The following is a 109,907-nucleotide window of genomic DNA, read 5'->3' as shown; positions in this document are numbered from 1 at the left end:
CGTCAGATCGGCTGCATATTGTAGTTTTATTACGTCACCCCACCGCCGCCATTCCTTCGGGGTACCAAGTGAATTCGGCCCGCAATCCATCGGGATCGGGGAGGAACAGCGCGCGCGCGCCGCCGAGATCCTGGATCTCCTGAACGGCAATACCCTGGTCGATCAAGGCAGACCTCAATTCCTCGACCGCTTCGGGAGTTTCCATAGCGAAGCCCCAGTGGTTCAATCCCGCGCCGTAGCGCTCATAAGGTGACGTTTCCGCCTTCGCCTTCTGGAACTGCAGCCAGAAGCCGTCGCCGTCGGTCCAGATTCCCGGCTTGGGAGAGCTGAAACCGATCAGGGGCAGAAGGATCCCGTAGTGCCGCTCGCTTGCCTCGCGGTCGGTATAGAGGATGGTGAGGTGGTCGAGGCGCGGTTTGCGGTTCATTCGCGCCAGATGGGGTGCCCCCGAAACGAAACAAGCGGCGCACCCGTCGGGGTGCGCCGCCTGTTTGTTACCAGCATGTGCCGGAAGAGTTCAGCCGACGATTTCGTCTTCGTCGAAGAAGAAAGCGATTTCCTTGGCGGCGTTCTCGTCGCTGTCCGAGCCGTGGACCGAATTGGCTTCGATCGATTCGGCGTAGGTCTTGCGGATCGTGCCTTCGTCGGCGTCGTCGGGATTGGTCGCGCCCATGATGTCGCGATTGCGCTTCACGGCGTCTTCGCCTTCGAGGACTTGCACGACGACCGGGCCCGAGGTCATGAAATCGCACAGTTCGCCGTAGAACGGGCGTTCCTTGTGGACTTCGTAGAAGCCTTCGGCCTGTTCGCGGGTCATCTTGATGCGCTTGGAAGCGACGACACGCAGGCCGGCTTCTTCGAGCATCTTGGTGACGGCACCGGTGAGGTTGCGACGCGTGGCGTCGGGCTTGATGATCGAAAAGGTGCGGGTAACCGCCATGGGGAATTCCTTGGATGTTCGATTGGAGTTCGAAGAGGGAGATTGTTCTCGCGCGCGCCCCTAGCGCCCGCGCGCGCAGGGGGCAAGCATGTCGCGTATTTGCGCGACGGCAGGGTTAGCGGCTGCGGCCGACCGTCAGCGAGGCGGAGGTGCCTTCCTCGTCGGCTGAAGCGTTGATCGCGAAGCCAGTCCCGTCGGACTTTTCGCCCGCGACCATCCGGCCATCATTGACCGACAGCGCCATCTCGATTTCGAATCCGGCCGCTTCGGCCTGGCGGCGATAGAAGTCCGCCACTTGCTGCGGCGTGTCGTCCGAAGTGAAGGCGATGATCTTGCCCGATCCGCTGTCGCCGCCCATCGCGATGTCGCTGGTGACGGTCGCGCCGGGATAGGGAGCGAACCCTTTCGGCCACTGCGCGTCATTGCCTTTGCGCTGGTCGATCGACACCGACTTGCCGTCCTTGCTCGTGATCCGGACATCGCCGTTCTCGGTATCGTCGATCGTCACCTCGCCTTCCGGCGTTGTGACCTTGGTGCCATCTTCGCCCGCATCCGAACAGGCGGCGAGCAGGGAAACGGCCAGCAATGCGGCGGTAACACGCATGATTTTCTCCTTCGTCTAGGACCTTAGCAGTTCAGGGACCCTGCCGCCATTTGCCACCGTCCTGCTTCCAGAAATAGGCTTCGACCCCGTCGCGCGCCGAAACATCGCGCCAGACCTGCCGGGCCGCATCGCGGTGATCGTCGTCGAACAGGTAGAAGATCCGCTCGAAAGCCGGATCCTCGCGCCATTCACCGTCGGCAAGGCAGAGCAGCTTCGCGCCGTTTGCCGCATCGAGTGTGTCCCCGAGCAGGATCGGCTGGCGCTCGCGATGCGTCTCACCGTGGGCAAGGAACCCGTCCTGCGACCAAAGCGCGTCGGACAGCGCCGCGCGCTGGGCCGAATGGGCCGACACCACCAGCAGGCGCTCGCCCGCCCGGACCGACTTGGCCGCGAGCGCCGGAACAATGCTTTCGGGCGCGGCATTGCCGAGAACGTAGAAATCGACCCGCATCAGGCCTCGCTTCGCCAGCCGATTTCCCGGCGACTCCTGGACGTCGGCGCGGGGCTCAGGACTCCACCGTGTCGCGAATGAAGCGGTCGATCAGGCGCACGCCGTAACCGGTGGCGCCCTTGTCCCAGGTCGCGCCGGGCTTTTCCGCCCAGACCATGCCGGCGATATCGCAATGCGCCCACGGCGTGTCGTCCATGATGAATCGCTGGATGAACTGCGCAGCGGTGATCGAACCGGCCCCCTTCGGGCCAATGTTCTGCATATCCGCGATCGGGCTGTCGAGCAGCTTGTCGTAAGCGGGCGAGAGCGGGAAACGCCACAGCTTGTCGCCGCTCTCGATGCCCGCGGAGAGCAGGTCTTCGGCGAGTTCGTCATTGTTCGAAAACAGTCCGCCATGCTCGCTGCCGAGCGCGATGATCATTGCACCGGTCAGCGTGGCGAAATCGATGATCCGCGCAGGCTTGTGCTCGACCTGAACCCAGTGCAGCGCATCGGCGAGCACGAGTCGGCCTTCGGCATCGGTGTTGAGCACTTCGATCGTTTGGCCCGACATCGAGGTCACGACGTCGCCCGGACGCTGCGCGGCGGCATCGGGCATGTTCTCGACCAGCCCGCAAACGCCGATCACGTTCGCTTTCGCCTTGCGCTTGGCGAGCGTCAGCATGGCACCGGCCACGGCACCCGCGCCGCCCATGTCGAATTTCATGTCGCCCATTCCCGGCCCCGGCTTGAGCGAAATACCACCGGTATCGAAGGTTACGCCCTTGCCGACGAAGGCGGTCGGCGCCTCGTCCGCGGCACCACCGCTCCACTTGACGCACAGCAGGCGCGGTTCGCGCACCGAGCCCTGAGCCACGCCGAGCAGCGAGCCCATGCCGAGCGCGGTCATCTGGTCCTTATCGAGCACGGTGATCTCGAGCCCCGTGCCTGCATAGGCCTCGCGGCAATAATCGACGAAGGTTTCGGGATAGATCGTGTTGGCCGGCTCGGCGACGAGGTGACGGGTCAGGTCCATCCCGTCGGCAACCGCCGACTCGATTTCCCATGCGTCCGCTGCGTCCGCGGGACCGCCGACGACCTCGATCGTCTCGAGCGTGCGCTTCTGGTCGTCCTTCAGCTTGGTGCGGAAGCGTTCGTGGCGCCAGTTGCGGGAGCGCATACCGAGGAGGATCGAAGCGATCTGCGCGCCATCGAGACCACTTTCCGACACGTCGAGAGCGATCACCTTTTCACCGCTGGTCCAGTATTTCGCGACGACGGCACCGCCGGCCTTCTCGAAGGAGGCAGGCTTGTTGTCGTCCCCCGTGCCGACCAGCGCCATCCGCTCGCCATCGTGGAACAGTTCGAGCACCTGCCCGCCCTTGCCGGCGAAGCGGGCGCGCTCGGCCGCGTCCTTAACCGCTTGCGGCAGGGAAGCGGGCAGGCTGTCCTTGGCAACGGGAACGATACGCAGCGCGGAATTGTCGCTGGTACTATCGGCGAAACGGATTTTCATGTGGTCTCCAGGGAGTGATTCTGCAGGGGTCGCATGGGGCCCAGGGGCCTCGCGAAAGTGCGATTGCGATTAGGCGCGGGCGGTGCGATAGGCAAGCCATGGTCCGGCGGGTTAGCGATTGGCAAGGTTTCGTGCGGCATGCCGCATTGCTGGGAGGCGTGGCGACGCTTGCGCTCTGGCCGAGCCAGTCGCTGGCGCAATCCGGCGATGCCCCGGGCGTCGAGAGCGCGCAGGATAAAACCGAGGAAACGCCTCCCGACCAGATCCCGTCGCTCGAGCTGCAGGATGCCGAGACCGCTCCGGTTCCCGCGATCGCGGACCCCGGTGAAGGCCGCGTGGGGTTCGAGGCCGACAGCGTCGAATACGATGCCGGCAGTTCTGCCGTCACCGCGCGCGGCAATGTCGTGCTGCGCCAGGGCGAACGCTCGGTGCGCGCCGACCTGGTGCGCTGGAACGAAGCCACCGGCGATATCGTGGCCGAAGGCAATGTGCGGGTGGTCGACGGCGAAGGCAACCAGCTGCTCACCGACCGGGTCGAACTGACCGACGAGCTCGATGCCGGCGCGATGCAGGACCTGTTGCTGGTGCTGGCGCAGGGCGGCCGGCTCGCAGCGGCCGAGGCGCAGCGCGACGCGAACGGCGATATCGCACTCGACCGGGCGGCGTTTTCCGCCTGCGCCGTCCAGACCGGGGACGGCTGCCCCAAGGATCCCAGCTGGCGGATCACGGCGCGGCGCGTCGTCTACGACGAAAGCGACCAGGTCCTGCGTTTCGACGGAGCCTATCTCGAGCTGTTTGGCGCACGTCTCGTCCCGCTGCCGGGCCTGTCGGTGACCACCGACGGGCGCGCGGTATCGGGCGCGCTGATCCCCGACGTGCGCTTTTCCGAGAGCAACGGGATCGAGATCAGCGACAGCTATTATGTGCGGCTCGACAAGAACCGGGACCTGCTGGTTTCGGGCTATCTCTACACCGAAGCCCCGCCGATGGTATCGGCGCAATATCGCCACCTGACCGACCAGGGGGCGTTCCAGGCGACCGGATACGCAACCTATTCGGAGAAACGTTCGATCGCCGGCACCACCAGCGAGGCGGGCGACCAATTCCGCGGCTATCTGTTCACCAACGGCAAGTTCCAGTTCGATGAGAACTGGTCGCTCACCCATTCGACCCGGATCGCGTCCGACCGCACCTTCCTGCGACGTTACGACATCAGCCGTGAGGACCGGCTGCGCTCGACCGTCAACGCCGAGTACATCTCGCAGGATACCTATTTCACCCTCGCCGGCTGGGCGACGCAGACACTGCGCGCGGGGCAGGACCAGGGACAGGTTCCGATGGCGCTGCCGGCCGTCGATTTTCGCACCCGGATCGCCGATCCGATCGCCGGCGGCAATGTCACGCTGCAGGTCAACTCGCTCAACATCCTGCGGCCCGAGGGCCAGGACACGCAGCGCGCCTTCGCCAAGGCGCAGTGGGACTGGCGGCGGATTACCCCGCTGGGGCAGCAATTAACGTTGACCGCGCTGGTGCGGGGTGACGTGTACCATTCGGACGACAATGCCCGCACTCCCACCGCGCTCTATCGCGGGATCGAAGGATGGCAGACCCGCGGCATCGTCACCGCGGCGGCCGACGTCAAATGGCCGTTCGTGGGCGAATTCCTCGGCGGCACGCAGGTGCTCACGCCGCGGGTCCAGCTGGTGGCGAGCCCGCAATTGCGCAACCTCGCGATCCCGAACGAGGACAGCCGTGCGATCGACCTCGAAACGAGCAACCTGTTCGCGCTCAATCGTTTCCCCGGTTACGACCGGGTCGAGGACGGGGTGAGGCTCACCTACGGGGTCGACTGGCGCGCTGAATTTCCCGGCTGGCGCATCTTCGCCACGGTCGGCCAATCCTATCGGCTGAGCGAGGAAAAGACGATCCTGCCCGACGGCACCGGGCTGTCGGGCAATGTTTCCGACTTCGTCGGGCGCACCGAGATCCGCTACAAGGATTTCGTCAAGGTCACCCATCGGTTCCGGCTCGACAAGGACAACTTCGCGGTGCGGCGCAATGAATTCGACGCGGTCGTGGGCAGCAGTCGGACTTATCTCGAAATCGGCTACCTGCGGCTGAACCGCAATGTCGACCTTGCGATCGAGGATCTGCGCGACCGCGAGGAATTGCGTCTCGCCGGTCGGCTGGCGCTGTTCGACTACTGGTCGGTGTTCGGCTCGATGGTCGCCAACCTCACCGATCGCGACGAGGACCCGACACTCACGGCGGACGGATTCGATCTGCTGCGCTCGCGGCTCGGCGTGGCCTATCGCGACGATTGCCTCGAGCTCGGCCTGACCTGGCGGCGCGATTACGTGACCACCGGCGACGCCGTGCGCGGCAACACCTTTATCCTCAGCGTCAACCTGTTGGGGCTGGGCTTCGATTGAAGAAGGCCGTCAAACCCGCTATCCGACCTTGCACACGGCTCAGCGACGGTTAATCCGTCGGCGGGCAGATTCTCCGGCCAGCTCGTCCAGGGGTCGCTTCCCGCTTCGGGCAACCGCAATTTTGGATGATATCGAGATCCACATGATGAAGAAATTCGCGCTTCGTCCGTTCATCGGCGCGCTCCTTTCCGTTGCCGCCATGGCCCTCTCGGCCCAGCCCGCTGCGGCGCAGGTCGGCGATGTCGGCGGCCTGGACATTCCCGACAATCCCACGCTGCTCGGCCAAAACCCCGACCTGCGACTGGCTTCGGCCAAGGTCGGCGGAGCGATCATCACCGGGACCGACATCGAGCGTCGGATCGCACTCGAACTGTTGGGCCGCGACGAAGAGATCGCGCCCGAGGAAATGAACCAGCTGCGCGTGGCGATCCGCAATCGCCTGATCGACGAGCTGATCCAGATCCAGAAGGCGACCGAAGACGACATGGCGGTCGAGGACGAACGCGTCATGCAGACCTTCAATCGCGTCGCGCAGCAGAACTTCGGCCAGAACCCCAACGTGATGGACGAATACCTCGCCCAGTTCGGCACCTCGTCCGAAGCCCTGAAGTTCAAGATCCGTGCCGAACTCGCGTGGCAGCGCCTGCTGTCGCGCTATGTCTCGCCCTTCGTCAACGTGTCGGAGGAAGAGGTTCGCGAGATCATCGCCCGCCAGGAAGCGGCTAAGGGTCAAGAGGAATATTTCTACGGCGAGATCGCACTGCCGGCTACGCCCGAAACCGATCAGCAGGTCCGCCAGACCGCGATGCAGATTGTGCAGGCGATCCAGCAGGGCGCCGATTTTCGCGCCATCGCCGCACGCCGTTCGCAGATCTCGACCGCGGCCAATGGCGGCGATTCGGGCTGGCTCCGACTCGACCGGATCGATCCGGTGATTGCCGAAAAACTGCGCGGTATGCAGGTCGGTCAGGTGCTTGGACCGGTCGAAGTCCCCGGCGGCTATTCGATCCTCCTCCTGCGCGACAAGCGCCGCGTGCTGACCACCGATCCGCGAGATGCCCTGCTGAGCCTGGCGCAGATCTCGGCGCAACTGCCCGCCGGCCTGACCGAGGAATCCTTCCAGGCTTTCCAGGCCGACTATCTCGGCAAGGTCCGCTCGATTCGTGGTTGCGGCGATCTCGATCGCGGCGGCGCGGAATTCGGGCTCAACGTCGTGCGCAACCAGGAAGTGCCCGCGCGCAACCTTCCTGCGAGCCTGCAGGGCGAACTGCTTTCGCTCTCGCTCGGCCAGGTCACGCGCCCCTTCCCGGCGAGCGACAACTCGATCAGTGTGCTGATGCTGTGCGGCCGCGACGATCCGCAGGTTGCTGCCGCACCCGATTTCGACAAGGTGCTCGCCGATCTCGAAGACGAACGCATCCAGAAGCGCGCGCAGGCCTTCCTGCGCGACCTGCGCCGTGATGCGATCGTGACCTACGGCTCGGGCACCGAACTCGTCGGCGGTTGATCGCTTGCCCGATCCGGTCCCGCTCGCGCTGACGCTGGGCGATCCGGCCGGGATCGGCCCCGAACTGGCATTGGCAGCCTGGCTGCAACGCGATCGACACAGCCTGCAACCGTTCTTCGTCTGCGGCGGACGCCGGGTGCTCGAAGAAGCCGCGGCGCATTGCGGCCTGAAGGTCACCATCGCGGCAATAGATGATCCGTCTGCGACCGACGCGCAGTTCGACGCGGCGCTTCCGGTTCTCGAGGGCAAGGACGGGCATTACGGCCCCGGCTCCCCCAACGAAGCCGGAGCCACGATCGCCCGCGCGTCACTCGAGCAGGGAACCCGACTGGCGCAAGACGGTCGGGCCGGAGCCGTAATCACCGGTCCGGTCTCGAAGGCTCAGCTGCAGGCGACCGGCTTCACCTTTCCGGGCCAGACCGAATTCCTCGCCGACGCCGCGGGGCTCGGCCCCGACGATGTGGCGATGATGATCGCCGGACCCAGCCTGCGCACCGTCCCGCTCACGATCCACGTCGCGCTGGCGGAGGTTCCCGCGCGCCTCACCACCGGCCTGATCGTGTCGCGCGCACGGATCGTGGCTGCGGCGCTGGAGCGCGACTTCGGCCTCACCCGACCGCGCCTAGCAATCGCGGGACTCAATCCGCATGCCGGGGAAAACGGCACTTTCGGTGACGAGGAGGCTCGCATCATCGCACCCGCCATCGCCGCGCTCGAAGCGGACGGCCTGTCGGTGACAGGTCCCCACCCGGCAGACGCCCTGTTCGCCCCCCGCGCCCGGACGACCTATGACGCGGCCTTGTGCATGTATCACGATCAGGCGCTGGTCCCGGTCAAGGCGCTCGATTTCGACCAGGGGGTCAACGTGACGCTGGGTCTGCCCTTCATCCGCACCGCGCCCGACCACGGCACCGCCTTCGCGATAGCGGGCAAGGGGATCGCCGATCCGGGCGCCACGATCGCCGCTCTGAAGATGGCGGGCGAGATGGCGGCGCGGCGCGGATGAGCGGCCTCCCCCCCTTGCGCGACGTCATCGCCCGCCACGGGCTTTCTGCCAGCAAGGCGCTCGGCCAGAACTTCCTGTTCGACGAACAATTGCTCGACCGGATCGCGGCCGTCCCCGGCGATCTCGCGGGACGTCCGGTGCTCGAGATCGGCCCCGGCCCGGGCGGCCTGACCCGGGCGCTGCTGCGCGCCGGCGCGAAAGTCACCGCGATCGAACGCGATGCCCGGTGCCTTCCCGCCCTCGCCGAGCTCGAGGAAGCTTTCCCCGGCCAGCTCACGGTGATCGAGGGCGATGCGCTCGATGTCGATCACGATTCGCTGTTCGACGCGCCGTATGCGGTGGTCGCCAACTTGCCTTACAATGTCGGCACCGCGCTGCTGGTCGACTGGCTGTCGGCCAAGGCATGGCCGCCTGCATGGACCTCGCTCACGCTGATGTTCCAGCGCGAGGTCGCCGATCGGATCGTCGCTAAGGAAGGTTCCGGCACCTATGGCCGGCTCGCCGTGCTCGCGCAGTGGCGCTCGCGCGCGTCGCTGGCGATGAAGGTCCACCGCAGCGCCTTCACGCCCCCGCCCAAGGTCATGAGCGCGATCGTCCATATCGAGCCCGCAACCATGCCCGAAAAGGTAGGCCCGACGATCCTTTCGCGGCTGACCGAAGCGGCCTTCGGCCAGCGGCGCAAGATGCTGCGCCAGTCGCTCAAATCGGTACCCGGCGCGATCGCCGCACTCGAGGCGATCGGGATCGAGCCTACGCGTCGTGCCGAAACCCTCTCCGTCGCCGATTATGTTGCGCTTGCGAAAGAGCTCTCGTGATCGGCGCGGGCATGCCTATATTGTCCTCCATGCGCGGACCCTCCGACATCACGCTCCCCTCGGCCGGCGATTTCCTGCTCTCGCAGCCCTTGCTCGCGCTGGCACTTGTCTCGATCCTGCTGGTGGTCGGCGGCAACCTGTTCGGCCTCGCGACCCGGCGCGGGGGCGCGGCAGTGCGCACGGTCGGTCATCTCGGGATCGCCGCGGCGCTGGTGCTGACGATCGTCAACGCCGCGCGTCTCAACCCCGATCTCGACCTCGCGATGCCGCAGATCGGCATGCCCGAGCAAATCGTCGAAGGCAGCGAGACCCGCATCCCCTTGTCGCGCGACGGGCATTTCTGGGTCGAAGGCCAGGTCAACGGCGCGCAGGCGCGGTTCCTGATCGATACCGGGGCGACGCTTACTGCCCTCTCGACCGCGGCCGCCGCCGCAGGGCGGGTCGAGCCGATCCCCTATCGCCAGCCCGTGATCATGCGCACCGCCAACGGCAACGCCCCTGCACAGCTCGCCACGATCGATATCCTCGAGGCGGGCAGCGTGACAGCGCGCGATCTCGATGTCGTGGTCTCGCCCGCGATCGGCAACGTCAACGTGCTCGGAATGAATTTCCTCTCGCGCCTCGACAGCTGGAGGGTGGAGGACGACGTGTTGATTCTGGTGCCCGAATCCTGACCGCGCGCTTCAGGCCAGCTTCAGTTTCGATCCGCTATAACCTATCTCGCAGTTGCAACATGGGAAAGCTCCCTACATATAGGGCTTTCGCGCTTCGGCTGCGAAGGTGCCTCGACGAAGGTGCAACAATCATATCATGCCCATTGCCACGTACCCCCCTCGGTGCCTGGGGAAGGGCAGAGTTCTGACAAACGGAAGGGATCCGACATGAAATTCAACAAGCTGGCCGCTGCCGCTGCTCTTGCCATCGCCGCCGTCCCGGGCGCCGCGCTTGCGCAGGACGCCGGTGCGACCGTCACCGCCACCGCCGGTGCGACCGTCTACGGCAATGACGGCATGGAAATCGGCACGATCGAAAGCGTCGAAGGCGAAACCGCCATCCTCGTTGTCGACGGCATGAAGGCTCCCGTTCCCACCGCCGCGTTCGGCGCTGGCGACAACGGCCCCACGGTCAACGCCACCAAGGCGCAGATCGTCGGCATGCTCCAGGCTGCCAAGCAGCAGGCCGATGCCGCTCGTGACGCCGCGCTCGTCGTCGGTGCCGACGTCGCCACCGTCAAGGGTATGCCGATCGGCGCGATCAAGAGCGTCGAAGGCGACAACATCGTCGTCAGCCACGGCGAAGGCGCGGTCGCGCTGACCCGCGAACAGTTCGCGGTGGTCGACCAGAAGCTCGTCGCGCTCGTCGCGATGGCCGACATCATGGCCGCGATGGAAGCCCAGGGCACCACCGGCACGATGACCGCCGAAGGCGGCCAGTAAGCGACACCCGCTTCTAGCTGGAAAATCGAAAGGGGCCGGAGGAGCAATCCTCCGGCCCCTTTTCTATCCGAACTTGTTGTCGCGCGGGAAACCCTGGGGCGGCAGGCGCCCTGCCCCGCCGCGTGCGACCTTCCATTGCCAGATCTCGGTCTCGGTCCGGGTGCGGTCACCCTTGCCGCCCATCGTCCAGCTGAGACCATCCTCGAGCTTGAAGGTGGTCGCATCGGCCAGCCCGCCATCGCGGTAGCCCTGTAGCTTGACCCCCTGCCCGCGCGACAGCTCCTTCAACTCGTCGAGATGGAACACGACCAGCTTGCGGTTGTCGCCGACCACCGCGACGTGATCGTGATCGGGCTCGATCCGCCGCACGACAACCAGCTTCCCGTCCTTGCCGACATTGACGACCTGCTTGCCCTTGCGCGTCTCGGAGACGAGGTCTGACATCGGAGCCTGGAATCCCTTGCCGGTGCTCGAGGCCAGCAGCAGCTTGCCTTTCGGATCGCTCACGATCAGCGCCGCGATATCGGCCTCGGTCTCGATATCGAGCGTGTTGCGCACCGGCTCGCCGAAGCCGCGCGCGCCCGGGAGCTTGTCCGCGCCGAGCGTGAAGAAGCGGCCATTGTCGGCCACCAGCAACAGCTTGTCGGTCGTCTGCGCATGGAGGAGGAAGGACGGGCCGTCGCCCTCCTTGTACTTGAACTCCTGGTCGAGCGGGAGGTGTCCCTTGGCCCCGCGGATCCAGCCCTTCTGCGACAGGATCACCGTCACCGGCTCCTTCTCGATCATCGCGTCCATGCTGAACTCGGTCGCGGCGGCGGGCTCGGCGATCAACGTGCGCCGCGCACCGAGATCGGTATCGAGCCCGTATTCCTTCTGCAGCGCCTTGAGGTCGCGCTTCAGCCGCGTGCGCTGGCGGGCGGGCGAGCCGAGCAGCTTCTCGAGTTCTTCGCGTTCGGCCAGGAGGTCGTCCTTTTCCTGCCGCAGCTGCATTTCCTCCAGCTTGCGCAAGGACCGCAGCCGCATGTTGAGGATCGCCTCGGCCTGGCGGTCGGTGAGCTTGAACTCCGCCATCATCACAGGCTTGGGTTCGTCCTCGGTGCGGATGATCTCGATCACCCGGTCGAGGTTGAGGAATGCGATGATATAGCCTTCGACCAGCTCCAGCCGCCCGGCGATCTGGTCGAGCCGGTGTTGGCTGCGGCGCTGCAGGATCTCGATCTGGCTCGTAATCCAGTTCGAGAGCAGTTCCTTCAGCCCCATCACCATCGGCGTGCGGCTCGCATCGAGCACGTTCATGTTGAGCCCGAACCGGGTCTCGAGGTCGGTGAGCTTGTAGAGCCCTTCCTTGAGCAGGTCGGGATCGACATTTCGCGACTTGGGCACCAGCACGATGCGGATCTTCTCGTCGCTCTCGTCGCGAACGTCCTCGAGGATCGGCAGCTTCTTGTCGGCGATCGCCTGCGCGATCTGCTCGATCAGCTTGCCCTTCGCGACCTGGTAAGGAATTTCGGAGATGACGAGCTGGTAGCCGCCGCCCTTCTGGCGCTCGAGGCCCGCCTCGCGATCATCGGCGCTGTCCGCCTCTTCGGCGAAGAAGCGCCCGCGGACGCGCAGCGAGCCACGGCCGGTCTCATAGGCATTGCTGATCGCCTCGGCGCTCTCGGCGAGCACCCCGCCGGTGGCGAAATCGGGCCCCGGCATCAACTCCATCAGCCGCGCGTGCTCGACATGCGGATTATCGATCAGCTCGAGCGTCGCGTCGATCACCTCGGCGACATTGTGCGACGGAATATTGGTTGCCATCCCGACCGCGATCCCGCTCGCGCCGTTGGCCAGCAAATTGGGGAACAGGCCGGGGAAGATCTCCGGCTCCTGCTCCTCGCCATTGTAGGTCGGGATGAATTCGACCGTGCCCTCGTCGAGCCCGGCCATCAGGCGCATCGCCGTCTTGGTCAGGCGGGCCTCGGTGTAGCGGTAGGCAGCGGCGTTATCGCCGTCGACATTGCCGAAATTGCCCTGCCCCTCGACCAGTGGATAGCGCAGCGCGAAATCCTGCGCGAGGCGGACCATCGCATCGTAGACGCTGGCATCGCCATGCGGGTGGTACTTGCCGATCACGTCGCCGACGACGCGCGCGGATTTCTTGAACGCGCTGTCGGGATTGAGCCGCAATTGCCGCATAGCCCACAGCAGGCGGCGATGCACGGGCTTCAACCCGTCGCGCAGGTCGGGCAGCGAACGCGCGGTGATCGTCGAGAGCGCATAGACGAGGTAACGTTCGGACAGCGCGCTATCGAACGGCGCGTCGACGATCGCATCGAACGGATCGGAATCGGTGGTGTCGGTGGCGGACATCGGAATTCCCTAGCCCCTGCGTCCGGGCCGATGAAGTTGCTCGACCAGACTAACAGGGGAAAATGGTTCACATCCGTGTCCGCAAGCCGTGGAAAGTTTTTGTCTGATGTCTTTGCTCATCGGGAATGATAGCGTCTGGCCATGAGGTATATCTTCGCTTTCGGGGCAATATCCCTCCTTATCGGGCCGACCAACATACACGCGCAGGAACGCTGGTCCGTGCCCGCAGAGGCCGACGCCCTGTTCGCCAGCGGCGACGGCGAAGCGGCCTTTGCCATGACCCTCCCCCTGCTTTTCGAATGCGAACAGAAGGCGCCGTTGGGAGAAGCGTGTTTCGATCTTTTCCTGGCGACTTCCGAGTTCTCGCTGCGCGCACCGAACCGCTTGCCCGAAGGAGAAGCAGTGGCGAGGCGCGGCCTTGCCCTGGCCCAAAAGCTTTCGGCCGAACCCACGCTTGCCCAGGCCGGGATGCAGAACAATCTCGCTCAGACGCTGGACCAACAGCAGCGATTCGACGAGGCCCGCGCGTTGTATCGCGCTGCGATCGGTACATATTCTGCGATACTAGGCCCGTCCGACCCGTTCACGCGACTGGTCATGGTCAATCTCGAACGCAATCTGCGGCAAAGTTTCGTCACGTCGCGCAATCCGGATCTTTTTGCGCAGATGATCGACCTCCAGAAATCGATGGCTGACGCGGATCCGGGAAAGCTCTTTACCCTCGGTATCGAGACCACCAATAGCTTGCTCAATGCGGGTGTTTTTCGTGAAGCCGAGCCGATCGCCCGTCAAACGCTCGCCCTCGCGATGGAAAAATTCGGGACAACCAGTCTGGAAACTGCCGAGGCGCTCATGCTTCTGGCAACGCTGCTTGGCGCACTCGAAAGATATGACGAAGCCGAGAAGGTTCTTTCCCGCAGCATCACTCTGTTTCGTGCCAATAGTCCGGAGGATCACCGCTCTATCGGTTCTGCGCTGCAACAATTGGCGATCATCGTAGGAGAAAAGAACGAACTGCTGCGTAAGGAACAATTGCTGCTGGAGGCTCTCGACGAGATCGAAAGAGCCCTGGTTCAGAAAGGGCAAGTGATTGGTACTGCTGACGAAGCGATGGCGGCGGCAAATTCTGCCGAATACATCTACGCGGTGATCCTCGATGGCCTGGGCACGATAATGCAGGACCGCTACCGCTATGGAGAAGCCGAGCGCTATTTTCGCGCAGCGGTGGACCAGGCTATGCGGGTGTTGGGCGAAAACGATTACTACGTCGCGTTCCGCCTCAACAATCTCGGGGCGCTCTATTTCACTACGCAAAAATATGCGGAGGCCCGCGATACTTATGCGGGCGCGTTGGAGATCTGCCAATCGAACCTTGGACCAAACCATCCCGATTGCGCCACGATCGAAATGAACCTTGCCGTCGCCCTCTCCGAACTGAAACAGACGGGCGAAGCCGAACGCCGGCTTTTCCGGGTCGCGGAGATCAGGCGTGCCGCGTTCGGGGAGCGATCCCTTCTCTATGCCATCGCCTCTGCGAACCTCGCAGATGCCATGTCCGTAAACGGGAAGAAGGAAGAAGCCGCCACGCTTTATCGCAGCATCGCGGCGCTGGTGGACGCTACATTCCAGGCCGACCTGCCCGAACGGATAAAGATCCTGTGGTACGCCGCCAACTTCGCCCGAAAAGGCGATTTCGCAAACGGGCCTTATGCGCGCACCCTATATCGCAAGGCGATCGCCGGAATAGTTCAGCGTACTGCCGCGGGCGACTTCGGCGCGGATGCCCAAGCCGATTTCCGCAACCATCGGCCACTCTTCGTCAACCACGTCAAGAATAGCTGGGCACTGGGGGAGGCCGCAGTGCTGGCAAAGTGAACCGGTTCGATCGCAATCCGTACACGGCTCGCATCATAGCCGGAACGTCGAGTGTTCCCCAGCCGTTGGGAAGGTGAAAGCACATAAGGAGCACCTCCATGACCCAACGCGTAATGATCCTCGCCACCAACGGCTTCGAACAGTCCGAGCTGATGAAGCCGAAGGCCAATCTCGAAGATGCCGGAATCGAAACCACCGTCGTCAGTCTCGAAGCCGGCTCGATCACGGGCTGGAACGACAAGAACTGGGGCGAAAGCGTCGCGGTCGACAAGACGGTCGACGAAATTTCGTCGTGTGACGATTTCGATGCGCTCTTGCTGCCGGGCGGCCAGATCAACCCCGATATCCTTCGCATGAACGAACGCGCCGTTGCGATCGTCCGCGAATTCGGCATGTCGAACAAGCCGATCGCCGCAATCTGCCACGCGCCGTGGCTGCTTGCCGAAGCGGACTTGGTGAAGGGCAAGACCGTGACCAGCTGGCCGTCGATCCGGACCGACCTCGCCAATGCCGGTGCGAATGTCGTGGATCAGGAAGTCGCCCAAGACGGCAACCTCATCACCTCGCGCAATCCCGATGACATCCCTGCCTTCAGCGACGCGCTGATCGCCCGGGTGAAGGGTCGCGTCCCCGAAAACGCCTGAAAATTTCGCCGATAAATCAGGGCCGGCGCGGCATTTCAGCCGCGTCGGCCCTTTTTGTGTGGAACCCATTCCCGGTCTCGTTCGTCCCGCTGGTTCGAGACGCTCGTCGACAGGGTCGCGCCATTGGTCGGCAAATCGTTTTTCCGTTCATTCGCGCGACAGTTCGAAGGTCGTTTCGGGACGGTTCTCGCTTTCCCCCCGCGAGAATCAGAACAAGAACTGGAGTAACCAATGAAGACCTATATTTCCGCCGCAGCCCTCGTTGCCGCCCTCGCCGCCACTCCCTCCCTGGCGCAGGACCGCAGCGAAGCCTTCACCGGCCCCTATCTCGGCGCCACCGTCGGCGTCGACAGCATCCAGGTCGATGACGGCACCGACAGCGAAAGCGAGGAAGGCGTCGCCTACGGCACCATCCTCGGTTACGATTTCGCGACCGACAACGCCGTGTTCGGCGTCGAGGCCGAACTGAGCGAAAGCAGCATCGGCGTCGACGACACCAATGTTCTCGTGGCCGGCGACACCGCATCGTTCACTGCCGGGCGCGACATCTATGTCGGCGCGCGTGCCGGCATCTTCGCCAGCGACAACGGCTTCCTCTACGTCAAGGGCGGCTACACCAACCAGAAGTTCGACCTCGACTACACCGCACCGGGCGTCGCGCTCTCGGACAGCTCGAATGCCGACGGTTTCCGAGTCGGCGCGGGCGGCGAATTTCGCCTCGCCGACAACCTGACCGCGCGCGTCGAGTATCGCTATTCGAACTATGGCGAACTCGAATTCGACGGCACCGCGCTCGGCGTGGACCTCGAACGCCACCAAGGCATGGCCACGGTCGCCTATCGTTTCTGATAGTTGGCGCAGACGCCAGACAGGAGGCCCGGGGGAGCAATCCGCCGGGCCTTTTTGCTAACCGGCGCGCATGTCCTGGCTTTCATCGGGGATCGCGACTTCTAGCCCGTCGAGGTCGTCGCCCAGCACGATCTGGCAGGCGAGGCGCGAGGTCGGGCCGACGCAGGCCGCGAGGTCGAGCAGGTCCTCTTCCTCTTCGCTCGCTTCGGGGAGCCGAGCGAACCACTCGCGCGCGACGAGGACATGGCAGGTCGAACAGGCCATCTGGCCTTCGCAGGTCCCTTCGAGCGGCATGCCCGCCGCCTGCGCCGCATCGAGCAGCGTCAGGCCGCTTTCGCCGTCATACTCGGTGAGCTTGTCGCCCTCTTTGAAGCGCAGCCGGACCATCAGGTGATCCCCTGCTTGCGCGCGGCCTTGAGCAGCATGTCACAGGCCCGCTCGAGCTCTTCAGCCTCGGTGTAACGCCCCCAGCCGAGGCGGATCGAACTCTTAGCCTGCTTGTCGCTGAGGCCCAGCGCTTTCAATACATGGCTGGGGCGCCCCGAGCCGCTCGCGCAGGCCGATCCGGCGGAGAACATCACCTCACGGCAATCGGACATCAGCCGCGCGACGTCGATCCCGTTATGCTGGAGATTGGCGTTGCCGTGCCAGCGCGCCTCGGCGCTGCCATTGAGCCGCCAGCTTTCGAACGCCTGCGCGACGATCGTCCAGAGCTTCTCGACGTGGTCGGCATCCTGCGCCATCCGGTCCTTCGCCTCGGCCGCGGCGGCACCGAAACCGGCGCACAACGAAGGGCTTAGCGTGCCCGAACGCAGGCCGTATTCCTGCCCGCCCCCGGTCTGCACTTCGCCCAGATCGATATTGTCGCGCACCCACAATGCGCCGATGCCCTTGGGCCCGTAAATCTTGTGCGCGCTGATCGCGATCATGTCCGCACCGGTGACCTCGATCTTGCCGTAGGCCTGCACCGCGTCGCACAGGTAAAGCGCGTTGGCGGACTTGGCCTTGCGATGCCAATCGACCGTGGGCTGGATCGTCCCGATCTCGTTATTGACCTGCATCAGGCAGACCAGCCGCGTGTCCTGCGGCAGGTCCTGCTTGGTGTTGCACTGGCCGTTCTTGGCGACGTTGAGGATGTGGCACGATCCGAGCGCGCGCGCGGTGTCGAGCACCGCGGCATGTTCGATCGCCGAGGCCGAGATACTGCCCTGCTTCGCCGACAGCGCGCCGCGGATCGCAAGGTTGATCGCCTCGGTCGCGCCGCTGGTGAAGATCACCCGGCCACCCGAGGGCAACAGCGCGGCGACCTGTTCGCGCGCAAACTCGACCGCCGCGGCGGCAGCGCGTCCCATCTTGTGCGGGCTGTGCGGGTTGCCGAAGCCGCTGCCACCCGGCCCGTCGAGCCATTGCAGCATCGCGTCGCGCGCTTCGGGCGCGAGCGGGGTGGTCGCCTGGTAATCGAGATATATCACGTGGTCTGGGCCATGGCCTTCCAAGCTTCAACGAAGGCGTCGATCTCGCGTTCCGTGGTCTTGCGACCGATGCTGACGCGGATCACCTCGCGCGAATGCTCGTAGCCCATTGCCTCGAGCACATGGCTCGGCTTGAGCGAGCCGGAAGAGCAGGCGCTGCCCGAGGAGATCGCGAAGCCGTTCGAATCGAAGCGGATAAGCTGCGAGGCAGCGCTGATACCTGGCATGCGATAGGCACCGATCGCGGGGCTACGCTCGCTCGCCTTGGCGACGATTTCGCCCCCCGCATCTTCTATCGCCGCCTCGAGCCTGGCTCGCAGCTTCGCGGCTTCGCTGAGCCAGCCATTACCCGCTTCGAGTGCCACCGCCATCGCCCTGGCTGCCGGGAGATTCTCGGTACCGGGTCGATAGCCGTGCTCCTGTCCGCCGACCGCGTGCAGCAGGCCGTAATCCTTGAGCAACAGCGCACCGAACCCGACCGGGCCACCGAACTTGTGCGCGCTGATCGCGATCATGTCGGCGTCGGGCAGTGCGAGCTTTCCCGCGCTTTGCGCGCAGTCGCAGAAGAACACCCCGCCCGCCTCGCGCACCGCTGCCGCGATCCGCGCGACGGGCTGGACCACCCCGGTCTCATTGTTGACGTGCTGGATCGCGACCAGGCCGGACAGGTCGGCTCCGTCGAGGTCGACGATGCCATGGGCATCGACGGGCAAATAATTCGCTTCCTTGCACCAGCGCCACACGGCAGCGTGTTCGACCGGGCTGACCGCAGTCAGGGGAGTTTTGGTGCGCTGGAGAACAATCGCGATCGCCTCGGTCGCACCGCTGGTGAAGATCAGCTCTCCATCCCATCCCAGCGCAGACTTGATCCGCGCGCGCGCGTCCTCGAGCTCGGCTTTCGCGGCCCGCCCGCAGGCATAGGGGCTCGAGGGATTCGCCCACCCGGCGAGCCCTTCGCACATCGCGGCGACGGCTTCGGGAAGTGGCGGGCATGTCGCCGCGTAGTCGAGGTAGACGGCGGTGTCGTTATTATTGCTTTCGGCCATGCAAAACCTATATAGCGCCCATCTTCCATTCCTACCCTCTTTTGTCCGCAATCGTCCGATCGGGCGGCGGCGACTGAGGCTCTTTGCACCGGATTTGCCAATGCCCAGCGTGATTTTCCCCGGACCTGAAGGCCGTCTCGAGGGTCGTTTCCAGCCTGCCCCGCGCCCGCGCGCGCCGGTGGCGATGATCCTTCACCCGCACCCTGAAGCGGGCGGGACGATGAACGACCGCATCACGATGGCACTGTACAAGGACTTCGCCGCGCGCGGGTTCGCCACCTTGCGCTTCAATTCGCGCGGCGTCGGTCGCAGCCAGGGCAGCTTCGACAACGGGATCGGCGAACTGTCCGATGCCGCCGCGGCGCTCGACTGGGTTCAGCAGATCCACCCCGAAGCCTCGACGACCTGGGTCGCCGGGTTCGGCTTCGGCGCGCTGATCGGCATGCAGCTGATGATGCGCCGCCCCGAGATCCGCGGCTTCATTTCGATCGCGGCCCCGGCCAACATGTACGATTTCTCGTTCCTCGCCCCCTGCCCCGCCTCGGGCATCTTCGTGCAGGGCGCGCAGGATACCGTGGTCACGCCCTCGGCCGTCCAGAAGCTGGTCGACAAGCTGCGCACGCAGAAGCACATCACGATCCATCACGACGAGATCCCGCGCGCGAACCACTTCTTCGAGAACGAGTTCGACGAAATGATGCGTTCGGTCGACAACTATCTCGACATGCGCCTCGCGCCCGATTGCCCGATCAAGTAAAAAGTCTCATTCGACCTTGTCGATCGGCGCGGTGCCCTCGCTATCGGGCACAGTCCAGATCGCGACGTTCACCGCCATCACCAGTGCAAGCAGGAGGAGCAGGCCGATCTGCTTCTTGGGCAATCCCTTCCGCCATGCGATGAATGCGGCGAGGAGGAGCGCGAAGGCGGCGAGCATCACGATGGAAAGCACGATCGACATGGGCACGGTTTAGCGTGTCCGTCGCGCGGAACAAGCCGCCACGATTGACGCGCCGCCGCCGCCGTTCCATCCTCGCCCGATGGATATGACCAACATGAACCGTCGCCAGGCGCTTGGCGTGCTCGGCGCCGGCACCGCTCTCGCCACCCTCCCCGGATGCGCGCGCTCTCTCGTCGCCGGCATGCCCGGCTCCGCCGATGCGCTGCTCGAGGACATCGCCTACAATCTGCTCGAACACGAGCCCGAACGCGCCACGTCGCTCGGCGTCGACACGGGACCCTATGCCTATCTGCGCGGTCGTCTCGAAGACCAGTCGCCTGCCGGGCAGGATGCGTTGGCAGCGACACTGAAAAGCGATCTCGCCCGCGTCCGCGCCTTTCCCAAGGCCGGGCTCGACACCGAAACGCTCACCAATCTCGAAGTCGTCGGCAGCGCTTACGACATTGCGCTGCAGGGTCTTGCGTTGCCCTATGGCGACGTGCCGGTCGGCAGCTGGCGGACCGCGCCCTATGTCGTGATCCAGAACGTCGGGACCTATCTCGACATGCCGCGCTTCATGGATGCGAACCACAAGGTCGAAAGCGCGCAGGACGCCGACGCCTATATCGAGCGGCTTCAGCAGATGCCCGCCGTGCTCGATGGCGAACTGGCGCGCATTCGAGACGCGCGCGGCATGGGCGTCACCCCGCCGAGCTTCCTGCTCGACAAGGCGATGGGCCAGATGGAACAGACTATCGCCAGCGCCGGCAAGGGCGAGCTGTTCGCGGAAACGCTGCGACCCAAGCTGGCGAACGCCGGCCTCGCCGAACGTTACGCCGATCGGGCGCTGGCCCTCGAAAGCGGACCGATCGCCGAGGCGCTGTCGCGGCAGCTCGAGGAATTGCGCGCCGAGCGTGCGGTAGCCACCTCAACGCCAGGCATCTCCTCGCGTCCGCGCGGAGAGGAATTCTACGCTTGGGCGCTGCGCTCGAGCACGACTACCGACCTTTCGGCCGACCAGATCCATCGGCAAGGGCTCGAGGAACTCGAAGCGCTCCACGCGCGGATGGATCCGATCCTGCGCGAAATCGGCTTCACCACCGGCAGCGTCGGCGAGCGGATGCAGCGCCTGAGCGAGGACCCGCGCTACAAATTCGCCGAGGGCGATCCGGGCCGTGCCGAGATCATGGCGTTCATCGAAGACCGGATCGACTGGATCAAGGCGCAGATGCCGCGCGCCTTCAACACCCTGGTCGATCCCAACCTCGAAGTCCGCCGCATCCCTCCGGCCGAGGAAGTCGGCGCGCCCGGCGCCTACGGCGGGGCGGGCAGCAAGGACGGCACGATCCCGGGGCGGTTCTGGATCAACCTCCGCACCACCGACCTGCACCGCAAATACGACCTCGCCGACCTCACCTTCCACGAAACGATCCCGGGCCATGTTTGGGAGGGCGAATATTCGAACCGCCTGCCGCTGATCCGCTCGATCCTCGCCTTCAACCCGTTCAGCGAAGGCTGGGCACTCTATGGCGAGCAACTGGCCGACGAGCTCGGTGCCTATGACGATTTCAAGGTCGGGCGGCTCGGATACCTCCAGAGCCTCGCCTTCCGCGCCTGCCGCATGGTCGTCGACACCGGGCTCCACGCGAAGGGTTGGAGCCGCGACCGCGCGGTACGCTTCTTCGTCGAACGCAACGGCTCCAAGCGCGCCGAAGTCGAAAGCGAAGTCGATCGCTATTGCAGTTGGCCCGGCCAGGCGACCGGCTACAAGCTCGGCCACAGCCGCATCGTCGACCAGCGAGAACGCGCGCGGACGGCGCTCGGCGATGCCTATGACTTCAAGGCCTTCAACGACGCGGTCGTGCTTGGCGGCAATGCGCCGATGGATGTGCTCGAACGCAATGTCGCGCGTTATATCGAACGCGCCGGACGCTAAAAAAGGAAATGCAAAGGGCCCCGCCGCGTTGCCGCGACGGGGCCCTCCTCTCCACAACTTGTGAGAAGCGTTACGCCGCGGCGGGAGCCGCGTCGCGAACGCCCTGGTCGACATGCGCCGCGAAGGGCTCGAAATTGTCGACGAAGAGCTGGACCAGCTTGCGCGCGGTCGCGTCGTATTCTTCCGGATTGTCCCAGGTCGAACGCGGATCGAGGATCGCACTGTCGACGCCCGGCACGCTGACCGGCACTTCGAAGCCGAAATTCTCGTCCTTGCGGAACTCGGCATCGTTGAGCGAACCGTCGAGCGCGGCGTTGAGCAGCGCGCGGGTGGCCTTGATCGGCATGCGATGGCCTTCGCCGTACTTGCCGCCCGTCCAGCCGGTATTCACCAGCCAGCACTGCGCGCCGCCTTCGGCGATACGCTTCTTGAGCAGGTTGCCGTAGACGCTCGGGTGGCGCGGCATGAAGGGTGCGCCGAAACAGGTAGAGAAGGTCGCGGTCGGCTCGGTCACGCCGATCTCGGTGCCCGCGACCTTGGCGGTGTAGCCCGACAGGAAGTGATACATCGCCTGGTCGGGTGTGAGACGCGCGATTGGGGGCAGCACCCCGAACGCATCGGCGGTCAGCATGATCACGTTCGACGGGGGCGGGCCGAGATTGTCGGCCGACGTGTTCGGGATCGAGGACAGCGGATAGGCTCCACGGGTGTTCTCGGCCAGCGTGGCGTCGTCGAGATCGATCTCTCCGTTCTCGTCCATCACCACGTTTTCGAGGACCGTGCCCTCCATCCGCGTGGTGGCGTAGATTTCCGGCTCGGATTCGGGATCGAGGCGGATCATCTTGGCGTAGCAGCCGCCTTCGAAGTTGAAGACCGCGGTGTCAGACCAGCCGTGCTCGTCGTCACCGATCAGCGTGCGGCTCGCATCGGCCGAAAGCGTGGTCTTGCCGGTGCCCGACAGGCCGAAGAACACCGCGCTCTTGCCATCGGGGCCGATATTGGCCGAGCAATGCATCGGCATCACGCCCTTGGGCGGCAGCAGGTAGTTGAGGATGCCGAAGACGCTCTTCTTCATCTCGCCGGCATATTTGGTGCCGCCGATCAGGATCAGCTTTTCCTCGAGATTGACCGCGATCACCGTTTCACTGCGGGTACCGTGTCGTGTCGGGTCGGCGCGGAAGGTCGGCAGGTCGATGATCGTGTATTCGGGCACGAAGCCTTCGAGTTCGCTCGCGGTCGGGCGCACCAGCAGCGTGCGGATGAACTGGTTGTGCCAGGCGAGTTCGTTGACCACGCGAACGTTGACGCGGTGCTCGGGCTGCGAACCTCCGAACAGGTCGGCGACGTAGAGCGTGTCCTTGTGCTTCAGCGCGGCGAGGAAATCCTCCTTCAGCGCGGCGAAGTGTTCCGGCGTCATCGAGGCGTTGTTGTCCCACCAGACTGTCTCTTCGGTCTCGGCATTGCGGACGATGAACTTGTCCTTCGCACTGCGGCCGGTGTGCTTGCCGGTCTCGACAACCAGCGGGCCGTGCTTGGCGCGCTTGCCCTCGCCATTGTCGAGCGCGTGCTGGGTCAGCGCGGCGCTGTCCAGATTGGCGTGGATCGTTGCATCGGTAACTATCCCCTGGGCGGACAGGGGCGTGGAAAGAGGCGAACTCACGGATATTCTCCCGAAACGACTGGAGGCGGCCGGCGCATGGTAGTGCCGAAACTGTCTCCAGCGCAGATAGAGAACCCCCGTGATTCCGTCAATTCGCGCCTATTGCCAGATGGTTAGGACGATGAATCAACAGCTTGGATCATTGTGAACGCTCACAAGTCAGGCCCGAATATTGTCTGTTCCACACCCCCTCGCTAGGGCTGTGCCAAACAGATACGTAAAAGGATGTCTTCCGCTTGGAAACCGAGACCGCCAGCGACACGCCCGACAATGCCGATGGCGACGATGGCCGCAAGGTGATCGCGCTGGTCGACGACGATCGCAACATCCTCACCAGCGTCTCGATCGCCCTGCAGTCCGAAGGCTTCGCCACGCGCGTCTATTCGGACGGGGCGAGCGCCCTGAAGGCGCTGCGGAGCAATCCGCCCGACCTCGCCATTCTCGACATCAAGATGCCGCAGATGGACGGGCTCGAATTGCTGCGCGAGCTGCGCAAGAGTTCCGACCTGCCGGTCATTTTCCTCACCTCGAAGGACGAAGAAAGCGACGAGGCGCTCGGCTTGTCACTGGGGGCAGACGATTACATCGCCAAGCCCTTCAGCCAGCGGTTGCTGATCGCGCGCGCCCGCGCGATCCTGCGGCGCGCCGATTTCGCCGCCCCGGCACCCGACATGGGCCAGCCCGAAGAATACGACCGTCCCGAGCAGGACGGCGTGATGCGTCGCGGCAGACTGTGCATGGATCCCGATCGCCATCGCGTGACCTGGGACGGTGAGCCCGTGTCGCTCACGGTGACCGAATTCCTCATTCTCGAGGCGCTGGCCACCCGCCCAGGCCTGATCAAGACGCGCAACCAGCTTATGGACGCAGCCTATAGCGACGACGTGTTCGTGGATGACCGCACGATCGACAGCCACATCAAGCGGATGCGTCGCAAGTTCCGCAAGGTCGACGGTGAATTCGGGGCCATCGAAACGCTCTACGGGGCGGGCTATTCCTTTGGCGAAGCCTGACCCAGCAGCGGACGGGAACGGGCCGGTCGGCGCACCCGCCGCGCCGCTGCGCGATCCGCTCTTCTGGACGCGCAGCATTCCGCTCACCGCGCGGATCCTGTTCGTCAACATCTTCGCGCTGGCGTTGTTCGCGGGCAGCCTGTTCTATCTCGATTCCTACCGCAACCAATTACTGGTCGAACGGTTCGAGACCGCACGCAGCGAGGCGGAGATCGTGTCCGATGCGCTGGTAGCGCTCCCCGATGCCGAAGCCCGCGAGCGGCTGATCGTCGAAATTGCGCGCGACCAGCGTTCCCGCATCCGCACCTACGATCCGCGGGGGCGCCTCGTGGCCGATAGCTTCGATCTCGCCGAGCCGGGCTACACCCTCGGCCCGCCGGACAGCGGCAATTTCTTCAAGCGCCTGCCCGGCTACCTCGATCGCGCGACAGACGCGCTGCTCGGCGCCCAGCCCGTTCCCCCCTATCGCGACCCGCAGCGCGAAAGCGCGAGCCAGTGGAACGAGATCGCCGCCGCACTCGCGACCGGACGCACCGTCGTGTTCCAGCGCTACGCACCGGATCGCACCCCGGTGATCACGGCCGCGGCCCCGATCGGTTTTTCGGGCGAAGCGGTACTCGTATCGGCCAATCCACGCGACATTACGCAAAGCGTGCGCGATGCGCGCGGGACACTCGCACTGATCATCCTCGTCGCGCTGGCCGCTTCGATCCAGCTTGCGCTGTTCCTCGCGCGGACGATCGTGACCCCGTTGAAGGACCTCGCCTCGGCCGCCAGCCGGGTGCGGATGGGGCGCGAGCGCGAAGTGGTCGTCCCCCGCCTCCCCGAACGTGGCGACGAGATCGGGCAGCTGGCGCGCGCGGTTTCCGACATGGCCGAGGCCTTGCGCAACCGGATCGACGCGGTCGAAAGCTTCGCCGCCGATGTCGCGCACGAACTCAAGAACCCGCTCGCCTCGATGCGCAGCGCGATGGAATCGCTCGAACGGGTCGAGCAGCCCGAATTGCGCACCCAGCTGCTCGACATCATCGCCGCCGACGTGCGCCGCATCGACCGGCTCGTGACCGAGATTTCCGACCTCAGCCGGATCGATGCGGAGATCAGCCGCACCGAGTTCGAGGTGATCGACCTCCACGCTTTGGCCGAGCGCATCGTGGAGGCGCGCCGCCGGCCCGAGAGCGACAGCGAGAACTGGCTCGAGCTAGTTGCCTCGACTCCGGGGCCGTTCACCGTCCGGGGCGACGAGAGCCAGCTCGAACGGGTGATCGAAAACCTCATCGACAACGCCCAGTCCTTTTCCCCGCGCGGAGCGCCGGTTTCGATCACGGTTGCGCGCCAGGATCGCAAGGTCCAGCTAGCGGTCAGCGATCGCGGTCCCGGGATCGCCGAGGAATTGCGCGAGAAGGTATTCGAGCGCTTCTACACCCAGCGGCCCGAACCTGACGGCTTCGGTCGTCACAGCGGGCTTGGCCTCGCCATCGCGCGCACCATCGCTCGAGCCCATGACGGCACGCTCGAAGTGGGCGCACGGCTCGACGGAGAGAACGGCGCGCGCTTCGTTCTCAGGATTCCGGCCAAATGAAGAAACTGCCCAACGTCACCGGTGTCGCGATCGACGGGCGCGGGGTTTTGATCGCCGGACCATCGGGCAGCGGCAAGTCGAGCCTCGCGCTCGAACTGATCGACCGGGGAGCGCGGCTGATCGGCGACGATGGCGTGGTCGTCTCGCCCGAAGGCGGGCGGCTGCACGCTGCGCCGCCGGTCGAAACCGAAGGCTTGATCGAGATCCGCAATGTCGGGATCGTCGAGATGGAACCGGTCGGCGCGCCCGCCTGCCTGTGGATCACGCTCGCCAAGGATCCCCCGCGCCTGCCGCTCGGACCGGAACAGCGCAGGGTCGCCGGCTGCACCGTTCCCGAGATTCGGCTCTATCCTTCCAAGCTCGCGCTCGCGCTGCGGGTCGAGGCGGCGCTCGATATGTTCGGGCTCGATCGATAGGCCTTCACATCGCACCGTCGAAGGTCCACACCCCGCGAAGATGAGCGAAACGCACGACAAGCTGGAATTGCTGCTGGTCACCGGGCTGCTCGGGGCCGGCAAGACCACCGCATTGCGCCAGCTCGAAGACCTTGGCTGGGAAATGATCGACAATTTCCCGCTCCGTTTCCTCAAGCGTCAGGTGCAGGATCTGCTCGCCGAAGGTCCGGGAAGCTCCGCCGTCGCGATCGGGTTCGATGCCCGGACGCGCGAATTCGTGCCGCGCAAATTCCTCGAATACCTCGCCCTTCTCGAAGCGCGCGACGACGTATCGGTCACCCTCCTGTTCGTCGATTGCGCCGGCCAGGAGCTCGAGCGCCGCTATAACGAGACCCGACGACCGCACCCGCTGGCGCAGGGGCGCCCCGTGCACGAGGCGCTCGCGGCCGAGCGCGAACTGCTCGCCCGGCTGCGCGAGCGCGCCGACTTCGTGATCGACACGACCAAGTTCACCCCGCACGACCTCCAGCAATCGATCCGCGAGCATTTCTCCCCCAAGAGCGAGCGGCGGATGGCGCTGAGCGTGATGAGTTTCGGCTTTGCGAGAGGGATACCGCCGGTTGCCGACCTCGTTTTCGACATGCGCTTTCTCGACAATCCGCATTGGGACGAGAAGCTGCGCCCGCTCACCGGCGAGGATGAGGCGGTGGCGCGGCATATCGAGAACGACCCGGCTTTCGCCGACGCCTATGGCCGGATCGAGGACCTGATCCTGACTTTGCTGCCACGCTACGAGGCGCAAGGGCGCGGCTACCTTACGATTGCGTTCGGGTGCACCGGCGGACGCCACCGTTCGGTGTTCACCGCGCGCAAGCTGACCGAGCGGCTTCGCGCCACCGGACGCAGCCCGACGCTCATTCATCGGACGCTAAAATCGCGCGGCGCAGAACTGGTTGAAGGCACTCAGCCACAGCCTTGATACATCCGGGCTGACATAACATCCGTAAAGGTCTAAGGGCCGCTGTCCTACGCATTGGATTAGAGCAATTACGCACTGATGATCGGTATCGTACTCGTTACGCACGGCCAACTCGCCGAGACTTTCGTCGAGGCGATGGAGCACGTGGTCGGCACCCAGAAAGGCGTCGCGACGGTCTGCATCGGACCGAACGACGACATGGAAGCCCGCCGGCGCGAAATCGCCAAGGGCGTGAAGGATGTGAACGACGGCGCCGGCGTCGTCATTCTCACCGACCTGTTCGGCGGCACCCCTTCCAACCTTGCCATCTCGCTGATGCGCGAAGGCGAGGTCGAGGTAATCGCGGGGACCAACCTGCCGATGCTGATCCGCCTGGCCGGTGCGCGCAAGGCGATGGCATTGGGCGACGCGGTAACCGCCGCCCGCGAGGCGGGGCGCAATTACATCACCGTGGCGAGCGAATTCCTCGCGCAGGAAGCCTGAACCCGAGTGCCCTGCGAAACCGTCACCATCGTCAACGAAAAGGGCCTGCACGCGCGAGCCAGCGCGAAATTCGTCGGCATGGTCAGCCAGCTGGCGGACGGGCTCGACGTGCAAGTCGGCAAGGATGGCACCCGCGCGGGCGGCGGTTCGATCCTCGGCCTGATGATGCTCGGCGCGGCGCGCGGCGACACGATCGAGATCTGCGTCGACGGCGAGAATTCCGACGCTGCGCTCGCCAAGCTGGTCGGGCTCGTCAAAGACGGCTTCGGCGAGGACTGAGGCAGCGTTGGCCGAGCGGCGCACCATCACCGGGTTCTCTAATCCCACCGTCAAGTTCATGCGCTCGCTGCGCGAAAAGAAGCACCGCAAGCGCGAGGGCAGGTTCCTGGCCGAAGGTTTGCGCCTGCTGACCGATGCGCGCGAGACCGGCCACGTCCCCGAATTGCTGGCGCTGGCAACCGGTCGCGAACCCCATCCCCTGCTCGATGCGCTCGAAGCGGCGGTAGGGGATGCCGGTGGCCAAGTGCTCGAGATTGAGCCGGCGCTGCTCGCCAAGGTCACCGGGAAGGACAACCCCCAGGCGGTCGCCGGGGTGTTCACCGAATTTGACACGACGCTCGACACGCTCGATCGATCCTCGGCCGATATCTGGCTGGTGGCGCAGGCGCTGCGCGACCCGGGCAATCTCGGAACCATGCTACGGACTGGCGACGCGGTGGGCGCCGGCGGGTTGATCCTGGTCGACGATTGTGCCGACCCGTTCTCGGTCGAGGCCGTCCGTGCGAGTATGGGGGCGCTGTTCACCCAGAGAATCGCGCGTGCCTCGTGGGAGGAATTCCACGCCTGGTTGCGACAGGGCGAGGGGGAAACCGGGGGCCAACTCGTCGCCGCGTCGCTGCGCGACGCCGTGCCGTATCGCGGCGCTCCTTATACCGCACCCTGCTTCGTCATGGTCGGCAACGAATCGCGCGGACTGCCCGAAGCCTACGAAGCCGCCTGCGACCTGCGCGTGACGATGCCGATGAAGGGCCGCGCCGACAGCCTCAACGCCGCGATTGCCGCCGCAGTGCTCGCCTATGAGGTGCTCGACACGTTCGAATAACGCTAAATTTGCCTTGCGCGACACCGTTCAGGAGAAGTCGGGAACGGGCCTTGCGGCGAGTTAGTGCAAAATACATGATATGTTACTAGGTGACCTTAATTCCTAAACCTCAACAGGCTCCCCATGGATAACGCTGCCACGTACGAACGCCCCGACATGTGTCGGCGGGCCGCTCCGCGCACCAACCTCTTCGTCATGGCAACGCTGGTGTCCGACACGATGTCGGGTGCGGTGAGGGTTCGCAACCTGTCCGAAAGCGGGGCTCTGATCGAAGCCAACAATTTGCCCGATGCCGGCGCTACCTGTCGGCTTATCCGTGGAAACCTCTCGGTCCCGGGCAAGGTCACGCGGCGTAGCGAGAAGAACATCGGTTTCCAGTTCGAACGGCGCGTCTCGGTCGATTCATGGATGAAGAGCGGGCATGAGCACCAGCAGCAGGTCGATCGCATCGTCCAGCAGGCGAAACATGTGTACCCGGTGGCCGACAAGGCGCATATCGCCAGCCATACGCTGAAATCGACCGTCGGGGAGCGCAACGATCTTCACCAGATCGCCGACAAGCTGGACAAGCTGGCCGATCTCCTGAGCAACGATCCGGAGGTGATCGCCCGCTACATGAACCAGCTGCAGGTGCTCGACCTCGCCTCTCAGAAACTGCGCGCGCTGGGCTGAAGCCGAGCAGTCCCGGGCCGTCTCAATCGCCGGCGATGAAGGCGACGATCCGGTAGCCTCCGGGGCCGAGCCGCGCGAGCAAGCGATAATCGACCATAGATCGCAATCGATCGCTGCGGATGAAGCCCGTGCGTTGCCGGCCATCGCGGACTTCGAGATATTCGGCCTCCGGGTCCCAGCCCTCGACCAGCGTCACCAGTCCCCAGTCGATCCGCGCACGCACCGGCGCGTCGGGGGCGGCCGCGGCGCGGAGCGGCACGGCGCTGCCGGTCACCAGCATCGTCTCGAAATAGTCGATGTCGCCGAAGTCCTGCGCCCAGTGCCACGGCAACGTGAGTTCGCCGCCTTTCATGACCGCGCAGCCGAGCAGCAGCACGCGATCGAGTTCTTCCCACAGCGCATAAGCGGGATCGTCGAGCCGCGCGGCGAAGGCTTCCCAGCCCGAGCCCCCTCCGAAATCGAGTTCGACCTCCGGCGCGACCAGCGGGCGCAGCATCGCCGCATTGCGGTTGGCGACCGCGGTGGTGAGCGTGTGGCGAAAAGCCTGCGCCGCCACATCGCCGCGACAATCGTCGCGCGGCGGATAGCTCTGCTGGGCGGAGGTGGGCGTGGAAAGCGCCGCCATCGAGAAGACAGCGGAAAGACACAGGGATTTCACGGAAAACCTCCCCCGATTTGCGCGCCCCGAGCTTGGTAGCAACTACTCCGCCGCCTCGCGACCCTCGTTGGTGCCGTCCTCGATCTGCGCGGCGTCTTCGGCGGTGTAGGTAGGAGTCTCGGCGATCTGGGGAATTTCCTCGATCTCGCGCTTGCCGATCTCGATCCCCTTGTCCTGCAAGCGACGCCCGGCGGAGAGAACATTCCTCTCAAATGAACCGACGAACTTGTTGTAATTCTTGACCGCGCTTTCGAGCCCGCCACCGACGCGCTTCATGTGCTCGGCGGCGATGGCGAGCCGGTCGTAGAGCTCGGCGCCCATCTTGCCGATCTCGACCGCTTCGCGCGCTATCGTGTCCTGCCGCCAGACCTGCGCTACCGTGCGCGCGATCGCCACCAGGTTCGTAGGAGTTGCGAGCAAAACCTTGTTGCGGAATGCGAAATCCCACAGCTCGGGGTCGTGTTCGAGCGCGGCGGCGACGAAATGCTCGCCGGGGACGAACATCACGACATAGTCGGGCGAATCGTCGAACTGGCTCTGATAGCTTTTCGAACCGAGCGTCTGGACGTGGCTGCGCATCGACTTGGCATGCAGGTCGAGATGGCGCACGCGCTCCTCGTCGCCCTCGGCCTCGAATGCTGCCTGGTAGGCGTTCAACGACACCTTGGCGTCGATCACCAGCTTCTTCTGGCCGGGCACGTGTACGATTGCATCGGGTCGCAACCGGCCCTCGTCGGTATCGAGCGAATGTTCGAGGTCAAAATCGGTGTGCTCGGACAGGCCGCATTGCTCGAGCACGTTCTGCAGTGCACGTTCGCCCCAGCGCCCACGCGCCTTGGGCGCATTGGTGAGCGAATTGCCAAGCCGCTGCGCCTCGCGCCGGACCTCTTCCTGGCCCTTCCGCATTTCCTCGATCTGCGTCCGAAGCCCGCTGAACGCGTCGGCGCGCTGTTTCTCCAGGCTGCCGACCTGCTCCTCATAGGCTTTGAGCCGCTCGCTGACCGGCTTCAACAGCGAAGCGACCGCTTCCTTGTTGGCCTTCTCTGCCGAGCCGAATTTTTCGTCGGCGCGCTTGAGGAATTCCTCCTGCGCCTTCGACAGGACCTCGCCGCTGGTCGCCTTGAACTGGTCGACCAGCGCCTCGCGCGCCTCACGCATCTGTTCCAACTGCTTGTCGAAATTGGCGGCGTTGGCTTCGAGCGTCGCGATTCTGATCTGCGCCTCACCCAATTCCTTGGTTGCCCGCTTGAATTCCTCCTCGCGCGCTGCGCCCGTAGCTTCGCTCTCGGCCAGCTTGGCCTTGAGGTCGGAGGCCGGGCGCGAGCCGATATACCAGCCAACACCGCCGCCAAGAGCGAGGCCGATAACAAGTGCGATGATAGCGAGAAAGGTCGGATCCATGCGCCGACGTTACGCGGAACGGAAACGGAACGCCAGAGGGTCGATACTCTCTTCCCCGTCATTCCCGCGAAGGCGAGAATCCACGGCGACCTGGCACGACCTCACTCTGGATCCCCGCCTGCGCGGGGATGACCAAAAGAATCAAGCCGCCTGCAGCTTCCTGAGCTTCTTCAGCGCCATGTTGCGCTTGAGGCGCGAGAGGTGGTCGATGAACAGGATGCCTTCGAGGTGGTCCATCTCGTGCTGGATGCAGGTCGCCATCAGGCCCGTCATGTCTTCCTCGTGCACATTGCCATCGAGGTCCTGGTAGCGGACGCGGCAGGTCGCGGGACGATCGACGTCGGCGTAGATGTCAGGCACCGACAGGCAACCTTCCTGGTACGTCGCCAGTTCCTCGGCCGGGTCAAGGATTTCGGGATTGATGAAGGTGCGAGGGTTGCGGACCATCGGGCGGTGGTCGTGGCCGCATTCGTCGTCGCCGCAATCTTCGGCATCAGCGCTTTCGTCGGGCTCCTGCAGATCGATCACGAGCACGCGCTTGGGCACGCCGACCTGAATCGCGGCGAGGCCGATGCCCGGCGCGGCGTACATCGTCTCGAACATGTCGTCGACGAGGGTGCGCAGATCGTCGTCGAACTCGTCCTTCTCGACGGGAGTCGACACGGTCTTGAGCCGGGGATCCGGCACTTCGAGGATTTCGCGGATAGCCATGGATGCTATTTAGTCGCTCTTAGGCGCGCTTTCAATCCACCGGACGCCGCGCGCGCAGCGCCTGTGCCAGAGTGCCTTCGTCGAGGTAGTCCAGTTCCCCACCCACCGGCAGGCCATGCGCCAATTGCGTGACCTTGACCGGGAATGCCTCGAGCCGCTCGGCGAGGTAATGCGCGGTAGTCTGGCCTTCGAGCGTGGCGTTCATGGCGAGAACCACCTCGTCCACGCCCCCCGCTTCGACCCGTTGGAGGAGCTCGCCCACCGTGAGGTCCTCGGGCCGCACACCGTCGAGGGCCGATAGCCGCCCGCCGAGCACATGATAGGTACCTTGGAACAGCCGCGCGCGATCGAGTGCCCACAGGTCCGAGACGTCCTCGACCACGCAGATCGACTTCGCATCGCGGCGGGGATCGGCGCAGATTCCGCAAGGGTTGCGGGTATCGACGTTGAAGCAGGTCTCGCATTCGACCAGCGTGTCCTGCACCGCCGCCAGCGTCTCGACCAGCTGCGGCAGCGCGCGCTCGCGGTTCTTGACCAGCCACAGCACTGCGCGCCGCGCCGAACGCGGGCCGAGGCCGGGCAGCCGCGCCAGGGCCGAGGCCAGCGCTTCGATCTCTTGCGATGCCATGGGGGCACAGATAGGGCGCGATCACGCAATGCGAAAGGATCGCGGGAAAGCTATGCGCATCGTCTTCATGGGAACGCCCGATTTCGCGGTGCCGACGCTCGTCGCGCTCGACGAGGCGGGGCACACGATCCCAGCGGCCTACACCCAGCCGCCGAGGAAGGCCGGGCGCGGCAAGAAGCTTCAGCGCACGCCCGTGCATGAAGAGGCGGAGACGCGCCATATCGAGGTGCGGCATCCGGAAAGCCTGCGCGATGTCGCCGAACAAGCGCGGTTGGCAGAGCTCGAGCCCGACCTGCTGGTGGTAGCCGCTTACGGGTTGATCCTGCCGCAGGCGGTGCTCGACATCCCCACGAAGGGCGCACTCAACGTCCATGCCTCGCTTCTGCCCAAATGGCGTGGCGCTGCACCGATCCAGCGGGCGATTCTTGCCGGCGACAGCGTGACCGGGATCACCATCATGCAGATGGAGGCCGGGCTCGATACCGGGCCGATGCTCGCGACCGCGCGCGTGCCGATCGAGAACAAGACCGCCGGAGCGCTGACCGAGGAACTGGCCGAGATCGGCGCGCAACTGATGGTCGGCACGCTGCGCGACCTCGACCTGCACCAGCCGATCGAGCAGGACGACAAGGAAGCGACCTACGCCAAGAAGATCGACAAGCGCGAGGCGCGGCTCGACTGGTCCGAGGGTGCGGTCGCGCTCGAGCGCAAGGTCCGCGCCTTCGCGCCCTTCCCCGGCGCATGGTTCGAGCACGAGGGCGAGCGCTTCAAGGTCCTCGCCGCGGAGGTACACGGGCATGAAGGCATCCCCGGCAAGGTCCTCGACGACGAGCTGACGATCGCCTGCGGTTACGGTGCGCTGCGCCCGACCCGGATCCAGCGCGCGGGCAAGCCGGCGATGGATACGGCCGACCTGCTGCGCGGTTATTCCCTCCCCGAAGGGACCCGGCTCGCTTGACCCGGTTCGCGCTCACCATCGAATTCGACGGCGGACCGTTTTTCGGGCTCCAGCGCCAGAAGCACGGGCCGAGCGTGCAGCAATCACTCGAAGAGGCGATCCACGGCGTCACCGGCGAAGAGGTGCGCGTCCACGCCGCCGGTCGCACCGATGCCGGCGTCCATGCGCTCGGCATGCGCGTCCATGCCGATATCGCAAAGGAGATCGCGCCGTTCCGGCTGATGGAGGCGATCAACGCGCATCTGCGGCCCGATCCGATCGTGGTGATCGCGTGCGAGACGGTCGACGATGATTGGCACGCGCGCTTTTCGTGCGTGGAGCGAAGCTATCTCTACCGCATCCTCAACCGCCGCGCGCGCCCGACGCTCGATCGCGGACGCGTCTGGCATGTCGCGACCGAACTCGACGCAGCGGCGATGCACGAGGCCGCGCAATCGCTCGTCGGACGTCACGATTTCACCACCTTCCGCTCGGTCCATTGCCAGTCGGACAGCCCGGTCAAAACGCTCGACCGCCTCGACGTCGAACGCCACGGCAACGAAGTTCACATCCACGCCGCGGCACGCAGCTTCCTCCATCATCAGGTCCGCTCGATGGTCGGGTGTCTCTCGCTGGTCGGAAAGGGACAATGGACGGCGCAGGATTTGCGCCATGCGCTCGAAGCGCGCGATCGGCAGGCGCTGGGGCTGAATGCACCGCCCGAGGGGCTGTATTTCGTCGAGGCCGCATATCCCTGACTGCGGTTGTATTCGGTCCCACCGCACCTTAACATAAGTTGCAAAGGAGAACCCAATGACCACCACCGGCAAGCAGCTCTTCACCACGCTCGAAAGCGACGGCACCCTCACACTCGAAATCGCCGAGAGCACCTTCCCCGATCCGAAGGACAACCAGGTGCTGGTCAAGATGGAGGCCGCGCCGATCAACCCGTCGGACCTCGCGATCCTGACCGGGGCGGCCGATTTCGAGAACGCCGAATACTCGCCGGGCAAGGTGGTCGCCAACATGCCCGAACCGTTCAACACCGGTTCGAAGGCGCGTCACGGCCAGCGCCTCCCCGCGGGCAATGAAGGCGCGGGCACCGTCGTCGCTGCGGGCGACGGCGAGATGGCGCAAGCGCTGGTCGGGCAACGTGTCGCCTGCGTGCCCGGCACCGCGTTCAGCCAATATGCGATCGCCGATGCGACGATGTGCCTGCCGCTGGGCGATCACAGCGCCGAGGAAGGCGCATCGAGCTTCGTCAATCCGATGACCGCGCTCGGCTTCGTCGAGAACGCTAAGGCCGATGGCCAGGGCGCAATCCTCCACACGGTCGGCGCCTCCAATCTCGGCCAAATGCTCAACCGCATCTGCCAGGAAGACGGGATCGCGCTGGTCAATATCGTGCGCAAGGACGAGCAGGCCGAACTGCTCAAGTCGCAGGGCGCCGAATGGGTGGTCAATTCCTCCGACGACGATTTCATGGACCAGCTGCGCAAGGCGATCGATGCGACCGGCGCGTTCTACGGCTTCGATCCGATCGGTGGCGGCCAGATGGTCGACCATTGCTTCAAGGCGATGGAGCAGGTCGCGGTCGCGAAGATGGACGAATATTCGCGCTACGGCTCGAACCAGGCGAAGCGCATGTTCATCTACGGCCGGCTCGACTTCGGGCCGACCACCCTCACGCCGTCCTATGGCTTTGGCTGGACGCTGTCGGGCTGGCTGCTGACGCCGTTCCTCCAGAACGCCGGGATGGAAACGGTCATGCGGATGCGCCAGCGCGTGCTCGACAACCTCACCACCACCTTCGCCAGCAGCTACAAGAAGAAGGTCGGGCTCGAGGAAATGCTGACCAAGGATGCGATCCTCGATTATCGCAAGATGGCGACGGGCGAGAAATACCTCGTCACACCCAATGGCTGACCGCCGGTCCCGCACGAGAGCAGGCCGTAAAAACCGCAACGGGTGAAAATGGGCTCCGAGAGATCGGGGCCCTTTTTACTGTTCGGGTGCGGCCTCTTCCTCGCGCCGCCGCGGTTCGACACGGATTCCGTCCTCGTCGATGCGGAAATCGATCGGCACGTCGGCATCCCCCTCGATCACGACCTCGCCGTCGCGGATCCGCATGCGAGCTCCGTTCTCGCCGAGCGGGATATCCTCGATATCGGGCACGTCCTGCGGCTCGATCGGGGTGCCGGGGTCCTCCGCCGGGGCCGGCGAAGGCGACGGGAGCGCGACCCGACCGCCGAGCGCCGCGGTCATGAAGTCGCGCCAGATACGCGCCGGCACGGTGCCTCCCGAAACATTGCCGAGCGGCGAATTGTCGTCGTTGCCGACCCACACGCCGACCACGAGGTCTCCCGCAAAGCCGACGAACAGCGCATCGCGATTGTCCTGCGTCGTGCCGGTCTTGCCGAAATTGGGCACCCGCAGCATCGCCGCACGCCCGGTGCCCTTGTTGATCGCTGCACGCAGCAGCGTCTGCATGTCGTCCTGCACCCGGCGCGAGAAGCCGCCGCCGCTGGTCAACTGCTCGAACCAGCTCTTCTCCTCGGCCGGGAAGGCGCGCGGTTCGACCGGGTATTCGCCCGCCGCGACCGCAGCGTAGGCCGCGGTGAGTTCCATCAGCGTCATCGTCGAGGTGCCGAGCGCGACGCTCGGATCGCCCGGCGTGATCGACGAGCTCACACCCAGCCGCCGCGCGACATCGATCACCGCGTCGTCGCCGACTTTCTGCCACAGCCGCACCGCCGCGACGTTCGAAGAGCGCGCGAACGCCTCTTCGAGCGTGATCGCGTCCGAATAGCGCTCGCCCGAGTTCTGCGGGCGGTACGAACCCTCGGTGATCGGGCGGTTGTCGATCGTGTCGGTGGGTCGCATCCCCGCCTCGAGCGCGGCGAGGTAGACGAACAGCTTGAAGGTCGAGCCGGGCTGCCGCTTGGCCTGCGTCACGCGATTGAACGCGCTTTGCGAATAGTCGCGCCCCCCGACCATCGCGACGACTTCCCCGTTGGGACGCATCGCCACCAGCGCTACCTGCGCCCCGCCCGGTGCGCGTTCGACCGCTCGCCTGGCGGCCGCCTGCAACCGCGCATCGAGCGTGGTGGTGATCGTCGCGCGATTATAGCCGACCTCGGACAATTTCCGCGCCTCGGGCAGCGCCCAGTCGGCGAAATAGGTGCCGGTCGGCAGGTCGCGCTCGGTCCGGACGTCGAGCGCTGGCGGGCGCATTGCGGCGGCCTGCGCTTCGGTCAGGAAGCCTGCCTCGACCATCGAGCCCACGACCAGCCTGAAACGCTCCTTGGCGAGGTCGTAATTCTTGGTCGGCGCAAGCCGCGAGGGTGCCTTGAGCAGCCCTGCCAGCATCGCCGCCTGTTCGGGCTTCAGGTTCTCCGGCTTGCGGTAGAAATAATGCATCGAAGCCGCACGCAGCCCGTACATGTTGTCGCCGAAATAGGCGTTCGAGAGGTAGCGTTCGAGGATCTCGTCCTTGGTCAGTCGCGCTTCGAGCCAGAACGCGATCAGCGCCTCGCGCGCCTTGCGCGTGAGCGTCCGCTCAGGGGTCAGGAAGGTGAACTTGGCGAGCTGCTGGGTGATCGTGCTGCCCCCGCCCACGCCGGTGAAGACCGCGCGCCCTATCCCGCGCGGATCGACGCCCCAATGATCGTAGAACCGCCGGTCCTCGATCGCGAGGAAGGGCTGGATGACGTGCTCGGGCAGCTCGGCGACCTTGACCGGCTCGGCCACCATCGCCCCGTTGCGCGCGATCGGCGTGCCGTCTGCGGCGAGCAAGGTGATCTGCGGCGCAGCGATCGGCTGCAGCGACTTCGATAGCGGCGCGGTGATTGCGAGATAGGCGACGAGCAGCACGAAGATCGCGAGGCAAGCGAGCAGCCCACGCTTGATCCACCAACCCCACGAGTGACCCCCGGCAGGAGCGAGCTTGCCCGCCGCACCGCTCGCCCCGCCTTCAAGATCGGTCTCGAGTTCGGCCAGTCGCCGATCGTAATCGGACAGCCGCGCTTCGAACTGCGCACGCTCTTCGCGCTGGCGGCGCCCGAACGGCCAGAAGCGTCTCCATCCGGATTCGGTGTAGGTCGAACCGTGCATCACTGCTGTGTTAACAGCTTAAGACAGCTTTCGCCAAGCTTAACCTGCGCCGACGGCGCTTTCGGGCAATTCCTCGCCGAAAACGCGCTGGTAATATTCGGCCACAAGCATGCGTTCGGTCTCGTCGCACTTATTGAGGAACGAGAGGCGGAAGGCGAAACCGATATCGTCGAAGATCGCGGTATTCTGCGCCCAGGTGAGCACGGTGCGCGGGCTCATCACGGTCGAGATGTCGCCGTTGATGAAGCCCTGGCGGGTGAGGTCGGCGACCTTGACCATCGCGGTGACGGTCTTTTCGTCGACGCCCTGCGCCTTGGCCGAGACGATCTCGACCTCGGTGTCCTGCGGGAGATAGTTCAATCCGACGACGATGTTCCAACGGTCCATCTGGCCCTGGTTGATCGCCTGCGTACCGTGATAGAGCCCGCTCGTGTCGCCGAGGCCCACCGTGTTGGCAGTGGCAAACAGGCGGAAATACGGATCGGGGCGGATCACGCGGTTCTGGTCGAGCAGGGTCAGCTTGCCCTGTTGCTCGAGCACCCGCTGGATCACGAACATCACGTCGGGGCGACCGGCGTCGTATTCGTCGAACACCAGCGCCACCGGGTGCTGGAGCGCCCACGGCAGCAGGCCTTCGCGAAATTCGGTGACCTGCAGCCCGTCGCGGAGCACGATCGCGTCGCGACCGATCAGGTCGATCCGGCTGATATGCGCGTCGAGATTGATGCGCACAGTCGGCCAATTGAGCCGCGCGGCGACCTGTTCGATGTGGGTCGACTTGCCGGTACCGTGATAGCCCTGGATCATCACCCGGCGATCATGCGCGAAGCCGGCGAGCACCGCCTTCGTGGTCTGCGGATCGAAGACGTAATCCTCGTCGAGATCGGGCACGCGCTGATCGGCCTTGGAAAAGGCCGGGACCTTCCAGTCGAGATCGATACCGAAGGTTTCGCGCACGTCGACTTCGGTGTCGGGAGCGGCGAGAATGGTGGTTTCCATGGAGGTCGGCTTGCTATCGGTGCTCTCGGTCATGGCGGGCGAGTTAGGGAAGCGCGGGGCGGGCCGCAATAGCTATCCCCGCTCGACAGCAATGTTCGACCCGCGCATTGTGTGCCTCAATGACCCGTCCTTCCCCCTTCGACCGCGCGACCGAAGCGTTCCGTAGCCGCCTGGTGTCTCAGGTGCGCGCGACCTTCAATGACGTCGAGGGCGGCCAGCAACCGGTCCCGCCTTCCGACGAGGCGCTGTTCGAGCGCGATTCGCCGATCCGCATGGTCCATGCCGATGTCGTCGGAATGATGGTCGGCGGCGTGCGCGGACTGCTGCTGCAGATGCTCCATCCGCACGCATTGCAGGGCGTGCTCGATCATTCGGACTTCCGGGCCGACATGCACGGCCGGTTACGCCGCACCGCGCGCTTCATCGCAGTGACCACTTTCGGCCATCGCGACGAGGCGATGAATGCCATCGCGCGGGTCAATCGAATACACGGCCAAGTCAGCGGCAGGTTGCCTGACGGCACGCCCTACTCGGCGCGGAATCCGCGCACGCTCGCCTGGGTCCATCTGGCCGAAGCGCTGAGCTTCCTCGATGCCTATCGCGCCTTCGTCCGCCCCGACATGCCGCGCGCCGCGCAGGACGAGTATTTCCGCCAGTTCGCGGTCGTCGCGCGAATGCTCGATGCCGATCCGGTTCCCGAAAGCCGTTACGAAGCCGAACAGCTGTTCCGGGACTTCCGGCGCGAACTGGAGGGCTCCGCGCAGGCACGCGAGGTCGCGCAATTGGTGCTCGCCGCCAAGCCCGAAAGGGCCCCGGCAGCGGTCCAGCGCGCCATCGCGACTGCTGCTGTCGAACGACTGCCGCCCTTCGCCCGCGCCATGCTCGGCCTCGAGCGCCCCGGGATCGGCGCCCTGCCTGCCCGATTTGCCACGCAGGCGATGGGCCGCACGTTGCGCTGGGCGTTCCGACAGAACGACGGGTATCGCAACCCGGACTAGGCGTCGGCCTTGGGCGGGAGTTCGAAGCAGGCGAGCAGTCGTTCCGCCAGCGTGCGGTCTCCTTCGATCGTCAATCCCGCGTCGCGTTCGAGTTCGTCTAGTGGGACGTCGCCATAGACATGCGCGGCAATGATGGTGGCCGAAGGGGCGCGAATGATCGCATCGCATCCATCGAATTGTCCGCGGGCAATCGGGAGATCCCCGGTGAGCGAGGCGACGAAGGTCTCGCCCCCGATATCGAAGCCGACCGAGCCTTCCAGCGGCGCCAGCCGCTCACGTACAAGCATGGTGCGGAACGACAGCATCAACGAGACAGGCGACAGCGGCAATGTCGGGTCGTGCCGCGAAGAACGCGCGGCCCAGCGCCCCACCTCCTGGATCAGGGGCTCCGCGCACTGCCCCCAGTCCGTCAGCCCGTAGAGCCGCGCCGGCGTCGGGGGTGGCACCTCGATCCGTTCGACGACGCCCACGCCTTCGAGGCTTGCCAGTCGCTCGGTGAGAACCTTGGCCGAAATCCCCGGCAGGCTCGCGCGCAGGTCGGAAAACCGACGTGGCCCGAACATCAGCTCGCGGATGACCAGCAGCGCCCAGCGCTCACCGATCACCTCCATGCCGAAAGCCGTTCCGCACGCGTCGTCATACCACTTGCCGTGCAGTGTAGTTTCTTTTTGTAACTTCATTGTTGATTTATGTAACTGAGCGGGTCATTCTTCGCAAGTCGCGAGTCGGAAAAGGGAGAGAGCAAATGTATATCGACGGGTTCGTGATCGCGGTCCCCACCGCCAACAAGCAGAAATTCATCGACCATGCGAAATACGCGGACAGCGCCTTTGTCGACATGGGCGCGATCCGCATCGTCGAGTGCTGGGCCGACGACGTGAAGGACGGCAAGACCACCGATTTCCGCAAGGCGGTGAAAGCCGAAGAGAACGAGAGCGTGGTGTTCAGCTGGATCGAATGGCCCGACAAGGCGACGCGCGATGCGGCAATGGACAAGATGATGTCGGAGGATTTTGACGATCCGCGCATGGACATGGAGAAGAACCCCATGCCGTTCGACGGCGCGCGGCTGATCTATGGCGGCTTCGCCCCGGTCGTCGAACTCGGGGGAGACTGAGCGATGAACGACAAGCATGGCGATTTCATCTGGTACGAGCTGCTGACCGGCGATGCCGAAGGCGCGAAATCCTTTTACGGGCCGCTGCTGGGCTGGAAATTCGCCCGCGCCGACATGCCGGACATGGAGTACCACCTCATCACCAAGGACGGCGTCGAAGTCGGCGGGATCATGCCTCTGACAGCAGAGATGACCGCCGGCGGGGCCCAGCCGATGTGGGCCGGCTATGTCGCTGTCGACGATGTCGACAAGGCCGCCGAGCAGGCCACGGCGAAAGGAGCTTCGGTGCTGATGGCGCCGAGCGACATTCCCGATGTCGGACGCTTCGCGATGATCATGGATCTGCAGGGGGTGCCGATCTACCTGATGACGAGCGAGGGGGCGGTGAGCGAGAGCTTTGCCAAGCACGAACCGCGCGAAGGCCATTGCGCCTGGAACGAGCTCGTCACCGCCGATCCCACCGCCGCCAAGGCGTTCTACACCGACCTGTTCGGATGGGAGAAGGTCGACGAGATGGATATGGGCGAGATGGGCCTCTACGAAATGTTCTCGGTCAACGGCTACACGCTCGGCGCGATCATGAAGAAGCCGGACATGATGCCGTTTTCGGCATGGGTCTATTACCTGCGAGTGCCCGAGATCGACGCTGCGGCCGAATACGTGACGGCGCATGGCGGGCAGGTCATGACCGGGCCGATGGAGATTCCCGGCGGCGAATTCATCATCAACGGCACGGACCCGCAGGGCGCGTTCTTCGCATTGATCGGCAAGAAGGGGAGCTAGGCGGATGGCGCAATTCACATTCTATCACAACCCGATGAGCCGGGGCGCGATCGCTCATTGGGCGCTTATCGAAGCGGGCGCGGATTTCGAAACCGTGCTGGTCGAGTGGGGCGCAAAACCGGCGGGTCTCGCCAAGGCCAATCCGATGGGCAAGGTCCCGACCCTCGTCCACCATCACGGCGACCACGATCACGTGGTGACCGAGGCGGCAGCGATCTGCCACTATCTCGCGCATACTCACCCCGATTCAGGCCTGCTGCCCAACGACCACGAGGCGGCGAGCTATTTCCGCTGGCTGTTCTTCGCTGCCGGGCCGGTCGAAGCGGCGGTCACGGCCAAGGCGATGGGTTGGGAAGTCGACGAAGAGAAGCGCGCGATGGCGGGGTTCGGCACCTACGACCTCGTCGTCGACACGCTCGACGAGTGGCTGTCGGATCATGATTTCGTCTGCGGTGATCGCTTCACCATGGCCGATGTCTATGTCGGTAGCCAGGTCGATTGGGGACTGATGTTCGGCTCGATCCCCGAACGCGACGGCTTCAAGGCATACCAGCAGCGCATCCAGGCCCGTGCCGCCTACAAGGCAGCGCGCGCCGCCGATGCGAAACTTCACGCGGAGATGACCATTGGCTGACGAGAATGTCGCCCTCTGCCTGTGGTTCGAGAGCGGCGCCGAAGAGGCCGCGCGGTTCTATTGCGACCTGTTCCCCGACAGCGAGGTACACGCGGTCAATCGGTCGCCGAGCGACTGGCCCGGCGGCAAGGCGGGCGACGTCCTGACGATCGGCCTCACCCTCCTCGGCCTGCGCGCGATGGCGATGAACGGCAACACCGACGATACGTTCAGCAATGCGATGTCGCTGCAGGTCTTCACCGAGACGCAGGAGGAGACCGACCGCTACTGGGACGCATTGCTCGGCGACAACGGCACACCAATGGCCTGCAGCTGGCTCACCGACCGCTTCGGCATGCGCTGGCAGGTGATTCCGCGCGTGCTGATGGACGGGCTCGATCACGAAGACCCCGAGGTGCGCGGGAGGGTCTTCGCGGCCATGCAGCAAATGGTGAAGATCGACCATGCGGCGATCGAAGCCGCGATCGCGGGAGAATAGGCCATGCCCCGCAAGATTACCGGCGCCGCCTTCATCTCGCTCGATGGCATTGTGCAATCACCCGGTGGCCCGGACGAAGACCCGACCGGCGGCTTCGACGAGGGAGGCTGGGTCTTCAAGCTCTGGGACGAAGGGCTTGAGCCAACGCTCGGCGCGCTGTTCTCGGGCGAATACGACCTTCTGCTGGGTCGGCGGACCTACGATATCTTCGCAGCCTATTGGCCGTATGTCGAAGGCGAGAACAAGCCGATGGGCGAAGCCTTTGATCGCGCGAACAAATACGTGTTGACCCGCGCCGAGACGGAGCTCGAATGGCAGAACAGCCACCGGCTGGCTGGGGTGGACGATGTCGCGCAGCTCAAGGCAGGCGATGGTCCGCGCCTCGTGATCCAGGGGTCGAGCACGATCTACCCCGACCTCCTCGCCGCCGGGCTGATCGACGAACTCATCCTGATGATCTTCCCGCTCACGCTCGGCCAGGGCAAGCGCCTGTTCGGCACCGGGACGCCCGTCGATCGGCTCGAAATGACCGCGCATACGGTCACGCCCCGGGGCACCACCATCGCGACCTACCGCCCGGGCGGCGAACTCCCGCCCTATCCCGACACGGCCCCCGACCCGATCGAAAGCGAGGCCGAAGCGGTACGCCAGCAAAGGATGAAGGAGGGTCGCTGGTAAGGCACGGCGGGTTTCGGCCTTGATCTCGGCTCGCCGATCGAACCGGAACCACTCCGGCCGATCGGTGATTGGGAGGGCAAGGAGGCACGCAGTGACATATTACATTTCCACCACGCTCCAGGCTTCGTTCGAAGATGCGCTGGCAAGGACCGAACAGGCGCTCTCCGAAGAAGGTTTCGGGGTGGTGACGCGAATCGACATGCGTGAGACCCTGAAGCAGAAGCTCGGGGTGGATTTCCGCGCCTACACCATCCTCGGCGCCTGCAATCCTCAGGCTGCGTTCGAGGCGCTCCAGATCGAGGACAAGGTCGGGACGATGCTGCCGTGCAATGTCGTGGTTCAGCAGCAGGGCGAAAACGAGGTCGAAGTGGCGGCAATCGATCCGCTCGCATCGATGCAGGCGATCGACAACGGGAAACTCAAAGCCGCAGCGGAGGATATCCGGACCAAGCTTTCGAGGGTGATCCGTGCACTTGGCGGATGAACTTGGCCGTCACCCGATCGCGGACGATTTCCTGAGCAGCTGGTAGGCTTCGACTACGCGACCCAATCGCGCCTCGTGGCGGCGATCTCCGCCATTGCGGTCAGGGTGATAACGCCGAACGAGCTCGGAATAACGGCGGCGCAGGCGACGGCGGTCGACATCGAGGCCGAGCCCCATCGCGTCGAGCGCCTTGGCCTCTTCCTTGGTGAAGCGCCCGTCCTGCGCCATTTCTGCCTCGCGCCTGGACCGGCTCTTGATGCCGTGGGCACGCGCGCCGATCGCATCGAGCGGATCGTCGAAATCGGCCCAGCGCGGGAGCCCGTCCACCCCCGCAGTCGAAGTAAAGGCACGGCTGCCGGTCGCCCAGCCCGCCGAGGGCGACTGCGCGGCAAGGATTTCCTCCGCGCTCAAACCCTCGAAGAAATCGTAACCGGCATTGAATTCGCGCACATGATCGAGGCAGAACCAGCGATATTCGCCCGGTCCGTCGAAATTGGATCCGCGCCAGCCGGGAGCGCGAAATTCACCCGCTTCGCGGCAGGTCGGATGCTCGCACACCCGCTCGGCGCCTTCATGCCGTCCATGGAACCTGTCGCGTCGCACACCCTTTTATCTGGTATCGCTCCGTGCAATGAAAACCCCTTGAAGGACGAAGCATGACCCAAACCGGCCCGATCGAGCGCGAATTGCGCGCCATGCTGGAACGCGAACTTGCGCCGGAACGGCTCGAAATCGCCAATGACAGCGCAAGGCATCACGGCCACGCCGGTGACGACGGCAGCGGCGAATCGCATTTCTCGATCCTGGTCGAAAGCGACCGCTTCGAAGGTCTGACCCGGCTAGAACGCCAGCGGCTCGTCAACCGGGTGCTCGGCGACCTGCCCGGCCAACGCATCCACGCGCTGTCGGTCAAGGCGCTGGCGCCGGGCGAAAGCGCATGACCATGCCAATCACCCAGACGATCGAGCCGGTCACCCACGATCTCGGCCAGTTCGAGGTCCGGCGCGTGCTGCCCTCGCGGGCGCGGACCATGGTCGGTCCCTTCATCTTCGTCGACGAATTCGGACCCGCGCAGCTCGACCAGGGATCTGGCATGGACGTGCGCCCGCACCCGCATATCAACCTGGCCACCGTCACCTGGCTGTTCGAGGGCGCGATCGACCACCGCGACAGCCTCGGCACCTTCTCCACCATCCGCCCCGGCGCGGTGAACCTGATGACCGCGGGCAAGGGCATCGTCCATTCCGAACGCAGCCCGCAGGACGAACGCGACGGCGGCCCGCGCCTGTTCGGGATGCAGACCTGGCTCGCGCTGCCCGATCGCAAGGAAGAGATCGACCCCGCCTTCGAAACGCATGACGCCCTGCCCCTGATCGAGGATGGCCGGGCGAGCGCGCGAGTCATCATGGGCGAGCTGTGGGACGAAAGCGCGCCGACCACGACCCATGCGGAAACGATCTATGCCGAAATCAATCTCGCGCCCGGCGGCACCATCCCGGTCGACAGCGAGGCCGACGAACGCGCGGTGATGCTGGTCGACGGCGCGGCCAAGGCCGATGGCGTCGAGCTCGAACGCTATCGGCTCTACGTCCTCGCACCGGGGCGCGACATCGCGCTGGCATCGGCAACCGGGGCGAAGATCATGCTGCTGGGGGGCGAGGCATTCGACAGCGAACGCCACGTGTGGTGGAACTTCGTCAGCTCCAGCCGCGAGCGCATCCATCAGGCCAGGGAGGACTGGCGCAAGGAGCGGTTCCCTCTCGTCCCCGGCGACAGCGAGGAGCGCATCCCCATCCCCGACGGCCAACCCAAGACGGTAAGTTACCCATGAACGAAACGCCCGCGAAGACCGCCGAGGGGCAGGTCGTCTGGATCACCGGGGCCTCCTCGGGCATCGGCCGCGCGCTGGCGCATGAATGGGGCGCACGCGGTGCAAAGCTGATCCTGTCGGGACGCGATTTGCAGCGCCTGTCCGCAGTCGCCGACCGCACCGGCGCGGAGACCATCACGGTTCCGTTCGACGTGCGCGACAGCGAGGCAATGCAGCGCAGCGTCGAACGCGCGCTCGCCTGGGCCGGACGGATCGACGTGCTGGTCAACAATGCCGGGATCTCGCAGCGTAGCCTCGCGCTCGAAACCTCGATGGAGGTCTATCGGCAGATCATCGATATCGACCTCGTCTCACAGATCGAACTGACGCAGGCGATTTTGCCGAAAATGGTCTCACAGGGCGGCGGCAAGCTGGTCTTCATCTCTTCGATCGCGGGAAAGGTCGGCGTGCCGCTCCGCACCGCCTATTCCGCTGCGAAGTTCGGGCTGATCGGCTATGCCGATGCCTTGCGGGCCGAGGTGAAACAGCACGGGATCGACGTCCACGTGATCGCGCCTGGCTCGGTCGCGACCGACGTTTCGAAGAACGCGCTCGGTGCCGATGCCAAGCCGCGCGGCTTCAGCGACGAAGCAATCGACAACGGCATGCCGGTGGGCAAGGCCGCGCGCGAGATCGTCGATGCGGTGACCGCCGGTGAGCGCGAGGTGATCGTATCCGACGGTGCCGAGCGCCGGATGGGGGAACTGCGCAAGACCCAGGACGAGGTCTTCGACCGCATGGCCGCGCTGATGGAAGAGGGCTATGCCGAGAAGCTCGGCGCAAGCGGAGGGAAATGATGCACCAGCAACGGGTCAAACTCGCCAACGGGATCGAACTCGACGTGGTCGACGAGGGCCCGCGCGATGGCGAGGTCCTGATCTTCCTCCACGGTTTTCCCGAGAGCCACCGCACCTGGCGTCACCAGATCGCGCATTTCTCGAAACAATATCGCTGCATCGCACCCGACCAGCGCGGCTATCGCGGATCGTCGAAGCCGCAGGAGGTCGAGGCCTACACGCCCGACAAGCTGATCGGCGATGTCTTCCTCCTGGCCGACGCGCTCGAGGTCGAGAGTTTCACCGTGGTCGGCCACGATTGGGGTGGCGCGATCGCCTGGGGCGTGGCGCTGGGCGGGCAGATGAATGGCCGCGTGACCCGCGCCGTGATCGCCAACGCCCCCCATCCGGCGGTTTTCCAGCGGCTGCTCTATCTCGACGAGGGCCAGCGCCGCTCAAGCCAGTACATGCGCGGCTTCCGCGACACCGCCAACGACGAGCTGGTACGCGAACACGGGCTCGTCGGCATCCTGATGAAGGAAGTGAAGTGGGATCGTCCCTCCGCGATGGAGCAGGAAGAGCGCGACGCGCTGATGCGGGACTGGCAGGATCGCGACGCCGCCTTCGGCATGCTCAACTGGTATCGCGCGAGCCCGATCGACGTCCCCCCGATGGACGCCCCGTTCGAGATTCCCGAAAGCTACAACCCGCCGCCGCTACCCAAGCTGGCGATCCCGACGCTGGTGATCTGGGCAATGGACGATCTCGCCCTCCCTCCGCAGAACATCGAGGGGCTCGAAGAGGTGATCGACGACCTTACCATCGCGCAAGTGCCCGATTGCGGGCATTTCGTCCCGTGGGAAGCGCCGGAGGCGGTCAACGAGGCGATGGAATCGTTTCTGGGCCGCGCTTCGGCCTGACCACTAGGGCGCCACCCACTCGATCCACGCACCGTGCGGGTGCGCGTTGGTGAGCTGCACTTCCTCTTCGCCGCCGGGCCAGTGGCGCACGCGGCACTCATGCTTGTGCGTATTGCGGTTCGCCTCGACCGCGATCCACGCCAGCGGCGCATCTTTGGTCGCTTTCGCGCCGGCCGCCTCCATCGCCGCGGTGATCCGGGCCTTCTTGTCGTCGGGCAGGTATTGCCAGATCACCGAGTGCATCAGCACCTGCGTCTCCCCCTCCCGGCGCGGTTCGGCAAGCTGCGCCTCGACGAAGTCGGCGGCATCCGCCTGCACCAGCCCCGGCGGGCTTTCCATCGCGCTCGCGATCACGCGGTCGATCCGCATCAGCCGTTCGGTAAATTCGGGCCAGACATAGGCTTTCAGGCGCGCCTGTTCGGCCGGATCGGTGAGATCGATCGGTGCGATGTCGCACCCGATCGAGCGACGCAACCTGATCTCGCGATCGGGGGGCGGAGGCCCACGCCATTCGGGCGCCAGTTCCACCACCGGATTGCGCTTGCCCACGCGCACTCCGCCCAGATCGTAGGCGAAGCGCCGAAGCATGAGGTTCGCCCCCGCGCTCGAGCCGATTTCGAACGGCGCGAAGGTCGCGGGCAGTCCCCGGTCGGCGAGCCAGAGCATGGCGGCAATGAAATTCGCCGATCGTCCGATCTCGTTGGTCTGCGGCGGGGTATCGAGCCACGGCATCAGCACCGCCTCGTGACGCTCGATCACGTCGGCCAGCAGTTCCGTGACGTCCGACACGCGCTTGCCTGTATAGAGCGGCCTCAGATCCGGCTCCTCGCCCGACAGGTGCAGGGCGTGCAATCCGCCCGCCACGCGCAAGGGCAACGCATCGGCCAGCGGCGGCCCGGCCCAACGCCGGACTCGCTCCATCATCATCCCCCCGCGCGAAGTTTCGAGCAGGCCGTACACCCCCTCGCAGACGCAGGCGGTAATGTCGGCCCCGTTCGAGCGACAATAGGCGACCTGGTTCTCGAATGCGGTCGCCACCGCTTCGGCCCCGGTCGCGTCGATATCGATGGCTTTGTACTCGGCGTCCATCCACTCTCCTTGTCGCGTGCCACTGGCTGGCCTACATGGCCCGAAACTGCCGCGCTCCTATAGGGTAGCGCTCCCGGATTATCGAGGTTCCAGCATGAATGCCCCCGCCAACAAGCGCGCCACCGCCCGTTCCGCCGCCCGCCTCGGCGCGGTCCAGGCGCTTTACCAGCATCAGATGGAGGGCACCGCGCAGGCCAAGCTGCTCGACGAATTCCACCATCACCGCCTCGGCAAGGTGATCGAGGAAGAGGAATATGCCGAAGCCGACGTCGATTTCTTCGACGACCTGGTGGCCGGAGTGATCGCGCGCAAGGACGAGATCGACGCCAAGCTGGTCGAGAAGCTCGCCGAAGGCTGGACCATCGCGCGCCTCGACAAGACGATGGTGCAGATCCTGCGCTGCGGCGCCTACGAACTGATGGCCCGCCCCGACGTCCCCACCGGCGCGGCGATCGGCGAATATATCGACGTGGCCAAGGCGTTCTTCGACGACCGCGAAGCGAAGTTCGTCAACGGCGTGCTCGACGCGGTGGCCAAGGACGTACGCAACTGAGCGGCGAGTTCGACTTTATTGCGGGGTTGCGTGCGATCGCGACCGATCCCGCCGCACGCGGGTTGGACGACGACACCGCGGTCCTCGAAATCGGAAACGAAACACTCGTCCTGACGCAGGACACGATGGTCGAAGGGGTGCATGCGCTTTCTTCGCAGGACCCTGCAGATATTGCGTGGAAACTGGTCGCGGTGAACCTATCCGATCTGGCTGCCAAGGGTGCCGCACCGGTCGGGCTCCTGCTCAGCCATGCGCTTGGTAAAGACGACGAGCGCTTCCTGGCGGGCTTGCGGGAAGCGACCGAGCGGTTCGACACGCCATTGCTTGGTGGTGACACGGTGAGCATGCCGCAGGGAGCCCCTCGTAGCTGGACGCTGACCGCAATCGGGCGAGCCACCCATACGCCTGTCCCATCGCGCAGTGGGGCGCAGGCGGGAGATGCGATCTATGTCACCGGACCGCTTGGCGCGGCGATGATGGGCTTCGAGAAGCTGCGTGAAGGGACGGGTGCCGACAGCACCAGCTATCGTCGGCCACTGCCGCAGCTATCCGTGGGCCGGGCGCTGGCGCCGATCGTCACCGCGATGATGGATATCTCCGACGGCTTGCTGCTCGATGCCTGGCGAATGGGCGCTGCGAGTGGTGCAACGCTGGCGATAGACAGCACGGCCGTGCCGATCGCGGCGCCGGAAAATCGCCGCAGCGATGCGATGCGCTGGGGCGACGATTACGAACTGCTCTTCACAGCGCCGAACGAGGCAAAGCTACCTTGCGCAGTCCATCGCATCGGCACCGTCGAAGCTGGGGAAGTGCCATTGAAACTAGATGGCGAGGAATATGCGGGACCCGGAGGCCTCGGCTATCAGCACTGAGGCCTAGAGCGCCGAGCAATCCACTCCGCGCTTTTCCAGCACGGGCTTGAGCTCGTAATAGGCGTATTTCGTCCGGTGGTTCGGGATGCCCGGATAGAGGTGGTGAACGATGTGGTACTGCATGCCCATCGACATCCAATGGCCTACCCAGGTCTTGCCGAACCAGGTCCGGAACACGCGCGTGTTCTCGTAGCGGCCATGGCCGTCGCGCGGGTGGTGCGGGGCCCAGCTGAGCCAGAAACGGATGTAACTGAGGCCGATATGGCGCGGGAGCCACCACAGCAGCGCCACTTCGATCGCATAGCCGCTCCACGCCATGGTGAAGAACACCGCCATCGCGAACAGCTGCAGCATCATCGTGTCGCGCAGTGCCTTCTGCGCGCCCTTGGTCCCGATCCGTTCGAGTACGCGCTTGTAATGATGGATCGATCCGTCGGCGCCGGGCTGGCGGTTGAGCCATGTCTTGATCCAGGCCTTGAACGCGCTCGGAGCCTCGTCGGTATAGTCGGGATCGTTCTCGGGATGGTTGCAGTGATAGTGGTGATGCAGGTGCATCATCCGCGCCATCGAGAACGGAAAGATCAGGATGATCGTGCTGATTTCGCCGACCAGCTCGTTCCAGAACCGGTACTTGGTCCCGCGCCGCCCGATATTGTCGTGCATCGCCTCGTGGCTGGTGATGTAGCCGCCCGCAGCGAACACGCAGCTGGCGATGAAGCACGGCCACACCGGCAAGATATCTAGCATCGTCAGCGGGAAGAAGCTGAGCCACGCCAGGAAGCAACCGACCGTGATCACGGTGTAGATCCGCATCTGCTGCGGGGTCGACATATATTTCTTTGCGATGCGCTGCTCTTCCTTGCGCAATTGCAGGCGCGTGTGCTTGTCGAGCCCGTCGCCGGCACCCAGCGGGATCGCCAGGCGCGTCTCGGCATCGTCGCGTACCGGATCGTACAGCGCGGTCTCACCGGTGCGCATACCGATATCGTCGATACGGTCCATCAGACCCACCTTCCCCGCACGGTCGCATAAAGGCCCCAAGGCGCGCCGATCAGCAAACCGAACGCGATCAGCGAGAGGCCCCACGGCGCCTCCCAGCCGAATTCGGCCATGCTCTGCGCAATGAGGGGCGCAATGAAGCCGATCCCGAACAGGAACGGCATCACGAAGAACAGCTTTTTGAGAAAGGACTGCATGGCGCTTAACGTATTATAAACCATGAAATTGAGCAAGATTCCTTGCGGTTGCTTGCCAAATGCTGCGTCAAAACGGGGCAAAAGCGCAACGCATGGGGCTTGCCCTCCCTCTTTTGGCCGATATAGTTTCAAACTTCGGATTGGCTCTGTCGGGGAAGGCAGAGCCGATTTTTCATGCGCAACAGTTTTCCAAGGGGGAGCGCAATCTCGTGACATTGGTACAAATTTCCATCGTGCTGGGTCTGCTGGCGGTCGTTTACGGCTTCGTCACCAGTCGCCAGGTGCTAGGCGCAGGTGCCGGCAATGAGAAAATGCAGGAGATCGCCGGGGCGATCCAGGAAGGCGCGCAGGCCTACCTGAAACGACAATACACCACGATCGCCATGGTCGGCGTGGTGGTGGCCGGGGTGGTCTTCGTATTTCTCGGACCGATCCCGACGACCGGCTTCGTGGTCGGTGCGATCCTTTCGGGCGTAGCGGGCTTCATCGGGATGAACATCTCGGTGCGCGCCAACGTTCGCACCGCCGCAGCCGCGCAAAGCGGGCTGCAGCAGGGCCTGACCCTCGCCTTCCGCGCGGGTGCGATCACCGGCATGCTCGTGGCGGGCCTCGCGCTCCTCGCGATCGCGGTGTTCTACTGGTACCTGACCGGTCCCGGCGGCCATGCTGCCGATAGCGACGCAGTCGTCTACGGCCTGGTCGGGCTCGCATTCGGTGCCTCGTTGATCTCGATCTTTGCGCGCCTCGGCGGCGGCATCTTCACCAAGGCCGCCGACGTCGGTGCCGACCTCGTCGGGAAGGTCGAAGCCGGCATCCCCGAAGACGATCCCCGCAACCCGGCCGTGATCGCCGACAATGTCGGCGACAATGTCGGCGACTGCGCGGGCATGGCGGCGGACCTGTTCGAGACCTATGTCGTGACCGTCGGCGTCACCATGGTGCTAACCGCGTTGCTGTTCGGCGATATTCTGGGCGACCTGCTGACCCCGATGATGGCGCTCCCGCTGCTGATCGGCGGTGCCTGCATCGTCACCAGCATCATTGGCACCTATTTCGTGAAACTCGGCAAGGGCGGCACGAACGTGATGGGCGCGATGTACAAGGGCTTCGTCATTTCCGCGGTCCTCGCCGTGCCGCTGATCTGGTTCGTGATCGACTACGCGCTCGGAGGTATCGGCACCGAAATCGGTGCGGCTGCCTCGGGTGTCGATCCCGGCGCTCCGCTGGCCGAAGAAGGCACGGCGGAACAGATCGTCGCGTTCACTGGCTGGGACCTGTTCTGGTGCTCGGTCATCGGCCTCACCATCACCGGCCTGATCATCTGGATCACCGAGTACTACACGGGCACCAACTATCGCCCGGTGCGCTCGATCGCCAAGAGCTCCGAGACGGGTCATGGCACCAACGTGATCCAAGGCCTCGCCATCAGCCTCGAATCGACCGCCCTGCCCACGCTCGTGATCGTGGCGGGCATCATCGCGACCTTCCAGCTCGCCGGCCTCATGGGCATCGCCTATGCCGCCACCGCGATGCTGGCGCTGGCCGGGATGGTGGTCGCGCTCGACGCCTACGGCCCCGTTACCGACAATGCCGGTGGCATTGCCGAAATGGCGGGCCTCGACGAGAGCGTGCGGGAAAAGACCGACATGCTCGACGCGGTGGGCAACACCACCAAGGCCGTGACCAAGGGCTATGCGATCGGTTCGGCGGGCCTCGGCGCGCTGGTGTTGTTCGCCGCCTACACCACCGACCTGGCCAAGCTGTTCCCGGAAGCTGACGTCGATTTCAGCCTCGAGAACCCCTACGTCATCGTTGGCCTGCTGCTCGGCGCACTGCTGCCGTACCTGTTCGGTGCAATGGGCATGACCGCCGTCGGCCGCGCCGCCGGTGACGTGGTGGTCGACGTTCGCGACCAGTTCGCGAACGATCCGGGCATTATGGAAGGTACCAGCAAGCCGAACTACGCCAAGACGGTCGACCTGGTGACCAAGGCTGCGATCAAGGAAATGATCGTGCCGTCGATGCTGCCGCTACTGGCGCCGATCGTGGTCTATTTCGCGATCGACCTGATCGCGGGCCAGGAAAACGCGTTCGCGGCCGTCGGGGCATTGCTGCTCGGCGTGATCGTCGGCGGGATCTTCGTGGCACTTTCGATGACTGCCGGTGGCGGCGCGTGGGACAATGCGAAGAAGTACATCGAGGACGGCAATCACGGCGGCAAGGGCTCCGAGGCTCACAAGGCCGCGGTGACCGGGGACACGGTGGGCGATCCCTACAAGGACACCGCCGGCCCGGCCGTGAATCCGATGATCAAGATCACCAACATCGTCGCGCTGCTGCTGCTCGCGGCGCTCGCGGCCGGTTGATCGATCGAACCAGCGACCGCTCAACCGGTCAGGAAGGACCCCGCCGGAGCGATCCGGCGGGGTTTTTCATTCCGCCAGCGCGGCGAGAACGTCGCGCGTGAAGGCCTCGATGTCGAAACCCGATCCCGTCGGGTCCTCCCCGCGCCGGACGATAACGATGTCGCGGCTCGGCACGATCACGACATATTGCCCGCGATTGCCCGCCATGAAGAAGGTGTCCGCCGGGATGCCTTCGTGGTTATTGAACAGCCAGAATCCGGCGCCATAGCCCCAGCTGCGTCCTTCGGGCTGCGGTCCGGCGGGGCTGGATACGTATTCGACCCAGTCCTCGGGCAGCACGCGCTCGCCCGAGGGCAGCACACCATCGTCGAGATAGAGCTGCCCCAGCTTCGCCAGATCGCGCGCGGTCGCCCAGACCTGCGAAGACAGGATGTATTCGCCTCTCCAGTCGGTTTCCGCGACCGTGTGATCCATTCCCACCTTGGCGAAGAACTCGGCCGGCGGATGCGTGTCAAACGCCTCCGCGATCGCCCTCACCGCCATCAGCGTGTCGTTGTTGGCATAGCGGAAGACGGAGCCCGGCTCGTGCACCAGCGGCCATCCTCTCGCGGTGTCTTCGACCGTCGAGCCGCCGTAATAGAGCGGATCGGTCCGATTGCCCGGCGTATCCGAATAGCGGCCCGAAGCCATGCGCAGCAGGTGGTCGATCGTGATCGTCGCGCGCGGGTCGCCGGTTTCTGCTCCCAACCCGGCACTGGCATTCCGCCATGTGTCCATGCGGTGCTCCGCCGCACCAATCAGTGTCGCGGCGATGCTCTTGGCGACCGACCATGTCCGCTGCGGCACGGCCGGGCCGAAATCCTCCGCATAGCGTTCGCCCAGTAGCCTTCCGCCCTGCCTGACCAGCACCGCGGTAGTACGCGGACCAACCTGTGCGAACGCGCTATCGGCCGCCGCGATCAGCGCATCGTCGGTAAATGCAGCCACTACCATGTCGGTCGGTGCCAAATCGCTCGGGGGATTGACCGCGATCGGCTTATCGTAGCCGATCGGCATCAGCGAGCAGCCCTTGCCCGTCCGGTGCGCGGCGACGCGTGGCGCCATGTCGTCGCTCCATTCGACCTCGACCTTGGAGATCGGCGCGCCCATCTCGCGGATAACGTTGTAATTCATCTCCGCCATCAGCGTGTCGAGCGGAGGCTGTACCCCCCTAAGCTCCCAATCGAGCACGCTTTGCGTGTCGCGCGTCGCGCCGTTTCGTTCGGAATTGGCGATCGCGCTGCACAGGAACAGCGCCTTGTAGCCCGCGGCCAGCGCGCGGTCGTATCGAGCGTCGAGCTGATCCTGCTGGGATTGGGCCTGCACCGGCAGTGCGACCAGCGAAGAGGTGGCGATGAGGGCGAATGCGAGAGCTTTGGTCTTCATGTCAGGCTCTGTGACGTGATCGCTCGGCACGCGCAAAGAAAAAGGGCCGGACGTTTCCGCCCGGCCCTTCCCGTTGTTCAAGCGAAGCGCGACTTACGCGTCTTCGAAATCGGTTTCTTCGGTCATCGCCGGGCCGCTGTCCTGGCCCTTGGCATCTTCGTCGCGGTCGACGAATTCGATGATCGCGAGCTGTGCAGCGTCGCTTGCGCGATAGCCGGCCTTCACGATGCGGGTGTAGCCGCCCTCACGGTCCGAATAACGATCGGCCAGCACGTCGAACAGCTTCTTGAGCTGCGTCTCGTCGAGCAGGCGAGCCTGCGCGAGACGACGGTTCGAAAGGCCGCCACGCTTGGCCAGCGTGATCAGCTTCTCGACGTAGGGACGCAGTTCCTTCGCCTTGGGCAGCGTGGTGGTGATCTGTTCGTGCTTGATCAGCGCGGCCGCCATGTTGCGGAAAAGGGCCTTGCGGTGGCCCGACTTGCGCGAAAGCTTACGCTGCGAAATTCCGTGACGCATATTTCATTCCTTCGTTCGTAGAGGGCCCGTACGAGGTAGCCCGATACGGGCCGGATTGACGGGTCCGGCCCATGCCCGATGACGGTTCCGTGCGAGGGTTTAGCCCAGCAGCTCCTGTTCGAGCTTCTTGGCCATTTCCTCGATGTTTTCCGGCGGCCAGCCGGGGATGTCCATGCCGAGGCGCAGACCCATCGAGCTGAGCACTTCCTTGATCTCGTTGAGCGACTTGCGGCCGAAATTCGGCGTGCGCAGCATCTCGGCTTCGGTCTTCTGGACCAGGTCGCCGATATAGATGATGTTGTCGTTCTTGAGGCAATTGGCCGAACGCACCGACAGTTCGAGCTCGTCGACCTTCTTGAGGAGGTAACGGTTGAGCTGGTTGGTGTCGCTCTCTTCCGGCTGCGCGGCCTGGCCGATCATGCCCGGCTGCGGCTGCGGGATGCCGTCTTCGAAGTGGACGAACAGCGTCAGCTGGTCCTGAAGGATGCGCGCGGCATAGGCGATCGCATCTTCGGGCGTGACGGTGCCGTCGGTCTCGATCGTGAGGCTCAGCTTGTCGAAATCGAGTTCCTGCCCGACGCGGGCGTTCTCGACCTTGTAGCTCACCTGGCGGATCGGCGAATACAGCGAGTCGACCGGGATCAGGCCGATCGGCGCATCGGCCGGACGGTTGGCAACGGCAGGCTTGTAGCCCTTGCCGGTGTCGGCGGTGAGTTCCATGTTGAGGGTCGCGCCATCGTCGAGGTGACAGAGCACGAGATCCTTGTTCATGATCTCGATATCGCCCGAAACCGCGATGTCGCCGGCCTTCACTTCACCCGGACCGGTGGCGGAGAGCTGTAGCCGCTTGGCGCCTTCGCCTTCCATCTTGAGCGCGATCTGCTTCACGTTGAGCACGATGTCGGTGACATCTTCGCGCACGCCCGCGAGCGAGGAGAATTCGTGCAGCACGTTCTCGATCTTGATCGAGGTGATCGCGGCACCCTGCAGGCTCGAAAGCAGCACGCGGCGCAGCGCATTGCCGAGCGTCAGGCCGAAGCCGCGCTCGAGCGGTTCGGCGATGAAGGTCGCCTTGCGCTTCTTGTCGCCGCCTTCCTTGACGTCGAGTTTGCCGGGCTTCTTGAGTTCCTGCCAGTTCTTGGTGTTGACGGACATCGGGTTCCCCTTGGGAGTTGGTTCTGGCGTGGAAACGGCCGCAGGGCTCTATACGAGCCGCGGCCGATCCGAATTCGATCGACGGGCGCATGCCCGCCGGTAACTCAGGTCAGACGCGGCGGCGCTTGGACGGCCGAACCCCGTTATGCGGGATCGGCGTCACGTCGCGGATCGAGGTGATGGTGAAGCCCACCGCCTGCAGTGCGCGGAGCGCACTTTCGCGACCCGAGCCCGGGCCCTTGATTTCGACTTCGAGCGTGCGGACACCGTGTTCGGCGGCCTTCTTGCCCGCGTCGTCTGCGGCGACCTGAGCGGCATAGGGCGTCGACTTGCGGCTGCCCTTGAAGCCCATCATGCCGGCCGACGACCAGCTGATCGCGTTGCCCTGGGCATCGGTGATCGTGATCATCGTGTTGTTGAAGCTGGCGTTTACGTGCGCGACGCCGCTGGAGATGTTTTTCCGCTCGCGGCGCTTAATGCGTCCTGGTTCGCGTGCCATGTGTGGTTCCTGTGTCTCTTAGATAGGAAGGAAAGCTGCTGCCGCCAGCAATGCCGACGGCGAGGCGCTTACTTCTTCTTGCCGGCGATCGGCTTGGCCTTGCCCTTGCGGGTGCGCGCATTGGTGTGCGTGCGCTGGCCACGGGTCGGCAGGCCGGCGCGATGGCGCAGGCCACGATAGCTGCGGAGGTCCATCAGGCGCTTGATGTTCATCGCGGTGTTACGACGAAGATCGCCCTCGACGGTGTAGTCCGCATCGATCGTTTCACGGATCTGCAGGATTTCCTGATCGGTCAGGTCCTGCACACGCGCGGTGCGGTCGATACCCAGCTTGTCGGCGATTTCCACGGCGGTCGTGCGACCGATCCCGTGGATGTAGGTAAGCGCGATGATCACGCGCTTGTTGGTGGGGATGTTGACCCCGGCAATACGAGCCACTTACTTCTCCATGCTCCACAGGGGTTTGGCCGCCAAAGGTTATCTCAGGCTGGCGAGCCCCCTATCTCAACGCTCTTTCGCACAACCGACCGGTCGCAAATGAAAAAGCCCGACAATGGCACCAATCGGTGGGGCCAGCCGGACATTTTTGAAAACCTGTCGGTGTGAAGGGCGCGCTTAGTGCGATTCGCGCGCGCTGTCAACGCCGCGCATCGGCGCGCGACAACCGGACGGCGCGAACGCCGCCTCCCGGTCATGGACGGTTTATATCGCGTAGGAAGGCACCGGTCAAAACGACCTGTCCCGACTGCGGTGTCGTTCAGCGCTGCGGTTCGGGAGTATCGCCGAAGGCGGCGCCGAAATCATCGTCCTGTTCGTCGCCAGCATCGTCAGGCTGTGCGGGTTCGGCATCGCTCGTTTCGCGTTTGGCCGGTGCCTTGCCGAGCGCTGCGGCGCCGAGCCGATTACCCTGCTCGGCAATCACGGCATCGACCGCAGCGGCGAGCCGCGGAAGCGCGCCGCGGAAATTGCCACTGACCGAATACTCGACGCTGATCGTCGTCCCGCCGGTCGCGCGCTCGCGCAGCACGAAGGTCAGGATTCCGGTCACCGCGTCCTGCTGGAGCGGCCCCAACGAGCCGCGCAGGCGGAGCCGGACGCCCGGTTCGATGTAGACCACCCGGGCGTGCTCGACGCCAAGGTGGTCGGCGATTTCGCAAAAGCATCCCCCGGGTGCCGCCTCGAGCGAGAGATTGGCGGCATCGCCCGAAAACGAGTGCTCCGGGTTCCAGAACTTCGCCGGATCCACCAGCGTGCGCCAGACCGCTGCGGGGGACGCGTCGGTCTCGACGATGTGGATGATGCGGAAGCCGCGCTCGTCTTGCTGGACAATATTGGCGGCCGACGCCGTCGGAACGGCGATACCGGCGCCAGCGACGGCGAGTGCCATGGCTGCGATCATGGGACGCATGCGATTCTCCTGTGATGTCAGAGCAAGCCTAGCCGCGTGCGAACGCGCGGCAAAGCGTCATTCGCCGTGCAGGATCGCTTCGATCGCCTGGGTGACCTCGTCGATCCCGCCCATGCCGTCGACCCGGCTGACGATGCCGCGCTTCTCGTACGGAGCGAGGATCGGCTGCGTCTTGGCACGATATTCCGCCATACGGGTGCGCACGGTTTCCTCGTTGTCGTCGGGACGGCGTTTGAACTCGGTGCTGCCGCACTTGTCGCACACGCCATCGACCTTCGGCGGGTTGGCCGTATCGTGATACAGCGTCCCGCATTCGGCACAGGCGAAGCGGCCCACGATCCGACGCACGAGCGCGTCTTCGTCCACCTCGAGTTCGATCACGTGGTCGAGCTTGCGGTCGCGCTCGGCAAGCAGGAAATCGAGCGCGTCGGCCTGTTCGGCGGTGCGCGGGAATCCGTCGAAGATCGCGCCCTGCCCTTCTGGCATCGCGTCGAGGGCCTCGCCGATCAACGCGGAAACGATCGCATCGGACACGAGCTCGCCGCGGTCCATGACCTTTTTCGCTTCGACGCCGACCGGGGTCTGCGCCTTGACCGCGGCGCGCAGCATGTCGCCGGTCGACAGCTGTGCCATGCCGTGGCGTTCGACCAGGCGGTGCGACTGGGTACCCTTGCCCGCGCCGGGAGGTCCAAGAAGGATGATGTCCATCGGTCTCAAGCTCTCCGTCTCGGCGCCGGCATCAGCGCAGGCGGCCCTTCAATTTCGCTTTCTTGATGAGGTCGCCATACTGGTGCGCCAGCAAGTGCGACTGGATCTGGCTGACCGTGTCTACCGTGACGTTCACGACGATCAGCAGGCTGGTACCGCCGAGGAAGAACAGCGGCAGCCCGGTCTGCGCGATGACGTATTCGGGCACGGTGCAGACCAGCGTCAGGTAGATCGCGCCGACCACCGTGATGCGCGTCAGCACGTAGTCGAGATAGTCGGCGGTCCGCTTACCTGGACGAATGCCGGGGATGAAGCCGCCATTGCGCTTCAGGTTGTCAGCCGTCTCTTCCGGATTGAACACCACCGCGGTGTAGAAGAAGGTGAAGAATACGATCAGCGCGGCATAGAGCAGCATGTAGAGCGGCTGACCGTGCTGCAGGTACAGTAGCACCGTACCGAGCGCTCCGCCGACGCCGCTTTCGGCATCGAGCTGGTTGCCCGCGAACTGCGTGATCGTCAACGGCAAGAGCAGCAGCGAACTCGCAAAAATCGGCGGGATCACGCCAGCGGTGTTGAGCTTCAAGGGCAGGTGCGAACGGTCGGCCTGCATCATCCCGCGTTGGTTGGCGCGCTTGGGATACTGGATCAGCAGGCGACGCTGGGCGCGCTCCATGAAGCAGATGCCGAGGATCAGCACCACAATCATCACGATCAGGCCGATGATCAGGAAGGACGAGATCGACCCCGAGCGCGCGCCTTCGAGCATGTTGCCGACGAATTGCGGCATCTGGGCGACGATGCCTGCCATGATGATCAGCGAGACGCCGTTGCCGATCCCGCGCGAGGTGATTTGCTCGCCCAGCCACAGCAGGAACATCGTGCCGCCGATCAGCGAGATGACCGCACCGATGCGGAACATGTAGCCCGGATTGACGACCGCCTGGATCCCGTTCGATGCTGCAAAGGCTTCGAGACCGGCGGCGATGAACCACCCCTGGATCGCGCACAGGAAGACCGTGCCATACCGGGTGTACTGGTTGAGCTTCTTGCGGCCCGCTTCGCCCTCTTTCTTGAGCGCCATCAGCGACGGATGCAGCGCGGCGGCCATCTGGATGACGATCGACGCGGTGATGTAGGGCATGACGCCGAGCGCGATGAGGCTCATGCGCTCGAGGCTGCCGCCCGAAAAGGTGTTGAAGATGTCGAGGATGCCGCCCTGGGCGTTCTCGTACAGATTGGCGAGCGCGAGCGGGTTGACCCCCGGCAGCGGAACGAAGCTCAGGAAGCGGAACACGACCAGCGCACCGATCGTGAACCAGATGCGTTGCTTTAGTTCGGTCGCCTTCGAAAAATTGGCGAGGCTGAGGCCGCTGGCCATGTTGTCGGCGCGTGATGCCATGGGAAATCTGGTCCTGATTTTCGCCGGCCCTCCCGGCGTGGACAGGAGAGATAGGGAGCCGTGTCGCGGTTGTCGAACCCTACCCCGGGAAAAAGCGCCATCCCGGGCCTCGAACCCGGATCCCTATCCACAGGCGCAGCGGCGCGAGGGGAAGAGATCCCGGACCAGGCCCGGGATGCGCAATGCTTATTCGGCGTCGGCCGTTTCGGCCTTCTTAGGCGCGGTCACCTCGACCGAACCGCCGGCCTTCTCGACCGCTTCGATCGCGCCCTTCGACGCGCCGGCGACCTTGAACTGGACCTTGCTGGTCAGTTCGCCCTTGCCGAGCAGTCGGACACCGTCCTTGCCGCCGCGCGCAAGGCCGGCGGCCTTGAGCGCTTCGTGGTCGATCGCCTTCTTGGCATCGAGCTTCTTGGCGTCGATGAACTTCTGGACCATGCCAATGTTCACCTCGGCGAAGTCCTTGCCGAACGGGTTGTTGAAGCCGCGCTTTGGCAGGCGCATGTGGAGCGGCATCTGGCCGCCCTCGAAACCGTTCACGCTGACGCCCGAACGGCTCTTCTGGCCCTTCTGGCCGCGCGCGGCGGTCTTGCCCTTGCCCGAACCGATACCGCGGCCGACCCGCATCCGGCCCTTGCGGGCACCCTTGTTGTCACGAAGATCGTTGAGTTTCATAATTCTGCACTCGCTTTCGCTTGTCTCGCGCTGAAGGAAACGGCCCGGGCATAGCCGGGCCGCCTTGAATGGTTAGTCCACCACCTCGACGAGGTGGGGGATCTTGGCGATCGCGCCGCGCACCTCGGGGGTGTCCTGGCGTTCGACCACCTTGTGCATCTTGCCGAGCCCGAGGCCGCGCAGGATCTTCTGCTGGCTTTCGGGACGGCGGATCGGCGAGCCGATCTGCTTGATCTTGACGGTTTTCTTGGCAGCCATCGATCTTACTCCACGACAGCCGCGGCGTCAGCCTCGGCCTCTTCCTTGGTCGCACCGGCGGCACGGCCCATGAGGTCGGCGACCTTTTTGCCGCGACGCTGGGCGACCGACTTCGGCGAGCTCTGATTCTGCAGCGCGTCGAACGTCGCCCGGATCATGTTGTACGGGTTAGAAGTGCCGACCGACTTGGTCACGACGTCGGCGACGCCAAGGCTCTCGAACACGGCACGCATCGGACCACCGGCGATGATGCCGGTACCGGCGGGCGCCGAACGAACGGTGACCTTTCCCGCACCGAAACGACCCTTGCCGTCATGGTGCAGCGTGCGGCCTTCCTTGAGCGAGACGCGGATCATCTTCTTGCGTGCGGCAGCAGTTGCCTTGGTGATCGCTTCCGGCACTTCGCGTGCCTTGCCGTGTCCGAAGCCGACGCGACCCTGGCCGTCGCCGACGACCATCAGCGCGGCGAAGCCGAAGCGCTTACCGCCCTTGACCGTCTTCGAGACGCGGTTGATGTGCACGAGCTTCTCGACGATGCCGTCATCCGGCTCGTCGCGACCGCCACGACGGTTGTTGTCACGACCGCCACGACCCCGGCCACCGCCGCGATTATCGTTGCCGCCACGACCGCCACGACCACGCGGACGACCTTCGGCACCCTGTGCGGCCGACTGGTTGTCGGCAGCTTCGGAAGGCGTATCGGCCACGGCCGGTTCTTCCTTCTTCACCGCATGCTCGGTCTCGGCCTCGACGACGCCGGCATTGGCTTTCGCCTGCGCGACCTCAGGAGTGTCCTTGGGACCCTCGGGAGCCTTGTTTTCTTCGGTCTTTTTTTCGTCAGCCATCTTAGAACTCCAGCCCGCCTTCGCGAGCGGCGTCGGCCAGCGCTTTCACGCGACCATGGAACAGGAACCCGCCGCGATCGAACACGACGGAAGTGACGCCGGCCTTCTTGGCGGCGGCGGCGATATCCTTGCCGACCTGGGTGGCGGCATCAACATTCGCGCCGGACTTCTTCGCTCCGAGCGTCGACGCCGCGGCGACGGTCTTGCCGGCCTTGTCGTCGATGATCTGCGCGTAGATGTGCATACCGGTGCGGTGCACCGACAGGCGCGGACGGCCTCCGCCGTTCTTGCGCAGCGCGTTACGGACACGCTGGCGGCGGCGTTCGAAGGGGGAAAGCTTTGCCATCTTACTTCTTCTTCCCTTCCTTGCGGAAGATGTACTCGCCACGATACTTGATACCCTTGCCCTTGTAGGGTTCGGGCTTGCGCCATTCGCGGATTTCCGCCGCGAACTGGCCGACCTTCTGCTTGTCGGCACCGCTGATTTCGACCGTGGTCTGGTCGGGGGTCTTCACCTCGATGCCCTCGGGCACGTCGAGGTCGACGTCGTGCGAATAGCCGAGCTGAAGCTTGAGCTTCTTGCCCTGCGCAGAAGCACGATAGCCGACGCCGCTGATCTCGAGCGTCTTGGTGTAGCCTTCGGTCACGCCTTCGACGAGGTTCGACACGAGCGTGCGATGCATGCCCCAGAAGGCACGGGCCTTCTGCGTGTCGTTCGCCGGGTTGACCTGGATCTCTTCGCCTTCGACCTTGTAGTCGATGAGGTCGGACAGACCCATGGAAAGGGTACCCTTGGGGCCCTTCACGGTCAGCGTGCCGTTGTCGATCTTGGCTTCGACCCCGCTCGGGATCGCAACCGGACGTTTGCCGATGCGGCTCATCAGAACACCTCCGCCAGCACTTCGCCGCCGACATTCTGGTCGCGCGCTTCGGCATCCGAGAGCACGCCACGCGGCGTCGAGACGATGGTGATGCCCAGGCCGTTGCGCACCCGGGGCAGATCCTTGCTGCCCGAATACACCCGGCGGCCGGGCTTGGAGACGCGCGCGACATACTTGATCGCGGGCTCGCCTTCGAAATACTTCAGTTCGATCCGCAGCGCCTTGTGCTGGCCGCTGTCGTCTTCCGCATAGCCGCGGATGAAGCCTTCGCGCTGAAGGACTTCGAGGACATTGGCACGCAGCGTCGAGGCGGGCGAGAGGACGGAGTCCTTCTTCGCCTGCTGGCCGTTGCGGATGCGGGTGAGCATATCACCCAGGGGATCGGTCATAGCCATCTATCGATTCCTCACCAGCTCGACTTGGTCAGGCCCGGAATCAGGCCCTTGTTGCCGAGGTCGCGCAGTTCGATACGGTTGATGCCGAACTTGCGGTAATAGCCGCGCGGGCGGCCGGTGGTGGCGCAGCGATTGCGCACGCGGGTCGGATTCGCATTGCGCGGAATCTCGGCCATCTTGAGGCGGGCGATCAGGCGCTCGGTTTCGTCGAGCGATTCATCTTCGGCCTGCGCCTTAAGCTTCGCGTACTTCGCGGCGTACTTCTTCACGAGCTTCTTGCGACGCTCGTTCTTGTTGATGGAACTCAGTTTCGCCATTGGACTTAAGCTCTCTTTGCGTTGCTAGTGTTCGGGAAACCGCTCACGCGGCTTCCTTCTCGTCGGCCTTTTCATCGGCCGGGAACGGGAAGCCGAACAGCTTGAGCAGTTCGCGCGCTTCCTCATCGGTTTTGGCGGTGGTGGTGACGATCACGTCCATGCCACGCACCTGTTCGATCTTGTCGTAGCTGATCTCCGGAAAGATGATCTGCTCCTTGAGACCCATCGAGTAATTGCCGCGACCGTCGAACGATTTCGGGTTCAGGCCACGGAAGTCGCGGATGCGGGGCATCGCGATCGTCACGAGGCGGTCGAGGAATTCGTACATGCGCTCGCGACGAAGGGTCACCTTCGCACCGATCGGCATGCCTTCGCGCAGCTTGAACTGGGCGATCGATTTCTTGGCCTTGGTGATGACCGGCTTCTGGCCGGCGATCAGCGCCATTTCCTCGGCAGCGTTCTGGACCTTCTTCTTGTCCTGGCTCGCCTCGCCGACGCCCATGTTGAGCGTGATCTTGTCGATCTTCGGCACTTCCATCCGGTTCTTGTAACCGAACTTCTCGGTCATCGCCTTGACGATCTGGTCGTCGTAGCGCTGCTTCATGCGCGGAGTGTAATCAACCATCGATGGTCTCCCCGGACTTGACGGCGACACGGACCTTCTTGCCGTCGCGCTCTTCGAAGCGGACGCGGGTCGGCTTGCCGTCCTTGGGATCGGCCACAGCGACCTTCGCGATGTGCATCGGGGCCTCGCGGCGCTCGATGCCACCCTGCGGGTTCGCCTGGGTGGGCTTGCGGTGACGGGTGGCGACGTTCACGCCCTCGACCACGATCTTGCCTTCCTTCGGCAGGACCTTGGACACGGTGCCGGTGCGGCCCTTGTCCTTGCCCGAGAGCACGACGACTTCGTCGCCCTTCTTGATCTTCGCGGCAGCCATTACAGCACCTCCGGAGCAAGCGAGATGATCTTCATGAAGCCGCGGCCGCGCAGTTCGCGCACCACCGGGCCGAAGATACGGGTGCCGATCGGCTCCTCGCTCTTGTTGATGAGGACCGCGGCGTTGCTGTCGAAACGGATCACGCTGCCATCGGGGCGGCGGACGTCCTTCTTCGTGCGCACGATCACCGCACGGTGAACGTCGCCCTTCTTGACCTTGGCACGCGGCTGCGCCTCCTTGACGGAGACTACGATCACGTCCCCGACGCTTGCGAACCGGCGCTTCGAGCCGCCCAGCACCTTGATGCACTGGACGCGCTTGGCGCCGCTGTTGTCCGCGACGTCGAGATTGGATTGCATCTGGATCATCGATCCGGTTCCTTCTCTTGGCTTGCCGGGACGCCCATGAATTCAGGTGCCCGGCAGTTCCTACGTCTAAATCAGGCCTCGGCGTCCGCCTTGGCGTCGTCCTGCTCGTCCTTTTCGGCGGCAGGCTTGTCATGGGTCGTCTTGTCTTCCGGCGCGCCGGTCGGCTTGGCTTCCTTGACATCGAGATCGGCTTCGATCTCGACACCCTTGGACGCCTGGACCCGATCGATCACCGCCCACGTCTTGGTCTTGGAGATCGGCTTGGTCTCCTCGATCCGGACGACGTCGCCGGGGACATATTCGTTGTTCGCGTCGTGCGCGTTGTAGTTCTTCGTGCGCCGGATGATCTTCCCGTACAGCGGGTGCTTCACCTTGCGCTCGACCTTGACGGTCACGGTCTTGTCGGTCTTGTCGGAAACGACGGTACCGATGAGGATACGCTTGGGCATGATGCCTCCTTAAGCCTTCTCGGCCGAGCGCGTACGCTCGCCCTGAAGGGTCTTGATGCGGGCGATCTCGCGGCGCACTTCCTTGATGCGCGCAGGACGTTCGAGCTGGCCGGTGGCCGACTGGAACCGCAGGTTGTACGCTTCGCGCTTCAGCTCGACGAGCTCTTCGGAGAGCTGGTCGTCGGTCTTGGTGCGCAGGTCTTCGATCTTTGCGTTGGCCATTACGACGCTCCCAGGTGCGAATCGTCGCCCAGGCGGGCCACGACCTTGGTCTTGATCGGCAGCTTCATCGCGGCCCGCTGGAACGCGACCGCAGCCAGCGGGCCGGGCACGCCGTCGAGCTCGAACAGGATCCGGCCCGGCTTCACGCGAGCGGCCCAGTATTCCACCGAACCCTTGCCCTTACCCTGACGGACTTCGGCCGGCTTCTTCGACACCGGCACGTCCGGGAAGACGCGGATCCAGAGACGACCCTGGCGCTTGATGTGACGCGTGATCGCGCGGCGAGCCGCCTCGATCTGGCGCGAGGTGATCCGCTCGGGCTCCATCGCCTTCAGGCCATACGACCCGAAGTTTAGCGTGGTGCCGCCCTTGGCGTTGCCATGGATCTTGCCCTTGAACGCCTTGCGGTACTTGGTTTTTTTCGGTTGCAGCATTGCTCTTACCTACCTCAGCGAGCCGGCCGGACGCCGGACGTCTGGGCTTCCATCATGAGACGATCGTGCGCCATCGGATCGTGGCCCAGGATTTCGCCTTTGAAGATCCAGACCTTGATGCCGATGATGCCGTACGCGGTGAGCGCTTCGGCTTCGGCGTAATCGATATTCGCACGCAGCGTGTGCAGCGGAACGCGACCTTCGCGATACTGTTCGACACGGGCGATTTCCGCACCGCCGAGACGGCCGCCGCAGACGATCTTGATGCCTTCGGCACCCAGACGCATGGCGGACTGCATCGCGCGCTTCATCGCCCGCCGGAACGCCACGCGGCGGATCAGCTGGTCGGCGATGCCCTGCGCGACGAGCTTGGCATCGACTTCCGGCTTGCGGATCTCGACGATGTTCAGCTTGATCTCGCTTTCGGTCATCTTCGCCAGCGTCGAGCGCAGCTTCTCGATGTCCGCGCCCTTCTTGCCGATGATGACGCCCGGGCGGGCGGCGTAGACCGAGATGCGGCACAGCTTGGCCGGACGTTCGATCACGACCTTCGAGATCGCGGCCTGCGGCAGCGAGTTCACGATGTGCTTGCGGATCTCGATGTCTTCCGCGAGCAGCTTCGCATAGTCGCGCCCTTCGGCGTACCAGCGGCTGTCCCAGGTGCGGTTGATCTGCAGGCGCAGACCGATCGGATTGCTCTTCTGACCCATCTTACGCCTCTTCCTGCTCGCGGACGACGATCCGCAGCTTGCTGAACGGCTTCAGGATGCGCGTGCTCTTGCCGCGACCGCGGGTGTGGAACCGCTTCATCGTGATCGACTTGCCGACCGAGGCTTCCGCCACGACGAGCGCGTCGACGTCCAGGTTGTGGTTGTTCTCCGCATTGGCGATCGCCGAAGCGAGCACCTTGCTGGCGTCCTTCGCCATCGCCTTCTTCGAGAAGGCAAGGATGTTGAGGGCCTCTTCGGCCTTCTTGCCGCGGATCAGCTCGGCAACGAGGTTGAGCTTCTGCGCCGAACCACGGATCGTGGTGCCGGTTGCCAGCGCCTCGTTATCGGCGACGCGACGGGGGGACTTTGCCTTGCCCATTAGCGCTTACCCTTCTTGTCGGACGCATGGCCGGGGAACGTGCGCGTCGGCGCGAATTCACCCAGCTTGTGACCGACCATTTCCTCGCTCACGGACACCGGAATGAACTTGTGACCGTTGTAGACATTGAACGTCAGCCCGACGAACTGCGGGAGGATGGTCGAACGACGCGACCAGGTCTTGATGGGGCCCGCACGCGAACCGGCATCCTGCGCGGCTTCCGCCTTCGCCAGCAAATGCAGGTCGAAAAAGGGGCCTTTCCGTAGGGAACGAGCCATTGCTTACCTCTTCTTCTTCGCGTGACGCGAACGGATGATCATCTTGTCCGTCTGCTTGTTCTTGCGGGTACGAGCACCCTTGGTCGGCTTGCCCCACGGGGTCACCGGATGACGGCCACCGCTGGTGCGGCCTTCACCACCGCCGTGCGGGTGATCGACCGGGTTCTTCGCAACGCCGCGCGTAAGCGGACGCTTGCCACGCCAGCGATTGCGGCCGGCCTTGGCGAGATTGGTGTTGGCGTTGTCGGGGTTCGACACCGCGCCGACCGTGCCCATGCACTCGCCGCGGATGTAACGCTGCTCACCCGAGTTGAGGCGCACGATGACCATCCCGCGGTCGCGACCGACGAGCTGGACATAGGTGCCTGCCGAACGGGCGATCTGGCCGCCCTTGCCCGGCTTCATCTCGATGTTGTGGCAGATCGTGCCGACCGGCATCTCGCTGAGCAGCATCGCGTTGCCCGGCTTGGTGTCGGTCTTCTTGGCGGCGATCACCTTGTCACCGACGGCCAGACGCTGCGGCGCGATGATGTAGGCGAGTTCGCCGTCATCATACTTCACCAGCGCGATATAGGCGGTGCGGTTGGGATCGTATTCGATCCGCTCGACGGTGCCTTCGACGTCCCACTTGCGACGCTTGAAGTCGATGAAGCGGTACTTCTGCTTGTGGCCACCACCGATGCCGCGCGAGGTCACGTGACCCTTGTTGTTGCGGCCACCGGTCTTGCGCTTGCCCTCGGTCAGCCCCTTCACGGGCTTGCCCTTGTAGAGCTGCGACTTGTCCACGAGGATCAAGCCGCGGCGTGCGGGGCTCGTCGGGTTATAGTTCTTGAGTGCCATTGTTTCCTAGCCCCTCAGATACCGCTCGTGATGTCGATCGGGTCCTGGCCGTCGGCCAGGCGCACGATCGCCTTCTTCACGTCGGAGCGCTTGTAGGGCTTACCCTTCCAGCGCTTGCTCTTGCCCTTGGTCACGATCGTGTTCACGCTCGCCACCTTGGTCGAATAGATCGCCTCGACCGCTTCCTTGATCTGCGGCTTGGTGGCGTCGTTGGCCACCTTGAAGACGACCGCGTTGTTCTCGGAGAGCAACGTCGACTTCTCGGTGATGTGCGGCGCCACGATCACGTCGTAGTGGCGCGCGTTGATGTCCTGCTTCTTAGCCATTGAAACGCGCCTCCAGCTTTTCGACCGCGTCCTTGGTGAGGACCAGCGTGTCGTGCTTCAGGATATCGTAGACGTTGGCACCGATCGCCGGCATCACGTTCACGCCCGGCAGGTTGCCGGCGGCGCGCGCGAAACCTTCGTTCACGCTCTCGCCGTCGATGAACAGCACCTTCCCGCTGAACCCGGCCTTGTCGAAGTGGCCCTTGAGCGCCTTCGTCTTGGCATCCTTGAGTTCGAGGCTGTCGACGACCACGAGGCCGTCCTTCGCCTTGCTCGACAGCGCCATGCGCAGGCCGAGCGAACGGATCTTCTTGTTGAGCGAGGGATCGAAATCGCGCTTGCGGGCACCGTGCGCCTTGCCGCCACCAATGAAGATCGGGGCCTTGCGGTCACCGTGACGCGCAACACCGCCGCCCTTCTGGCGACCGAACTTCTTCCCGGTGCGGGCGACATCGCTGCGCTCGCGGGTCGGACGGGCGGTGGCGCGGCGCTTCTCGAGCTGCCACGTCACGACGCGGTGCAGGATGTCGGCGCGCGGCTCGACGCCGAACACGGCATCGTTGAGCTCGACATCGCCGGACGCCTTGCCGCCGTCCAGTTTCTGGATCTTGACCTTCACGATCAGGACTCCTTGCCTGCGCCAGCGTCCTTATCGACGCTCGGCGTGGTGGAATTGTCGTCGGCAGCGCCGGTTTCGGCATCCGCACCAGCATCCTGCTGCTGCATCAGCTTTTCCTGCTGCTCGGCGGAGACTTCGGGGTTCACCTCGTGCTCGGCCGCGCTTTCGATCAGGCCGGCATCGGCCTCTTCCGAAGCGGTTTCATCGGCGTTGCGACGCATGGCACCCGGGAACGGAGCGGTTTCGGGCAGCGGCACCTTGACGGCGTCACGCACGACCATCCAGCTGTTCTTCGAACCCGGCACCGAGCCGCGAACGAAAATCAGGCCGCGCTCCGCATCGGTGCGAACCACTTCGAGGTTCTGCTGCGTGCGCTGGCGATCACCCATGTGGCCGGCCATCTTCTTGTTCTTGAAGACGCGGCCCGGATCCTGGCGGTTACCCGTCGAACCGTGCGAACGGTGCGAGATCGAAACGCCGTGCGTGGCGCGCAGACCACCGAAGCCCCACCGCTTCATCGCACCGGCGAAACCCTTACCCTGGGTGTGACCGGTGACGTCGACCTTCTGGCCGGCGACGAAGTGATCGGCAGTGATGGTCGCGCCGACGGGAAGGAGGCCCTCCTCGCTCTCGACACGGAATTCGGCAACGCGCATCTTCAGGCCGACTTCGGCCTTCGCGAAATGCTCGCGCTGCGGCTTGGCAACGTTCTTTTGCTTCGCTTCACCCGAACCGACCTGGAGGGCGAAATAGCCATCGCGGTCGGAGGTGCGGTGCGAAACGACCTGGCACCCTTCCAGCGCGAGAACGGTCACGGGCACGTGCCGGCCATCCTCCTGGAAGAGGCGGGTCATCCCAACCTTTTTCGCGATCACGCCTGTACGCATGATGCTTGTCTCCTTGACAGAGGCACCCCGGCCCATCCGAGGTGCGTGCGGAACCTTGCGGCCCCAAAGCCCGAATTGTGATGCGTCGCCCCGTCCGGGCTAGGTGCTCGCGCGCCGGGATCGGCGGTGGAGCGAGACGGGAGACGCAGCCCGGATAAATCCGGCGGTATCTCGTTGTCCGGGTCCGCGCCGAGGCGGGGACCTTTGAGATCGCGATCGCGACCTACGAAACTTTCCCGGTCCGTTTAGGGTCCGACCAGGGGGACCGTGCTTTCCGGCCTGCGCCGGAGACGTAAAATCAAGCCAACTTGATTTCGACGTTCACACCCGCGGCGAGATCGAGCTTCATCAGCGCGTCGACCGTCTGGGCGTTCGGCTGAACAATGTCGAGCAGCCGCTTGAACGTACGAACCTCGAACTGCTCACGCGACTTCTTGTCGATGTGCGGACCGCGGTTCACGGTAAATTTTTCAATTCTCGTCGGAAGAGGAATGGGGCCACGAATCAGGGCGCCGGTGCGACGGGCGGTTTCGGCGATTTCGCCGGTGGCCTGGTCGAGTACGCGATGATCGAACGCCTTCAGGCGAATGCGAATGTTCTGGGCTTCCATGTCCAACTACCGATGAGAAAGAGCAAACAATAAAGCGACCCCGCCCTCTCCCGTCTCGGGAGGAGAGCGGGGCTGCCGATTCAAATTTTTACCGAAGCAATTCCGGCGAGACGGAGACGAATCCCCGTCGCTCGCGCGGGCCTATATTACTTCGTGATCTTGCTGACAACCCCCGAACCGACGGTACGACCGCCTTCACGGATGGCGAAGCGCAGACCTTCGTCCATGGCGATCGGGGCGATCAGCTTGACGTCGATCGTCACGTTGTCGCCCGGCATCACCATTTCGGTGCCTTCGGGAAGGATCACTTCGCCGGTCACGTCCGTCGTGCGGAAGTAGAACTGCGGACGATAGTTCGCGAAGAACGGCGTGTGACGGCCGCCTTCGTCCTTCGACAGGACATAGACTTCGGCGCTGAACTCGGTGTGCGGGGTAACCGAACCCGGCTTCGCCAGAACCTGGCCACGCTCGACGTCTTCACGGGCGACACCACGGATCAGGGCGCCGATGTTGTCGCCGGCTTCGCCGCGATCGAGCAGCTTGCGGAACATTTCGACGCCAGTTACGGTCGTCTTGGTGGTGTCCTTGATGCCGACGATTTCGACTTCGTCGCCAACGTTCACGACGCCGGTTTCGATACGGCCGGTGACGACGGTACCACGACCCGAGATCGAGAACACGTCTTCGATCGGCATCAGGAAGTCCTTGTCGACCGGACGGTCGGGCTGCGGGATGTACTCGTCGACAGCCTTCATCAGCTCGAGAACCTTCTCCTTGCCGATGTTGTCGTCGCGACCTTCGAGGGCGGCGAGCGCCGAGCCGGCGACGATCGGAATGTCGTCACCGTCGAAGCCGTATTCGCTGAGCAGTTCACGAACTTCGAGTTCGACGAGCTCGAGCAGTTCCTCGTCGTCGACTTGGTCGACCTTGTTGAGGAACACGACCAGCGCCGGCACGCCGACCTGACGGGCGAGCAGGATGTGCTCGCGGGTCTGCGGCATGGGGCCGTCGGCGGCATTCACGACCAGGATCGCGCCGTCCATCTGGGCGGCACCGGTGATCATGTTCTTCACGTAGTCGGCGTGGCCAGGGCAGTCGACGTGCGCATAGTGGCGGTTGTCGGTTTCGTATTCGACGTGGGCGGTCGAGATGGTGATGCCACGCTCGCGCTCTTCGGGCGCCTTGTCGATGTTCGAGAAGTCGACCGGCGCGTCGAGCACCTTGGTGATCGCCGCGGTCAGCGTGGTCTTGCCGTGGTCGACGTGACCGATGGTGCCGACGTTGACGTGCGGCTTGTTACGCTCGAATTTTTCCTTCGCCATTTTCCAATAACCTCTGTCTTGAATTTGGGAGTTCTGCGGGGAGGAAACGGCGCCCGCTGAATCAGGCGCCGCCCCTAGACCCTAGTTTCTAGTTACGCAAGCTTCTCGCGGACCTCTTCGGCCACGTTGCTCGGGACTTCCTCGTAATGCGCGAACTGCATCGTGTACTGCGCCCGGCCTTGGGTGAACGAACGCAGCTCGTTCACGTAGCCGAACATGTTCGCCAGCGGGACCATGGCCTCGACCGCCTGCGCGTTGCCGCGCGACTCGGTGCCCTGAATCTGCCCACGGCGCGAGTTCAAGTCGCCGATCACGTCGCCGAGGTAATCCTCGGGCGTCACGACTTCGACCTTCATCATCGGCTCGAGCAGCTTGATGCCGGCCTTCTGGCAGGCTTCGCGCATCGCACCGCGACCGGTGATTTCGAACGCCACAGTGGAGGAGTCGACATCGTGGTACTTGCCGTCGATCAGGCGGATCGTGAAGTCGATGATCGGGAAGCCGATCAGGTGACCGGTTTCGGCCTGCTCGCGCATGCCCTTCTCGACCGACGGGATGTATTCGCGCGGAATGTTACCGCCCTTGATCTCGTCTTCGAAGATGATGCCCTGGCCACGTTCACCCGGGGTGACGACGACCTTGGCTTCACCGAACTGACCCGAACCACCCGACTGCTTCTTGTGGGTGTAGGTCACCTCGACTTCGCGGGCGAGCGATTCGCGATACGCCACCTGCGGCGCACCGACATTCGCTTCGACCTTGAACTCGCGCTTCATGCGATCGACCAGGATGTCGAGGTGAAGCTCGCCCATGCCTTTGATGATCGTCTGGCCCGATTCGTGGTCGGTCGTGACGCGGAAGGACGGATCCTCGGCAGCCAGGCGGTTGAGCGCGACGCCCATCTTTTCCTGGTCGGCCTTGGTCTTGGGTTCCACCGACAGCTCGATAACCGGATCGGGAAATTCCATCCGTTCGAGGATGATCGGATTGGCCGGATCGCACAGCGTGTCGCCGGTCGTCGTGTCCTTCATGCCCGCGATCGCGACGATGTCGCCAGCGAACGCTTCTTCGATGTCCTCGCGGTTGTTGGAATGCATCAGCAGCATGCGGCCGATCTTTTCCTTCTTGTCCTTCACCGAGTTCAGGACCTGGCCCTTGGAGAGCTTGCCCGAATAGATGCGGGTGAAGGTGAGCGAACCCACGAACGGATCGTTCATGATCTTGAAGGCGAGTGCGGAGAACGGCGCATCGTCGCTCGACGGACGCGACTCTTCCTCGTCGCTGTCGGGCTTGACGCCCTTGATCGCCGGCACGTCTAGCGGGGACGGCATGTAGTCGACCACCGCGTCGAGCAGGGGCTGGACGCCCTTGTTCTTGAACGCCGAGCCACACAGCACCGGCACGAAGTCGCGGTTCATGGTGCCCTTGCGGATCAGCTTCTTGAGCGTTGCGGCATCGGGCGCATCGCCGGTTTCTAGATAGGCTTCCATCGCATCATCGTCTTGCTCGACGGCCGTTTCGATGAGCTTCTCGCGATATTCGGCGGCCTTGTCGGCGAGGTCGGCGGGGATGTCGACATAATTGAACGTCGCGCCCAGACCGTCATTCTCCCAGACGATGCCGCGATTGTTCACGAGGTCGACCACGCCCTGCAGGTCGCTTTCGGCGCCGATCGGGAGATACAGCACCAGCGGGGTCGCGCCGAGACGATCGATAATCGACTGGACGCAGTAATAGAAATCGGCACCGGTGCGGTCGAGCTTGTTGATGAAGCACATCCGCGGAACGCCGTACTTGTCGGCCTGGCGCCACACGGTTTCGGACTGCGGTTCGACGCCCGCGACACCGTCGAACACGGCGACCGCGCCGTCGAGCACGCGCAGCGAACGCTCGACTTCGATCGTGAAGTCGACGTGGCCGGGGGTGTCGATGATGTTGATGCGGTGCTTGGGACCTTCACCGTCCTCGGCCGACCAGAAGGTGGTCGTCGCCGCCGAGGTGATGGTGATGCCGCGTTCCTGCTCCTGCTCCATCCAGTCCATGGTCGCGGCGCCGTCGTGGACTTCGCCGATCTTGTAGGACTTGCCGGTGTAATAGAGGATACGCTCGGTCGTGGTGGTCTTGCCGGCATCGATGTGCGCCATGATGCCGATATTGCGATAACGCTCCAGCGGATAGTCGCGGGCCATTATGGAATTCCTTGGTCTCGAGATGGGCCTTGCGGGGCCCTTCCCATGTGGGAAATTTTGTTGCGTTTTGAAGACGGGGGGCCGCTCGCGTCACCGCAGCGCGGCCCCGCCCTGCCTTCGGATTACCAGCGGTAGTGGCTGAACGCGCGGTTGGCGTCGGCCATGCGGTGCGCGTCTTCACGCTTCTTGACCGCGTTGCCGCGATTGTTCGCCGCATCCATCAGCTCGCCCGAAAGGCGCGCGCTCATGGTGGTTTCGGCACGACCGCGCGCGGCCGAGATCAGCCAGCGGATCGCCAGCGCCTGGGCACGCTCGGGGCGCACTTCGACAGGCACCTGGTAGGTCGCACCACCGACACGGCGGCTGCGGACCTCGACCTGCGGCTTGATGTTGTTCAGCGCGTCATGGAACATCTGGATCGGATCGGCCTTGGCCTTGGCCTCGACGGTGTCGAGCGCGGAATAGACGATCCGCTCGGCGGTGGACTTCTTCCCGTCCAGCATCAGGTTGTTCATGAACTTCGAAAGCACCAGATCCCCGAACTTGGGATCGGGCAGGATTTCCCGTTTCTCGGGACGACGACGACGTGACATGTTTTCTAACTCCTTCGGAGTGGATTTTCACATCCGTGAAAATCCTGCGGCTCCGGCCCACTCCCCCTCCCGACCACCCAGAGACTACCTTCGTAAGGTGGTCGGGAGGGGGAGCGGTCCAAACCCGCGATGAAACTTCTTACCTTGCCGGTCCGGCTCCTCCTCCCAACCATCCGATACCGGATCGGAAAATCATCGGGTGGTTGGGAGGGGGAGACGGGCCGGCACCGAGGTCAGGCGGATGCCTGACCGCACCGAATCATTTGGGCCGCTTGGCGCCGTACTTCGAACGGCTCTGCTTGCGGTCCTTGACGCCCTGCGTGTCGAGCACGCCGCGCAGCACGTGGTAGCGCACGCCCGGAAGGTCGCGCACACGGCCGCCGCGGATCAGCACGACGCTGTGTTCCTGCAGGTTGTGGCCTTCGCCCGGGATGTAGCTGATGACTTCGCGGCCGTTGGTCAGGCGAACCTTCGCAACCTTGCGCAGCGCCGAGTTCGGCTTCTTCGGGGTCGTCGTATAGACGCGGGTGCAAACGCCGCGCTTCTGCGGGTTCGCTTCCATCGCAGGGACCTTCGACTTGGTCTTCTGCGGTTCGCGGCCCTTGCGGACCAGCTGGTTGATCGTCGGCATAACTTCTCGCTTCACCGTGTGAGTGGCGGCGACGATGCGGACAACGGGAAGAGAGAAAGGCCTGCTCGGAACCCGTTCGCGCAGGGCCGGTCGACGAGGCGACGGGCGGGCAACGCGGGGCCGGCAAGCTGAAACTCTCCACCCAAGGCCCACACGGCCACCGGGTTACTTTGACGGCTGCCCCGAAACGCAGCTCCCGAAGGAGATGCGCCCCAATAGAAAAGAGCCCCTGGCATTGCGCAAGGAGCCCCGGGACATGACCGGCAATGTTCAGCTCTATCTGACCGGCGCGGCGCGAACGCTGCTCCGGATGGGCGGGCCTTTAGGCGCAGCAGGCCGCGCGGTCAAGCCTCTCCGTCTTCGCCCGCATCCGAAAGCCGGCGCATGTGTTCGGCCAGCGCGAGGTCGAGATCGGTATAGACGTAGGGCCCGACAGTGTAGTGGCGCACGAGCCGCGTCGTCACCCCTGCGGGCAGTTCGGGCTCGGCCGGTCCGGCTTCGGGCGAGTCGTCGCGGGCCGGCGGGATCACGGCCCCGCCCTCGTTCTCCCACGCATTGTCCTGCGCGTTCGAAGACGATGCGGAGGTCTCGCTGGCATAGGTCCCGTAGATGATGTCCGGCGGGCCATCCGCGCGCAACGGCACGATGCCTGTCACCTGCGGGCTCGACACGTGCACGCCCGTCGCCGGCGTGCCCTTCTGAGGTGCGCTCGTCATCGCCACGCCGCGCAATCGGCGGATCTGCTCGGCATATTCGGCCACCCTCGCGAAGTGATCGTCGGGGCCCCGGTCGTCGCCGGCGGCGCTGGCCTTCATCACCGCGACCTGGTGGGCGTGGAGCATTTCATTGAGGTCCATGGCGCGTCTCCTGCGGTCGGCGGGGCGGGTCGAAAAGGCGGGGTGAAGGCGGTCGGGGAAGTCCGGGCGCACCTCGCGGCGCGCCCGTCCCCCTGTCGCGGATCAGCCCTGCTGCTGGCTGGGCTCGGCGTCCTTGCTGTCCTGGCCGGACGGCACCTTGCCCTGCTGCGCCTGCTCGGGCTGGTGCAGGTTGGTCGCCTGCATCTTGCCGTCATCGGCCTTGCGGGTGTCGTAGCCGTAGCGCTGGCCCTGCCTGGGCTCGGCGGCTTCCTGCTGGAGATCGCCCTTGCCGAAGGACAGCGTCTCGCCGCCCTTTTCGGGGGCGATCGTGCCCGAACCCTTGTTGCGGTCGTAATTCTTGATCTTGCCAAAATCGGTCATGGAAAAATTCCTTCGATTTCGCGCAGGCGCCCGGAAGCGACCGCTTGTGCGCGGTGGCTAGAAGGCGAAATGGAAAGAAGGGAGGGCAACTGGCCCTCGGGACCGTCGATCGCGACTGGTAGCTACACCTTAGATGGGGTGCGCGCGCGGGGATACAAGGAGGGCGCGGGGGTATATTCGGGGTGGGCGTTGATGACAGGCTTGGAGTTGAGCGACTGCACCTTCTACTCCTTGCGCTGCAGCGGAAAGCCCCACGCCATCGCCACGAGCTTGCCCTCGGCCAGCACCGCGCCGGGATAGCCCGGATAGACCTCCTCGCCGAAATTGGCGCCGTCGAGTTCGTTCACGGCCTCGAACCACCGCGCGACTTCGGCGTTCGATCGGTCCATTTTGTAGGGGTTGCACATGGGCGGGGGCTTAGGGGGAGACGGGGCGCTGGGCAAATGGCTGGGGGTGGCGAGGATTGCCGGGGGGATCACCGGCACAGCGCGAACGCTGCTCCATCTGCGGCGGGGCGCCCGAGGCGGCTTCCCGCGAGGGTGAATAGGGATGGACAACAGAGATCAAGCTCGTGACCTAAAATCTTCGCTATGGCATAGGCCGATGTATGAGCCGATCAAAAGAAAATCTGGCAGATTTCCTGCGATTTTACATATCATTACCTGAGACTGTTCGATACGCTGTCCTTGTCAAAGGTATGTGGGGTGCGGGGAAGACATTCTCAGTTCGCAGTGCCCTCGATGAAATTTACCAACCGAAGCGAGTTGGCGAGGGCGGATGGCTGAGGAAAACAAAGCCTTCACGCCCGAGCGATCACTATTTGGTGATTAGTCTTTACGGGATCAACTCGATCAGAGAAATCGACGCTGCAATTCTCGCCGCATTGTACCCATGGTCCAAGCATGATGGAGTGCGAGTTATGGGAACCATTGGCCGAGCGGTGCTAACCAATCTCAAAATTGAAATTCCGAAGCTCTCGCCTAGTGAATTTGCACGTTCGCTAGCGAGCAAGCTCCTTGTTTTCGATGACCTCGAAAGAGCTAACTTAGACGTGAAGGTTTTGCTTGGGTATATAAATCAGCTGGTCGAAATCGACGGCCGAAAGGTGATACTTATCGCCAACTCAGGCGAATTTGAACAAGATGAATATTTCGAAGCGACGAAAGAAAAACTCGTCGGCAGAACAATCGAAGTAGAGCCAGATTTTGAATCTGCATATAAAGATTTCGTCTCAGAATTAAATGATCCCACAATTTCTGATTTGATGCTGAGATTTCGTACCGATATCAGCGAGATTTTTGCGAACTCTGAATCTCAGAACCTTCGTGTTCTCCGTCAGTCGATCTGGGACTTCAGCAGAGTGTTTAGCGCGCTTAATTCTGAGCACCTCGGCAATGACCGGGCAATTTTGCAATTCATGCAACAGTTTTTCGCTTTCTCAATTGAGCATAAGCTCGGCCGGATATCCGGCACACATCTCATTAATCGTCGTAATCGGTTCATTACGAACGCCATGGGCCAGGCCGAAGACGCGCCAACCGATCCATTTGTGAGAGCCTCGCAAAGATATCCTGGTGTGGAAATGACGGAAGGCCCTTTCACCGATGAGGTCTTGGTCGATGTCTTGGAGAAAGGACTAATAGAGCCAAATTCCATCAACCACGCTTTCAACTCCTCCGCATTCGTGAGGTCTCCGGATGAGAGTCCATGGAAGATTTTATGGCATTCAGATTCGCGGGAAAATGCTGAATTGGTTGCAGCGCAAGATCAAATTCTTGAGTGGATATCGACACGTGAACCTCTCGATACTGGAATTATCATGCATATTTGCGGCTTGCTGCTTAGAAGCGCAGAAATAGGCGCGCTTGATTGGACGGAAGAGCAGGTCGTTATTGAGATGAAAGCCTATATTGATGACCTACTAGAGTCGGGCAGTATAGAAGATTATGCTGATGATTTCATGGGTCGATACGCGCACGGGGCGTACGATGGGTTAGGTTTCGTGAAAATCGGAACCCCTAATTTTCGAGAAATGTGGGACTACCTGCAAACAAGCAGGATAGAAGCAACAAGGCGGCGCAATCCCGAAATCGCAGAACAACTTGTTGACCTCATAAAAACTGACGTTGCAGAATTTACTCGAAAGATATCATACGGTTATGGTTCTGGCGGCACTTATGCCAACCGCCCAATATTTGCTGATACAGACGCAGCGATCTTTGCCCGAAATCTTGTCGAGTTGCCCGCAACGACCTTCCAGTCGGTTTGCATGGCGTTCGGATCACGATACGATAATGCAAAACTGGTTCGCGAATTATCTGATGAACGACAATGGGTTGAAACGGTATTTATAGAGGCGTTGCTTCTAAGTCGTTTCATGGCACCTTTTGAACGAGATAGAATTGTGGGGTTTGTTCACTACGCATTCGGTTCTCGGCTCCCGGACGCCAATTGAAGTAAGCTTATTCACGTGTTGATATCGCACCAATGGAAATAGGGTCATAGGCCAAGCTTTGGGCTGCCGCTGTCCTCAGTCACACACTCAGAAAATCTATTTTCCTACTTCGCAGTTTTTTGTTTGAGTCCCTCAAACGCCGGGCGCGAGCCATCCGGCTCGCTTGGCTTCGGCCTGACCGGCCGGCGTGCGGTCGCACGCGTGCTGGTTTTGAGGATATTCACTGATGTCGGACGCGGACGCTGCCCCTTCCCCTTCCCGCTGTGGCTCCGCCACGTCTCCGACTCCCCCCACCCCGCCGCGCTCGACGCGGGCGGTGGAGCGGCAGGGGACGTCGGCGGTGGCGTTCGAGGACGAGGAGGTCGATGCGGACGATCCGTTGCTGGACTTCGCGCCCTTCATCCATGCCGCGCCGCGCGCGAACTCGATCACGCCCGATGTCCAGCGGCGCTTCGTGGCCGAATTGCGCGCGTGCGGGGTCGTCAAGCAGGCGGCGCGCAAGGTGGGGAAGAGCCTCGAGGCGCTCTACAAGCTGCGCGAGCGGCCGGGGGCGGAGGGCTTCGCCGCCGCCTGGGACGCCGCGCGCGAGCGGTTCGGCGCGCGGCTCCACGATTTCGCCTCGGCCCGCGTGATGGAGGGGGACGAGCGCCCGATCGTGTCGCAGGGACGCATCCTCGGCTGGCACACGGTCTACGATTATCCCACCATCCGCTTCATGCTGCGGCACAATTTGCCCGAGCGCTATTCCCCGGCGGCCGACGAGCTGAAGCCCGGGCACCCGGCCTACGACAAGCTCGCCGATGCGATGCTGGCGGTCTACAACCGCAAGCTGCGCCAGGCGCGCGCCGACGTGACCCCGCAGGCGATGGCGATCCACACCCACCGCCGGCTGCGCACCTGGCGGCACTGCGAAAAACTCGCCGCGATGGGCCGCGATCCGGACACCGCGCGCGACGGCTGGGACGAGACCGACGCCGACGGCAAGCCCTGCCTCCCGCACGAGGGCTGGCTCGCGGGAGAAAAGCGCGCCGAGGCGGAGCGGTTCTTGAAGGTGCTCGAGGAGAAGGATCGGCGGAAGGGGTAACCCTTGCCCCGCGCGCCACTCTCCCGCTAACCTCCCCCCATGCTCGATTCCTTCTTCGATCACGCCGCGATGACCGACGGGATTACCGTGCGGGTCTCCGTCAGCTACCTGCCCGAACAGTCCGCGCCCGAGGAAGCGCGCTGGTTTTGGGCCTATCACGTGCGGGTCGAGAACCACTCGGACCGCGCGGTGCAGCTGCTCACGCGCCATTGGCGGATCACCGATGCGGGCGGCGGGGTGAACCTCGTCGAGGGCGAAGGCGTGGTCGGCGAACAGCCGGTGCTGCGCCCGGGCGAGAGCCACGATTACGTCTCGGGCTGCCCGCTGCCGACGCCGTGGGGCTCGATGGAGGGGCGCTATACCTTCGTCGTGGTCGACGGGGAGAAGACCGGACAGCGGTTCGAGGCGGCGATCCCGTTCTTCCCGCTCGAAGCCGGAGAAACCGCGCAGTGATCGCCCGCGCGGCGCTCGCCGGGTCCGCGCTCCTGCTGCTCGGCGGCTGTCCCGCCGCGATGGTGACGCCCCAATCGCTCCCGTCCGCGCCGCTTTCGGGCGCCGAGGCTTGTGCGACCGACCCGGATGGCGGGGGGATCATATTGTGGCTCAACCCGCGCTCGGTCGAGGCGGGCGAGACGATCGAACTGCGGCCCGGGCAAAGCGCCTACCCCTCCAATTTCGACCCGCTGCCGCCCGGCTGTATCGACGCGGTCGAGGCCGACCGGCCCGATCTCGTCCGCTTCGCGCGGCGCGAGGACGGGACGGTGACCGCGACGGTCGCCGAGGACGCGCCCTCGGGCACCGAGATCGTGCTGAGCGCAAGCTTCGACGGGCGCGAGATCGCTCCCGCGCCGATCACCGTGTTCTCCGCCGCGGCCGATCCGCTGGTCGGGCTGTGGACGCAGGAGCGCGCCGATTGCCCCGCCGACACCGCGCCGGTGGTGGACTTCAGGCTCGCGGCGGGCGGCAAGTTCTACGTCACCTGGCTGCCGATGGGCTCGCGCCGCGACTATGCCGGGAGCTACGAATACGATCCTGCGAGCGGCGCGCTCGCGCTCGAGGTCGAGAGCTCCAACTACCTCCCCGACGACCGCGCCCCGCTGACCGTGCGGCGCGAAGGCGATACGCTCCACATCGTCTCGGGCTCGCTCGGCTCGGCGCCCGACGGCCGCGGCTTCTGCCGCGAACCGTTCACGCTGTTCGGGAGCTGATCCTCAGGGTGCGCTAGCGAGCTCGGCCTCGGCCCCGGACTCGGTCTCCGGGGCGGGCGCGGGATTGCGCGCCGAGAAGTTGTGCTTGGCGAGGAACGCGAGCAACCGGTCGTACCACGCCTGCTCGTCCTCCGGCCGCACCAGCGAGTGCCCCGCCTTGTCGAGCACCAGTTCCTCGACATGCGTCGCGCCGTCGATCGCCTTCATCATCTCGATATGCTGCTTGAACGGCACGTTGTCGTCCTTCTTGCCGTGCGCGAGCAGCAGCGGGCGGCCGATCCGGCGGGCGAATTCGCGCGGCGAGACCTCGTCGAGGTCGCCCTTGCGCACCTCGCCCTCGACCATCATCGTCCAGCGCTTGCCGTCCCGGCGATCGAGGAAGTCCTTGTCGTAATCGAGCATGTCCTTCCAGTCGGTCACCCCGGCCCAGCTCGCGGCGCAGACGTAGAGATCGGGATTGCGCACCACCGACCAGACCGCGGCGTATCCGCCATACGATCCGCCGACCATGCACACACGCGCGGGGTCGGCATAGCCCTGCGCGATCGCCCAGCCCCGGGCATCGTCGAGATCGTCCTGCATGCCGCGCCCGATCTCGCCGTAACCGAGCTTCTCGAACGCCTCGCCATAGCCCGAGGAGCCGCGGAAATTGGGCTGCAGCACGGCGTAGCCGCGATTGGCGAGCAATTGCACCTCGGGATGGTAGGCCAGCATGTCGCGGACATGGAACGGGCCGCCATGCGGCAGCACGATCAGCGGCAGGTTCTTCGCCTCGAGCCCGCGCGGCAGGGTCAGATAGGCCCGCAGCTTCGTCCCGTCGCGCGCGGCATAGGTCACCGCCTTCGACCTCGCCAGCTGGGTATGGTCGAGCGTCGGCAGGAGGTTGGTGAACAGGTCGAGCTTCATCTCGGCCGGGGTGAAGATGTAGAGCGCGCCCGGATCGGCCTCGCTCCCGGTCCACACCACCATCCGTTCGAGCCCCGCCGACCACTGGCGGATCGTCACCTGGGCCCCGCCCAACGCCTCCTCGAGCACGCCCTGCCATTTCGCCAGTTCGGGATGGATCCACTCGGTCCGCTCGCGATCGTCGGTGTAGCTGACCGCGAGCAGGCCGTGCACGCTGTCGACCGCGGCGGATTCGAGATCCCAATCGGCGTGCTCGTAGACCGTCCGCCCGGGCTCCCCGGTGCGGAAATCGAATTCGCGGACCGCGATCCTTCCGCCGTCGCCCCTCGCCATGATGTAGCCGATATCGGAGCCCGCCGAGATCGAAATGACGTTCCAGTATTCGGCCGCATCGTCGTAATACTTGAAGCTGGCGACCTTGTCCCAGTCGTCCTCGGCGCTCGAGCGGTACCAGATCCGGCGCCGCTTGCCGTTGAAATGTATGCCGAGCCGGACGACGCCCTCATTGTCGGCGAACCAGGTGTCCGAATCGCCCTTGCGCTTCTGCACCCGCACGGCGGTATCGTCGAATTCGCTCCCGTCGAGGAACACCTTGTGCACCTCGGCATCGGCGAACAGCTTGCTCGAGGAAGACAGCAGGATGAATTCGCCCGCCGGGTCGGTGTAGATCACGTCGTCGCCGGTCAGCCCCTGCTTCTCGCGCCCGACGAAGAAGGTCTTCCCGCTGGCGAGATCGAACGCGAACAGGCGCGACACGGGGACCGGGAACACGCCGTAGACGATCGTGATCGCGCGGACGCTGACGAGGATCTTGTCCGGCCCGGCCCAGCGCAGGCGCGACGGATGCAGGTTTTCGGGCAGCAGGATCGCGCGGCTGGGCCGGCGCGTCGCCGCATCGTAGATCACCAGCTTGTTGCGCTCGTCTTCCTCGATGAACAGCGCGAACCGGCTTCCGTCGGGCGACAGGGTCGGGCTGGTGAACGGCACGCGCCCGACGAAATCGGCCGTCGGAATCAGCGCGACTGCGTCGGCTGCTCGCGGTGGCGACGGCGCGGCTCCATCCTCCGCCGCAGCGCTTGCCGCCGGCGGTGCCTCCGCCGCCACGGCTTGCTGGCCCAGCGCCGGCGCGGTCCAGCCGAGCCCGAAGCAGAGCCCGAGCGCAAGCGCGGCGAAAGCCGCCCGGATTCGTTCGCTGTCGATCATGCTGCGACCCCCTTCCCCTGCGCGCCACGATAACCCCTTGGTCCCGTTTGCCAAGATGCTTGTGAGCCATGGCGCGATTGCATAGGCAGGCCGCGATGGAGCAGCCCGCACGCCGACAATCCGATCCGCTCTGGTGGTGCGTCGGCATCGCCTTCGGCTTCGCGGTGCTCGCCGCGATCCGGCTCGGCATTCCGTCGAAACCCTATTTCGACGAGGTCCATTACATCCCCGCCGCGCGCACGCTGACCGATCTCGTCGCCCCCGCCAATGTCGAGCACCCGCTGCTCGGCAAGGCGCTGTTCGCGGGCGGCATGGCGCTGTTCGGCGACGGCCCGGTCGGCTGGCGGATCGTGCCGTGGGCCTCGGGCGTGCTCGGCCTGTTCGGTTTCATGCGGATGCTGTGGTGGGCGAGCTTTTCGCGCGCGACGACCGTGATCGCGGGCGTGTTGCTCGCGACCAGCTTCCTGTGGATCGTCCACGCCCGCCACGCCATGCTCGACGGGCCGATGGCGGGGTTCGCGCTGCTCGCGGCATGGGCGTTCGTGCGAGGACTACGCGAGCCGACACGCGCGCGCTGGCAGTTCGCGCTGGCAGGCGTGCTGATGGGACTGTCGCTCGGCACCAAGTGGAGCGTCGCGCCGCTACTCGTGCTCCCGGGCCTCGCCTTCCTGTGGGCCAAGCTGCGCGATGAAGGCGCGCGCGGGCTGGTGGCGAAGGAAGGCGGCGCGGTGCCCGGCATGCGGCTCGCCGAAGCCGCGCTGTGGCTCGGCCTGCTGCCGCTCGCCGCCTACTGGCTGACCTTCGCCCCGGCCTTCTTCTACGCCACCGATCCGCTCTCGCCCTTCGACGTAATCGGCCACCACCAGCGGATGATCTGGCTGCAGGCGAGCGTGGTCGAGGAGCATCCCTACCAGAGCGTGTGGTGGCAGTGGATCTTCAACCTGCGCGGGATCTGGTATCTCTACGAGGTCACCGACGGCGCGCAGCGCGGGATAATGCTGATCGGCAACCCGGTGACGATGTATCTCGGCCTCGCCGCGCTGGCATTGTGCGGCTGGCGCTGGGTGCGCTCGGGCGAGATGCTGTGGCTCGCTCCGCCGCTCGCCTGGGCCGCGCTGATGGGGCTGTGGGTGATCGCCGAAAAGCCGGTCCAGTTCTATTTCCACTACCTGCTGCCCGCGCTCGCGCTGATGGCCGCGCTCGCGCTGGTGACCGGGCGCTGGTGGGACGAAGGCAGGCGCTGGCCCGCCTATGCCGCGACGATCGGCGCGGTGCTCGCCTGCGCCTATTTCTGGCCGGTGCTGAGCGCGGGCGCGCTGGAGAACAACCAGGCCTTCCTCAAATGGGCGTGGTGGAGCGGCTGGCGCTAGGGCTCAAAGGCGCGGCGCGACCGTGTTTCCATGCTCCCGCGCCTGCGCTGGGCGGACGGTCCGCTTCAACGGGCACCTGCCTCTCCGAAATGTCCGGCTATGGGTGGAAAGCGGACGTCAGATACGCTTCAAAATCGAGGCTTGTGGCGCATAGATTGGGCGCTATTTGCGTTGTCGCCGCAAGCCCAAATGTCTAGCTCGCCCCTGCCCAAGTGGTAGGTTGCGAAGGCTACGAAGTAAGACCTGTCATCGAACATCCCGAAGTTCGACTGGCCTTTGATGAATATGCCCGCCGGTAAACCATCAAAATCAGCTTCTTGGACTTTGATGTCGATCAGGCCTCTGTCCTCTTCTCCATCGCGCATACCATAACGATATTCTCGGCGCATCGTAGCAATGTCGCTCAGGCAAGGGTCGCGAGACAATTGCTCTTCGATCTGAGTAACCAGCGCCGGGTCGGGTCCATCCGTTGTTTCGAGCGTCACTTCGTAAGTTGGCTCGGGCGAACAGCCGGCGAGAAGTAGCGAAACGATAAGCGATCCTGTGACGGTTCTCATGATGCGACTGTTCTAGCCTTCAATCGAATGTCCGCAATCGGGTCGTTAGCCGACAGTCGGCTCCTGGCACAGCACCGCGTGGCAAAATCGGTCGCGAACCGGGTGGGAAGCGCAGGTCAGGTCCGATGGCGATCCCAAAGCACGCCCTGCTCGCTCTCCGGCCTGAAAATCGGCTCGCAAGTCGCGCGGCGGGTCGGAAGCGTCGCGGGGACCGCGAAGTCCTTGCACCTTTTATGTTCGACACTGTTGGACAATTGCGGCTTCGACCTCCGGCGAATGCCTCCAATGCCTTGAAATTGTTATCCGTCGCCTGACGGGCGTGCGAAAGAATTCGTGAAGGCGTATGGTTAGCAGGCCTGTTCTTCGACATGGTCCGCGCGCTATCAGGCCTTCGCCGGCGGTGTGCTCGAGCGCCCCGCTTCGGCGGGTCGCCCGGGTGGGGCGGCTGGCGCTAGGGTGCGGGCGTGAAACGATAATCGGCGTGTGACATGGTGACAGGCAGATCGGTCTGAATTAACAACCGAGCCATGCCAGACCTGCGACCGTTCGAAGAACGAAGTGCCGACCATCTCCGCCTCGTGATAGACGCGAGCGACATCGGTGTGTGGGAGCTCGATCTCGGCTCGGGCCGCGCCGTCCGCAACCATGTCCACGACCGCATTTTCGGCTATTCCGAAACGTTGTCGGAATGGACCTACGACATGTTCCTCGATCACGTCGTCGAGGAGGACCGGGCACGGGTCGACCGGCTGCAGCAGGCGGCGATCGCCGACAACCGCGAATGGTCGTTCGAATGCCGGATCACGGCCGCGACCGGCGAGATGCGCTGGATCCGGGCTTCGGGCCGGCCGCTGCAGGACGATGCCGGGAAGACGGTGAAACTGATCGGCAACGTGATCGACATCACCGATACCAAGCAGAACGAAGCCCGACTCCAGCTGATCACCGAGGAACTCAACCACCGCGTGCGCAACATGCTCGCCACGATCAAGTCGATGGTGCGCTTTTCGGCCAAGAAGGCCGCCGACATCCCGTCTTTCGCCGAAGCGCTCGAGGGGCGGGTCAGGACGCTCGCGCGAAGCCACCAGCTGCTGGTCGCCGAGTCCGACGCCGCGATCCGGCCCAGCACCATCCTCGAGGCCGAGCTGTCCGCCTTCCCGGGTCTCGGCGACCGTGTGAAGATCGCGGCTTCGAACGAGCCGGTGCTGCGCGATTCGGCCGGCCAGGGCCTCGCGCTGGTGTTCCACGAGCTGCTCACCAACGCGCTCAAATACGGCGCGCTGTCGAACGACGAGGGCCATGTCGAGGTGACGATCGAGGGGGCGGAGAACTCGGTCTCGATCCGGTGGAAGGAGCACGGCGGTCCGCCGCTCGACGGCAACAAGGGGGAAGGCTTCGGGACGGTGCTGATCTCGCGCGTGTTCGCCTCGCAGGCCTCGACCAGCCTCGAATTCCCGCCCGACGGGGTCGAGTGCCGTATCGAGCTCGACGTGACCTGACCCGAAAAGCTGGCGCGCCCGGCAGGGCAAGGATGGGCACTCAGATCGCTGGGAAATTTCCGTCAGGCTGAGCGACCAAGGTCTGCTTCGCGCCCCAGCACCAGCAATTCGCGCGGATATCGCCGTGAGCTGGAACCTGTCGTCCGTTCATGTGGATATCCAAGTCAACGACCGCCTCTATTTCCGACGGTTACCGACAAGCCGAATTCTGCCGAGGACGATGGGTCCGAAACCTTCCCGAGCATTTGTCTTTGGCGATGCAAATGATTGCACTAGAGTGCGCAATCGCCAGGCGTGATTACACTCGGCGCCCAACCCGGCCAAACTGTACGAGACGAAGATTGACCCGCGGAATCACCACGAATGGCTTTTGGGCAGATGGATACGCGATCGTCGACGATCTGCTCACCGATGCCGATATCGCGCTGGTGGCCGCGAGTGTCGATTATTCCGCAAACCGCGGCAGCATGGTCGAGCGTGCCGGGGGGTGCGTCGAAAGCGCCGCGGACGAATACGGGCCGCTGGCGGGCGAGATGCTCCTTCGCCGGTGTCGCCCGATATTCGAAGAGGTGCTCGGGAAGAGTCTCGTGGAAACCTTCGCTTATTGGCGCCTCTATCGATCCGGCGGCGTGTTGAAGAAGCACAAGGACCGACCCGCTTGCGAAATCAGCGCAACCGTGTCGATCCAGTGTCTGCCGATGGATCAGTCCTGGCCCATCGAGATCGAGGACCTGCACGGCCGACATCGCTCGATCGAACTCCGGCCGGGTTCCGCGCTGCTGTACCAAGGCCACCGCGTCTCGCATTGGCGCTTGCCCTTTACCAGCGCGTCACAGGTCCAGTTGCTGTTCCATTACGTCATCCGCGACGGTGACTATGCCGAACACGCACTGGACGGCCATGGCGAAGAGCCCGTGACCCGCCTAACGCTCGACTAGCATGGCCTCGCTTTCCATTGGCCGTCTGCCGAAGACCCATATCGTGCGCGATTTCCTCGACCGCGACACGCATGCGCGCATCCTGGCCGAAAGCATCGAGAACGAAGCCGCCTACGGCCCCAGCAGGGTTTCGAGATACGATGGCGGCAAGCTGGTCGACTGCGTGCTCAACCCCAAGTCGCGCGTTGCCAGTTCTCGGAAGCTGAGCACCGGACTTGCGGAGCAATTCACGCGCGCGATCTTCGAGCGTCGGGACGAGATCGCAAAAGCCACGCACACCGCTTATCCCGCCAAACCCGCGATCGAAATCGAGGCGGTCCACAGCGGCGACGGTGCCTTCTTCAAAACCCATATCGATACCATCCAAGGCAAGGCCAGCGTCCACCGCGTGATCAGCGCCGTCTACTATTTCTCGCGGCAGCCCAAGGGCTTTATGGGCGGCGAATTGCGAATCTGGTCGCTGGACAGGACATCGTCCGTCACCATCGAGCCGGAGGACAACGCGATCATATTCTTCTCTTCGATCGTGCCGCACGAAGTTCTGCCGGTATCGGTGCCGTCGGGCGCGTTCGAGGATGGCCGTTTCTCGATCAATTGCTGGATCAACCGCGCTTCATAGCGCCCGCTCGCCGAAGACCTTGCGCTTCAGGAAGAGTGCGACGCGCAGCGGAACGTAGAGCCAGCGAAGGCGCCGAACCAGCGCGTATCGCTCCAGCAACTCGCGGTCGTTGACCAATTCGAACCATACGGCCCGGCGGTAGCTCCGCCCGTCGCGCAAGCGGAGGATGTGCCTCCGCGCAAAGCTGTTGGCGATGCCGCTGCGCCGCTTGGGCTTCGCGAGCAGCCGCACGCGCGACGCCTTCAGCAGCCCGCGCAGGGCCTGATCGGCGCCCGCCCGTTCGGCAAGCTGCGGCGGAAGCGACCGGCCCCAGACCTCCGCAAGCAACAGCAAGGCCAGCAGCGAGCACCGGCCCGTGCCCAGGCGCTCTGACCGTGCCTGCCACTGCACGATGTCGTCATCGGCCAGATCCTGGGTGAGGACATGGATATCGACCAGCCACTTCAACCGATCCCAAAGCGAAGTCGCCGCATGGGCACACAGATAGGCAAACAGGTCTTCGCGAGAAAACGCAGGGACCCGAACCCCGCCCATCGTCAGGGCCTCCCCGGCCTGAGCCATGCCAAGTCCCGAAAGGAGCGTTTCGGGCGTCTTCAATCGATGGTGCAGTTCGATGGCGAAACGCCCGCTCGGGTCAATCAGGGTGATATCCTTGGCCAGCCTGCGCCAGGGATCGATCCGCCAGTCGCCGAAGGGCGGCCTCGATCCGTGCACCCGAAAGCCGCGTCGTTCGAACAGCGCGATCGCGGCGGCGAAATTGTCCCAATCGACGAGGATGTCGATGTCCACGCTGTGCCGGATGGCCGGGTCCTCGTAGAGCAGATCGCTCAACCATGGTCCTTTTAGCGGTACGACCGGGACCCCGGCTTCTTCCAGCACCCTGATGCAGTCGAGGCTGAGCGCGGCGAGGGAAAGTGCGCGCGTCTGCTCCGCCTCGGCCCGCGCCGTGAGCTCACGAGGTACTGCCAGTCCGGCTTGCCGAATCGACCTGACAGCCAGCGCAAGGACCCGGTGCCGTTCGAGCAATTCGGCGAATTCGTGCCACCTGCCGTCGATGGCGAGGTAGGCACCCGCGATCCGACGCGCGCGTTCGGGCGATGCGGGCCAGTCGGTGCAAGCCACCATAAGCGCGAATTCCGCCGACGGTGGACGAATTTGCGCGGTCACCATCGCGGCTGCGCGCGCGCCGTCATGCATTCACATAGCAACGCACAACGGTATATTCGCCACGGTCGCGACCACCGCAGACCGCGATATCGCCCGCCATGACCCACGCATGGGCCTCCATCTTCTCGCCGCTGTCGGCGCGGCGCACACCGAAAAAGACCGTGTGGCGCGTGCGGATGAGCCACAGGATGAAATGGCAGACCAGTGCCTGGGCAAGGCAAGGATGGCGGAACGGGGTATGGCGCGTTGCCAGCTCGACGGCGTCGGCAAGGCGCGCGGCCTGTCCTCTTCGGCGCGCATCCAACTGCGGAATGCTGCCCTCGATACCACGGTCGCGGCCCAAGACCTGCGCCAGCCACCGTGAGGGAACGACCATCGCCGCGACCCGCGCCGGCCACAGCAGTAGCCAGATCGCGAGCGTCAGGGACAGCATGGCGACAGGCATCCGGGACGCGGTCTTCATCTTGCGAAGCAACCGCAAGGCCGGAGGTGTGGCTCGTCCGTGCATCGGTCCGGTTGTATATTGCGGTGAGCACCCGATCAAAGGGCTTTCTTTCGGGGGCGTCCCATGCCTAGGCTGCAATATCGAGCAATGAAGACTTCAGTCCATCTTGCCTAGCCAGCCAGTAGCCGATGCGGGCGAAACGTTCGGGCTTGCCATTGCCAGCGATATTCCCTTGCCCGATCTCGCACCGTTGACTCCCGGAACGAAGGCCGATGTGGTGATGCGCGAAGGCCGCGTCGAGACGTGGGACGAAACCGATCCTTTTGCCATCACCCCGTATCTCAGGGCCAAGCAGCGGTGCCTCTGGTTCGACATCCCCGGCAAGCTGGCAATGCGGATCGAGGACGGGCGCTCGATCGTATACCGTCCGCACGCGGGCGTGCCCCAGGACGAGGTTCGGCTGTTCCTGCTCGGTTCGGGAATCGGTGCGATACTGATGCAGCGCGGCAATCTGGTATTGCATGCGAACGCCATCGCCATGCCGGGCAACGGGGCGATCATTTGCCTGGGAAGGTCCGGAGCGGGGAAATCGACCACTGCGGGCGCATTGATGCAACGGGGTTACGAAGTCCTGGGCGACGATGTGTGCGCGATAGATTCCGGCAACAATATCAGGCGCGGTGTGCCGCGCCTGAAGCTGTGGGACGATACGGTCCGACGATTGGCGCTGGACGCAAGCGGGCTGGAGCGTTTTGCCGGAGCCCACGACAAATGGAACGTGCCCCTGGCAGGGAAGGTTTCGGGCGCGCGGCGTCCTGCAATGTTCGTCCTGCTCGATTTCGGCGAGGGAACGACCGTCGAAACGCGGACGATTTCCGGCGGCGAGAAGTTCGTGGCGCTGCGCAACAATGTCTACCGCCACGAATTGGTCGCAGCCCTCGATATCGAGGCATATTACCTAGAGCGGCTCGCGCGCATCGCCTCCTCGACGCCGATGTATCGCATCGCCCGCCCGCGGAGCGGCTTCACGATCGATCAGGTGGTCGATACGATTATCGACTTGTACGAACCGGTCGCTATGAAGACGCAGGAAGGTGCAGGCTGATTGCCCGCCCGGCAGGAGGGGAACATGACGGACGGAACGCTTTCGCCGGATACCCGGTATGTGCGCGCAAACGATGTCGTGGCGACCGGCATGGACGGCGAGATCGTGATGATGGACGTGAAGAAGGGATCCTACTTCGCGATCAATGGGAGTGGGCCGGAAATCTGGGAGCGCCTGGCCGAACCGATCCTGCTGCGCGACCTGATCGCCTCGCTGGCCGAGGAATTCGAGACCGGGGCGCAGGACGAATTCGAACAGCATGTCACCGGCTTCGTCCGCAGCCTGGTTACCCAGGGCCTCGTGAAGCCGGCCGACTGAGGTAGATGTTCGCGGCGATATTCGCGCGCGAGCCGGGTCCGCATCCGGATGCGCGGGCCGAAGGTGCCCGTCTGGTTGCGACGCTGGCGCCCTTCAAACCGCCCGACAATGCGGGCACCTGGCATGACGATCGCGCCCTCATCGTGCATGCACTGCACCACAACACGCCGCAGTCGCTTCACGAACACTGCCCGGAGGTTTGCCGCGAAAGCGGGCGCATCATCGCCAGCTGGGCGAGGCTCGACAATCGCGCGGAGCTCTGCGCGACACTCGGGCTGCAGGATCGGGAAACGCTAACCGATCCGCAGATCATCCTCGCCGCCGATGCGCGGTGGCCGGGGGATTGCGCGCGCCACCTCGAAGGCGATTTCAGCTTCGTCATCCACGATCCGGCCAATGGGCGCACCTATTGCGCGCGCGATGGGGTCGGGGCCAAGCCATTCTACTACATGGATGCCGGCGATCGCATCATCGCCGCCAGCTCGGTAGCGGCAATCAGGGCCGTTGCGCACAGGGAGCTTAGCCCGGACCGCATGTGGGTGGCACTGTTCGCAACCGGGTTCGGCTTTGCCGAGGACGAGACGGCATATGAGGGCATCGCGAAGCTCGCGCCGGGGCACGACCTGCTGATCACCGACGGAGGCCAGGTCGTTCCCCGACGGTATTTCGATTTCGACCTGGCAGCGCCTCACGCCGGCCGGCGCGACCCGCGCTGGGTCGATCGCTACCGCGACGAATTCGATCGCGCGCTGGACGTGCGGACGCGCAGCGCCTTCCTGGTCGGATCGGAAAGCTCCGCCGGGCTCGACTCCGCCTCGATCGTCGGCCGCCTCGTTCACAGCCTGCCCCACGACCGGGCCGATTTCCATACCTTCGCGCTCGTCGCGCACCAGCGCGAGCACGAACTGCTCGAACAGCTTTCGGCGATGTGCCGTGTCGCCCATACCCACAAGATCGTGCGGCCCGAGATGCTGCGGATCGACGATGCGGTAACGCGGGCGCACAAGGTCATCGGACATCCGCCCGAGCACGGACAGCCCCTGCTCAACGCCGATTTTTTCGCGCAGGCGCAGGGGTTGGGCATTCGCACGATGATGTCGGGCTTCGGGGGCGACGAGATCGCGACCGGTTATGCCAAGCACCTGGTCCACGAATTGCTGGCCCGGGGCGACTACCGCGCGCTGATCGGCGAGCTTGAAGGCGCCATGCCGCTGCGCCTTGCGCGGCTGGCCAAATGGCGCTGGCGCGGCCTGCCGCATCCCGATCGGGCGGCCGAAAGAATGATCGCAACCAAGCTCGATGTCGCCTGCCTGTCGCGGGAATTCTGTGAAGACACCGGACTGCGCCGGAGGATCGAGCGGTGGATGATGCCGGATCGCGGCCCCCTGACGCTGAACACCGTGGCGGCGCTCGACCCCGGTTTTCGCCATGTTCGTGCCGGTCGGCTCGAATCCTCCGCCCTGTTCGCTTCGTCCTATGGGATCGAATACCGTTTCCCCCTGCTGGACCGCCGCCTGATCCAGTTCTTCCTCGGCGTACCTTCGATCGAGAAGCGATCGAAATCGATGGGTCGGTACCTCCATCGCAGGGCAATGGCAGGCCGAATACCCGACGACATCGTCTGGCAGGCTTCGAAGGACATGGGACCGCCATTCGGGGGGCGCGTTGCCACGCAAAGGCAGCCGCGACTGGCATTCGAGGAATTGCCGACGATCTTGCAGGAAATCCTCGATGCGGACGCATTCGAAAACCTGCAGGCCGAATATGTCGAGTCGGAAGGATCCACATCACACCGGATCATGCGGACTGAATACTTTCTGTGGCAAATACGCCAGATTTGTGCTTGGCTCTCGACTTAGGTGTGGCCAATCTCGTAGGAACACAGCCAAGAACAGTAGAACCCTCAATAGGATGATTGGGAAATGGTCGATCAAGCGAATACGACGAAGAACGCGAAGAAAGCCTTCATTCGTCCCGAACTGCACCAGCTCGACATATCGCGGACGGCGACCGGCCCGTTTCCCGACCCTAGCGAATTTCCGATGATCCTGCAGATGTCTTGATCGCCCCGACATCATCGGTTCGGGGGCGCATATGAGCGATCTTGGAGCACGCGCTCCCTCGACGGGCGAAACCGACACTCCTTTCCCGGCCGCAATAGACCCAGCCGTGTTCGGGCGACTGTTCTCCCGGTCGACGGCCGAGAGAATAATCCGCAAACATCTCTCGCAACAGCCGGGCCTGGTTTCCGATGCATCGCCGGCGGCGCTGAGCTTCGATCTGCCGGGTTTCTTTGCGTTGCTGCGGGATCGTCGCTGGCACCATGACGAAGAGATCAAGTTCTATGCGGACGACCGCGCCGGTCCGTCCACTGACCTGTGGTCGAAGACGATCAGGCCCAACGGATCGCTTACACTGGACAGCATCCTCCACCTGAAGGCGAACCGGACCAGCATCTACGTCAAGCGCCTCGAATTGATGGTGCAGGAGATGCGCGAGCTGGCGGCGGCCATTTCGCGGTCCGGGTATTTCACGACCACGCTGTCCGCAATGTACAGCCCCGCGGGCGCGCGCTCGACCCCCAACCATATCGACACTTGCGACGTTCTCGCCGTCCAGCTTCACGGCGAGAAGAGCTGGACGGTCGACGACCGGCCGAGGGTGCTCAACGCTTTGCCCAGCCAGACCGACGCGCGACCCGACGAATGGCATTTCTCCAATGCGACGGACGTGACGACGCGGGTGGGAGATGCATTGTTCATCCCTCGCGGCGTGCTGCACAACGCAATGGCCTCCGACGTGGATTCGCTTCATCTCGTCATCGGGCTTTCCCCGCTGACATGGCACGATGTCCTCACCCGCAAGCTTCAGGACCTGTGCGATACCGACCCCGCCCTCCGGGGCTCGGTCCTCTCGGCCACGGGGCCCTTCGGGCAGCACGGGGCGGGCCAAGAGGTCGCTGCGCTACTCGCCGGAATGGCGAGCGAGGAATCGCTGACGACCCTCGGCAAGGAGGCGATGCGCATGCGGGCTTACGAATATGCGCTCAATTCCGATGGGCAGGTGTTCGCAAAGTCGATCGACGATCTGCTTTGACAGGCGACTTGCGATAGCGATCACCGGCAGGGCACCTCGATCAAGACCTTCGATGTTGGCATCTTTTTCATACTACCTGCGATGTTTCATCGCCTACGATCGCAAAGGCGTGTTCGCTGCGCTGGCACTGATCCTGGCATCGGCGGCGCTCGACGCGGTGCTCGCGCTAGCCCTCGTCCCCTTGCTCGAAATCTTCCTGGGGCTGTCGGGCAGCGGCATGGGAGAGCGCCTCGTCGCGCTCCTCGAGTCCATGGGTTTGGCGAATGCAATTCCGATCGAGGTCGGCATCGTCGCCCTCTTCGCCGGCCTCGTCTTCGCGCGGAGCGTGGTGGTTCGATGGCGCACCCTTCGGCTGGCGCGGCTTTCCCAGGGCTTCGTGCGCCACTGGCGCATCCGGCTATTTGCGGCCCTTGACCGGGCGGACTGGCAAAGTGCCCTCGACCAACGGCGCCACAATATCCACCATGTCCTGACTGACGATGTCGGCCGGATCGCGGCGGGGGCCGAAAGCACGATCCGGGCAACGACCGGGATCGTCATGGCGCTTTCGCAGTGCTGCGTCGCGCTGTTGCTCGCCCCGGCGTTGGGGGCCGTGTTTTTCGCCGTATCGGCGGTCGCAGCGATGGCATTTTTCGGAGGGATGCTGGGCAGCGCGCATTCGCGCGGCGAAGTGCAGGTGAGGAATGCGCGGGAGCTGCACCGGCACCTGCACCAATATCTCGCGGGCCTGAAATCCGCCAAGGTGCACCCGCATCGCGATTTCGCGCTGCAGATGGACAGGGTCGCCGATGCGATCGCCGACAACACGGTCGCTTTCCTGCGCGGGCAGGCGAACGCCCAGTTCGCGTTGCAGGTGGGCTCGGCGGCGCTGCTGCTCGTCCTGCTGGCGCTGGGCCTGCTGGTTTTCGACACGCCGCCCGCCGCACTGATCGTCTTCCTCGCCATTATCGTCCGGATCAGTCCGCTGGCGCTCGCGCTGGCAGGCAATGCGCAGGGCATCGCCAACACCCTGCCCGCCTTCGAAAACGTTATCGCGTTCGAAGCCGCGCTGGCGACGGCCGGTTCGGAAGCACGAATCCCGGCAAGGCCCCAAGCATGCGCGGCGTCGGTCACGGGGCCCATCGGCGTTGCCTTCGACGAGGTCTCGTTTCGCTATCACAGGGCGGCGGAGCCGATCATCCAGCGCCTGTCGTTCGAGACCGAGCCGGGTAGCGTCAACGGCCTGGTCGGACCCACGGGCATCGGCAAGACGACGGTGCTCGATCTCGTAGCCGGTATCCTGCAGCCGACGACGGGTATTATCCGGCTCGTCCGGCGAGACGGCGAAACCATTGGCGCAGCGGAGATACCTTCGGTGCTTTCCTATGCGACGCAGGAGCCCGTCCTGTTCGATGCAACCGTTCGAGAGAACCTGTTGTGGAACGGCACCGAGGCGGATGAGGAGCTGATCGGCGACGTGCTCGACATCGTGGCGGCACGGGAGTTGGTGGAGAACCTGCCGCAGGGGCTGGATACCCGTGTCGGGGACATGGGCCTGACCCTGTCCGGTGGTGAACGGCAGCGTCTTTTCCTTGCAGCGATGATCTTGCGCCAACCGGGATTGCTGATCATGGACGAGGCGCTCAGCGCAGTCGACCTGAAGACCGAAGCGCGGATTTTCGCCAGCCTGCGCCGACTGGCGAACGAGATGACGATCGTTGCCGTCACTCACCGTAAACCCGATCCCGCGATCTTCGACCGCGTGATTGACCTCGGCGATCGAGCGTCGAAACCTTAATTCACAGATACTGTCCGCAATCCCGCGTCGTGATGGGAAAGCCTGACCGTGCAGGGGCCGATCGCCAGCAACGTTCAGGCGGCAAGCATGCCCGACGCACTCGATGCGCCGGTGCGTGCTTCGATGGCAGGTCGGGGCGCCCGGTAGGACTACTCCGCCGCTTCGCTGCTCCGGTTCCGAACGGGCTCGCGCCTTTATGGCCCCTCCAGCTTTCCCCGCCCTCCTGCGGAGGCCCCCGAAAAGCTGGCGCGCCCGGCAGGACTCGAACCTGCTGCCTCAAGATTAGAAGTCTCGCGCTCTATCCAGATGAGCTACGGGCGCGCGCCGCCCTCGCCAATAGCGCGCTTTCGCGCGGGCACAAACCGCGATAGCTAACGCAGCTATGGACACGACACCCCGACGGATCGACGCCAGCAGCGCGCGCGGATTTCGCTATTTCCCCTATGTGATGGCGGCGTTCGTCGCGATCCTGCTGCTGTCGAACCTGATCGGCGCGGCCAAGCCGAGCTACGTCACCCTGCCCGGCGGCACGCAATGGTCGTTCGGCGCGGGCGTGCTGTTCTTCCCGGTCAGCTACATCATCGGCGACATTCTCACCGAGGTCTACGGCTATGCCCGCGCGCGGCGCGTGATCTGGACCGGCTTCGCCGCGCTCGCCTTCATGGCGTTCATGGCGTGGGTGGTGGTCGCGCTGCCGCCCGCCGACGGATGGGACGGGCAGGAAGCCTACGAGAAGGTGTTCGGCAACACCTGGCGGATCGTGGGCGCGAGCATGGTCGCGTTCTGGGCGGGCGAGTTCGCCAATTCCTTCGTGCTCGCCAAGATGAAGGTATGGACCGCGGGCAAGCACCTGTGGAGCCGAACGATCGGCTCGACGGTGGTCGGCCAGGGGCTCGACAGCCTGATCTTCTACCCGCTCGCCTTCTACGGTCTCGCCGGCTGGCCGCCCGAATTGCTGTGGCAGGTCGTGCTCTCGCAATGGGCGATCAAGACCGCGTGGGAAGCGCTGCTGACGCCGCTGACCTATGCCGTGGTCGGCTGGCTCAAGCGGCGCGAGGGGGTCGATGTGTACGACGAGGGCACCGATTTCTCGCCGTTTGCGAAGGCGCGCTAGACCCCCGCGTTCCCCACCACCCAGCACGCAAGCGCCAGCAGCAGCCCGGCGAAGCGGTTCGAACGGAAGCGGTCGAGCGCGCTCTGGCCGTCAGCGGTGTCGAGCGTCGCGACCTGCCAGAAGAGGTGGCCCGCGATCGGAGCCAGCGCGAGCAGGCCGAGCACATCCTCGCGCAGCCACCAGAAGGCGAGCGCCCAGCACGCGAGCGCGCCGAGGTAGAACAGCGCGACGCCGCCGGTCACGCGCCTGCCCAGCGCGAGCGCGGAGGAGCGGATCCCGACCAGCGCGTCGTCCTCGCGGTCCTGCAACGCGTAGATCGTGTCGTAGCCCACCACCCACAGCGCGCAGCCGGCATAGAGCGCCGCCAGCACGTCGAGATGGTCGCTCCGCAGCGCGAACCAGCCGACGAGCGCGCCCCAGCTGAAGACGAGCCCGAGCCACGCCTGCGGCCACCAGGTGATCCGCTTCATGAAGGGATAGGCCGCGACCAGCGCGAGACTGCCCAGCGCGACCAGCTGCGCCTCCCACCGAAGCTGCAGCAGCACGACGAGGCCGACGCAGCACAGCGCGAGCAGCCACGTCCACGCCGCTCTCTTGCTCACCCGCCCGCTCGCCACCGGACGCACGGCGGTGCGCGCGACCTGCCGGTCGAGATCGGCATCGACGATGTCGTTGTAGACGCAGCCCGCGCCGCGCATCGCGATCGCGCCGAGCAGGAACCACAGCAGCAGCTGCCACTCGCCCTCGCCGCCCGCGAGCAGCAGGCCGAAGGTGCAGGGCCAGAACAGCAGCCACCAGCCGATCGGCCGGTCGAACCGCGCCAGCTGCGCAAGGTCGCGCGGGAATTGCGGCAGCCGGCCGACGAGGCCGCGATGTTCGCTGTCGGGGACGATCTGGTCGCTCATCGCTTGCCCCCTACCGCGCGCCGTGCCACCTGCCTAGGCCATGCCCGCTACCCCCGCCTGGCCTCCCCGCTCCGCCCCGCGCCTGTTCGTCGAGCAGGAGCTCGCACCCGGGATGCGCGTCGCGCTCGAGGGCAACCAGGCGCATTACCTCAACCGCGTGATGCGGCTCGGGCGCGACGATATCGTGATCCTGTGCGACGACGTCACCGGCGAATGGGCGGCCAAGGTCACCGCACCGGGCAAGCGCGCGATCTGCCTCGAAACCGTCGAGCAGCTACGCCCGCGCGAGGCGGTGCCCGACTTCTGGCTCTGCCCGGCACTGCTCAAGAAGGACCGCTTCGACCTCGTGCTCGAAAAGGCGACCGAACTCGGCGTGCATCGGATCGCGCCGATGGTTACCCGCCGCTGCGTCGCGGACAAGCTCAATGCCGAGCGCGCGACCAAGATCGTCACCGAGGCGGCCGAGCAATGCGCGCGCACCGCGCTGCCCGAGGTCGCCGCGCCGCAATCGCTCGACGCGCTGCTGCGCTACTGGCCCGCGGACCGCGCATTGTTCTTTGCCGACGAGCTCGGCGGCACGCCCGCCGCCGAGGCGTTTTCGCGGCACACCGGCCCTACGGCCCTGCTGATCGGCCCCGAAGGCGGCTTCGACGGCGCTGAGCGCACCGCGATCCGCGCGCATCCGCAGGCCGCGGCGATCACGCTAGGTCCGCGCATCCTGCGCGGCGAAACCGCCGCGATCGCCGCGACCGCGCTGTGGATGGGGGTGGCGGGGGACTGGCCGGGCGAGCAGGCCGAATAGCCCTTCCCACACCGCTTTCGGTTTTCTAGGGCAATTTTCGTGAGCACCCGCAAGATTTCCACCGAGGCCGATCCGGTCATCGAGAGCCGCGCGCAGCTGGTCGCCCCGTTCGTGGGCGGCGAGAAGCCGAAAGCCGACTGGCGCATCGGTACCGAGCACGAGAAGCTCGTGTTCTGCCTGAACGACAAGCACGCGCTCTCCTACGACGAACCCGGCGGGATCCGCGATATCCTGCTCGGCCTGCGCGAATTCGGGTGGGAGCCGGTCGAGGAAGGCGGCAAGGTCATCGCCATGGCGGGCGAGGACGGCACGGTCAGCCTCGAACCCGCCGGCCAGCTCGAACTTTCGGGCGCGCCGCTGGAAAACCTGCACGATACCTGCGCCGAAACCGGCCGCCACCTGCAGCAGGTCAAATCGGTTGCCGAGGACATGGGGGTCGGCTTCCTCGGCCTCGGCATGTGGCCCGACAAGGCGCGCGGCGACCTGCCGGTGATGCCCAAGGGCCGCTACGAGATCATGATGCGGCACATGCCGCGCGTCGGTAGCCTCGGCCTCGACATGATGCTGCGAACCTGCACGATCCAGGTCAATCTCGACTATTCGTCCGAGGCCGACATGGTGCAGAAGTTCCGCACCGGCCTCGCGCTCCAGCCGCTCGCCACCGCCTTGTTCGCCAATTCGCCCTTCACCGAGGGCAAGCCCAACGGCTACCTCTCCTATCGCAGCCACATCTGGTCGGACACCGACCCGCACCGCACCGGCATGCTGCCCTTCGTGTTCGAGGACGGCTTCGGCTACGAACGCTGGGCCGACTACATGCTCGACGTGCCGATGTATTTCGTCTTCCGCGACGGCAAGTATATCGATGCGGCCGGCCTGTCCTTCCGCGACTTCCTCGACGGCAATCTCTCCGCCCTCCCCGGCGAAAAACCAACCGAGAGCGACTGGTGGGACCACCTCTCGACCGCCTTCCCCGAAGTGCGGCTGAAGAGCTTCCTCGAGATGCGCGGCGCCGATGGCGGGCCGTGGAGCCGGATCTGCGCGCTCCCCGCTTTCTGGGTCGGGCTGATGTACGAACAGGACGCGCTCGATGCCGCGTGGGACCTGGTCAAGCACTGGACCGTCGAACAGCGCGAGGACCTACGCAACGCGGTCCCCAGACAGGCGCTCGATGCACCGATTCCGGGCGGCGGTACGTTGCAGGACCTCGGCAAGGAAGTGCTCGCGATCTGCCGCAAGGGCCTCAACACCCGCGCGCGGCTCAACTCCTCGGGCGACAACGAGGCCGGCTTCCTCGAAACGCTCGACGAGATCGTCGCCAGCGGCAAGGTTCCCGCCCAGCGCCTGCTCGACAAGTATCACGGCGAGTGGAACGAGGACGTCAGCCGGGTCTACCGCTACAGTTTCTGACTAATCGACACCGAGCTTGGATGGTGAAACATCGTCAGGATTGGATCGGTCGGCCGGAATTTTAGGCGGAGCAGGCTGCCACTCTGTGATGTGCTCAACCACGAGCTTGTAAAATGCGGGCACAGCCAGCTCAAGTTCTTGGATAAACGTCCGCGGTTGACTCATTCGCACGCCCAAGTCCGTACAGCGAACAATCTCGAATCCAAGGACCTGCATCGATTCCTTGCCATCGAACAGCAAAGTCGGATCGTCACGCAGTTTCCCGATTTCGTATTCCGATGTCGGTGCGCGACCGGGCCAATAGGCACGAATTATCAACTGTCCGTCGGCTTCGCTCGGGATTTGCCGCAACAGCCAGTTCAATCGTGCCTTATTGGATTTACGGTCTCCAGGAGCACGGATATAGACCGATTGGTTGATCGTGCCGCGCGAAATCCTGACGTCGATAACCAGCGGATAGCTCGCATCTGGCAGGTCAAGGCTGATCGATAGAGCGCGATCCTTCTTGAGCCGCTTCAGATCACTGTCGAACTTGGTCGTCGGATTGGCCTTTTCTGCGCGCGACAGCTGCTGCTCCACCCTTCGCCCGAGTTGGCGGCTCAGGATCAACTCGAGGTCCCTGCATTCCTGCTGCCAGGCTTCCGTCACCTCGCGCATTTCGTCCTGCGGTAGGTTGGGCGCTCCCTGGCGTGCAGTCCCGACGAGTGATTTCCACGCTTTCGGCATCTGATCGAAGCCCCGTACTCCGGCGCTGTCGTCGCCGATAAATCGAACGAATTCGTTCAGAAGCCACTGCTGTTCTGCATCGTCGACTACGCCATTCATCAGTTGCAGCTTGGCCACCGTCAGCAGGTGCATCCACGAAAAATGGAAGAGGCTGACACTTTTTGTCTTGTGCCCTGAAACCTGCACCGGATGATGATGCGGCACGGCGGAGAACTGGTTCGAGATCGTGATAACTGCATCGACCCGGTTGGCTCGCGCGATCGTGAGATAGCGTTCCACCTGCTCCGCAGATAACTCGCTTTCGCCGATCTTGGCTTCGACCAGCGCCGACCATTTCGCTCGGCCAGTATCGATAACGATCAACCCATCGGGCCGACTCAAGTCCTTGGCTTTACGATCGGTTTCGAAACACACTTCGGTGAAGCATTCGATTTTCGCGCGTGCGCCAATCCTAACGCCGATCTCGCCAAAAATTTCGGCGGCGTAGTTTCGCACTACCGAGAGTGTCGCAAGAAAAGGAGAAAGCGAACGCGCTTCTTTGTTCTTCTCGGACAAAATGGGAAGAAGTCTAGCGCGTTCTCCCCTTACAAGAAATTCAGGCCTATCGGTCATTCACCTCTCCCCCAAGACGGCAAAAGAGAAGCGTAAGGTACTTCAAAGATAGATCAAGGCGTTACTTGTAGCTTTCCTTTTCTGCATCGCCCCGCCGCGCGATCGCGTGGCCGAGGCGGCGGAGCCTGGCGGTGACGAGGCCGTGCTCACCCATCCAGTCGTAGTACTCGCGGTATTTGGGGTCTTCGAGCAGCAGGTGGGCTTCCTCGGTCCGCGCGCGCCAGTAATAGATCGCGCTGACCACCGCCAATAGCACGCAGTTGCGGATCGCTTCGGTCGCGCTGCCGCTGGTGACGAGGAAGGGGAGCGTGGCGAACCACCAGAACACGTTCTTCGACAGGTAGGCCGGGTGCCGCGTCCAGCGGTACGGCCCGTTGGTGATGACCCCGCGATAGGTGAGGTTGGAGAAGCGCAGCCCGAAGATCACCGTCGCCCAGGCGTAGATCGCGGTGAGGAACACCAGCCATGCCGCCCAGATCGCCAGCACCGTGTCGTTGCCCGCCAGCCAGTAATTCCACTCGGCGGTGTCGACGCGGTAGTCGAGCACGTCGCCGGGGCCCATGATGAGGAACGGCGGGTAGCACAGCAGCGCGGCGAGCCAGCCGCCGACGAACGGATTGCCCGAGCGGATATGCGCATCGAGCGGCTTCAATGTAACGAGGTAGCCGACCGCGCCGATCTGGACGTCGATCACGAACAGCAGCGTGATGAGGATCAGCCCGAGCCGCACCGGGTCGTCGATCGCCAGTCCCAGATCGGCCTCGACGATGATCCGGAACCCCTCGGGCAGGATCGCGATCATGAAGGCGCCGAAGAAGCCCTTGATGAACCACGCGCGCAGGTGGCGCTTGACCTCGCTCGCGTCCCACGCGTCGCGTCCGATCAGCATCGCGCCGAAATGCCAGCACGCATCGCGCGGGTCCTTGAGGTGGCGGTCGAGCCACAGCACGTAGGGGATCGAGACGAGGAACAGCGGGACGACGAGCCAGCCCAGCACCTCCATCGCGAAGGTATAGGGCGGCTGCCAGTACCACCGCCCGACCCAGTAGAACGCGCCGAGCAGCGCCCAGGTCGCCCACAGGCCTGCCAGCTTGGTGATTGTGAAATCGCCCGCTTCGGAGAGCGGGCGCTTGCGGCTCCAGTCGAGCCCGGTGCTTTCCCGGCGGTGGACCTTCTCGACGAACACCGACCACAGCACCATCGGGATCCCGGCGGCGAACAGGCCCATCAGCGCGGCATTGGGGCCGGACAAGACGCCGCGGCGGCCCGGCAGGCCCAGCGCATCGGCGATCGCCGGGTATTCGCGCGCGAAGACGATCCAGGCGAGCAGGCCGAGCAGGCCGACCAGCCCGACCGCCGACGATACGTCGCTTGGCGGCCGCGCCGCCACCCGTGCCGAAGCCCCCGCTGTCATGGCCGGAACCCTAGCACGTAATGGTTAACGCGAGAAAAGCGCGCTCAGCGGTAGGCGCGGATCGTGCCGCCGTCGTCGAGCACGTAGAGCGTGTTGTTGGCGACGATCGGGGGCAGCGAGACCTTGGGATCGAGATCGGTCAGGTAGGCGAGCGATCCGTCATTCACACTGGCATAGGCGACCTGGCCTTCGGAATTGGCCATCCACAGCCGATCGCCCGCGAGCACCGGCCCGGTCCAGAAGATCGGGTCCTTCTCGTCTTCCATGTTGCGGAAGGCCGGGAGGTCGACCACCCATTTGACCTTGCCCGACGAGCGCTGGATCGCGAGCAGCTGGCTATCGCTGGTGAGTGTGAAGATCCACTCGCCCGCGACCGCCGGGGTCGAGATCCCGCCGAGATTGAGTTCCCAGATGCGCTGGCCGGTGACCAGTTCGTAGGCCGCCATCCGGCCACCCTGACCGAGCGCGTAGACGCGGCCCTGGTCGATGATCGGATCGGCGTCGATATCGGTGATCGTGCCGACCGAGGTCGAGACCGAGGTCCGCGCGAGCGCGTCGCCCCACAGCTGGCGGCCGTTCTCATAGCGATAGGCGGCGAGTTCGCCCGAGCTGTAGCCCGCGATCACCGTGCCCTGCGCCGCGGCCGGGGCGGCGACGCCGAACACGCCGGCTTGGCCGACCGCGCCCGATTCGAACCACTGGACCGCCCCGTCGCCAATATCGAGCGCGTAGATCTCGTTGTTCTGCGTCATCACGAACACGGTGTCGAAGGCGAGCGTGGGCGCGCCGCGCAGCGGGCCCGAGGGCTTCACGCGCCACACTTCGTCGCCGGTATTGGCATCGAGCGCGGCGACTTCGCCGACCCCGGTGGTGAGGTAGACGCGGCCCGCATTGTAGCTGACCCCGCCGCCGAATTCGGCGCCCTCGCCGTCACCGCTGACATTGAATCGCTTGCGCCACACCGGCGCGCCGCTGGTCGCGTCGAACGCGTGGACGGTGCCCGCGGTGTCGAAGACGAACAGCCTGCCCCCGCCGATCACGGGCGAGGAGGCGAGCCGCGCCTTGTTGGTGCTGCCGGCGATCTGCGCGGTCCAGGCCGGGGCCGGGTTGGCCCCGATCGCGAGGTGGCCGTAGGCATTCGACGCGCCGCCGCTCGGCTGCGCGAATTCGCGATTGGCCGCGGCCGGGGGCAGGATCACGCTGACGCTGGCGAGCGAGGGGTCGGCGACCGCGCCCGATTCGATCCGCGAGAGCACCGGGATGCGTTCGCCCACGGTCGGTGTCTTGGGCTTGTCGCTGCCGCCGAGAATCCCGCAGCCCGCGGTGGCGAGCGCCAGCATCGCTGCTCCGGCCAATCGGAGACTCGGGCGCAGGCGGCTGGTCGTGTTCGTGGTCATGGTCATTCCTTACTGCTGCGGCGCAGGCGCTGGGGCTGTCTGGCCGCGCGCGGCGAGTTCGCTTTCGTTGAGCGTGCGCTCGACATCGTCGACCGCATCGACCCCAAGCAAGCCCGCCATCTGGCGGGTCCGGCGGCGGATCGTCTGCGGCACGTTCTCGTCGCGCGAGACTTCGGCGAGGAGCGGACCGGCGAGGTCTTCCTTGCCCTGCTTGAGATAGGCCATCGCGACCAGCTCGCCCGCGCTGCCGAACCACGGATTGCCCGCCACCGCGAGCGGCTTGAGCCGTTCGACCACCTTTGCCGGCGGCAGTTCGTCGAACCGCGCGGCGACTTCGCGCACGGTGGCGAGGTCGCGCAGCTGCTGCGGCACGTCGTCATCGGCGGCGACCGCGGAATAGATCTTGGCGGCTTCCTCGGCCTTGCCGTCCTCGAGCAGCAGCGCGGCCTGGGTCATCCGCGCGAGCGCCGCGGTCGCCTTGGCGTCGTCCTCGCCCGCAAGCTGGGTCAGCATCTCGTCGGCGCTGGCGGCGTTGCCCTTCTCGATCCGGTCGAGCGCCATGGTCAGGCGCTCGCCACGATCGGCGTCCTCGGCCGTCTGGCGACCGTCCCACCACAGCCAGCCGCCGACCCCGGCGATGATCACCACGAGCGCGATGCCGATCGGGAGGCCGTATTTCCTGGCCGCGTCCTGCATCTGCTGCTCGCGCAGCGCCTCGTCGACTTCGCGCATGAAGCCGTCCTGCTCGGCGCTTTCCCGCGCGGCCTTCTTGTCGGTCGGCTGGGGGGCGGAATTCTTGTCGTTCGGAGGAAGGGCCAAAATCTGTCTTTCGCGTGGCAAATTGCTGTGGCGCGCTGTTTACCGCGCTCGCGCGCCAATTCAATGGGCGATGCTGTGGATCGATCTGTCGGGCACGCGGTGAAGCGGGCATGAATGCCCGTGTCGCGCCTGCCTGATCAGGGGAAGCGCGGGACCTTGAGCGCGCGGGCATACATCGCGCGGTAATCGTCGATCATCGCCTGTTCGTCGTATCGATCGCGCGCGCGCTGGCGGTTCGCTTCGCCGATCGCGGCGCGGGCGGCCTCGTCTTCGGCGAGCGCGGCGAGCATTTCACCGAGATGTTTCGTGTCGCCCGGCACCGAGACATAGTCGCGGTTGGACTTGGCGAGCATCGCCTTCACGTCGCCGACGTCGGGCGAGGCGACCGGCAGCCCGCTCGCCATCGCCTCGACCACCGAGAGCGGGAACTGCTCGCTGTCCGACGACAGCGCGTAGATGTCGAACAGCCCGAGCACGGTCGCAGGATCCTCGACGAAACCGGGCATGTGGACCCGGTCCGAGACGCCGAACCGGTCCGCCGCGGCGCGAATCTCGTCGCGCTCGCTACCCTCGCCCACGATCACCAGCTGCCAGAACTCGGGCAGGTCCTTCATCGCCTCGACCAGCCGCGGCAGGTTCTTGACCTTGCGCAGCCCCGCCAGCGTGCCGATCCAGCGCTCGCCCTCGCGCTTGACGAGGCCCGGAAGCGCGTCGGCCTTCGCCTTGCGGCCATAGCGCGCGGTGTCGATGCCGTTGACGATCCGCTGGACGCGCCATGCAGGCTGCTGCCACTCGGTCTTGGCGATCTGCTCGAGCCCGGTCGAAGGGACCACCAGCCCGGAGGCGCGGCCCAGCGCGATCCGGCGATACCAGTTGCGCGTCCACTTGCGCTTCTTCGTTTCGTCGGTGTCGAACCCGTCCTCGTGGTGCACCAGCGGCGGCAGCGAATGAAGGTCGGCGAACAGCGTGTGCGCCATCACCGCGTCCATCGCGCCGAAATTGTAGGTCAGGATCAGGTCGAAGCCCGCCATCGCCTTGGCGAGCTTCTGCAGCCGCCCCGGGGTCGGCTTGCCTTTGAGCGAGGGGAAATGGACCGGGTATCTCACCTGGACCGACTTCTTCATCCCGTGGCCCGCGCTCAGCGCACCCGGCTCGGCCGAGACCACCGTGTGCTCGAGCTTGCGCCCAAAGGCTTCCATCAGCCGGACCGAGCGCATTTCCTTGCCGCCCACGTCGAAGCTCGAATGGAGGTGCAGGACCTTCTTCGCCATCGTCTCGGTTCCTTACGCCTTGGCGCGGTCGAGCAAGCGATCGAGCGCGGCGAGCGACCCGGCATCGTCGAGGAACGGCGCATGGCCCACGCCGGGCACGATCACGATTTCGATATCGTCGGCCCTGGCCTGCATCTGCTCGAGCGTGTCGGCGGTCAGGATATCCGAAGTCTCGCCGCGCACCGCGACCAGCGGTTTCTTGCCGAGCGCCTCGAACGGGCTCCACAGATCGGTCCCGCCCTCGGCGCTGTCGCCGGCGAAGGGCTCGGCGATCTTGGCGTCGTAATCGGGGACGATGCGCTGGTTGGTGCCGACGGTCATGCTGCGCTTGGCCATCACCAGCCAATCGTCGATCGTGAAATCGGGGAAGATATCGCCCTGCCCTTCCTCGAGCGCGCGCGCGGCGTGCATCCAGGTCGGGAAACTGCCGCCCTGCCCGACATAACCGCGGATCCGCGCGATCCCGTCGGCGGAAATCTCGGGGCCGATATCGTTGACCAGCGCGCCCGCAACGAGATCGGGCTTCACCGCCGCGAGCAGCATCGTGAGGATTCCGCCGAGCGAGGTCCCGACGAACACCGCGCGGGTGATTCCCTCCTGCTCGAACAGCGCGAGCAAGTCGGCGACGTATTGCTGCGGCACGTAGGTCGCGCTGTCGGGCGCGTATTCGCTGTCGCCGCGACCGCGCATGGTCGGGCAGATCACGCGCGTACGGGTGCGCAAGTGATCGGCCAGATCCTCGAAATCGCGCGAATTGCGGGTCAGGCCGGGCAGGCAGACCACGGGGGGAAGATCGGACGCGTCGGGCCCGGCATAATCGCGGAAATGCAGTTTCAGCCCGTCGGGGCTGGTCCAGTGTTTTTCCTCGAAATGGTCGTGTTCGTCGCTCATCGAGCTCCCGCCTGAATCCCTTGTGGCTCATGCATGCTTGCGCTTGCCGCGCCGTGCCCCCACCCTTGGCGATATGCGTCCTCCAGAGCAACCCGTCACCTACCGTCCCGATCCGCAAATCATGCAGCTGGCCGAGTGGCTCGCGACGCCGGTTGCGGCGGCGCAATTCCCCGAGACCCGGCTGCGCTTCGCGAATCGGCGCTGGGCCGGTTCGGTGGGTTTGCAGGACTGGCGCGACGAGGACTGGGTGCGGCACCTGGGGCGCTTCGAACCGCTGCCCGACAATCTCTCCGAGCCGCTCGCGCTCGCCTATCACGGACACCAGTTCCGGGTGTACAATCCCGAGATCGGCGATGGGCGCGGTTTCCTGTTCGCGCAGCTGCGCGACCACACGGACCGATTGGTCGATCTCGGCACCAAGGGATCGGGCACCACCCCGTATAGCCGCAGGGGCGACGGGCGCCTGACGCTGAAGGGCGCGGTGCGCGAGATCCTCGCGACCGAACTGCTCGAGGCGCGCGGGGTCGATACCAGCAAGACCCTCTGCGTGATCGAGACCGGCGAGCAGTTGGAGCGCGGCGACGAGCCTTCCCCCACCCGCTCGGCGGTGATGACGCGGCTCTCGCACGGCCATATCCGCATCGGTACCTTCCAACGGCTCGCCGTGCTCGAGGAACCCGAACACATGGCGCAGCTGGTCGATTACTGCCTCGAACAGTTCCCCGGCCCGCCGCCGCCGGAGGACGCCCCGGGGCGCGACCAGCCCGCCGTGATCCTGCTCCACCAGGTGGTCGAGCGGCTCGCCGATACCGCCGCCGCGTGGATGGTCGCGGGCTTCGTCCACGGCGTGCTCAACACCGACAACATGAATATTTCCGGCGAAAGCTTCGATTACGGCCCGTGGCGCTTCCTGCCCAAATGGGATGCGAGCTTCACCGCCGCCTATTTCGACCACCAGGGGCTTTACGCCTTCGCTCGCCAGCCCGAGGCGGTGCACTGGAACTGCATGCAGCTCGCCGTCGCGCTGCGCGCGCTCGCCGACAGCGACCCGCTGGTCGCCGCGCTCGATCGTTATGGCGGGCTCTACGAGGCAGCCTTGCGCCGCCGCTGGCTCTGGCGGCTCGGCGTGATGCCGCAGGACGGCGAATCGGATACCGCGCTGATCGGCGCGATGGAGCGCCAGATGGTCGCGACCGGCGAAGCGCCCGACGCGGCCTTCGCGCGCTATCGCGGCTGGCGCGGCCAGCCCGGGACCGAGTTCGAGACGCTGCTCGCCGCGCGCAGCTTCGTCGAGGGTGCCGAACCGCTGCCCGACGACGCACCCTCGCTGGTGATCGAG

General features: G+C 64.6%; 123 protein-coding genes, 1 tRNA gene and 1 pseudogene (1 of these 125 only partly in view). 54 read left to right on the top strand and 71 right to left on the bottom strand.

The features are described from left to right. Positions 1–34: 34 nt before the first annotated feature. From T8S45_RS02195 to T8S45_RS02175, 5 genes are all read right to left on the bottom strand, one after another. Positions 35–427, bottom strand: a complete 393-nt coding sequence (locus T8S45_RS02195; protein ID WP_188641423.1) for a VOC family protein — start codon at positions 425–427, stop codon at positions 35–37. 90 nt (positions 428–517) lie between these two features. Continuing rightward, positions 518–940, bottom strand: coding sequence for a nucleoside-diphosphate kinase (ndk, locus tag T8S45_RS02190; protein ID WP_188641422.1), 423 nt, complete (start codon positions 938–940; stop codon positions 518–520). Between the two features lie 115 nt (positions 941–1,055). Further along, positions 1,056–1,544, bottom strand: coding sequence for a hypothetical protein (locus tag T8S45_RS02185; protein WP_322294508.1), 489 nt, complete (start codon positions 1,542–1,544; stop codon positions 1,056–1,058). A 31-nt stretch (positions 1,545–1,575) separates the two neighbouring features. After that, a complete protein-coding gene (locus T8S45_RS02180; protein WP_322294507.1) occupies positions 1,576–1,995 on the bottom strand; it encodes a DNA polymerase III subunit chi in 420 nt (139 codons plus the stop codon). A 55-nt stretch (positions 1,996–2,050) separates the two neighbouring features. After that, on the bottom strand, positions 2,051–3,490 hold the full coding sequence (locus T8S45_RS02175; protein ID WP_322294506.1) for a leucyl aminopeptidase: 1,440 nt from the start codon (positions 3,488–3,490) through the stop codon (positions 2,051–2,053). Between the two features lie 98 nt (positions 3,491–3,588). On the opposite strand from T8S45_RS02175, the gene T8S45_RS02170 reads away from it, so the two are divergent. The 6 genes from T8S45_RS02170 (at position 3,589) to T8S45_RS02145 (ending at position 10,686) form a co-directional block, all read left to right on the top strand. Beyond that, positions 3,589–5,922 carry an LPS-assembly protein LptD gene (locus tag T8S45_RS02170; protein ID WP_322294505.1) on the top strand — a complete coding sequence of 778 codons (2,334 nt, stop codon included), beginning with the start codon at positions 3,589–3,591 and terminating at the stop codon, positions 5,920–5,922. A gap of 142 nt (positions 5,923–6,064) precedes the next feature. Beyond that, positions 6,065–7,429 (top strand): peptidylprolyl isomerase, encoded by a 1,365-nt coding sequence (locus tag T8S45_RS02165; protein WP_188641417.1) that lies wholly within the window; start codon positions 6,065–6,067, stop codon positions 7,427–7,429. 4 nt (positions 7,430–7,433) lie between these two features. Next, the gene (gene pdxA, locus T8S45_RS02160; RefSeq protein ID WP_322294504.1) at positions 7,434–8,435 is read left to right on the top strand and encodes a 4-hydroxythreonine-4-phosphate dehydrogenase PdxA; all 1,002 of its coding nucleotides are present in this window, start codon (positions 7,434–7,436) and stop codon (positions 8,433–8,435) included. Continuing rightward, complete coding sequence (rsmA, locus tag T8S45_RS02155) at positions 8,432–9,250, top strand: 16S rRNA (adenine(1518)-N(6)/adenine(1519)-N(6))-dimethyltransferase RsmA (protein WP_322294503.1); 819 nt, start codon at positions 8,432–8,434, stop codon at positions 9,248–9,250. The genes pdxA and rsmA overlap by 4 nt, the downstream gene beginning before the upstream one ends. A 29-nt stretch (positions 9,251–9,279) precedes the next feature. Beyond that, the gene (locus T8S45_RS02150) at positions 9,280–9,924 is read left to right on the top strand and encodes a retropepsin-like aspartic protease family protein (RefSeq protein WP_322294502.1); all 645 of its coding nucleotides are present in this window, start codon (positions 9,280–9,282) and stop codon (positions 9,922–9,924) included. A 207-nt stretch (positions 9,925–10,131) separates the two neighbouring features. Beyond that, a complete protein-coding gene (locus T8S45_RS02145) occupies positions 10,132–10,686 on the top strand; it encodes a hypothetical protein (protein WP_188641413.1) in 555 nt (184 codons plus the stop codon). A gap of 63 nt (positions 10,687–10,749) precedes the next feature. On the opposite strand, the gene parC is transcribed toward T8S45_RS02145, so the two are convergent. After that, positions 10,750–13,041 (bottom strand): DNA topoisomerase IV subunit A, encoded by a 2,292-nt coding sequence (parC, locus tag T8S45_RS02140; protein ID WP_322294501.1) that lies wholly within the window; start codon positions 13,039–13,041, stop codon positions 10,750–10,752. A 141-nt stretch (positions 13,042–13,182) separates the two neighbouring features. Between parC and T8S45_RS02135 the strand changes: the two genes are divergently transcribed. From T8S45_RS02135 to T8S45_RS02125, 3 genes are all read left to right on the top strand, one after another. Beyond that, a complete protein-coding gene (locus T8S45_RS02135) occupies positions 13,183–14,916 on the top strand; it encodes a tetratricopeptide repeat protein (protein WP_322294500.1) in 1,734 nt (577 codons plus the stop codon). Positions 14,917–15,014: 98 nt separating this feature from the next. After that, positions 15,015–15,560 (top strand): type 1 glutamine amidotransferase domain-containing protein, encoded by a 546-nt coding sequence (locus T8S45_RS02130; RefSeq protein ID WP_322294499.1) that lies wholly within the window; start codon positions 15,015–15,017, stop codon positions 15,558–15,560. Between the two features lie 231 nt (positions 15,561–15,791). After that, positions 15,792–16,409 carry an outer membrane protein gene (locus tag T8S45_RS02125; RefSeq protein WP_188641409.1) on the top strand — a complete coding sequence of 206 codons (618 nt, stop codon included), beginning with the start codon at positions 15,792–15,794 and terminating at the stop codon, positions 16,407–16,409. A gap of 57 nt (positions 16,410–16,466) precedes the next feature. On the opposite strand, the gene T8S45_RS02120 is transcribed toward T8S45_RS02125, so the two are convergent. Genes T8S45_RS02120 through T8S45_RS02110 form a run of 3 tightly spaced genes read right to left on the bottom strand, consistent with a single transcriptional unit; the run spans position 16,467 to position 18,927 of the window. Next, on the bottom strand, positions 16,467–16,796 hold the full coding sequence (locus T8S45_RS02120; RefSeq protein ID WP_322294498.1) for a 2Fe-2S iron-sulfur cluster-binding protein: 330 nt from the start codon (positions 16,794–16,796) through the stop codon (positions 16,467–16,469). Further along, positions 16,796–17,881, bottom strand: a complete 1,086-nt coding sequence (locus tag T8S45_RS02115) for a cysteine desulfurase family protein (protein ID WP_322294497.1) — start codon at positions 17,879–17,881, stop codon at positions 16,796–16,798. Before T8S45_RS02115 ends, T8S45_RS02120 begins: the two co-directional genes overlap by 1 nt. Beyond that, the gene (locus T8S45_RS02110) at positions 17,878–18,927 is read right to left on the bottom strand and encodes a cysteine desulfurase family protein (RefSeq protein ID WP_322294496.1); all 1,050 of its coding nucleotides are present in this window, start codon (positions 18,925–18,927) and stop codon (positions 17,878–17,880) included. The genes T8S45_RS02115 and T8S45_RS02110 overlap by 4 nt, the downstream gene beginning before the upstream one ends. 100 nt (positions 18,928–19,027) lie before the next feature. Here T8S45_RS02110 and T8S45_RS02105 point away from each other — a divergent pair, with 100 nt between their 5' ends. Continuing rightward, positions 19,028–19,684: an alpha/beta hydrolase gene (locus T8S45_RS02105; protein WP_188641405.1), complete on the top strand. Its 657-nt coding sequence runs from the start codon at positions 19,028–19,030 to the stop codon at positions 19,682–19,684. A gap of 6 nt (positions 19,685–19,690) precedes the next feature. On the opposite strand, the gene T8S45_RS02100 is transcribed toward T8S45_RS02105, so the two are convergent. After that, a complete protein-coding gene (locus T8S45_RS02100; RefSeq protein WP_322294495.1) occupies positions 19,691–19,885 on the bottom strand; it encodes a hypothetical protein in 195 nt (64 codons plus the stop codon). A 79-nt stretch (positions 19,886–19,964) separates the two neighbouring features. Here T8S45_RS02100 and T8S45_RS02095 point away from each other — a divergent pair, with 79 nt between their 5' ends. Beyond that, a complete protein-coding gene (locus T8S45_RS02095; RefSeq protein ID WP_322294494.1) occupies positions 19,965–21,800 on the top strand; it encodes a DUF885 domain-containing protein in 1,836 nt (611 codons plus the stop codon). A gap of 70 nt (positions 21,801–21,870) precedes the next feature. Here the strand turns inward: T8S45_RS02095 and T8S45_RS02090 are convergent, their stop codons facing one another. Beyond that, entirely contained in the window at positions 21,871–23,460 is a 1,590-nt protein-coding gene (locus tag T8S45_RS02090) for a phosphoenolpyruvate carboxykinase (protein ID WP_322294493.1), read from the bottom strand. Positions 23,461–23,756: 296 nt separating this feature from the next. On the opposite strand from T8S45_RS02090, the gene T8S45_RS02085 reads away from it, so the two are divergent. The 8 genes from T8S45_RS02085 (at position 23,757) to T8S45_RS02050 (ending at position 29,686) form a co-directional block, all read left to right on the top strand. Beyond that, positions 23,757–24,473 carry a response regulator transcription factor gene (locus tag T8S45_RS02085; RefSeq protein ID WP_322295179.1) on the top strand — a complete coding sequence of 239 codons (717 nt, stop codon included), beginning with the start codon at positions 23,757–23,759 and terminating at the stop codon, positions 24,471–24,473. Continuing rightward, complete coding sequence (locus T8S45_RS02080) at positions 24,460–26,055, top strand: stimulus-sensing domain-containing protein (RefSeq protein ID WP_322294492.1); 1,596 nt, start codon at positions 24,460–24,462, stop codon at positions 26,053–26,055. The genes T8S45_RS02085 and T8S45_RS02080 overlap by 14 nt, the downstream gene beginning before the upstream one ends. After that, complete coding sequence (locus T8S45_RS02075) at positions 26,052–26,471, top strand: HPr kinase/phosphorylase (RefSeq protein ID WP_322294491.1); 420 nt, start codon at positions 26,052–26,054, stop codon at positions 26,469–26,471. The genes T8S45_RS02080 and T8S45_RS02075 overlap by 4 nt, the downstream gene beginning before the upstream one ends. A gap of 40 nt (positions 26,472–26,511) precedes the next feature. Further along, positions 26,512–27,429: an RNase adapter RapZ gene (gene rapZ, locus T8S45_RS02070; protein ID WP_322294490.1), complete on the top strand. Its 918-nt coding sequence runs from the start codon at positions 26,512–26,514 to the stop codon at positions 27,427–27,429. Between the two features lie 78 nt (positions 27,430–27,507). Next, positions 27,508–27,912 carry a PTS sugar transporter subunit IIA gene (locus tag T8S45_RS02065; RefSeq protein ID WP_188641398.1) on the top strand — a complete coding sequence of 135 codons (405 nt, stop codon included), beginning with the start codon at positions 27,508–27,510 and terminating at the stop codon, positions 27,910–27,912. A 6-nt stretch (positions 27,913–27,918) separates the two neighbouring features. Further along, positions 27,919–28,191: an HPr family phosphocarrier protein gene (locus T8S45_RS02060; protein WP_188641397.1), complete on the top strand. Its 273-nt coding sequence runs from the start codon at positions 27,919–27,921 to the stop codon at positions 28,189–28,191. A gap of 7 nt (positions 28,192–28,198) precedes the next feature. Beyond that, positions 28,199–29,014, top strand: a complete 816-nt coding sequence (locus T8S45_RS02055) for a TrmH family RNA methyltransferase (protein ID WP_322294489.1) — start codon at positions 28,199–28,201, stop codon at positions 29,012–29,014. Positions 29,015–29,137: 123 nt separating this feature from the next. Beyond that, a complete protein-coding gene (locus T8S45_RS02050; RefSeq protein ID WP_322294488.1) occupies positions 29,138–29,686 on the top strand; it encodes a PilZ domain-containing protein in 549 nt (182 codons plus the stop codon). Positions 29,687–29,708: 22 nt separating this feature from the next. Here T8S45_RS02050 and T8S45_RS02045 read toward each other — a convergent pair whose 3' ends face one another. The 4 genes from T8S45_RS02045 to recR all read right to left on the bottom strand — a co-directional run bounded on the left by T8S45_RS02045 (position 29,709) and on the right by recR (position 33,084). Next, on the bottom strand, positions 29,709–30,344 hold the full coding sequence (locus T8S45_RS02045; RefSeq protein ID WP_322294487.1) for a hypothetical protein: 636 nt from the start codon (positions 30,342–30,344) through the stop codon (positions 29,709–29,711). Between the two features lie 42 nt (positions 30,345–30,386). Continuing rightward, the gene (locus tag T8S45_RS02040) at positions 30,387–31,745 is read right to left on the bottom strand and encodes a DNA recombination protein RmuC (protein ID WP_322294486.1); all 1,359 of its coding nucleotides are present in this window, start codon (positions 31,743–31,745) and stop codon (positions 30,387–30,389) included. A 141-nt stretch (positions 31,746–31,886) separates the two neighbouring features. Beyond that, complete coding sequence (locus T8S45_RS02035; protein ID WP_322294485.1) at positions 31,887–32,456, bottom strand: peptide deformylase; 570 nt, start codon at positions 32,454–32,456, stop codon at positions 31,887–31,889. Between the two features lie 31 nt (positions 32,457–32,487). After that, on the bottom strand, positions 32,488–33,084 hold the full coding sequence (gene recR / locus T8S45_RS02030; RefSeq protein ID WP_188641392.1) for a recombination mediator RecR: 597 nt from the start codon (positions 33,082–33,084) through the stop codon (positions 32,488–32,490). 52 nt (positions 33,085–33,136) lie between these two features. On the opposite strand from recR, the gene fmt reads away from it, so the two are divergent. From fmt to T8S45_RS02015, 3 genes are read left to right on the top strand one after another with little or no spacing between them, the layout of a single operon-like run. Continuing rightward, the gene (gene fmt / locus T8S45_RS02025; protein WP_322294484.1) at positions 33,137–34,042 is read left to right on the top strand and encodes a methionyl-tRNA formyltransferase; all 906 of its coding nucleotides are present in this window, start codon (positions 33,137–33,139) and stop codon (positions 34,040–34,042) included. Beyond that, complete coding sequence (gene truA / locus T8S45_RS02020) at positions 34,039–34,779, top strand: tRNA pseudouridine(38-40) synthase TruA (protein ID WP_322294483.1); 741 nt, start codon at positions 34,039–34,041, stop codon at positions 34,777–34,779. The genes fmt and truA overlap by 4 nt, the downstream gene beginning before the upstream one ends. Before the next feature lie 55 nt (positions 34,780–34,834). After that, complete coding sequence (locus T8S45_RS02015; protein ID WP_188641389.1) at positions 34,835–35,947, top strand: zinc-binding dehydrogenase; 1,113 nt, start codon at positions 34,835–34,837, stop codon at positions 35,945–35,947. 75 nt (positions 35,948–36,022) lie between these two features. Here T8S45_RS02015 and T8S45_RS02010 read toward each other — a convergent pair whose 3' ends face one another. After that, positions 36,023–38,134, bottom strand: coding sequence for a transglycosylase domain-containing protein (locus T8S45_RS02010; protein WP_322294482.1), 2,112 nt, complete (start codon positions 38,132–38,134; stop codon positions 36,023–36,025). A gap of 39 nt (positions 38,135–38,173) precedes the next feature. After that, entirely contained in the window at positions 38,174–39,166 is a 993-nt protein-coding gene (cobS, locus tag T8S45_RS02005) for a cobaltochelatase subunit CobS (RefSeq protein ID WP_188641387.1), read from the bottom strand. Between the two features lie 86 nt (positions 39,167–39,252). Between cobS and T8S45_RS02000 the strand changes: the two genes are divergently transcribed. Next, the gene (locus T8S45_RS02000; RefSeq protein WP_322294481.1) at positions 39,253–40,131 is read left to right on the top strand and encodes an oxygenase MpaB family protein; all 879 of its coding nucleotides are present in this window, start codon (positions 39,253–39,255) and stop codon (positions 40,129–40,131) included. Here the strand turns inward: T8S45_RS02000 and T8S45_RS01995 are convergent. Continuing rightward, a complete protein-coding gene (locus tag T8S45_RS01995; RefSeq protein ID WP_322294480.1) occupies positions 40,128–40,811 on the bottom strand; it encodes a winged helix-turn-helix transcriptional regulator in 684 nt (227 codons plus the stop codon). The genes T8S45_RS02000 and T8S45_RS01995 overlap by 4 nt on opposite strands. Positions 40,812–40,876: 65 nt before the next feature. Between T8S45_RS01995 and T8S45_RS01990 the strand changes: the two genes are divergently transcribed. From T8S45_RS01990 to T8S45_RS01965, 6 genes are all read left to right on the top strand, one after another. Next, positions 40,877–41,248, top strand: a complete 372-nt coding sequence (locus T8S45_RS01990; RefSeq protein ID WP_322294479.1) for a DUF1428 domain-containing protein — start codon at positions 40,877–40,879, stop codon at positions 41,246–41,248. 3 nt (positions 41,249–41,251) lie between these two features. Continuing rightward, complete coding sequence (locus tag T8S45_RS01985) at positions 41,252–42,031, top strand: VOC family protein (protein WP_322294478.1); 780 nt, start codon at positions 41,252–41,254, stop codon at positions 42,029–42,031. A 4-nt stretch (positions 42,032–42,035) separates the two neighbouring features. Then, on the top strand, positions 42,036–42,665 hold the full coding sequence (locus T8S45_RS01980) for a glutathione S-transferase family protein (RefSeq protein ID WP_322294477.1): 630 nt from the start codon (positions 42,036–42,038) through the stop codon (positions 42,663–42,665). Next, a complete protein-coding gene (locus tag T8S45_RS01975) occupies positions 42,658–43,143 on the top strand; it encodes a VOC family protein (protein ID WP_322294476.1) in 486 nt (161 codons plus the stop codon). Before T8S45_RS01980 ends, T8S45_RS01975 begins: the two co-directional genes overlap by 8 nt. 3 nt (positions 43,144–43,146) lie before the next feature. After that, a complete protein-coding gene (locus T8S45_RS01970; RefSeq protein ID WP_322294475.1) occupies positions 43,147–43,821 on the top strand; it encodes a dihydrofolate reductase family protein in 675 nt (224 codons plus the stop codon). A 91-nt stretch (positions 43,822–43,912) separates the two neighbouring features. Next, positions 43,913–44,305 carry a DUF302 domain-containing protein gene (locus T8S45_RS01965; protein ID WP_322294474.1) on the top strand — a complete coding sequence of 131 codons (393 nt, stop codon included), beginning with the start codon at positions 43,913–43,915 and terminating at the stop codon, positions 44,303–44,305. Between the two features lie 9 nt (positions 44,306–44,314). On the opposite strand, the gene T8S45_RS01960 is transcribed toward T8S45_RS01965, so the two are convergent. Continuing rightward, a complete protein-coding gene (locus tag T8S45_RS01960) occupies positions 44,315–44,908 on the bottom strand; it encodes a DnaJ domain-containing protein (protein WP_322294473.1) in 594 nt (197 codons plus the stop codon). A 53-nt stretch (positions 44,909–44,961) separates the two neighbouring features. Here T8S45_RS01960 and T8S45_RS01955 point away from each other — a divergent pair, with 53 nt between their 5' ends. From T8S45_RS01955 to T8S45_RS01940, 4 genes are read left to right on the top strand one after another with little or no spacing between them, the layout of a single operon-like run. Beyond that, entirely contained in the window at positions 44,962–45,246 is a 285-nt protein-coding gene (locus T8S45_RS01955) for a BolA family protein (RefSeq protein ID WP_322294472.1), read from the top strand. Next, positions 45,243–46,136 carry a pirin family protein gene (locus T8S45_RS01950; protein ID WP_188641376.1) on the top strand — a complete coding sequence of 298 codons (894 nt, stop codon included), beginning with the start codon at positions 45,243–45,245 and terminating at the stop codon, positions 46,134–46,136. The genes T8S45_RS01955 and T8S45_RS01950 overlap by 4 nt, the downstream gene beginning before the upstream one ends. Continuing rightward, on the top strand, positions 46,133–46,972 hold the full coding sequence (locus tag T8S45_RS01945; RefSeq protein WP_322294471.1) for an SDR family NAD(P)-dependent oxidoreductase: 840 nt from the start codon (positions 46,133–46,135) through the stop codon (positions 46,970–46,972). The genes T8S45_RS01950 and T8S45_RS01945 overlap by 4 nt, the downstream gene beginning before the upstream one ends. After that, complete coding sequence (locus T8S45_RS01940) at positions 46,969–47,871, top strand: alpha/beta fold hydrolase (protein ID WP_322294470.1); 903 nt, start codon at positions 46,969–46,971, stop codon at positions 47,869–47,871. Before T8S45_RS01945 ends, T8S45_RS01940 begins: the two co-directional genes overlap by 4 nt. Positions 47,872–47,874: 3 nt before the next feature. Here T8S45_RS01940 and T8S45_RS01935 read toward each other — a convergent pair whose 3' ends face one another. Further along, positions 47,875–48,960: a DUF2332 domain-containing protein gene (locus T8S45_RS01935; protein ID WP_322294469.1), complete on the bottom strand. Its 1,086-nt coding sequence runs from the start codon at positions 48,958–48,960 to the stop codon at positions 47,875–47,877. Between the two features lie 94 nt (positions 48,961–49,054). On the opposite strand from T8S45_RS01935, the gene nusB reads away from it, so the two are divergent. After that, the gene (gene nusB / locus T8S45_RS01930) at positions 49,055–49,513 is read left to right on the top strand and encodes a transcription antitermination factor NusB (protein ID WP_188641372.1); all 459 of its coding nucleotides are present in this window, start codon (positions 49,055–49,057) and stop codon (positions 49,511–49,513) included. Further along, positions 49,510–50,385, top strand: a complete 876-nt coding sequence (thiL, locus tag T8S45_RS01925) for a thiamine-phosphate kinase (protein ID WP_322295178.1) — start codon at positions 49,510–49,512, stop codon at positions 50,383–50,385. Before nusB ends, thiL begins: the two co-directional genes overlap by 4 nt. Before the next feature lie 3 nt (positions 50,386–50,388). On the opposite strand, the gene T8S45_RS01920 is transcribed toward thiL, so the two are convergent. Together T8S45_RS01920 and T8S45_RS01915 are read right to left on the bottom strand one after the other, a co-directional pair. After that, entirely contained in the window at positions 50,389–51,387 is a 999-nt protein-coding gene (locus T8S45_RS01920) for a fatty acid desaturase (protein ID WP_322294468.1), read from the bottom strand. Further along, on the bottom strand, positions 51,387–51,617 hold the full coding sequence (locus T8S45_RS01915; protein ID WP_322294467.1) for a hypothetical protein: 231 nt from the start codon (positions 51,615–51,617) through the stop codon (positions 51,387–51,389). Before T8S45_RS01915 ends, T8S45_RS01920 begins: the two co-directional genes overlap by 1 nt. Before the next feature lie 173 nt (positions 51,618–51,790). Here T8S45_RS01915 and T8S45_RS01910 point away from each other — a divergent pair, with 173 nt between their 5' ends. Further along, positions 51,791–53,947 carry a sodium-translocating pyrophosphatase gene (locus T8S45_RS01910; RefSeq protein WP_188641369.1) on the top strand — a complete coding sequence of 719 codons (2,157 nt, stop codon included), beginning with the start codon at positions 51,791–51,793 and terminating at the stop codon, positions 53,945–53,947. Between the two features lie 66 nt (positions 53,948–54,013). Here T8S45_RS01910 and T8S45_RS01905 read toward each other — a convergent pair whose 3' ends face one another. From T8S45_RS01905 to T8S45_RS01730, 36 genes and pseudogenes are all read right to left on the bottom strand, one after another. After that, complete coding sequence (locus T8S45_RS01905; protein WP_322294466.1) at positions 54,014–55,372, bottom strand: serine hydrolase domain-containing protein; 1,359 nt, start codon at positions 55,370–55,372, stop codon at positions 54,014–54,016. Between the two features lie 93 nt (positions 55,373–55,465). Next, entirely contained in the window at positions 55,466–55,888 is a 423-nt protein-coding gene (gene rplQ, locus T8S45_RS01900; RefSeq protein ID WP_188641367.1) for a 50S ribosomal protein L17, read from the bottom strand. Between the two features lie 99 nt (positions 55,889–55,987). After that, entirely contained in the window at positions 55,988–57,043 is a 1,056-nt protein-coding gene (locus tag T8S45_RS01895; protein ID WP_188641366.1) for a DNA-directed RNA polymerase subunit alpha, read from the bottom strand. Between the two features lie 109 nt (positions 57,044–57,152). Next, complete coding sequence (gene rpsK / locus T8S45_RS01890) at positions 57,153–57,542, bottom strand: 30S ribosomal protein S11 (RefSeq protein ID WP_160616633.1); 390 nt, start codon at positions 57,540–57,542, stop codon at positions 57,153–57,155. 68 nt (positions 57,543–57,610) lie between these two features. After that, the gene (rpsM, locus tag T8S45_RS01885) at positions 57,611–57,979 is read right to left on the bottom strand and encodes a 30S ribosomal protein S13 (RefSeq protein WP_188641365.1); all 369 of its coding nucleotides are present in this window, start codon (positions 57,977–57,979) and stop codon (positions 57,611–57,613) included. 319 nt (positions 57,980–58,298) lie between these two features. Then, entirely contained in the window at positions 58,299–58,949 is a 651-nt protein-coding gene (locus T8S45_RS01880; RefSeq protein ID WP_322294465.1) for an SRPBCC family protein, read from the bottom strand. A 57-nt stretch (positions 58,950–59,006) separates the two neighbouring features. Continuing rightward, positions 59,007–59,657: an adenylate kinase gene (locus T8S45_RS01875; protein WP_188641363.1), complete on the bottom strand. Its 651-nt coding sequence runs from the start codon at positions 59,655–59,657 to the stop codon at positions 59,007–59,009. 31 nt (positions 59,658–59,688) lie between these two features. Continuing rightward, positions 59,689–61,056 (bottom strand): preprotein translocase subunit SecY, encoded by a 1,368-nt coding sequence (gene secY, locus T8S45_RS01870; protein WP_188641362.1) that lies wholly within the window; start codon positions 61,054–61,056, stop codon positions 59,689–59,691. A gap of 186 nt (positions 61,057–61,242) precedes the next feature. Beyond that, entirely contained in the window at positions 61,243–61,731 is a 489-nt protein-coding gene (gene rplO / locus T8S45_RS01865; protein ID WP_322294464.1) for a 50S ribosomal protein L15, read from the bottom strand. A gap of 72 nt (positions 61,732–61,803) precedes the next feature. Next, positions 61,804–61,989: a 50S ribosomal protein L30 gene (gene rpmD, locus T8S45_RS01860; protein WP_188641360.1), complete on the bottom strand. Its 186-nt coding sequence runs from the start codon at positions 61,987–61,989 to the stop codon at positions 61,804–61,806. A 5-nt stretch (positions 61,990–61,994) separates the two neighbouring features. After that, positions 61,995–62,834, bottom strand: a complete 840-nt coding sequence (gene rpsE / locus T8S45_RS01855; RefSeq protein ID WP_229658063.1) for a 30S ribosomal protein S5 — start codon at positions 62,832–62,834, stop codon at positions 61,995–61,997. A 1-nt stretch (position 62,835) separates the two neighbouring features. Then, positions 62,836–63,180, bottom strand: a complete 345-nt coding sequence (gene rplR, locus T8S45_RS01850) for a 50S ribosomal protein L18 (RefSeq protein ID WP_188641359.1) — start codon at positions 63,178–63,180, stop codon at positions 62,836–62,838. A 1-nt stretch (position 63,181) separates the two neighbouring features. Next, complete coding sequence (gene rplF / locus T8S45_RS01845) at positions 63,182–63,715, bottom strand: 50S ribosomal protein L6 (protein ID WP_188641358.1); 534 nt, start codon at positions 63,713–63,715, stop codon at positions 63,182–63,184. Beyond that, complete coding sequence (gene rpsH, locus T8S45_RS01840; RefSeq protein WP_188641357.1) at positions 63,715–64,110, bottom strand: 30S ribosomal protein S8; 396 nt, start codon at positions 64,108–64,110, stop codon at positions 63,715–63,717. Before rpsH ends, rplF begins: the two co-directional genes overlap by 1 nt. A gap of 11 nt (positions 64,111–64,121) precedes the next feature. Next, on the bottom strand, positions 64,122–64,427 hold the full coding sequence (rpsN, locus tag T8S45_RS01835) for a 30S ribosomal protein S14 (RefSeq protein ID WP_160616643.1): 306 nt from the start codon (positions 64,425–64,427) through the stop codon (positions 64,122–64,124). Positions 64,428–64,470: 43 nt separating this feature from the next. Beyond that, positions 64,471–65,052: a 50S ribosomal protein L5 gene (gene rplE / locus T8S45_RS01830; RefSeq protein WP_188641356.1), complete on the bottom strand. Its 582-nt coding sequence runs from the start codon at positions 65,050–65,052 to the stop codon at positions 64,471–64,473. Beyond that, positions 65,045–65,365 (bottom strand): 50S ribosomal protein L24, encoded by a 321-nt coding sequence (rplX, locus tag T8S45_RS01825; RefSeq protein ID WP_188641355.1) that lies wholly within the window; start codon positions 65,363–65,365, stop codon positions 65,045–65,047. The genes rplE and rplX overlap by 8 nt, the downstream gene beginning before the upstream one ends. Beyond that, positions 65,365–65,733, bottom strand: a complete 369-nt coding sequence (gene rplN, locus T8S45_RS01820; protein ID WP_188641354.1) for a 50S ribosomal protein L14 — start codon at positions 65,731–65,733, stop codon at positions 65,365–65,367. The genes rplX and rplN overlap by 1 nt, the downstream gene beginning before the upstream one ends. Positions 65,734–65,900: 167 nt before the next feature. Further along, positions 65,901–66,182 (bottom strand): annotated as a pseudogene (gene rpsQ, locus T8S45_RS01815) (30S ribosomal protein S17); the annotation flags it as partial. A 9-nt stretch (positions 66,183–66,191) separates the two neighbouring features. Continuing rightward, positions 66,192–66,404 (bottom strand): 50S ribosomal protein L29, encoded by a 213-nt coding sequence (gene rpmC / locus T8S45_RS01810; protein ID WP_188641352.1) that lies wholly within the window; start codon positions 66,402–66,404, stop codon positions 66,192–66,194. Continuing rightward, positions 66,404–66,838: a 50S ribosomal protein L16 gene (gene rplP / locus T8S45_RS01805; protein WP_188641351.1), complete on the bottom strand. Its 435-nt coding sequence runs from the start codon at positions 66,836–66,838 to the stop codon at positions 66,404–66,406. The genes rpmC and rplP overlap by 1 nt, the downstream gene beginning before the upstream one ends. Positions 66,839–66,852: 14 nt before the next feature. After that, a complete protein-coding gene (gene rpsC, locus T8S45_RS01800; protein ID WP_188641350.1) occupies positions 66,853–67,548 on the bottom strand; it encodes a 30S ribosomal protein S3 in 696 nt (231 codons plus the stop codon). A 1-nt stretch (position 67,549) separates the two neighbouring features. Then, positions 67,550–67,927 carry a 50S ribosomal protein L22 gene (rplV, locus tag T8S45_RS01795; RefSeq protein ID WP_188641349.1) on the bottom strand — a complete coding sequence of 126 codons (378 nt, stop codon included), beginning with the start codon at positions 67,925–67,927 and terminating at the stop codon, positions 67,550–67,552. Then, complete coding sequence (rpsS, locus tag T8S45_RS01790; protein WP_188641348.1) at positions 67,927–68,205, bottom strand: 30S ribosomal protein S19; 279 nt, start codon at positions 68,203–68,205, stop codon at positions 67,927–67,929. Before rpsS ends, rplV begins: the two co-directional genes overlap by 1 nt. Positions 68,206–68,208: 3 nt before the next feature. Further along, complete coding sequence (rplB, locus tag T8S45_RS01785; RefSeq protein WP_188641347.1) at positions 68,209–69,045, bottom strand: 50S ribosomal protein L2; 837 nt, start codon at positions 69,043–69,045, stop codon at positions 68,209–68,211. 14 nt (positions 69,046–69,059) lie between these two features. After that, complete coding sequence (locus T8S45_RS01780; RefSeq protein WP_188641346.1) at positions 69,060–69,371, bottom strand: 50S ribosomal protein L23; 312 nt, start codon at positions 69,369–69,371, stop codon at positions 69,060–69,062. Continuing rightward, complete coding sequence (rplD, locus tag T8S45_RS01775; RefSeq protein WP_188641345.1) at positions 69,364–69,990, bottom strand: 50S ribosomal protein L4; 627 nt, start codon at positions 69,988–69,990, stop codon at positions 69,364–69,366. Before rplD ends, T8S45_RS01780 begins: the two co-directional genes overlap by 8 nt. A gap of 2 nt (positions 69,991–69,992) precedes the next feature. Then, positions 69,993–70,877 carry a 50S ribosomal protein L3 gene (gene rplC, locus T8S45_RS01770; protein ID WP_188641344.1) on the bottom strand — a complete coding sequence of 295 codons (885 nt, stop codon included), beginning with the start codon at positions 70,875–70,877 and terminating at the stop codon, positions 69,993–69,995. Positions 70,878–71,175: 298 nt separating this feature from the next. Further along, positions 71,176–71,487 (bottom strand): 30S ribosomal protein S10, encoded by a 312-nt coding sequence (gene rpsJ, locus T8S45_RS01765; protein ID WP_160616657.1) that lies wholly within the window; start codon positions 71,485–71,487, stop codon positions 71,176–71,178. Between the two features lie 146 nt (positions 71,488–71,633). Then, positions 71,634–72,809 (bottom strand): elongation factor Tu, encoded by a 1,176-nt coding sequence (gene tuf, locus T8S45_RS01760; protein ID WP_188641343.1) that lies wholly within the window; start codon positions 72,807–72,809, stop codon positions 71,634–71,636. A 92-nt stretch (positions 72,810–72,901) separates the two neighbouring features. Then, positions 72,902–74,998 (bottom strand): elongation factor G, encoded by a 2,097-nt coding sequence (gene fusA, locus T8S45_RS01755; protein WP_188641342.1) that lies wholly within the window; start codon positions 74,996–74,998, stop codon positions 72,902–72,904. 122 nt (positions 74,999–75,120) lie between these two features. Next, entirely contained in the window at positions 75,121–75,591 is a 471-nt protein-coding gene (gene rpsG / locus T8S45_RS01750; protein WP_188641341.1) for a 30S ribosomal protein S7, read from the bottom strand. 259 nt (positions 75,592–75,850) lie between these two features. Further along, positions 75,851–76,222: a 30S ribosomal protein S12 gene (gene rpsL / locus T8S45_RS01745; RefSeq protein WP_188641340.1), complete on the bottom strand. Its 372-nt coding sequence runs from the start codon at positions 76,220–76,222 to the stop codon at positions 75,851–75,853. A gap of 344 nt (positions 76,223–76,566) precedes the next feature. Then, entirely contained in the window at positions 76,567–77,079 is a 513-nt protein-coding gene (locus tag T8S45_RS01740; protein ID WP_322294463.1) for a hypothetical protein, read from the bottom strand. 102 nt (positions 77,080–77,181) lie between these two features. After that, positions 77,182–77,460: a cold-shock protein gene (locus T8S45_RS01735; protein WP_188641338.1), complete on the bottom strand. Its 279-nt coding sequence runs from the start codon at positions 77,458–77,460 to the stop codon at positions 77,182–77,184. 224 nt (positions 77,461–77,684) lie between these two features. Beyond that, a complete protein-coding gene (locus T8S45_RS01730) occupies positions 77,685–77,849 on the bottom strand; it encodes a hypothetical protein (RefSeq protein ID WP_322294462.1) in 165 nt (54 codons plus the stop codon). A gap of 218 nt (positions 77,850–78,067) precedes the next feature. Here T8S45_RS01730 and T8S45_RS01725 point away from each other — a divergent pair, with 218 nt between their 5' ends. From T8S45_RS01725 to T8S45_RS01710, 4 genes are all read left to right on the top strand, one after another. After that, positions 78,068–79,915 carry a P-loop NTPase fold protein gene (locus tag T8S45_RS01725; protein ID WP_322294461.1) on the top strand — a complete coding sequence of 616 codons (1,848 nt, stop codon included), beginning with the start codon at positions 78,068–78,070 and terminating at the stop codon, positions 79,913–79,915. A gap of 340 nt (positions 79,916–80,255) precedes the next feature. Next, positions 80,256–80,999 (top strand): hypothetical protein, encoded by a 744-nt coding sequence (locus tag T8S45_RS01720; RefSeq protein ID WP_322294460.1) that lies wholly within the window; start codon positions 80,256–80,258, stop codon positions 80,997–80,999. A 39-nt stretch (positions 81,000–81,038) separates the two neighbouring features. Next, positions 81,039–81,452 carry a Co2+/Mg2+ efflux facilitator ApaG/CorD gene (gene apaG / locus T8S45_RS01715; protein WP_188641333.1) on the top strand — a complete coding sequence of 138 codons (414 nt, stop codon included), beginning with the start codon at positions 81,039–81,041 and terminating at the stop codon, positions 81,450–81,452. Continuing rightward, positions 81,449–82,207: a hypothetical protein gene (locus T8S45_RS01710; RefSeq protein WP_322294459.1), complete on the top strand. Its 759-nt coding sequence runs from the start codon at positions 81,449–81,451 to the stop codon at positions 82,205–82,207. Before apaG ends, T8S45_RS01710 begins: the two co-directional genes overlap by 4 nt. Before the next feature lie 3 nt (positions 82,208–82,210). On the opposite strand, the gene T8S45_RS01705 is transcribed toward T8S45_RS01710, so the two are convergent. After that, positions 82,211–84,316: an alpha/beta hydrolase family protein gene (locus T8S45_RS01705; protein ID WP_322294458.1), complete on the bottom strand. Its 2,106-nt coding sequence runs from the start codon at positions 84,314–84,316 to the stop codon at positions 82,211–82,213. A 68-nt stretch (positions 84,317–84,384) separates the two neighbouring features. Here T8S45_RS01705 and T8S45_RS01700 point away from each other — a divergent pair, with 68 nt between their 5' ends. Beyond that, complete coding sequence (locus T8S45_RS01700; RefSeq protein ID WP_322294457.1) at positions 84,385–85,686, top strand: phospholipid carrier-dependent glycosyltransferase; 1,302 nt, start codon at positions 84,385–84,387, stop codon at positions 85,684–85,686. A 128-nt stretch (positions 85,687–85,814) separates the two neighbouring features. Here the strand turns inward: T8S45_RS01700 and T8S45_RS01695 are convergent, their stop codons facing one another. Then, on the bottom strand, positions 85,815–86,243 hold the full coding sequence (locus tag T8S45_RS01695) for a hypothetical protein (protein WP_322294456.1): 429 nt from the start codon (positions 86,241–86,243) through the stop codon (positions 85,815–85,817). A gap of 527 nt (positions 86,244–86,770) precedes the next feature. Between T8S45_RS01695 and T8S45_RS01690 the strand changes: the two genes are divergently transcribed. The 3 genes from T8S45_RS01690 to T8S45_RS01680 all read left to right on the top strand — a co-directional run bounded on the left by T8S45_RS01690 (position 86,771) and on the right by T8S45_RS01680 (position 89,299). Continuing rightward, entirely contained in the window at positions 86,771–87,742 is a 972-nt protein-coding gene (locus T8S45_RS01690; RefSeq protein ID WP_322294455.1) for an HWE histidine kinase domain-containing protein, read from the top strand. 341 nt (positions 87,743–88,083) lie between these two features. Beyond that, positions 88,084–88,680 carry a hypothetical protein gene (locus tag T8S45_RS01685; RefSeq protein ID WP_322294454.1) on the top strand — a complete coding sequence of 199 codons (597 nt, stop codon included), beginning with the start codon at positions 88,084–88,086 and terminating at the stop codon, positions 88,678–88,680. A gap of 1 nt (position 88,681) precedes the next feature. Further along, entirely contained in the window at positions 88,682–89,299 is a 618-nt protein-coding gene (locus T8S45_RS01680; protein ID WP_322294453.1) for a 2OG-Fe(II) oxygenase, read from the top strand. On the opposite strand, the gene T8S45_RS01675 is transcribed toward T8S45_RS01680, so the two are convergent. The 3 genes from T8S45_RS01675 to T8S45_RS01665 form a co-directional block, all read right to left on the bottom strand. Next, complete coding sequence (locus T8S45_RS01675) at positions 89,294–90,496, bottom strand: nucleotidyltransferase domain-containing protein (protein WP_322294452.1); 1,203 nt, start codon at positions 90,494–90,496, stop codon at positions 89,294–89,296. The genes T8S45_RS01680 and T8S45_RS01675 overlap by 6 nt on opposite strands. Then, a complete protein-coding gene (locus tag T8S45_RS01670) occupies positions 90,489–90,929 on the bottom strand; it encodes a lasso peptide biosynthesis B2 protein (protein ID WP_322294451.1) in 441 nt (146 codons plus the stop codon). The genes T8S45_RS01675 and T8S45_RS01670 overlap by 8 nt, the downstream gene beginning before the upstream one ends. A gap of 109 nt (positions 90,930–91,038) precedes the next feature. Then, the gene (locus tag T8S45_RS01665; protein WP_322294450.1) at positions 91,039–91,434 is read right to left on the bottom strand and encodes a hypothetical protein; all 396 of its coding nucleotides are present in this window, start codon (positions 91,432–91,434) and stop codon (positions 91,039–91,041) included. Between T8S45_RS01665 and T8S45_RS01660 the strand changes: the two genes are divergently transcribed. The 6 genes from T8S45_RS01660 (at position 91,408) to T8S45_RS01635 (ending at position 97,207) form a co-directional block, all read left to right on the top strand. Next, complete coding sequence (locus T8S45_RS01660) at positions 91,408–92,016, top strand: hypothetical protein (RefSeq protein WP_322294449.1); 609 nt, start codon at positions 91,408–91,410, stop codon at positions 92,014–92,016. The two genes, T8S45_RS01665 and T8S45_RS01660, sit on opposite strands and share 27 nt — an antisense overlap. A 24-nt stretch (positions 92,017–92,040) precedes the next feature. Next, positions 92,041–92,334 (top strand): PqqD family peptide modification chaperone, encoded by a 294-nt coding sequence (locus tag T8S45_RS01655; protein WP_322294448.1) that lies wholly within the window; start codon positions 92,041–92,043, stop codon positions 92,332–92,334. 5 nt (positions 92,335–92,339) lie between these two features. Next, complete coding sequence (locus T8S45_RS01650; RefSeq protein WP_322294447.1) at positions 92,340–94,193, top strand: asparagine synthase-related protein; 1,854 nt, start codon at positions 92,340–92,342, stop codon at positions 94,191–94,193. A 63-nt stretch (positions 94,194–94,256) separates the two neighbouring features. Next, the gene (locus T8S45_RS01645; RefSeq protein ID WP_322294446.1) at positions 94,257–94,397 is read left to right on the top strand and encodes a hypothetical protein; all 141 of its coding nucleotides are present in this window, start codon (positions 94,257–94,259) and stop codon (positions 94,395–94,397) included. Positions 94,398–94,428: 31 nt separating this feature from the next. Then, positions 94,429–95,430 carry a JmjC domain-containing protein gene (locus T8S45_RS01640; RefSeq protein ID WP_322294445.1) on the top strand — a complete coding sequence of 334 codons (1,002 nt, stop codon included), beginning with the start codon at positions 94,429–94,431 and terminating at the stop codon, positions 95,428–95,430. Between the two features lie 109 nt (positions 95,431–95,539). Then, positions 95,540–97,207: an ATP-binding cassette domain-containing protein gene (locus T8S45_RS01635; RefSeq protein WP_322294444.1), complete on the top strand. Its 1,668-nt coding sequence runs from the start codon at positions 95,540–95,542 to the stop codon at positions 97,205–97,207. Positions 97,208–97,451: 244 nt separating this feature from the next. Here T8S45_RS01635 and T8S45_RS01630 read toward each other — a convergent pair. Next, a tRNA-Arg gene (locus T8S45_RS01630) sits at positions 97,452–97,528 on the bottom strand. Between the two features lie 61 nt (positions 97,529–97,589). Here T8S45_RS01630 and T8S45_RS01625 point away from each other — a divergent pair. Beyond that, entirely contained in the window at positions 97,590–98,321 is a 732-nt protein-coding gene (locus T8S45_RS01625; protein ID WP_322294443.1) for a queuosine precursor transporter, read from the top strand. Here T8S45_RS01625 and ubiA read toward each other — a convergent pair. Then, positions 98,318–99,226 (bottom strand): 4-hydroxybenzoate octaprenyltransferase, encoded by a 909-nt coding sequence (ubiA, locus tag T8S45_RS01620; RefSeq protein ID WP_322294442.1) that lies wholly within the window; start codon positions 99,224–99,226, stop codon positions 98,318–98,320. The genes T8S45_RS01625 and ubiA overlap by 4 nt on opposite strands. Positions 99,227–99,266: 40 nt before the next feature. Between ubiA and T8S45_RS01615 the strand changes: the two genes are divergently transcribed. Then, positions 99,267–100,028 carry a 16S rRNA (uracil(1498)-N(3))-methyltransferase gene (locus tag T8S45_RS01615; protein WP_322294441.1) on the top strand — a complete coding sequence of 254 codons (762 nt, stop codon included), beginning with the start codon at positions 99,267–99,269 and terminating at the stop codon, positions 100,026–100,028. Between the two features lie 39 nt (positions 100,029–100,067). After that, positions 100,068–101,438 carry a glutamate--cysteine ligase gene (locus T8S45_RS01610; protein WP_322294440.1) on the top strand — a complete coding sequence of 457 codons (1,371 nt, stop codon included), beginning with the start codon at positions 100,068–100,070 and terminating at the stop codon, positions 101,436–101,438. On the opposite strand, the gene T8S45_RS01605 is transcribed toward T8S45_RS01610, so the two are convergent. The 6 genes from T8S45_RS01605 to T8S45_RS01580 form a co-directional block, all read right to left on the bottom strand. Next, on the bottom strand, positions 101,439–102,719 hold the full coding sequence (locus T8S45_RS01605; RefSeq protein ID WP_322294439.1) for a hypothetical protein: 1,281 nt from the start codon (positions 102,717–102,719) through the stop codon (positions 101,439–101,441). A gap of 118 nt (positions 102,720–102,837) precedes the next feature. Then, positions 102,838–104,190, bottom strand: a complete 1,353-nt coding sequence (locus tag T8S45_RS01600; protein WP_322294438.1) for a methyltransferase family protein — start codon at positions 104,188–104,190, stop codon at positions 102,838–102,840. Positions 104,191–104,234: 44 nt separating this feature from the next. After that, positions 104,235–105,593, bottom strand: coding sequence for a BamB-related PQQ repeat family beta-propellar protein (locus T8S45_RS01595; RefSeq protein ID WP_407654922.1), 1,359 nt, complete (start codon positions 105,591–105,593; stop codon positions 104,235–104,237). A 3-nt stretch (positions 105,594–105,596) separates the two neighbouring features. Continuing rightward, positions 105,597–106,406, bottom strand: a complete 810-nt coding sequence (locus T8S45_RS01590; protein ID WP_322294436.1) for a tetratricopeptide repeat protein — start codon at positions 106,404–106,406, stop codon at positions 105,597–105,599. Positions 106,407–106,543: 137 nt separating this feature from the next. Then, a complete protein-coding gene (locus T8S45_RS01585) occupies positions 106,544–107,677 on the bottom strand; it encodes a glycosyltransferase (RefSeq protein WP_188641321.1) in 1,134 nt (377 codons plus the stop codon). A gap of 12 nt (positions 107,678–107,689) precedes the next feature. Next, positions 107,690–108,568: an alpha/beta fold hydrolase gene (locus tag T8S45_RS01580; RefSeq protein WP_188641320.1), complete on the bottom strand. Its 879-nt coding sequence runs from the start codon at positions 108,566–108,568 to the stop codon at positions 107,690–107,692. 73 nt (positions 108,569–108,641) lie between these two features. Here T8S45_RS01580 and T8S45_RS01575 point away from each other — a divergent pair, with 73 nt between their 5' ends. After that, positions 108,642–109,907 carry the 5' portion of a protein adenylyltransferase SelO family protein gene (locus T8S45_RS01575; RefSeq protein ID WP_322294435.1) on the top strand. The gene runs 132 nt beyond the window's last position, so 1,266 of the gene's 1,398 nt are visible here — the first part of the coding sequence; its start codon is at positions 108,642–108,644; its stop codon lies beyond the right edge, outside the window.

This window comes from Pseudoblastomonas marina (genome assembly GCF_034374265.1).
GTDB classification, from domain to species: domain Bacteria; phylum Pseudomonadota; class Alphaproteobacteria; order Sphingomonadales; family Sphingomonadaceae; genus Alteriqipengyuania_A; species Alteriqipengyuania_A marina.
This window is presented reverse-complemented; position numbering and strand designations above follow the sequence as displayed.

Coding starts and splice junctions, on each gene's coding strand:
- T8S45_RS02195 (WP_188641423.1), bottom strand. CDS start 427: ATGAACCGCAAACCGCGCCTCGACCACCTCACCATCCTCTATACCGAC.
- ndk (WP_188641422.1), bottom strand. CDS start 940: ATGGCGGTTACCCGCACCTTTTCGATCATCAAGCCCGACGCCACGCGT.
- T8S45_RS02185 (WP_322294508.1), bottom strand. CDS start 1,544: ATGCGTGTTACCGCCGCATTGCTGGCCGTTTCCCTGCTCGCCGCCTGT.
- T8S45_RS02180 (WP_322294507.1), bottom strand. CDS start 1,995: ATGCGGGTCGATTTCTACGTTCTCGGCAATGCCGCGCCCGAAAGCATT.
- T8S45_RS02175 (WP_322294506.1), bottom strand. CDS start 3,490: ATGAAAATCCGTTTCGCCGATAGTACCAGCGACAATTCCGCGCTGCGT.
- T8S45_RS02170 (WP_322294505.1), top strand. CDS start 3,589: ATGGTCCGGCGGGTTAGCGATTGGCAAGGTTTCGTGCGGCATGCCGCA.
- T8S45_RS02165 (WP_188641417.1), top strand. CDS start 6,065: ATGATGAAGAAATTCGCGCTTCGTCCGTTCATCGGCGCGCTCCTTTCC.
- rsmA (WP_322294503.1), top strand. CDS start 8,432: ATGAGCGGCCTCCCCCCCTTGCGCGACGTCATCGCCCGCCACGGGCTT.
- T8S45_RS02150 (WP_322294502.1), top strand. CDS start 9,280: ATGCGCGGACCCTCCGACATCACGCTCCCCTCGGCCGGCGATTTCCTG.
- T8S45_RS02145 (WP_188641413.1), top strand. CDS start 10,132: ATGAAATTCAACAAGCTGGCCGCTGCCGCTGCTCTTGCCATCGCCGCC.
- parC (WP_322294501.1), bottom strand. CDS start 13,041: ATGTCCGCCACCGACACCACCGATTCCGATCCGTTCGATGCGATCGTC.
- T8S45_RS02135 (WP_322294500.1), top strand. CDS start 13,183: ATGAGGTATATCTTCGCTTTCGGGGCAATATCCCTCCTTATCGGGCCG.
- T8S45_RS02130 (WP_322294499.1), top strand. CDS start 15,015: ATGACCCAACGCGTAATGATCCTCGCCACCAACGGCTTCGAACAGTCC.
- T8S45_RS02125 (WP_188641409.1), top strand. CDS start 15,792: ATGAAGACCTATATTTCCGCCGCAGCCCTCGTTGCCGCCCTCGCCGCC.
- T8S45_RS02120 (WP_322294498.1), bottom strand. CDS start 16,796: ATGGTCCGGCTGCGCTTCAAAGAGGGCGACAAGCTCACCGAGTATGAC.
- T8S45_RS02110 (WP_322294496.1), bottom strand. CDS start 18,927: ATGGCCGAAAGCAATAATAACGACACCGCCGTCTACCTCGACTACGCG.
- T8S45_RS02105 (WP_188641405.1), top strand. CDS start 19,028: ATGCCCAGCGTGATTTTCCCCGGACCTGAAGGCCGTCTCGAGGGTCGT.
- T8S45_RS02100 (WP_322294495.1), bottom strand. CDS start 19,885: ATGTCGATCGTGCTTTCCATCGTGATGCTCGCCGCCTTCGCGCTCCTC.
- T8S45_RS02095 (WP_322294494.1), top strand. CDS start 19,965: ATGGATATGACCAACATGAACCGTCGCCAGGCGCTTGGCGTGCTCGGC.
- T8S45_RS02075 (WP_322294491.1), top strand. CDS start 26,052: ATGAAGAAACTGCCCAACGTCACCGGTGTCGCGATCGACGGGCGCGGG.
- rapZ (WP_322294490.1), top strand. CDS start 26,512: ATGAGCGAAACGCACGACAAGCTGGAATTGCTGCTGGTCACCGGGCTG.
- T8S45_RS02065 (WP_188641398.1), top strand. CDS start 27,508: ATGATCGGTATCGTACTCGTTACGCACGGCCAACTCGCCGAGACTTTC.
- T8S45_RS02050 (WP_322294488.1), top strand. CDS start 29,138: ATGGATAACGCTGCCACGTACGAACGCCCCGACATGTGTCGGCGGGCC.
- T8S45_RS02040 (WP_322294486.1), bottom strand. CDS start 31,745: ATGGATCCGACCTTTCTCGCTATCATCGCACTTGTTATCGGCCTCGCT.
- T8S45_RS02035 (WP_322294485.1), bottom strand. CDS start 32,456: ATGGCTATCCGCGAAATCCTCGAAGTGCCGGATCCCCGGCTCAAGACC.
- recR (WP_188641392.1), bottom strand. CDS start 33,084: ATGGCATCGCAAGAGATCGAAGCGCTGGCCTCGGCCCTGGCGCGGCTG.
- fmt (WP_322294484.1), top strand. CDS start 33,137: ATGCGCATCGTCTTCATGGGAACGCCCGATTTCGCGGTGCCGACGCTC.
- T8S45_RS02015 (WP_188641389.1), top strand. CDS start 34,835: ATGACCACCACCGGCAAGCAGCTCTTCACCACGCTCGAAAGCGACGGC.
- T8S45_RS02010 (WP_322294482.1), bottom strand. CDS start 38,134: ATGCACGGTTCGACCTACACCGAATCCGGATGGAGACGCTTCTGGCCG.
- cobS (WP_188641387.1), bottom strand. CDS start 39,166: ATGACCGAGAGCACCGATAGCAAGCCGACCTCCATGGAAACCACCATT.
- T8S45_RS02000 (WP_322294481.1), top strand. CDS start 39,253: ATGACCCGTCCTTCCCCCTTCGACCGCGCGACCGAAGCGTTCCGTAGC.
- T8S45_RS01995 (WP_322294480.1), bottom strand. CDS start 40,811: ATGAAGTTACAAAAAGAAACTACACTGCACGGCAAGTGGTATGACGAC.
- T8S45_RS01990 (WP_322294479.1), top strand. CDS start 40,877: ATGTATATCGACGGGTTCGTGATCGCGGTCCCCACCGCCAACAAGCAG.
- T8S45_RS01985 (WP_322294478.1), top strand. CDS start 41,252: ATGAACGACAAGCATGGCGATTTCATCTGGTACGAGCTGCTGACCGGC.
- T8S45_RS01980 (WP_322294477.1), top strand. CDS start 42,036: ATGGCGCAATTCACATTCTATCACAACCCGATGAGCCGGGGCGCGATC.
- T8S45_RS01970 (WP_322294475.1), top strand. CDS start 43,147: ATGCCCCGCAAGATTACCGGCGCCGCCTTCATCTCGCTCGATGGCATT.
- T8S45_RS01955 (WP_322294472.1), top strand. CDS start 44,962: ATGACCCAAACCGGCCCGATCGAGCGCGAATTGCGCGCCATGCTGGAA.
- T8S45_RS01950 (WP_188641376.1), top strand. CDS start 45,243: ATGACCATGCCAATCACCCAGACGATCGAGCCGGTCACCCACGATCTC.
- T8S45_RS01945 (WP_322294471.1), top strand. CDS start 46,133: ATGAACGAAACGCCCGCGAAGACCGCCGAGGGGCAGGTCGTCTGGATC.
- T8S45_RS01940 (WP_322294470.1), top strand. CDS start 46,969: ATGATGCACCAGCAACGGGTCAAACTCGCCAACGGGATCGAACTCGAC.
- T8S45_RS01935 (WP_322294469.1), bottom strand. CDS start 48,960: ATGGACGCCGAGTACAAAGCCATCGATATCGACGCGACCGGGGCCGAA.
- nusB (WP_188641372.1), top strand. CDS start 49,055: ATGAATGCCCCCGCCAACAAGCGCGCCACCGCCCGTTCCGCCGCCCGC.
- T8S45_RS01920 (WP_322294468.1), bottom strand. CDS start 51,387: ATGGACCGTATCGACGATATCGGTATGCGCACCGGTGAGACCGCGCTG.
- T8S45_RS01905 (WP_322294466.1), bottom strand. CDS start 55,372: ATGAAGACCAAAGCTCTCGCATTCGCCCTCATCGCCACCTCTTCGCTG.
- rplQ (WP_188641367.1), bottom strand. CDS start 55,888: ATGCGTCACGGAATTTCGCAGCGTAAGCTTTCGCGCAAGTCGGGCCAC.
- T8S45_RS01895 (WP_188641366.1), bottom strand. CDS start 57,043: ATGTCCGTCAACACCAAGAACTGGCAGGAACTCAAGAAGCCCGGCAAA.
- rpsK (WP_160616633.1), bottom strand. CDS start 57,542: ATGGCACGCGAACCAGGACGCATTAAGCGCCGCGAGCGGAAAAACATC.
- T8S45_RS01880 (WP_322294465.1), bottom strand. CDS start 58,949: ATGCGTCCCATGATCGCAGCCATGGCACTCGCCGTCGCTGGCGCCGGT.
- T8S45_RS01875 (WP_188641363.1), bottom strand. CDS start 59,657: ATGGACATCATCCTTCTTGGACCTCCCGGCGCGGGCAAGGGTACCCAG.
- secY (WP_188641362.1), bottom strand. CDS start 61,056: ATGGCATCACGCGCCGACAACATGGCCAGCGGCCTCAGCCTCGCCAAT.
- rplO (WP_322294464.1), bottom strand. CDS start 61,731: ATGAAACTCAACGATCTTCGTGACAACAAGGGTGCCCGCAAGGGCCGG.
- rpmD (WP_188641360.1), bottom strand. CDS start 61,989: ATGGCTGCCAAGAAAACCGTCAAGATCAAGCAGATCGGCTCGCCGATC.
- rpsE (WP_229658063.1), bottom strand. CDS start 62,834: ATGGCTGACGAAAAAAAGACCGAAGAAAACAAGGCTCCCGAGGGTCCC.
- rplR (WP_188641359.1), bottom strand. CDS start 63,180: ATGGCAAAGCTTTCCCCCTTCGAACGCCGCCGCCAGCGTGTCCGTAAC.
- rplF (WP_188641358.1), bottom strand. CDS start 63,715: ATGAGCCGCATCGGCAAACGTCCGGTTGCGATCCCGAGCGGGGTCGAA.
- rpsH (WP_188641357.1), bottom strand. CDS start 64,110: ATGGCTATGACCGATCCCCTGGGTGATATGCTCACCCGCATCCGCAAC.
- rpsN (WP_160616643.1), bottom strand. CDS start 64,427: ATGGCGAAACTGAGTTCCATCAACAAGAACGAGCGTCGCAAGAAGCTC.
- rplE (WP_188641356.1), bottom strand. CDS start 65,052: ATGGTTGATTACACTCCGCGCATGAAGCAGCGCTACGACGACCAGATC.
- rplX (WP_188641355.1), bottom strand. CDS start 65,365: ATGGCTGCCGCGAAGATCAAGAAGGGCGACGAAGTCGTCGTGCTCTCG.
- rplN (WP_188641354.1), bottom strand. CDS start 65,733: ATGATCCAGATGCAATCCAATCTCGACGTCGCGGACAACAGCGGCGCC.
- rpmC (WP_188641352.1), bottom strand. CDS start 66,404: ATGGCCAACGCAAAGATCGAAGACCTGCGCACCAAGACCGACGACCAG.
- rplP (WP_188641351.1), bottom strand. CDS start 66,838: ATGCTGCAACCGAAAAAAACCAAGTACCGCAAGGCGTTCAAGGGCAAG.
- rpsC (WP_188641350.1), bottom strand. CDS start 67,548: ATGGGTCAGAAGAGCAATCCGATCGGTCTGCGCCTGCAGATCAACCGC.
- rplV (WP_188641349.1), bottom strand. CDS start 67,927: ATGGGCAAGGCAAAGTCCCCCCGTCGCGTCGCCGATAACGAGGCGCTG.
- rpsS (WP_188641348.1), bottom strand. CDS start 68,205: ATGGCTCGTTCCCTACGGAAAGGCCCCTTTTTCGACCTGCATTTGCTG.
- rplB (WP_188641347.1), bottom strand. CDS start 69,045: ATGGCACTCAAGAACTATAACCCGACGAGCCCCGCACGCCGCGGCTTG.
- T8S45_RS01780 (WP_188641346.1), bottom strand. CDS start 69,371: ATGGCTAAGAAGCAGGACATCAACGCGCGCCACTACGACGTGATCGTG.
- rplC (WP_188641344.1), bottom strand. CDS start 70,877: ATGCGTACAGGCGTGATCGCGAAAAAGGTTGGGATGACCCGCCTCTTC.
- rpsJ (WP_160616657.1), bottom strand. CDS start 71,487: ATGGAAGCCCAGAACATTCGCATTCGCCTGAAGGCGTTCGATCATCGC.
- tuf (WP_188641343.1), bottom strand. CDS start 72,809: ATGGCGAAGGAAAAATTCGAGCGTAACAAGCCGCACGTCAACGTCGGC.
- fusA (WP_188641342.1), bottom strand. CDS start 74,998: ATGGCCCGCGACTATCCGCTGGAGCGTTATCGCAATATCGGCATCATG.
- rpsG (WP_188641341.1), bottom strand. CDS start 75,591: ATGTCACGTCGTCGTCGTCCCGAGAAACGGGAAATCCTGCCCGATCCC.
- rpsL (WP_188641340.1), bottom strand. CDS start 76,222: ATGCCGACGATCAACCAGCTGGTCCGCAAGGGCCGCGAACCGCAGAAG.
- T8S45_RS01740 (WP_322294463.1), bottom strand. CDS start 77,079: ATGGACCTCAATGAAATGCTCCACGCCCACCAGGTCGCGGTGATGAAG.
- T8S45_RS01735 (WP_188641338.1), bottom strand. CDS start 77,460: ATGACCGATTTTGGCAAGATCAAGAATTACGACCGCAACAAGGGTTCG.
- T8S45_RS01730 (WP_322294462.1), bottom strand. CDS start 77,849: ATGGACCGATCGAACGCCGAAGTCGCGCGGTGGTTCGAGGCCGTGAAC.
- T8S45_RS01725 (WP_322294461.1), top strand. CDS start 78,068: ATGAGCCGATCAAAAGAAAATCTGGCAGATTTCCTGCGATTTTACATA.
- apaG (WP_188641333.1), top strand. CDS start 81,039: ATGCTCGATTCCTTCTTCGATCACGCCGCGATGACCGACGGGATTACC.
- T8S45_RS01705 (WP_322294458.1), bottom strand. CDS start 84,316: ATGATCGACAGCGAACGAATCCGGGCGGCTTTCGCCGCGCTTGCGCTC.
- T8S45_RS01700 (WP_322294457.1), top strand. CDS start 84,385: ATGGCGCGATTGCATAGGCAGGCCGCGATGGAGCAGCCCGCACGCCGA.
- T8S45_RS01695 (WP_322294456.1), bottom strand. CDS start 86,243: ATGAGAACCGTCACAGGATCGCTTATCGTTTCGCTACTTCTCGCCGGC.
- T8S45_RS01690 (WP_322294455.1), top strand. CDS start 86,771: ATGCCAGACCTGCGACCGTTCGAAGAACGAAGTGCCGACCATCTCCGC.
- T8S45_RS01680 (WP_322294453.1), top strand. CDS start 88,682: ATGGCCTCGCTTTCCATTGGCCGTCTGCCGAAGACCCATATCGTGCGC.
- T8S45_RS01675 (WP_322294452.1), bottom strand. CDS start 90,496: ATGCATGACGGCGCGCGCGCAGCCGCGATGGTGACCGCGCAAATTCGT.
- T8S45_RS01670 (WP_322294451.1), bottom strand. CDS start 90,929: ATGAAGACCGCGTCCCGGATGCCTGTCGCCATGCTGTCCCTGACGCTC.
- T8S45_RS01660 (WP_322294449.1), top strand. CDS start 91,408: ATGCAGCGCGGCAATCTGGTATTGCATGCGAACGCCATCGCCATGCCG.
- T8S45_RS01665 (WP_322294450.1), bottom strand. CDS start 91,434: ATGCAATACCAGATTGCCGCGCTGCATCAGTATCGCACCGATTCCCGA.
- T8S45_RS01655 (WP_322294448.1), top strand. CDS start 92,041: ATGACGGACGGAACGCTTTCGCCGGATACCCGGTATGTGCGCGCAAAC.
- T8S45_RS01650 (WP_322294447.1), top strand. CDS start 92,340: ATGTTCGCGGCGATATTCGCGCGCGAGCCGGGTCCGCATCCGGATGCG.
- T8S45_RS01645 (WP_322294446.1), top strand. CDS start 94,257: ATGGTCGATCAAGCGAATACGACGAAGAACGCGAAGAAAGCCTTCATT.
- T8S45_RS01640 (WP_322294445.1), top strand. CDS start 94,429: ATGAGCGATCTTGGAGCACGCGCTCCCTCGACGGGCGAAACCGACACT.
- T8S45_RS01625 (WP_322294443.1), top strand. CDS start 97,590: ATGGACACGACACCCCGACGGATCGACGCCAGCAGCGCGCGCGGATTT.
- ubiA (WP_322294442.1), bottom strand. CDS start 99,226: ATGAGCGACCAGATCGTCCCCGACAGCGAACATCGCGGCCTCGTCGGC.
- T8S45_RS01615 (WP_322294441.1), top strand. CDS start 99,267: ATGCCCGCTACCCCCGCCTGGCCTCCCCGCTCCGCCCCGCGCCTGTTC.
- T8S45_RS01600 (WP_322294438.1), bottom strand. CDS start 104,190: ATGACAGCGGGGGCTTCGGCACGGGTGGCGGCGCGGCCGCCAAGCGAC.
- T8S45_RS01595 (WP_407654922.1), bottom strand. CDS start 105,593: ATGACCATGACCACGAACACGACCAGCCGCCTGCGCCCGAGTCTCCGA.
- T8S45_RS01585 (WP_188641321.1), bottom strand. CDS start 107,677: ATGGCGAAGAAGGTCCTGCACCTCCATTCGAGCTTCGACGTGGGCGGC.
- T8S45_RS01580 (WP_188641320.1), bottom strand. CDS start 108,568: ATGAGCGACGAACACGACCATTTCGAGGAAAAACACTGGACCAGCCCC.